This window comes from Mesorhizobium metallidurans STM 2683 (assembly GCF_000350085.1).
Classification (GTDB): domain Bacteria; phylum Pseudomonadota; class Alphaproteobacteria; order Rhizobiales; family Rhizobiaceae; genus Mesorhizobium; species Mesorhizobium metallidurans.
This window is the reverse complement of record NZ_CAUM01000097.1, coordinates 1-93,810: the sequence shown is the minus strand read 5'-3', so window position 1 is coordinate 93,810 and position 93,810 is coordinate 1. Positions and strand designations below refer to the sequence as shown.

The 93,810-nt window shown below is 62.0% G+C and carries 92 protein-coding genes, 2 tRNA genes and 1 pseudogene; 34 read left to right on the top strand and 61 right to left on the bottom strand.

The window, feature by feature from the left end; all coding sequences use genetic code 11:
* Positions 1-9: 9 nt before the first annotated feature.
* Entirely contained in the window at positions 10-882 is an 873-nt protein-coding gene (locus MESS2_RS15915) for an aldo/keto reductase family oxidoreductase (RefSeq protein WP_008875404.1), read from the top strand.
* A 165-nt stretch (positions 883-1,047) separates the two neighbouring features.
* Here MESS2_RS15915 and MESS2_RS15910 read toward each other — a convergent pair whose 3' ends face one another.
* The gene (locus tag MESS2_RS15910) at positions 1,048-2,106 is read right to left on the bottom strand and encodes a glycerophosphodiester phosphodiesterase family protein (protein ID WP_008875403.1); all 1,059 of its coding nucleotides are present in this window, start codon (positions 2,104-2,106) and stop codon (positions 1,048-1,050) included.
* A 356-nt stretch (positions 2,107-2,462) separates the two neighbouring features.
* Between MESS2_RS15910 and speB the strand changes: the two genes are divergently transcribed.
* Genes speB through MESS2_RS15895 form a run of 3 tightly spaced genes read left to right on the top strand, consistent with a single transcriptional unit; the run spans position 2,463 to position 5,298 of the window.
* Positions 2,463-3,464, top strand: coding sequence for an agmatinase (gene speB, locus MESS2_RS15905; RefSeq protein WP_008875402.1), 1,002 nt, complete (start codon positions 2,463-2,465; stop codon positions 3,462-3,464).
* Between the two features lie 30 nt (positions 3,465-3,494).
* Positions 3,495-4,427, top strand: a complete 933-nt coding sequence (gene argC, locus MESS2_RS15900; RefSeq protein ID WP_008875401.1) for an N-acetyl-gamma-glutamyl-phosphate reductase — start codon at positions 3,495-3,497, stop codon at positions 4,425-4,427.
* A 25-nt stretch (positions 4,428-4,452) separates the two neighbouring features.
* Complete coding sequence (locus MESS2_RS15895; RefSeq protein WP_008875400.1) at positions 4,453-5,298, top strand: aminoglycoside phosphotransferase family protein; 846 nt, start codon at positions 4,453-4,455, stop codon at positions 5,296-5,298.
* On the opposite strand, the gene MESS2_RS15890 is transcribed toward MESS2_RS15895, so the two are convergent.
* Positions 5,288-6,379: a COX15/CtaA family protein gene (locus tag MESS2_RS15890; protein ID WP_008875399.1), complete on the bottom strand. Its 1,092-nt coding sequence runs from the start codon at positions 6,377-6,379 to the stop codon at positions 5,288-5,290. The genes MESS2_RS15895 and MESS2_RS15890 overlap by 11 nt on opposite strands.
* 153 nt (positions 6,380-6,532) lie before the next feature.
* On the opposite strand from MESS2_RS15890, the gene MESS2_RS15885 reads away from it, so the two are divergent.
* Entirely contained in the window at positions 6,533-6,748 is a 216-nt protein-coding gene (locus MESS2_RS15885; protein WP_008875398.1) for a DUF2842 domain-containing protein, read from the top strand.
* Between the two features lie 4 nt (positions 6,749-6,752).
* Here MESS2_RS15885 and MESS2_RS15880 read toward each other — a convergent pair whose 3' ends face one another.
* On the bottom strand, positions 6,753-7,811 hold the full coding sequence (locus MESS2_RS15880) for a polysaccharide deacetylase family protein (RefSeq protein ID WP_008875397.1): 1,059 nt from the start codon (positions 7,809-7,811) through the stop codon (positions 6,753-6,755).
* 90 nt (positions 7,812-7,901) lie between these two features.
* Between MESS2_RS15880 and MESS2_RS15875 the strand changes: the two genes are divergently transcribed.
* Entirely contained in the window at positions 7,902-9,131 is a 1,230-nt protein-coding gene (locus tag MESS2_RS15875; protein WP_008875396.1) for a GNAT family N-acetyltransferase, read from the top strand.
* A gap of 69 nt (positions 9,132-9,200) precedes the next feature.
* On the opposite strand, the gene MESS2_RS15870 is transcribed toward MESS2_RS15875, so the two are convergent.
* On the bottom strand, positions 9,201-11,441 hold the full coding sequence (locus MESS2_RS15870) for a GumC family protein (RefSeq protein ID WP_008875395.1): 2,241 nt from the start codon (positions 11,439-11,441) through the stop codon (positions 9,201-9,203).
* A 359-nt stretch (positions 11,442-11,800) separates the two neighbouring features.
* Here MESS2_RS15870 and MESS2_RS15865 point away from each other — a divergent pair, with 359 nt between their 5' ends.
* The 5 genes from MESS2_RS15865 to MESS2_RS15845 all read left to right on the top strand — a co-directional run bounded on the left by MESS2_RS15865 (position 11,801) and on the right by MESS2_RS15845 (position 17,380).
* Complete coding sequence (locus MESS2_RS15865) at positions 11,801-12,364, top strand: polysaccharide biosynthesis/export family protein (RefSeq protein WP_008875394.1); 564 nt, start codon at positions 11,801-11,803, stop codon at positions 12,362-12,364.
* Between the two features lie 9 nt (positions 12,365-12,373).
* Positions 12,374-13,516: a glycosyltransferase gene (locus MESS2_RS15860; RefSeq protein WP_040593221.1), complete on the top strand. Its 1,143-nt coding sequence runs from the start codon at positions 12,374-12,376 to the stop codon at positions 13,514-13,516.
* A gap of 136 nt (positions 13,517-13,652) precedes the next feature.
* Positions 13,653-15,188, top strand: a complete 1,536-nt coding sequence (locus MESS2_RS15855) for an undecaprenyl-phosphate glucose phosphotransferase (protein WP_008875392.1) — start codon at positions 13,653-13,655, stop codon at positions 15,186-15,188.
* Positions 15,185-16,474, top strand: a complete 1,290-nt coding sequence (locus MESS2_RS15850) for an O-antigen ligase family protein (RefSeq protein WP_008875391.1) — start codon at positions 15,185-15,187, stop codon at positions 16,472-16,474. Before MESS2_RS15855 ends, MESS2_RS15850 begins: the two co-directional genes overlap by 4 nt.
* Positions 16,475-16,567: 93 nt before the next feature.
* Entirely contained in the window at positions 16,568-17,380 is an 813-nt protein-coding gene (locus tag MESS2_RS15845; RefSeq protein WP_244440007.1) for an FkbM family methyltransferase, read from the top strand.
* Between the two features lie 156 nt (positions 17,381-17,536).
* On the opposite strand, the gene MESS2_RS15840 is transcribed toward MESS2_RS15845, so the two are convergent.
* Positions 17,537-17,613 (bottom strand) — tRNA-Pro (locus tag MESS2_RS15840).
* 156 nt (positions 17,614-17,769) lie between these two features.
* On the bottom strand, positions 17,770-18,051 hold the full coding sequence (locus tag MESS2_RS15835) for a helix-turn-helix domain-containing protein (protein ID WP_008875388.1): 282 nt from the start codon (positions 18,049-18,051) through the stop codon (positions 17,770-17,772).
* 306 nt (positions 18,052-18,357) lie between these two features.
* Between MESS2_RS15835 and MESS2_RS15830 the strand changes: the two genes are divergently transcribed.
* Positions 18,358-18,972, top strand: a complete 615-nt coding sequence (locus MESS2_RS15830; protein WP_008875386.1) for a hypothetical protein — start codon at positions 18,358-18,360, stop codon at positions 18,970-18,972.
* Between the two features lie 123 nt (positions 18,973-19,095).
* Here the strand turns inward: MESS2_RS15830 and MESS2_RS15825 are convergent, their stop codons facing one another.
* Positions 19,096-19,398, bottom strand: a complete 303-nt coding sequence (locus MESS2_RS15825; RefSeq protein WP_008875385.1) for a hypothetical protein — start codon at positions 19,396-19,398, stop codon at positions 19,096-19,098.
* Between the two features lie 196 nt (positions 19,399-19,594).
* Entirely contained in the window at positions 19,595-20,137 is a 543-nt protein-coding gene (locus MESS2_RS15820; protein ID WP_008875383.1) for a MerR family transcriptional regulator, read from the bottom strand.
* A gap of 62 nt (positions 20,138-20,199) precedes the next feature.
* Here MESS2_RS15820 and MESS2_RS33840 point away from each other — a divergent pair, with 62 nt between their 5' ends.
* Positions 20,200-20,322, top strand: a complete 123-nt coding sequence (locus MESS2_RS33840) for a hypothetical protein (protein WP_280113321.1) — start codon at positions 20,200-20,202, stop codon at positions 20,320-20,322.
* Between the two features lie 10 nt (positions 20,323-20,332).
* On the opposite strand, the gene MESS2_RS15815 is transcribed toward MESS2_RS33840, so the two are convergent.
* From MESS2_RS15815 to MESS2_RS15795, 5 genes are all read right to left on the bottom strand, one after another.
* On the bottom strand, positions 20,333-20,656 hold the full coding sequence (locus MESS2_RS15815) for an integration host factor subunit alpha (RefSeq protein ID WP_008875382.1): 324 nt from the start codon (positions 20,654-20,656) through the stop codon (positions 20,333-20,335).
* Positions 20,657-20,758: 102 nt separating this feature from the next.
* Positions 20,759-21,730 (bottom strand): beta-ketoacyl-ACP synthase III, encoded by a 972-nt coding sequence (locus tag MESS2_RS15810; RefSeq protein ID WP_008875381.1) that lies wholly within the window; start codon positions 21,728-21,730, stop codon positions 20,759-20,761.
* Between the two features lie 9 nt (positions 21,731-21,739).
* On the bottom strand, positions 21,740-22,810 hold the full coding sequence (gene plsX, locus MESS2_RS15805; RefSeq protein WP_008875380.1) for a phosphate acyltransferase PlsX: 1,071 nt from the start codon (positions 22,808-22,810) through the stop codon (positions 21,740-21,742).
* Between the two features lie 130 nt (positions 22,811-22,940).
* A complete protein-coding gene (locus MESS2_RS15800; RefSeq protein WP_008875379.1) occupies positions 22,941-23,489 on the bottom strand; it encodes a YceD family protein in 549 nt (182 codons plus the stop codon).
* A gap of 26 nt (positions 23,490-23,515) precedes the next feature.
* Positions 23,516-24,058 (bottom strand): ubiquinol-cytochrome C chaperone family protein, encoded by a 543-nt coding sequence (locus tag MESS2_RS15795; RefSeq protein ID WP_008875378.1) that lies wholly within the window; start codon positions 24,056-24,058, stop codon positions 23,516-23,518.
* Positions 24,059-24,173: 115 nt separating this feature from the next.
* Here MESS2_RS15795 and MESS2_RS15790 point away from each other — a divergent pair, with 115 nt between their 5' ends.
* Positions 24,174-24,698: an outer membrane protein assembly factor BamE gene (locus tag MESS2_RS15790; protein WP_008875377.1), complete on the top strand. Its 525-nt coding sequence runs from the start codon at positions 24,174-24,176 to the stop codon at positions 24,696-24,698.
* A 102-nt stretch (positions 24,699-24,800) separates the two neighbouring features.
* Here the strand turns inward: MESS2_RS15790 and MESS2_RS15785 are convergent, their stop codons facing one another.
* A complete protein-coding gene (locus tag MESS2_RS15785) occupies positions 24,801-26,942 on the bottom strand; it encodes a sodium-translocating pyrophosphatase (protein WP_008875376.1) in 2,142 nt (713 codons plus the stop codon).
* A 234-nt stretch (positions 26,943-27,176) separates the two neighbouring features.
* Positions 27,177-27,677, bottom strand: a complete 501-nt coding sequence (locus MESS2_RS15780) for a DUF2165 family protein (RefSeq protein ID WP_040593218.1) — start codon at positions 27,675-27,677, stop codon at positions 27,177-27,179.
* Between MESS2_RS15780 and MESS2_RS15775 the strand changes: the two genes are divergently transcribed.
* Positions 27,676-27,981: a hypothetical protein gene (locus tag MESS2_RS15775; protein ID WP_008875374.1), complete on the top strand. Its 306-nt coding sequence runs from the start codon at positions 27,676-27,678 to the stop codon at positions 27,979-27,981. The genes MESS2_RS15780 and MESS2_RS15775 overlap by 2 nt on opposite strands.
* An 8-nt stretch (positions 27,982-27,989) precedes the next feature.
* Here the strand turns inward: MESS2_RS15775 and MESS2_RS15770 are convergent, their stop codons facing one another.
* From MESS2_RS15770 to MESS2_RS15690, 17 genes and pseudogenes are all read right to left on the bottom strand, one after another.
* Positions 27,990-28,739 (bottom strand): ABC transporter permease, encoded by a 750-nt coding sequence (locus MESS2_RS15770; protein WP_040593240.1) that lies wholly within the window; start codon positions 28,737-28,739, stop codon positions 27,990-27,992.
* An 11-nt stretch (positions 28,740-28,750) separates the two neighbouring features.
* Complete coding sequence (locus MESS2_RS15765) at positions 28,751-29,689, bottom strand: ABC transporter ATP-binding protein (protein WP_008875372.1); 939 nt, start codon at positions 29,687-29,689, stop codon at positions 28,751-28,753.
* On the bottom strand, positions 29,686-30,849 hold the full coding sequence (locus MESS2_RS15760) for an ABC transporter permease (RefSeq protein ID WP_040593238.1): 1,164 nt from the start codon (positions 30,847-30,849) through the stop codon (positions 29,686-29,688). Before MESS2_RS15760 ends, MESS2_RS15765 begins: the two co-directional genes overlap by 4 nt.
* Before the next feature lie 58 nt (positions 30,850-30,907).
* Positions 30,908-31,820 (bottom strand): annotated as a pseudogene (gene osmF / locus MESS2_RS15755) (glycine betaine ABC transporter substrate-binding protein OsmF).
* 166 nt (positions 31,821-31,986) lie between these two features.
* Positions 31,987-33,207 (bottom strand): MFS transporter, encoded by a 1,221-nt coding sequence (locus MESS2_RS15750; RefSeq protein WP_008875370.1) that lies wholly within the window; start codon positions 33,205-33,207, stop codon positions 31,987-31,989.
* The gene (gene nusB / locus MESS2_RS15745; protein ID WP_008875369.1) at positions 33,204-33,704 is read right to left on the bottom strand and encodes a transcription antitermination factor NusB; all 501 of its coding nucleotides are present in this window, start codon (positions 33,702-33,704) and stop codon (positions 33,204-33,206) included. The genes MESS2_RS15750 and nusB overlap by 4 nt, the downstream gene beginning before the upstream one ends.
* Complete coding sequence (gene ribH, locus MESS2_RS15740) at positions 33,701-34,195, bottom strand: 6,7-dimethyl-8-ribityllumazine synthase (RefSeq protein ID WP_008875368.1); 495 nt, start codon at positions 34,193-34,195, stop codon at positions 33,701-33,703. The genes nusB and ribH overlap by 4 nt, the downstream gene beginning before the upstream one ends.
* Before the next feature lie 94 nt (positions 34,196-34,289).
* Positions 34,290-34,907 carry a riboflavin synthase gene (locus MESS2_RS15735; RefSeq protein ID WP_008875367.1) on the bottom strand — a complete coding sequence of 206 codons (618 nt, stop codon included), beginning with the start codon at positions 34,905-34,907 and terminating at the stop codon, positions 34,290-34,292.
* A 13-nt stretch (positions 34,908-34,920) separates the two neighbouring features.
* Complete coding sequence (ribD, locus tag MESS2_RS15730; protein ID WP_008875366.1) at positions 34,921-36,051, bottom strand: bifunctional diaminohydroxyphosphoribosylaminopyrimidine deaminase/5-amino-6-(5-phosphoribosylamino)uracil reductase RibD; 1,131 nt, start codon at positions 36,049-36,051, stop codon at positions 34,921-34,923.
* Between the two features lie 2 nt (positions 36,052-36,053).
* Positions 36,054-36,533: a transcriptional regulator NrdR gene (gene nrdR, locus MESS2_RS15725; protein WP_008875365.1), complete on the bottom strand. Its 480-nt coding sequence runs from the start codon at positions 36,531-36,533 to the stop codon at positions 36,054-36,056.
* Between the two features lie 253 nt (positions 36,534-36,786).
* Positions 36,787-37,368, bottom strand: a complete 582-nt coding sequence (locus MESS2_RS15720) for an invasion associated locus B family protein (RefSeq protein ID WP_008875364.1) — start codon at positions 37,366-37,368, stop codon at positions 36,787-36,789.
* 72 nt (positions 37,369-37,440) lie between these two features.
* Positions 37,441-38,754: a serine hydroxymethyltransferase gene (gene glyA, locus MESS2_RS15715; RefSeq protein ID WP_008875363.1), complete on the bottom strand. Its 1,314-nt coding sequence runs from the start codon at positions 38,752-38,754 to the stop codon at positions 37,441-37,443.
* Positions 38,755-38,869: 115 nt separating this feature from the next.
* Positions 38,870-40,510, bottom strand: a complete 1,641-nt coding sequence (locus MESS2_RS15710) for a Na+/H+ antiporter (RefSeq protein ID WP_008875362.1) — start codon at positions 40,508-40,510, stop codon at positions 38,870-38,872.
* Positions 40,511-40,778: 268 nt separating this feature from the next.
* Positions 40,779-42,032, bottom strand: coding sequence for a L,D-transpeptidase family protein (locus MESS2_RS15705; RefSeq protein WP_008875361.1), 1,254 nt, complete (start codon positions 42,030-42,032; stop codon positions 40,779-40,781).
* Positions 42,033-42,391: 359 nt separating this feature from the next.
* The gene (gene ldtR, locus MESS2_RS15700) at positions 42,392-42,907 is read right to left on the bottom strand and encodes a transcriptional regulator LdtR (RefSeq protein ID WP_008875359.1); all 516 of its coding nucleotides are present in this window, start codon (positions 42,905-42,907) and stop codon (positions 42,392-42,394) included.
* Between the two features lie 205 nt (positions 42,908-43,112).
* Positions 43,113-43,535, bottom strand: a complete 423-nt coding sequence (locus tag MESS2_RS15695) for a DUF6163 family protein (protein ID WP_008875358.1) — start codon at positions 43,533-43,535, stop codon at positions 43,113-43,115.
* Positions 43,532-44,575: an enoyl-CoA hydratase/isomerase family protein gene (locus MESS2_RS15690; protein WP_008875357.1), complete on the bottom strand. Its 1,044-nt coding sequence runs from the start codon at positions 44,573-44,575 to the stop codon at positions 43,532-43,534. Before MESS2_RS15690 ends, MESS2_RS15695 begins: the two co-directional genes overlap by 4 nt.
* A 301-nt stretch (positions 44,576-44,876) precedes the next feature.
* Here MESS2_RS15690 and MESS2_RS15685 point away from each other — a divergent pair, with 301 nt between their 5' ends.
* From MESS2_RS15685 to MESS2_RS15675, 3 genes are all read left to right on the top strand, one after another.
* Positions 44,877-45,377, top strand: a complete 501-nt coding sequence (locus MESS2_RS15685; RefSeq protein WP_008875356.1) for a pyridoxamine 5'-phosphate oxidase family protein — start codon at positions 44,877-44,879, stop codon at positions 45,375-45,377.
* An 83-nt stretch (positions 45,378-45,460) separates the two neighbouring features.
* The gene (gene hemB, locus MESS2_RS15680) at positions 45,461-46,492 is read left to right on the top strand and encodes a porphobilinogen synthase (protein ID WP_008875355.1); all 1,032 of its coding nucleotides are present in this window, start codon (positions 45,461-45,463) and stop codon (positions 46,490-46,492) included.
* Between the two features lie 196 nt (positions 46,493-46,688).
* Positions 46,689-47,333, top strand: a complete 645-nt coding sequence (locus MESS2_RS15675; protein ID WP_008875354.1) for a dihydrofolate reductase family protein — start codon at positions 46,689-46,691, stop codon at positions 47,331-47,333.
* Between the two features lie 52 nt (positions 47,334-47,385).
* Here MESS2_RS15675 and ppk2 read toward each other — a convergent pair whose 3' ends face one another.
* On the bottom strand, positions 47,386-48,306 hold the full coding sequence (gene ppk2 / locus MESS2_RS15670) for a polyphosphate kinase 2 (RefSeq protein WP_008875353.1): 921 nt from the start codon (positions 48,304-48,306) through the stop codon (positions 47,386-47,388).
* 279 nt (positions 48,307-48,585) lie between these two features.
* On the opposite strand from ppk2, the gene MESS2_RS15665 reads away from it, so the two are divergent.
* Together MESS2_RS15665 and MESS2_RS31140 are read left to right on the top strand one after the other, a co-directional pair.
* Complete coding sequence (locus MESS2_RS15665; protein WP_008875352.1) at positions 48,586-49,623, top strand: aldo/keto reductase; 1,038 nt, start codon at positions 48,586-48,588, stop codon at positions 49,621-49,623.
* A gap of 474 nt (positions 49,624-50,097) precedes the next feature.
* A complete protein-coding gene (locus tag MESS2_RS31140) occupies positions 50,098-50,256 on the top strand; it encodes a hypothetical protein (protein WP_006332549.1) in 159 nt (52 codons plus the stop codon).
* 138 nt (positions 50,257-50,394) lie between these two features.
* Here the strand turns inward: MESS2_RS31140 and MESS2_RS15660 are convergent, their stop codons facing one another.
* Together MESS2_RS15660 and MESS2_RS15655 are read right to left on the bottom strand one after the other, a co-directional pair.
* The gene (locus tag MESS2_RS15660; RefSeq protein WP_040593212.1) at positions 50,395-50,655 is read right to left on the bottom strand and encodes a DUF982 domain-containing protein; all 261 of its coding nucleotides are present in this window, start codon (positions 50,653-50,655) and stop codon (positions 50,395-50,397) included.
* A gap of 104 nt (positions 50,656-50,759) precedes the next feature.
* Positions 50,760-51,425, bottom strand: a complete 666-nt coding sequence (locus MESS2_RS15655; protein ID WP_040593235.1) for a GntR family transcriptional regulator — start codon at positions 51,423-51,425, stop codon at positions 50,760-50,762.
* A 116-nt stretch (positions 51,426-51,541) separates the two neighbouring features.
* On the opposite strand from MESS2_RS15655, the gene MESS2_RS15650 reads away from it, so the two are divergent.
* Together MESS2_RS15650 and MESS2_RS15645 are read left to right on the top strand one after the other, a co-directional pair.
* A complete protein-coding gene (locus MESS2_RS15650) occupies positions 51,542-52,795 on the top strand; it encodes a multidrug efflux MFS transporter (RefSeq protein ID WP_008875349.1) in 1,254 nt (417 codons plus the stop codon).
* Between the two features lie 58 nt (positions 52,796-52,853).
* Positions 52,854-53,228: a DUF423 domain-containing protein gene (locus MESS2_RS15645; RefSeq protein ID WP_008875348.1), complete on the top strand. Its 375-nt coding sequence runs from the start codon at positions 52,854-52,856 to the stop codon at positions 53,226-53,228.
* Between the two features lie 26 nt (positions 53,229-53,254).
* On the opposite strand, the gene MESS2_RS31135 is transcribed toward MESS2_RS15645, so the two are convergent.
* Positions 53,255-53,401 (bottom strand): hypothetical protein, encoded by a 147-nt coding sequence (locus MESS2_RS31135; protein WP_008875347.1) that lies wholly within the window; start codon positions 53,399-53,401, stop codon positions 53,255-53,257.
* A gap of 74 nt (positions 53,402-53,475) precedes the next feature.
* Positions 53,476-53,619, bottom strand: a complete 144-nt coding sequence (locus MESS2_RS31130) for a hypothetical protein (RefSeq protein ID WP_008875346.1) — start codon at positions 53,617-53,619, stop codon at positions 53,476-53,478.
* Between the two features lie 142 nt (positions 53,620-53,761).
* On the opposite strand from MESS2_RS31130, the gene MESS2_RS15640 reads away from it, so the two are divergent.
* Positions 53,762-54,841, top strand: coding sequence for a LacI family DNA-binding transcriptional regulator (locus tag MESS2_RS15640; protein ID WP_008875345.1), 1,080 nt, complete (start codon positions 53,762-53,764; stop codon positions 54,839-54,841).
* Positions 54,842-54,856: 15 nt separating this feature from the next.
* Here MESS2_RS15640 and MESS2_RS15635 read toward each other — a convergent pair whose 3' ends face one another.
* Positions 54,857-56,056 carry an OpgC family protein gene (locus MESS2_RS15635; protein WP_008875344.1) on the bottom strand — a complete coding sequence of 400 codons (1,200 nt, stop codon included), beginning with the start codon at positions 56,054-56,056 and terminating at the stop codon, positions 54,857-54,859.
* A 201-nt stretch (positions 56,057-56,257) separates the two neighbouring features.
* On the opposite strand from MESS2_RS15635, the gene MESS2_RS15630 reads away from it, so the two are divergent.
* Positions 56,258-56,929: an alpha/beta hydrolase gene (locus tag MESS2_RS15630; protein ID WP_008875343.1), complete on the top strand. Its 672-nt coding sequence runs from the start codon at positions 56,258-56,260 to the stop codon at positions 56,927-56,929.
* Between the two features lie 13 nt (positions 56,930-56,942).
* On the opposite strand, the gene sthA is transcribed toward MESS2_RS15630, so the two are convergent.
* Positions 56,943-58,331 (bottom strand): Si-specific NAD(P)(+) transhydrogenase, encoded by a 1,389-nt coding sequence (sthA, locus tag MESS2_RS15625; RefSeq protein WP_008875342.1) that lies wholly within the window; start codon positions 58,329-58,331, stop codon positions 56,943-56,945.
* 198 nt (positions 58,332-58,529) lie between these two features.
* Between sthA and MESS2_RS15620 the strand changes: the two genes are divergently transcribed.
* From MESS2_RS15620 to MESS2_RS15610, 3 genes are all read left to right on the top strand, one after another.
* Positions 58,530-59,000 carry an RDD family protein gene (locus MESS2_RS15620; RefSeq protein ID WP_008875341.1) on the top strand — a complete coding sequence of 157 codons (471 nt, stop codon included), beginning with the start codon at positions 58,530-58,532 and terminating at the stop codon, positions 58,998-59,000.
* 139 nt (positions 59,001-59,139) lie between these two features.
* Positions 59,140-59,904: an arginyltransferase gene (locus MESS2_RS15615; RefSeq protein ID WP_008875340.1), complete on the top strand. Its 765-nt coding sequence runs from the start codon at positions 59,140-59,142 to the stop codon at positions 59,902-59,904.
* A 126-nt stretch (positions 59,905-60,030) separates the two neighbouring features.
* Complete coding sequence (locus tag MESS2_RS15610; RefSeq protein ID WP_008875339.1) at positions 60,031-60,930, top strand: DMT family transporter; 900 nt, start codon at positions 60,031-60,033, stop codon at positions 60,928-60,930.
* Here MESS2_RS15610 and MESS2_RS15605 read toward each other — a convergent pair.
* Together MESS2_RS15605 and parC are read right to left on the bottom strand one after the other, a co-directional pair.
* Positions 60,918-62,129 carry an AI-2E family transporter gene (locus tag MESS2_RS15605; protein ID WP_008875338.1) on the bottom strand — a complete coding sequence of 404 codons (1,212 nt, stop codon included), beginning with the start codon at positions 62,127-62,129 and terminating at the stop codon, positions 60,918-60,920. The genes MESS2_RS15610 and MESS2_RS15605 overlap by 13 nt on opposite strands.
* Before the next feature lie 168 nt (positions 62,130-62,297).
* Positions 62,298-64,550: a DNA topoisomerase IV subunit A gene (gene parC / locus MESS2_RS15600; protein ID WP_040593210.1), complete on the bottom strand. Its 2,253-nt coding sequence runs from the start codon at positions 64,548-64,550 to the stop codon at positions 62,298-62,300.
* Between the two features lie 324 nt (positions 64,551-64,874).
* Here parC and MESS2_RS15595 point away from each other — a divergent pair, with 324 nt between their 5' ends.
* Entirely contained in the window at positions 64,875-66,065 is a 1,191-nt protein-coding gene (locus MESS2_RS15595) for a hypothetical protein (protein WP_008875335.1), read from the top strand.
* Between the two features lie 83 nt (positions 66,066-66,148).
* On the opposite strand, the gene aspS is transcribed toward MESS2_RS15595, so the two are convergent.
* The 10 genes from aspS to MESS2_RS15550 all read right to left on the bottom strand — a co-directional run bounded on the left by aspS (position 66,149) and on the right by MESS2_RS15550 (position 77,721).
* Positions 66,149-67,945: an aspartate--tRNA ligase gene (gene aspS, locus MESS2_RS15590; RefSeq protein WP_008875334.1), complete on the bottom strand. Its 1,797-nt coding sequence runs from the start codon at positions 67,943-67,945 to the stop codon at positions 66,149-66,151.
* A 234-nt stretch (positions 67,946-68,179) separates the two neighbouring features.
* Complete coding sequence (locus MESS2_RS15585) at positions 68,180-69,007, bottom strand: carbohydrate ABC transporter permease (protein WP_209436108.1); 828 nt, start codon at positions 69,005-69,007, stop codon at positions 68,180-68,182.
* Positions 69,007-69,921 (bottom strand): carbohydrate ABC transporter permease, encoded by a 915-nt coding sequence (locus MESS2_RS15580; RefSeq protein WP_008875332.1) that lies wholly within the window; start codon positions 69,919-69,921, stop codon positions 69,007-69,009. Before MESS2_RS15580 ends, MESS2_RS15585 begins: the two co-directional genes overlap by 1 nt.
* A gap of 26 nt (positions 69,922-69,947) precedes the next feature.
* Positions 69,948-71,216 (bottom strand): ABC transporter substrate-binding protein, encoded by a 1,269-nt coding sequence (locus MESS2_RS15575; RefSeq protein WP_008875331.1) that lies wholly within the window; start codon positions 71,214-71,216, stop codon positions 69,948-69,950.
* A gap of 303 nt (positions 71,217-71,519) precedes the next feature.
* The gene (locus MESS2_RS15570) at positions 71,520-72,758 is read right to left on the bottom strand and encodes a Zn-dependent hydrolase (RefSeq protein ID WP_040593233.1); all 1,239 of its coding nucleotides are present in this window, start codon (positions 72,756-72,758) and stop codon (positions 71,520-71,522) included.
* 16 nt (positions 72,759-72,774) lie between these two features.
* A complete protein-coding gene (locus tag MESS2_RS15565) occupies positions 72,775-74,280 on the bottom strand; it encodes an amino acid ABC transporter permease/ATP-binding protein (RefSeq protein ID WP_008875329.1) in 1,506 nt (501 codons plus the stop codon).
* A gap of 67 nt (positions 74,281-74,347) precedes the next feature.
* The gene (locus tag MESS2_RS34145) at positions 74,348-74,509 is read right to left on the bottom strand and encodes a transporter substrate-binding domain-containing protein (RefSeq protein WP_209436107.1); all 162 of its coding nucleotides are present in this window, start codon (positions 74,507-74,509) and stop codon (positions 74,348-74,350) included.
* A 12-nt stretch (positions 74,510-74,521) separates the two neighbouring features.
* Positions 74,522-75,190 carry a transporter substrate-binding domain-containing protein gene (locus MESS2_RS15560; RefSeq protein ID WP_008875327.1) on the bottom strand — a complete coding sequence of 223 codons (669 nt, stop codon included), beginning with the start codon at positions 75,188-75,190 and terminating at the stop codon, positions 74,522-74,524.
* Positions 75,191-75,257: 67 nt separating this feature from the next.
* A complete protein-coding gene (locus tag MESS2_RS15555; RefSeq protein WP_008875326.1) occupies positions 75,258-76,433 on the bottom strand; it encodes a M24 family metallopeptidase in 1,176 nt (391 codons plus the stop codon).
* A gap of 58 nt (positions 76,434-76,491) precedes the next feature.
* Positions 76,492-77,721, bottom strand: coding sequence for a diaminopropionate ammonia-lyase (locus MESS2_RS15550; RefSeq protein WP_008875325.1), 1,230 nt, complete (start codon positions 77,719-77,721; stop codon positions 76,492-76,494).
* A gap of 113 nt (positions 77,722-77,834) precedes the next feature.
* On the opposite strand from MESS2_RS15550, the gene MESS2_RS15545 reads away from it, so the two are divergent.
* The 3 genes from MESS2_RS15545 to rnd all read left to right on the top strand — a co-directional run bounded on the left by MESS2_RS15545 (position 77,835) and on the right by rnd (position 80,896).
* On the top strand, positions 77,835-78,311 hold the full coding sequence (locus tag MESS2_RS15545; protein ID WP_008875324.1) for an Lrp/AsnC family transcriptional regulator: 477 nt from the start codon (positions 77,835-77,837) through the stop codon (positions 78,309-78,311).
* A gap of 132 nt (positions 78,312-78,443) precedes the next feature.
* Positions 78,444-79,688, top strand: a complete 1,245-nt coding sequence (locus MESS2_RS15540) for an MFS transporter (protein WP_008875323.1) — start codon at positions 78,444-78,446, stop codon at positions 79,686-79,688.
* Between the two features lie 56 nt (positions 79,689-79,744).
* Positions 79,745-80,896, top strand: a complete 1,152-nt coding sequence (rnd, locus tag MESS2_RS15535) for a ribonuclease D (protein WP_040593231.1) — start codon at positions 79,745-79,747, stop codon at positions 80,894-80,896.
* A gap of 11 nt (positions 80,897-80,907) precedes the next feature.
* Here the strand turns inward: rnd and MESS2_RS15530 are convergent, their stop codons facing one another.
* Genes MESS2_RS15530 through guaB form a run of 3 tightly spaced genes read right to left on the bottom strand, consistent with a single transcriptional unit; the run spans position 80,908 to position 83,429 of the window.
* Complete coding sequence (locus MESS2_RS15530; protein WP_008875321.1) at positions 80,908-81,327, bottom strand: MAPEG family protein; 420 nt, start codon at positions 81,325-81,327, stop codon at positions 80,908-80,910.
* Between the two features lie 28 nt (positions 81,328-81,355).
* Complete coding sequence (locus tag MESS2_RS15525; RefSeq protein WP_040593204.1) at positions 81,356-81,895, bottom strand: hypothetical protein; 540 nt, start codon at positions 81,893-81,895, stop codon at positions 81,356-81,358.
* 31 nt (positions 81,896-81,926) lie between these two features.
* Positions 81,927-83,429: an IMP dehydrogenase gene (gene guaB / locus MESS2_RS15520; RefSeq protein WP_008875319.1), complete on the bottom strand. Its 1,503-nt coding sequence runs from the start codon at positions 83,427-83,429 to the stop codon at positions 81,927-81,929.
* A 294-nt stretch (positions 83,430-83,723) separates the two neighbouring features.
* On the opposite strand from guaB, the gene MESS2_RS15515 reads away from it, so the two are divergent.
* On the top strand, positions 83,724-85,145 hold the full coding sequence (locus MESS2_RS15515; protein ID WP_008875318.1) for an MFS transporter: 1,422 nt from the start codon (positions 83,724-83,726) through the stop codon (positions 85,143-85,145).
* An 18-nt stretch (positions 85,146-85,163) separates the two neighbouring features.
* Here the strand turns inward: MESS2_RS15515 and MESS2_RS15510 are convergent, their stop codons facing one another.
* Both MESS2_RS15510 and MESS2_RS15505 read right to left on the bottom strand, forming a co-directional pair.
* Positions 85,164-85,877: an RlmE family RNA methyltransferase gene (locus MESS2_RS15510; RefSeq protein ID WP_008875317.1), complete on the bottom strand. Its 714-nt coding sequence runs from the start codon at positions 85,875-85,877 to the stop codon at positions 85,164-85,166.
* Complete coding sequence (locus tag MESS2_RS15505; RefSeq protein ID WP_008875316.1) at positions 85,877-87,211, bottom strand: Ppx/GppA phosphatase family protein; 1,335 nt, start codon at positions 87,209-87,211, stop codon at positions 85,877-85,879. Before MESS2_RS15505 ends, MESS2_RS15510 begins: the two co-directional genes overlap by 1 nt.
* 288 nt (positions 87,212-87,499) lie before the next feature.
* On the opposite strand from MESS2_RS15505, the gene MESS2_RS15500 reads away from it, so the two are divergent.
* Positions 87,500-88,432, top strand: coding sequence for a lysylphosphatidylglycerol synthase domain-containing protein (locus MESS2_RS15500; RefSeq protein ID WP_008875315.1), 933 nt, complete (start codon positions 87,500-87,502; stop codon positions 88,430-88,432).
* 163 nt (positions 88,433-88,595) lie between these two features.
* A tRNA-Gln gene (locus MESS2_RS15495) sits at positions 88,596-88,669 on the top strand.
* A gap of 182 nt (positions 88,670-88,851) precedes the next feature.
* On the opposite strand, the gene MESS2_RS15490 is transcribed toward MESS2_RS15495, so the two are convergent.
* From MESS2_RS15490 to MESS2_RS15470, 5 genes are read right to left on the bottom strand one after another with little or no spacing between them, the layout of a single operon-like run.
* Positions 88,852-89,919, bottom strand: coding sequence for a branched-chain amino acid ABC transporter permease (locus tag MESS2_RS15490; protein ID WP_008875313.1), 1,068 nt, complete (start codon positions 89,917-89,919; stop codon positions 88,852-88,854).
* Complete coding sequence (locus MESS2_RS15485; protein WP_008875312.1) at positions 89,920-90,813, bottom strand: branched-chain amino acid ABC transporter permease; 894 nt, start codon at positions 90,811-90,813, stop codon at positions 89,920-89,922.
* A gap of 15 nt (positions 90,814-90,828) precedes the next feature.
* Positions 90,829-91,638 (bottom strand): ABC transporter ATP-binding protein, encoded by an 810-nt coding sequence (locus tag MESS2_RS15480; RefSeq protein ID WP_008875311.1) that lies wholly within the window; start codon positions 91,636-91,638, stop codon positions 90,829-90,831.
* Positions 91,635-92,378, bottom strand: coding sequence for a hypothetical protein (locus MESS2_RS15475; protein ID WP_157357732.1), 744 nt, complete (start codon positions 92,376-92,378; stop codon positions 91,635-91,637). Before MESS2_RS15475 ends, MESS2_RS15480 begins: the two co-directional genes overlap by 4 nt.
* Positions 92,356-93,420, bottom strand: coding sequence for an AMP-binding protein (locus tag MESS2_RS15470; RefSeq protein ID WP_008875309.1), 1,065 nt, complete (start codon positions 93,418-93,420; stop codon positions 92,356-92,358). Before MESS2_RS15470 ends, MESS2_RS15475 begins: the two co-directional genes overlap by 23 nt.
* Positions 93,421-93,810: the final 390 nt, after the last annotated feature.

Below are 93,810 nucleotides of genomic sequence, written 5' to 3'. Positions count from 1 at the left end.
AGACAGACCATGTCCAGCATTGACAAGTCAGGCACGTTCACTCTCGGCGACCGCTCCGTAAAACGGCTCGGCTATGGCGCCATGCAACTCGCCGGGCCGGGCGTTTTCGGCCCGCCGAGGGATCACGACGCGGCCCTGGCCGTGCTGCGCGAGGCGGTCGTGCGTGGCGTGAACCATATCGACACCAGCGACTTCTACGGCCCGCACGTCACCAACCAGATCATCCGCGAAGCGCTCGCGCCCTATCCCGACGACCTCACCATCGTCACCAAGATCGGCGCCCGCCGCGGCGCCGACGGCGCGTGGCTCCCGGCCTTCTCCCCCGAAGACCTGACCCAGGCCGTGCATGACAATCTTCGCAATCTCGGGCTCGACGTGCTGGATGTGGTCAACCTCAGGATCATATTCGACGTGCATGAACCCACCGAAGGGTCAATCGAAGAACAGGTCGCGGTGCTGGCTGGGCTGCAGCAAAAAGGCCTGGTGCATCACATCGGGCTGAGCAATGCCACCGCCGCGCAGATAAAAGAGGCACGGCGGATGGTCGAGATCGTCTGCGTGCAGAACCAATACAATCTGGCGCACCGAGCCGACGATGCGCTGATCGACGAGCTTGCCCGTGACGGCATCGCCTATGTGCCGTTTTTTCCGCTTGGCGGCTTCAACCCGTTGCAGTCGTCGACGTTGTCCGCCGTCGCGGCGCGCCTCGGCGCCACACCCATGCAGGTCGCGCTCGCCTGGCTGCTCCGCCGTGCGCCCAACATCCTGCTGATCCCCGGGACCTCGTCTGTCGCGCATCTCAGGGAGAACCTTGCCGCGGCCGAGCTCGAACTGTCGGAGGATGTCGTCAAGGAACTGGACGGCGTGGCGATGGCTGCCTGACTGAGCGATGGGCGGCATTTGGGGGCTTGGCTGTCACCCCACCCGCGCCTTCGGCCCTACCTCCCCATCAAGGGGAGGTAGGGCGCCGCGCCTTACATTCGGACTACCCCCGATGCCCGCCGGCCATTGCAGACCACTCGGCGGGCGGGGGTGAAGCAGCCACGTCTAGTTGATGCTCGCGGTGTTCGCCGGCTCGGCCGGTCGCGCCTCGTCGGTATAGGGTATGCGGTAGCCATTGGCGGCCAGCCAGTCGATCGCCGCCTTCGGCTCGTCGGTCTGGATGATGGTGGCGCCTCGCTCGGCCCAGAAACCATAGGTCTCGGCAGGCAGGCTGGCCAGCACCGCCAGTTCGTCGCCGCGGCCGCCGGCGAGGAAACCGCCCGGCTTGTTGACGATGGCATAGGTGTTGGCCCAGATGTGCCAGTCGCCCCTCACCGACACGGCCCGCATGCGGGTGCTGAACAATGGCCCGCCGGTCTCGGTCAGCGTCTCAGCTCCCGCCCGCCAGTTGATCAATTCGATTGCGCCAGGTGAAAAGGCCCTGCCGACTTGCTCGGCGAAGGCGGCATCACGCACTGCATCGTCGGCGATGATCGGCATGAACTGGAAGCCGCCGCCGATCGCATCGATCGTCGCCTTGACCGTGTCGATCCGCTCGCGGTTCCACAGGTTCTCCTTGACGATCACCTGCTCGGTCATGCCGAACTCGCGGGCGATCGCGATCATAGCCGGCAAGGCCTGGACATCGAGCTTGTTGTCGAGGTTGACGAGTATCCGGTCCTTGGTCGCCAACAGCATCTCGCGCAGCGTCGAGACCGTTTCGCCTGACACAATACCGGTGCCTTCGACAACCAGCCGGCATTTCCTGAGTTCCGCCAGTGTGTAGTTGACCACCTCGCCCTTGCAGGTCGTCGTGCGGTCGAGCCAGCTGTCATGCATGACGACGAATTCGCCGTCCTTCGAGCGCCTGATGTCGACCTCGACGATCTCGGCGCCCATGGTGATCGAGCCCGCCACGGCCGCGAGCGAGTTTTCCGGGTAAAGCGTCTTGCCGGCCTGCATGCTGCCGGCGCGATGGGCGGCCACCATCACATGGTCGCGCCACTGGTTGGCATGATCGAAGCGATCGAGTATCTGCCTGGCGCGGGTTTCGCCAGCCGAGGCGTGGCCAAGGGAGGCAGCCAGCGCGACGGGAAACAGAAGGCCTTGCCAAATAGCCCGCATCGAGAATCGCTCCGTTCAAGATCGCAATCCGGTTAGGCGATGCGCGTGACAGGCAGGTGAACGAAGCCGGCTATGAGCTTTGCGCGGCTGCGCAAAAATAGAGAGTGCACTCGCGTCGGCATGGCGAGTCCGCACCGCGCGGCGCCTGTCGCGCCGCTGCAATGGAATCATGCTGAAACCATGTCAGCGGCCTTCCGAGCGAGACGTTGACAGGAGGAGAAGCGGCCTGCGTCATAACGATAAAACCCTCTCTTGCCAGGGCAGTTGCGGAGCGCCGTTTCGTCTCGCCAAGCTGTGACTGGCGTGTTGCGTGCCGGTTCTATAGTTGTGGCAGCCCGACAAACCGAGGATCCGTAATGGCGAACCAAAATACCGACCACGCCTTCACTGCCCGCTCGAAGACGGGCGCATCCTTCGAGCCGACTTATGCCGGCGCGCTGTCGTTCATGCGGCGCAGATACACGAAGGACGTGAAGGGCGCGGACGCCGTGGTGTGGGGCATTCCCTTCGACGCCGCCGTCACCAACCGGCCGGGCGCGCGCTTCGGGCCGCAGGCGATCCGCCGCGCCTCGGCCATCCTCGACAATGATCCGCAATATCCGTTTTCGCGCGACCTGTTCGAACATCTCGCCGTGGTCGACTACGGCGATTGCCTGCTCGACAGCGGCAATCACCAGAAGACGCCGGGCACGATCGAGCGCGAGGCGGCAAAGATTCTGAAATCCGGCGCCTTCCTGCTGTCGCTGGGCGGCGACCATTTCGTCACCTGGCCGCTGCTCAAGGCGCATGCCGCCATCCATGGGCCACTGGCGCTCGTACAGTTCGACGCCCATCAGGACACCTGGCCGGACGACGGCAAGCGCATCGATCACGGCTCCTTCGTCGGCCGCGCGGTCAAGGAAGGCGTCATCGACCCCGACCGGTCGATCCAGATCGGCATCCGCACCCATGCCCCCGACACGTTCGGTATCAAGATCCTCTACGGTCATGAAGTGGAGGAGATGCGCGCATCCGACATCGCCTATGCCATTGTCGACCGCACCGGCGGCAAGAAGACCTACCTCACCTTCGACATCGACTGCCTCGATCCGGCCTTCGCGCCCGGCACCGGCACGCCGGTCGCCGGCGGTCCGTCTTCGGCCAAGATCCTGTCGGCGCTGCGCCAGCTCACCCAGGTCGACATCGTCGGCGCCGATGTCGTTGAGATTGCGCCGGCCTATGATCACGCCGATATAACGGCAATCGTCGGCTCGACGGTCGCCATGCAGTATCTCGGGCTGCTGGCGGAACGAAAGGCCCGGCTTGAAGAGATGAACAATGGCAATTCTGTTGCAGTGAATCATGGGCACGGCATATAGCTTTGAAATATCAGGGATTTTGATCAGGCAATGAAACCGAAAATCTTCATCGACGGCGAGCACGGCACAACCGGTCTCCAGATCAGGGCGCTGCTTGCCGAGCGCGGCGACCTGGAGATCATCTCAATCCCGACCGAGCGCCGCAAGGAAACGGCAGCCAGGGCTGAATTCCTCAATGGCGCCGATGTCGCGATCCTGTGCCTGCCGGACGATGCGGCGAAAGAGAGCGTTTCGCTGATCGCCAACGACACCACCAAGGTGATCGACGCCTCGACCGCGCATCGCGTCGCCGAAGGCTGGGAGTACGGGTTCGCCGAAATGGACAGGGACCAGGCGAAAAAGATCGCCGAGGCGAAGCGCGTCGCCAATCCGGGCTGCTGGCCACAAGGGCCGATCGCAACGCTGCGGCCACTGGTCGCCGCCGGGCTGTTGCCACCGGATTTTCCGGTCACGGTCAACGGCATTTCGGGCTATTCGGGCGGCGGCCGTCCGATGATCGAGGATTATGTCGCCAAGGGCGAGGACGCGTCTGAATTCCTGCCCTATGGGTTGACCCTGCAGCACAAGCATGTGCCGGAACTCAGGACTTACGCGAAGCTCTCGCACGACCCGATCATGCAGCCAGCGGTCGGCAATTTCGCGCAAGGCATGATCACGGTGGTGCCGTTGCAGCTCGGTGGGCTCGACCATGTGCCGACTGGCGCCGAACTGCACGCGGCAATCGCCGATCATTTCGCCGCCATTGATGGCGGCGTGGTCGAAGTGGCACCCTACGCGCATCTGGAGCGCGTGCCGGAGATCGATCCGGAAACCTATAACGGCACCAACCGGATGAAGGTCTATGTCTTCGCCAACGACAAACGCGCGCAGGCGCTGCTGTTGGCCGTCTATGACAATCTCGGCAAGGGCGCTTCGGGCGCCGCCGTGCAGAACATGGATTTGATGCTCGGCCTCAAGCATTGAGTTCGGGGCATTGAGTTCGGGGGCATTGAGTCCCACTCCGAACTTCCCGCGCCGCTGGAAGCTCGCCGGCGGCGCGGAGCTGATCGCCGAGACCTTTTCCAGCCGCATCTGGAAGGTTGTTCGCACCGACGGTTCGCCGGCGATCGTCAAGGCACTGAAACCTTTCGACGACGTCGCGGACGAATTGCGCGGCGAGCACTTTCTCGCCTGGCGGCGCGGCGAAGGCACGGTGTGGCTGCTCGGTCGCGATGGCCACAGCATGCTGCTCGAGTTTGCCGGCGAAACCCTTTTGTCGCGAGTGCTGGATGAGCAGGGCGACAACACCGCCACCGCGATTGCCGCCGAAGTGATGGCAAGGCTGTTCACGCCGTCAAGGCACCCTGCCCCACCAGACCTTCAGCCACTCAGGGAACGCTTCGCCAGCCTGTTCAAGAAGGCCAGGATCGATCGCGACGACGGTCGGAACAGCCTCTATGTCGAAGCCGCGGCGACGGCCGAACGGCTGCTGGCCAACCCGCATGATGTCAGGCCGCTGCATGGCGACCTGCACCACGACAACATCATGCACGGGCCGCGCGGCTGGCTGGCGATCGATCCGAAGGGCGTTATCGGCGATCCCGGCTTCGATGCGGCGAACATGTTCTACAATCCGCTCGACCGCGACGATCTCTGTCTCGATCCGCAGCGAATTGCCCACATGGCCGAAATCTTTGCCAGGATCCTCGGCCAGACGCCGCTTGACATTCTCGACCACGCCATCGCCTATGGCTGCCTGTCGGCCGCCTGGCACTATGAAGACCGCAATGCGGTCGACGAGAACCGGGAGCTGTCGATCGCCGAGGTGATCCGGGCAGTGCGGCTCAGCTTCTGATCGCTATCTCATGCGGCAGCGGATAGGCGCCTTTGGTGCCGCGCCAATGCGCCGCGGCAAAGCCGAGCAGGACAAGCGCGAAACCCTGATGCGTCAGCGCCATGAGCAGCGGCACATGCATCAACAGCGTGCCGATGCCGATCGCAGCCTGCACAAGCACGAGCAGGAAGAGAAGCGTGGCACGGCGGGCATGCGTTGTCTTGGGCAGGCGGCGATGCGTCGCGATCATGTGCCACAGCGCCACGACGAAAACCGTATAGGCGCCGAGCCGGTGGACGAATTGCACCGTCTTGGGGTTCTCGAAAAAGTTGCGCCATGCCGGTTCGAGGAGAAGCAGATCGCCGGGGATTATTTTCCCGTCCATCAGCGGCCAGGTGTTGTAGGAGAGGCCGGCATCGAGCCCGGCGACGAGCCCGCCGAGATAGATCTGCACCAGCGCCAAAAGCACGAGGAAACCGGCCAGACGCTGTGTCGAGCGGTCGGCCGCGGGTTCGGAGTGTGGGGCCAGTCCACGCGCGATGACCATGGTCGCCGTGAAGATCAGCGCCGCAAGCGTCAAATGGGTCGCCAGCCGGTATTGGCTGACGGAGACCCGGTCGACCAGCCCGGACGCCACCATCCACCAGCCGATCGCGCCCTGCAGGCCGCCGAGAAGCAGGATGCCGACGAGCTTCAGGCCGACGCCGCGCTCGATGCGGCGCGTCGCCCAGAAGAACAGAAGCGGCAGGGCGAACACGACACCCACACTGCGCGCGAGGATGCGGTGCACCCATTCCCACCAGAAGATCGATTTGAATGCTTCGAGGCTCATGGCCTTGTTGAGTTCGGCATATTGCGGGATCTGCTGGTAGCGCTGGAACTCCTCCTGCCATTCGGCGTCGTTGAGCGGCGGGATGACGCCATGGATCGGCTGCCACTCGGTGATCGACAGACCGGAATCGGTGAGCCTGGTGGCGCCGCCGACCAGCACCAGCACAAACAGCATCAGAAGCACGACATAGAGCCAGCCGCGCAGCAGTGCCCGGTTGTGCAGGTCGCGATCGCGGTCCACGTAAGGCGCGGCAGCTGATATGGCAGCCATGGGCTCGTCCCGGCAGGTTGAAGTGGCGGATTGGTGAACCATCGCAACCCGGCTGGCAAGACCGGACAGCGCGGCACGCCGTCGCGCCGCTTGTCCCGGGTTGCACGTCCCTGTCTCAAGGCTTATTCGAGGCGCTTGAAAAGAGGCTGAGCCATGCCCATTCGCCTGAAAAAGCTGATCGGAACCTTCCTCCTAGTGGCGCTGGTCATCGTCTACGCCTTGGTCGCGTCGATCTTTGCGGTGGCCCAATTGTCGGAATCGGGACCGCTTGTCCATTTCCTGTTTTTCCTGTTCAGCGGACTGCTCTGGGTACTCCCGGCAATGGGCATCATCAAATGGCTGATCCTGGAGCCGCCGCCGAAGGGCTGAAGCGTTAGATGGTAACCACCATCTTGCCGGCATTGGCGAGCGGCGTCGTCACGCCCGACAGCATGGTGCGGATATGGGCGACGCTCTGGTAGCGGCCATTGACCGAAATGCGCGGCAAGGCGTGCAGGAAGCCTGAATGTTCGGCGCGCAGCACGCCGTGGCGTGTCGTCACCGCCGAGACATAGCCGGCGTCGCGGGCAAAGCCGACTTCACGGTCGCCGACGGCGCTGGCATAGCCATAGGGATAGGCGAGATGGTGTGGCTCGTCGCCGAGTTCCGCCTGCAATATGCACCTGACGTCGTCGACCTCGTGCCGCGCATCGGCTTCGGAAAGCCGCTTCAGATTGCGATGATGGATCGTGTGCGCGCCGATCGTCACCAGCGGATGCGCGACGATAGCGCGGATCTCGTCCCAGTTCATCAGCGTGCTTGAGCGCAATCCTTCCAACTCGATGCCGTTCGACCGGGCCAGTTCGCGCAGTACCGTGCGCTGATCCTCCTCGCGGACCTCCAGCGTCAGATGGGCGTGCAGACGCGCATTGGCCTGGAGTTTCTTGCCCGGCGTCGAGCAGTCGATCGTCACGGGGCCGTCCGGCGTCGTCAGCGTCAAGCGATCGCGCGCGTTGATGATGTCCTCGATCACTTCCCACCACAGATCGGCGGCACCATCGATCAAGCCCGGCGCGACATAGATGGTGATCGGCGCGCCGTGTTTTTCCAGCACGGGCAGCGCCTCGGTCATGTTGTCGCGATAGGCGTCGTCGGCGGTGATCGCGGCGAATTGACCGCCCTTGCCGCCGGCATTGATGCGTTCGATCGCCTCGTCCATGGCGACGAAGATGTAGCCATTCGCCTTCATATCGGCGATGACGGCGTCTAGAAACCCGGGCGCTATGTTGAGATGCCGGTTGACGCCATTCGGCTTTTCCGGCGTGGCGGTAACCCGGTGCAGCATCAATATGGCGCCGATGCCGCCGACGAAAGGCTTCGCCAGCGGGGCAAGGCCACTGTAGCGCGCGACGTTGAGCGCCAGTTTCCGAATTGCCTCGCCCCCGTCGATCATTCATTCACCTTTTGCGCCTAGGCTCATCCAAGCACGGAATGCGCCTGCGCGTACCCCAAAACGTGATGAATACGCCCCAAGGATTGAGGTATGGTTGACGCCACTGCGTCATTTGACGGCAATCGGCTCGCGGCCAGCGAGGCGTCGCCGCGTGCACTGCCAATTGATAAAATCAGCCTGTCCGTTTCGGCCACCGACGGCGCAGCACTTGCGGCTTATGCCAAACTCTGCCGTTCGGCCGTGTTTGCGCCGGCGCAGAGCGCGGCCTGGATCCTGAATTGGGCCGCCGAGACCGGGGCGGACGTTCTCGTGGCGACGCTGAACAATGGAGACCAACCGGTTTTTGCGCTGGCGCTGGAAGTCATCCGCCGCGGACCGTTCCGCGTCGCCCGTTTCGTGGGCGGCCGCCATGCCAACGGCAATTTTGCCGCCGCCGACCCGCGTTGGCTGGCCAATGCGGATGGCGAGGCCGTCCGATCGGTGCTGACGGCGATTGCCAAGGCGCGGCCGGACATCGACCTCGTTGCGTTGGAACGCCTGTTGCCAGACCTGGACGGCATTGCCAATCCGCTTGCATCCTTCCCGCATTTTCCGAGCCCAAATCTGTCTCTGGCCGCCGATCTGGCGGGGGGTTTCGATGCATTGCTGTCGCGCGCGAGCGGCAAGCGCAGGCGCAAGAAGCACCGCGCGCAGATGCGGAAGTTCGAGGCCGTCGGCATCCCCCGCCGCATCGAGGCCAGAACACCGGAGGAGGTGAACAGGCTGCTCGACGCCTTCTTCGAGATGAAGGAATTCCGCTTCCGCAAGATGGGTGTCGCCAATGTCTTCGGCGAACCCGAGATTCGCGCTTTCTTCCGCGCGTTGTTCATCGAAACGCTTGCCGAGGAAAAACCGTCCTTCGTGTTGCATGGGCTCGAAGTCGCCGACAAGCTTCGTGCCGTCACCGGGTCGAGCCGCTCGGGCAAACGCCTGATCTGCGAGTTCGGGGCGATCGCCGAGGACGACCTTGCCCATACCAGCCCCGGCGACTTCCTGTTCTTCGATAATATCGAGGAAGCTTGCGAGAAGGGTTTCGAAATCTACGATTTCTCGGTCGGCGACGAACCGTACAAGCGGCTGTGGTGCGATATCGAGACGCAGCATTTCGAGGTGCTGTTCCCCTTGACGCTGAAGGGCCGCGCGCTGGCGCTTGAGCTGCGGCAAGGTGCGCGGCTGAAGAGCTTCATCAAGAACAGCCCGACGGTGTGGAAGCTGACCAAGAGGTTGCGTCGCAAGACAGTCGGACAGGCCGCGCCTGTCACCAACGAAGACGACAACTGACGCCGCTGAAATCCGAGACTTTTCAGACTTCGCCCCACTCAGATCGCCCGTATAGGATTATCGAAGGTCTCAAGCGGCAGAGCGCCGTCCCGGCACCGGCGTTCCCGGCGTCACGTGGCCGACCGGCGTCACCAGCGTCAGGTCGGGATAGCCGCTCTCGATCAAGCTGACCGCGGCCTGCGTCACCTCGTCGTCCGGCTCCAGCATGGACAGGAAGACTTCGGTGCCCTCGCCCACCAGGCGGCTGATGCCTTGCGCGTCGGCAGGGCCGCATTCGACAACGACGAGATCGTAGGCGGTGGTCAGCGACTGCATGATGATCGGCAGACGGTCGGCGGCGCGCATGGCGCGGACCGGATCGGCGGTGCCGACGGGAATGACGTGGCAGTCCGAATAAAGATCGGGATGAATCACGTCGCTGAATTGCGCTTCTGAGGCGAGCAGATTGGTGATGCCCGGGAAAAGCCCGCTGTCCAGCATCGGCCGCGAGGCGGCGCCAGAAGCAGTGAGATCGAGCAGGAGCACACGCAGGCCGGCATCGGAGACTTCGCGCGCCACCAGCACCGCCGAGGCGGCAGCTTCGTCGCCTTCCGGCGAGACGAATATGGCGCGCGCAGCACCGGTTGAAATCAATTTCTCCGCAGCCTTGTCGATGTCGACTTCGCCGAGCGTGACGCGCGGCGGTTCTGCAGCCTCGTATTCGGCGGCAGCTTCCGCAGCCGAAACCTTATCCGGTTCGGCTTCGGCCTCAGCGTCATAGTCCCACGCCTCGTCTATTTCGTCAGCCCTGGGGATTTCGGCAGCCATGGGCTCCTGGCGCACAACCACGGGCTCCTGCCGGACAATTGCGGGCTCCTGCTGGGTAACAACCGGCATGGCGACCTGCTCGATCTGTTCGAAACGGGCACCGGCGGCCGGCCGCATGGCGCGGCCCGAAAACAACTCCTTGAGAAGCGTTACGATCGCCATGAGCAACAACGAGCCGCCGAAGGCCGCGCCGACGATCGGCAGGATCTTCGGGAAATAAGGCTCCGACGGCACTTGAGCCTCGGAAACCACGCGCGCATCGACAGGCAGGTAGTTGCGATCGCTGCGCGACGCCGCCGCCAGGTAGTTGGCCTGGTACGATTCGAGCTGCTGGCGTCGAGCGGTCGCGTCACGCTGCAAGGCATCCAGTTCGACCTGCTCTTCGCCGGCGCGTGCCGACGCGGCCTTCAACGTGTTGACGTCAGCGACGAGCTGGTTTTCGCGGGCCTGCGCGGTCTGTGCCTGCGTCATCAGCCCTTTCATGATCTTTTCCGCTTCGTTGCGGATTTGGCGATCGAGATCGGCAAGCTGCGACTTCAGCGCCCGGATGCGCGGATGATTGTCGAGCAAGGTGGTGGAGAGATCGGCGATATTGGCCTTGAGCTCGACCTGCCGCTCGCGCAGACGCTGTATCAATTCCGAAGACAAGACCTCGGGCACCGCATCCAGTGAACCGCCGCCCTGCAACGCGTTGCGCACGCTTCCCGCCGTCGCCTCCGCCGCGGCACGGTTGGCGCGCACCCGCGACAGTTCGCTCGACAGTTCGGAAAGCTGCTGCGTGGCCAGAACCGAATTGTTGCCACCCATCAGAAGGTCGGATTGCGCACGGTAGGTGGCAACCTTGGCCTCGGCATCCTTCACCTTCTGCTGCAGATCGGCGATTTCCGGCCCCAGAAAGGCGGTGGCGGCAGAGTTCGATTTGATTTTCGCGCTGCCCTGGCTGGCGATGTAGGCCTCGGCGATGGCATTCGGGATGGCCGCGGCAAGCTTGGGATCCTCCGAGGAAAACTCGATGGCGATGATGCGCGTTTTTTCAACGCTGTAGACATTGAGCTTCTCGCGCATCTTTTTCAGCACGCGCTCTTCCGCTGGAATCTCTTCCGGATCGCTCTTGAGACCGGCAATGACGAGAAATTTGCTCAGCGCCGACATGTTGGCCGCTTCGTCGAATTCAGGCAGCCGCGCCAGATTGAGCTTCAAGGCCACCTGGTTGAGGATGTCACTGGAGGAAACGATCTGGACCTCCGTGGCGACCCCTTCCTCGTCGAGAATCGGCTTGTCGTTATCGTTGGCACCATTTGGCCGGGTGTAAACGGATTCGCCGGTCTCGATCTTGATTTGCGTTTCGGCCTTGTAGTGCGGCGTAGCGAGCCAGGCGAGCGCGAAAGCCAGGCCGGTTACTACAAGCGCAACGACAAGAATGCGCAGCCAGTTCCTCGCAAGGCTTGCGAAGAGCTGCCTGAGATCGACGTCGACATCTGCGGCCGCGGATTGAACGGACATGCATCCCTACTCCGGGTACTTAAAGCGCGTCGCGTTGAGCAGATTCATGCGGCGCGCTTTAAGGTCTTGTTTTTATGCATGTCGTTGTCGCAAAACCGCTGCGCACTTTTACGCGACATGCATTAGTCAGCATGCACCGTAAACAACTATGGTAACTCAGCCGTTAAGATCACGGTAAGCATCCGTTAAGCTTTGCTCCTGGGCGGTAAACAAAGCCCTGAACCAGATCCCGCTTTGTCGATTTGCCGCCGTATCGGTCGCAGGCCTTTACCGCCCATTAACCCTAACAGGATGATAACGGACCTCGATCGTTAAGGTTTGCCCCATAGTCGCGGGCCATTGAAGGTACGTGTCCGGTCATGAAAAGCACTGCTTCCCTCTTCCGTGCGCTGCTTGCCGTGTCGATGCTGGCCGGTTGCTCCAGCTACCGGCCGACGCCAGCGGCTTTCCACAAAATGCTCGAACAGCCCTATCGGCTCGGCGCCGGCGACCGCGTCCGTGTCACGGTGTTCGAGCAGGACGGATTGACCAACACCTACAATGTCGACCAGTCAGGCTATGTATCATTGCCGCTCGTCGGCGCCGTACCGGCACGCGGCCACACCGCCCAGCAGCTCGAAGGCGCGATCGCCGACAAACTGCGCCAGGGCTATCTGCGCGATCCGGATGTTTCGGTCGAGATCGACCGTTACCGGCCGATCTTCGTCATGGGTGAAGTGGGTGCGGCGGGCCAATATTCCTATGTTCCAGGCCTGACGGTGCAGAAGGCGGTTGCCATCGCCGGCGGCTTCACTCCGCGTGCCAACCAGGAAAGCGTCGACATCACCCGCGACATCAACGGCAAGGTGATAACCGGACGCGTGGTAACCTCCGATCCGCTCCTGCCCGGCGATACAGTCTACGTTCGCGAACGCCTGTTCTAGACCAGGCACGTGGCGGACACACTCAGGATCGTCCACTGCTTTCGCTCACCCGTCGGAGGGATTTTCCGGCATGTGCGCGACCTGACCGAGGCGCAGGTCGCGGCCGGTCATTCCGTCGGCATCGTCTGCGATTCGACAACGGGCGGCGATTTCGAGGAAGGCCTGTTCGAAAACATGAAAGACAGTCTGGCGCTCGGCATCCACCGCACGCCGATGCAGAGGCATGTCGGACCGGGCGACCTCGCGTCGGCATGGCGCACCTTCAAGATTATCAAGGAATTGCGGCCGGACGTGCTGCACGGCCATGGCGCCAAGGGTGGCACCTATGCCCGTCTGTTCGGCTCATTGTTGCGGGTATCAAGGTCTCGCGTAGCCCGCCTTTATTCGCCGCATGGCGGCTCTCTCCACTATGACGAGACGACTACGACGGGAACGCTGTTCTTCGCGCTGGAACGGTTCATGGCGCGCTTTACCGACTGCCTTCTGTTTGTCTCCGACTATGAAAGGCGGACCTACCGCAAAAAGGTCGGCGAACCGCCCATTCCGAACAGGCTGATCCATAATGGCTTGCGCGCCGCTGAGTTCGAGCCGGTGCGGACCGAGCGGAATGCGGCCGATCTCCTCTATATCGGCATGATGCGCGACCTCAAGGGGCCGGACATCTTCATCGACGCCCTGGTTCTTGCCGGAAGACAGCTTGGCCGGCCGTTGACGGCAGTGATGGTCGGCGACGGCGACGACCTGCCGCGTTATCACGCGCAAGTGAAGCGGCTCGGCCTCGACGGCCATGTGCGCTTCCTGCCGCCGATGCCGGCCAGGTCCGCCTTCGCGCTGGCCGAACTGGTTGTCGTTCCCTCACGGGCGGAAGCCATGCCCTATATCGTGCTGGAGACGCTGGCGGCCGGCAAAGCGATGATCGCCACCGCCGTCGGCGGCATACCGGAAATCTTCGGCGCCGGCTCCCCTGCCCTGATCCGTCCCGATCCCCACGAACTTGGCGACAGGGTGAGCGAGGCGCTGGCCGACCCCAAGGCCTACCGTCGCCTGATGCCCAATATCGCCGACCTCAGGGCGCGCTTCGGCGTCGACGTTATGGCCGCCGAGATCGAGACGGCCTATTTCGCCGCGCTCGGGCGCCGGCATTCATCGTGACTAAGGCGCGTCGCGTTTGAACGGAACCGCGACAGGCATTAATTGATCCCGCAGACCGCTCCAAAGCCACCTGTTGTTTCAAGGGTTTCTTAGCTCTCTTTTGCTATTCACCTGAGGGGAAGCCAGCGGATACCCCATGAACGAGATCGATCCCGCACGCCGCTTTTCGATAGACGCGGTGCGCAAATTCGACGGCCCGGCCGATCGCGATGCGGCTGGCGGGATGAATGACGTCGCCCGTCAGGTCGCTTCGCAATACAGGCGCGATACGATGTCGCCGATCATGGTCAGCGGCGTCCTGCGCATGGTCGAGTTCGCCCTCCTGTTCTTGTCGGGCCTGTGCGTCTATTTCCACTATGTCGGCTTCTTCACCTATCTCGCCTGGCAGTATCCGCTGACGATCGCCGCCGCCTCGCTGCTGGCCGTGGTGCTGTTCGATGTCACGGATTGTTATCAGATCGTCTCGCTGATGCGGCCGATCGCCAATTTCGGCCGTCTGCTGCTGGTCTGGGCCGGCACCTTCGCCCTGATGGCGCTGACGGCATTCGTCATGAAGATGTCGGAAGACTATTCGCGCCTGTTTTTCGGCACCTGGTTCGTCGTCGGTTTCGTGCTGATCTTCGGTCTCAGGCTGGTGATGTCGAAGCTGATCCGGCGCTGGGCGCGCGACGGGCGCATGGAGCGCCGCGCCGTCATCGTCGGCGGCGGCAAGACGGCTGAGGTCCTGATCCGCTCGGTCGAAAGGCAGCCCTACAACGATATCCGCATTTGCGGAATCTTCGACGACCGCGGCGACAAGCGGTCGCCACCCATCGTCGCCGGCTACCCCAAGCTCGGCACCATTTCCGAACTGATCGAGTTCGCCCGCATCGCCCGCATCGACATGCTGATCGTGTCGCTGCCGCTTACCGCCGAATCGCGTGTGCTGCAATTGCTGAAGAAGTTGTGGGTGCTGCCGGTCGATATCCGGCTCTCCGCGCATTCGAACGCACTGCAGTTTCGCCCGCGCGCCTATTCCTACATCGGCTCCGTGCCGATGCTCGACATTTTCGACAAGCCGATCAACGACTGGGATTCGGTCGCCAAGCGCGCTTTCGACATCGTCTTCTCGATCGTCGGCATCATCGTGTTCTCTCCGGTCATGCTGGCGACCGCGATCGCCATCAAGCTCGACAGCAAGGGCCCAGTGCTGTTCCACCAGAAGCGGCACGGCTTCAACAACGAGATCATCGAAGTCTATAAGTTCCGTTCGATGTACACGGACAGAGCGGACCCGACGGCCAAGCAGACGGTGACCAAGAACGATCCGCGCGTGACCCGCGTCGGCCGCTTCATCCGCAAAACCTCTATCGATGAGTTGCCGCAGTTCTTCAATTCGCTTTTCGGCTCGCTGGCGCTGGTCGGCCCGCGCCCGCACGCCATTGCCGCCCAGTCGCACAACCTTCTCTACAATGAAGTCGTCGACGGCTATTTCGCCCGCCATAAGGTCAAGCCCGGCGTGACCGGCTGGGCGCAGATCAATGGCTGGCGCGGCGAGATGGACACCAATGAGAAGATCCGCATGCGGACGGAATACGACCTCTATTACATCGAGAACTGGTCAATGCTGTTCGACCTGAGGATCCTGTTCCTGACACCGGTGCGGCTGCTCAACACGGAAAACGCCTATTGAGCGCCGTCACCCATGAGTTGCCGCCGGCCGCGGTCAACGCCAAGCTGATCGCGCTGATCGCGTCGGGTGCGGTTTTCCTCGGTGTCTTCCTGTCCGGCTTCGTTATCGACGAGCCGGCGCCATACGACCTCTATATGGTCGGGCTGATGGTGGTGTGGGCCTTGTTCGGCCTGCGCATATCGCGCGCGGCGGCGCCGCTGCTGGTGCTGCTGGTGATCATGAACATCGGCGGCATGATCTCGATGACGCAGATGTCGGACCTCGCCAGCACGCCGCTCTATCTCGCCGTGTCGCTGTTCCTTGCCTTCACCGCCGTGTTCTTCGCCTCGGTGACCGCGGTCCAGCCCGGCCTCTACCGGCTGATCTTCCTCGCTTATGTCGTCTCCGCGGTGCTGACCGCCCTGCTCGGTATTGCAGGCTATTTCCATGCCTTCCCAGGCGCGGAGATCTTCACCAAATACGACCGCGCAGCCGGTGCCTTCCAGGACCCGAATGTGTTCGGGCCGTTCCTGGTGCTGCCCGGCATCTACCTGCTCTATCTCCTGCTGACCGGACCGGTCTCGCGCATGCCGCTGCTGGCGGCGCCGCTGCTGATCATCACGGCCGGCATCTTCTTCTCCTTCTCGCGCGGCGCCTGGGGCATGTTCGGCGTCTCAGTAATCCTGCTCACCGGCACCCTGTTCCTGCAGAGCGCCAGCGGCAAGTTCCGGCTGCGCATCGTCGTCATGATCATCGCGGCCATTGCGCTGCTGGTCATCGCGATGCTTGTCATCCTGCAGCTTCCAGGCGTTTCGGAAATGTTTTCCAGCCGCGCCCAATTGGAACAGAGCTACGACACGGCCCGCCTCGGCCGCTTCGCCCGCTACATGATCGGCTTCCAGATGGCGCTGGAGCATCCGCTCGGCATCGGCCCGCTCGTCTTCGGCACCATTTACGGCGAGGACACGCACGATATCTGGCTGAAGATGCTGATGGACTATGGCTGGCTCGGCTTCGTGTCGTTCCTGACACTGACCTTGTGGACCATATCAGTCGGCTTCCGCATCCTTTTGCGCGACAGGCCGTGGCAACCCTACCTTCTATGCGCCTATGTCGCTTTCATCGGCAATATCGGACTCGGCACCTTCATCGACATCGACCATTGGCGCCATGTCTATCTGCTGCTCGGACTGATCTGGGGTGCGATCGCGCTGGAATACGCCCATCAGCGGCAATTGCGGCCGGCGATGCCACCCGCGTTGGCGGCCAGGCATCCCTCGAACGGACGAAGACAGGCCCAGATTTAAGCGTACTTTGCCAAGCTCGTTTTCCAAATGAGGCTGCGGCATCGGAAGTTCCGTGCGAGGCTAAAGCCTTATCGGGACGGAAAGGCACACGGGGTGGCGGGCAATCCGGACGAGTATGTTCATCGTCGCAACGGGCCGATGGCCCAATTGGCAACAAAGCTTGCCAGAAAGACGCAGCAAGCAGCAGACGTCCTGAGAACCGAGGGGCTTGGTCGGTTCATCCAATTATCAGCCTGGTCGTTGAGCGAACCGCTTAGGTCGCTATGGCTCCGTCGCCGTGTTGGGACCGATGCAAGGCAGGCATCGTCCAAGCTCAAGGCAGAGGGAAAGCGCGGATTGTTTATCGACTGTGGTTCAAACATCGGCCAGGGATATAAATACTTTTCTCGGTACTACACTCCCGACCGCTACGACTACGTTCTGGTCGAACCCAACAAGAATTGCCTGACGCACCTTCATGCCTTGCGTTCAGAAAATGCGACGATGGAGATCGTCGTCAAGGCGGCAAGCGTGAAAGATGGCCATGCCGAACTATTCGGTCCCCCTCCGGACCGGTCGGGCCCCACCCATCAGGGTTGCTCGATCGTCTTTGGCCACAACGAAAGCTTGTATCAATCGCTACGATTTACCCCGGACCTTGTCGAAACGTTTTCGCTGTCACAGATGATCCGAGCGAAGCGTGAACTGTACGACGTGGTCGTTCTCAAGCTCGATGTCGAAGGGGCGGAGTACGAGATCCTCGACGACATGATCCGGTCCGGAAGCCATCGCGATCTCTATGCCGCGTACGTGGAATTCCACTCTCTCACATTGCACAAATCCGAGAGGCGAAAGAAACGCGTCGCAGAATCCCAAATCATATATGCATTCCTCAAGGCGGGCACACGCTTCAGCGAATGGATATAGCGTCCACGATCGGCTGCGATCCGGATCCAGGCAGGCGGCCCGCGCATATCGCGCGCGGCAGTGCCACTGCTGGTGATCGCGATGCTTGTCATCCGGCAGCTTCCGGCAGCGGCCAAGGCATGACGGACTTTTGGGGGCAAGTCCAAGTCTTGAAAATGGTCGGAGTGGCCGGATTCGAACCGACGACCCCTTGACCCCCAGTCAAGTGCGCTACCGGGCTGCGCTACACTCCGGACCGGTCGCGATGTATCTTGATAACCTGCTTGGGGTCAATCAAATTCGGCGCCTGTCGCGCCAATGTCCAGCGCCGGATTTGGAGTCCCGTGGAGAACTTCAAATCCAAAGCGCCGTTGGCAGCTTGTTTAAGCGGCCCCCCGGCGTCGCCATTATCAGACGGATCGATTTTCCGTAGGTTGCGCCAGCACAGGCGGATTGATCAGCGCACCTTCCGGAAGCCGAAGCGCCGCGGCAATGCGCCGAAGCTTCGATGGGTCGGCATCCCTACCGCTTTCGATTTCCGTGATCTCATTGATGGACAGGCCGCATGTCAGGGACAGCTCTTCCAGACTGTATCCCCTGGTTTCCCGGATGGCTCTGAGGGCGCTGTGATCGGGCGCAATCTCGGTTGCCGCCAGTTCGGAGAAGGTATCGCGTTTTGCTATGTTGGACATTGGCAACTCCGTGGGCTGAAAGAGTTTTGGTCAAATCATGTTGTTGCCTGAGACGGCGGGAGAATGCCCTCTTATCGACAGTTTGCCAAGCACCAAAGAAACCGTCACAGCATCGTGATGCCAGCCCGAAAAATCAGCCGGCACCGATCTCGCGGCGCGATATGGAATGCCATGCCGATCAAGTTGTTTTGAAGGGTCGAGCGCCGAATTGTTCAACGGTTTTGGACCGCTGGCTCGTTAGGCAATTGTCGCTGGCTTGCTAGCCATTTGGCCATTTCCGGCCAGCCTTTCGAAAGGATCGGATCCATGGACTTGAAGACAATTGTTGTTGTGCTCGGCACGATTTCCGGCTTTGCCGGGAGCACTATGATCGCCGCTCGGGCGGCCGATACCGTACGGGTGCGCGGCACGGTGGTCAGTTTCGAACCGTCATTGCTCACCGTGAAGACCCGGGAAGGCAGCACCGACGCCATAAAACTACCCACGGACTGGAAGATCTCGGGCGTCGCCAAGGTGTCAGCCGAAGACATCAAACGGGGCGACTTCGTCGGCGTCGCTTCGGTTGCGAAGACGGATGGCGGCAGCGGGGCGCTCGAAGTGGTGATCTTTCCCGCAGCCCTCAAGGGGACCGGCGAAGGCGATCGTCCATGGGACCTTCAGCCCAACAGCCGGATGACCAACGGCACCATCGCCGACGTGACTGAAGTCAACGGCCGGACGGTGACCCTGACCTACGACAATGGCCAGAAGAAAGAGATCGCCATACCGCAATCGACGCCGATCATAACCTTCGCCGCCGCCACGCCGGCGGATCTCAAGCCAGGCGCGACCGTCTTCGTCACCGCCGAGCGCGGCAGCGACGGCACACTGGTCGCCAGTCGGGTCGTGGTTGGAAACAGCGGTGTCGTCCCACTGATGTGAGGCCGTGGCCGCCCGGAGTGAAGGGCCCTTCAGACACAATCCAGAAACAAAATTCTACACTCCGGAAAAACTGTCGAAAAATTCCGGGGCGATAGTCCGGCCGCGGCCATCTACCGAATCGAGCTAGCGTCGGCTGAGAAGCAGGCTGGCAACCAGCCCGACGACAACCAAGCCGACGGCGGCTGCCGTCGCCGGATGATCGCGCGCCGTCTTCTCGATCGCCCTGCCTTGCTTCCTGATCGCAGGCAGAGCGTCGCCGAGGTACCCGGCAAGGTGCGAATAGTAGTCCGACGCGGCGTCGCGCCCGTCCTCGTAATAGGCGCCGCCCCGTCTGGACATGGCTTTCCTCAGCGCCGCCAGTTCCCTGGAGAGAGCTGCGACCTGCTTTTCAAGGTCGATGTCGGAGATATTCGAAAGCGATGCCATGGCAGGGTTCCTTCATTTGCAGAAGGAATCGTAACGCATGACCTCCAAGACCGTTCCGGTTTGGGAGACGGCCGCCGCCCCTTAAAGCGCGGCGCGTTTAAACGGCTTCATGCGGCAGCTTTTATGCATGTCGTTATCGCAAAAACCGCTGCGCACCCACGGGTCAAGCCCGAGGACATGCTTTTGCGCGACAGGATCAGCGCACCTGATCGAGCAGGCGCTTGCATTCCAGAAGGTCGAACAGCGCCTCCTGCAGCAAGGCGCGATTGTCGCGCGAGAGCTTCGACGCATCCGGCTGGACCGGGCCTTCCTCGTCGCTCTTGCCCAGGCCGAAAAAGCGGCGGCTCGGTTTCACCTTGGGTTGGCCGACCAGCATCTCGTCGTCCGCGCCGCGCGGCTGGGCGCCTGGCGTCAGCGGCACCGCGTCGGCCTGCCGGCGTTGCGAGATCGCCTCGACGGCCGCCATGTCGCCATTGCCGATGGCGACCAGGAAATGGTTGCCATTCTCGCGCAGCAATTTCTGCACGCCCTTGATGGTGTAGCCCTGGTCGTAGAGCATATGACGAATGCCCTTGATCAGTTCGACATCCTGCGGCCGGTAGTAGCGGCGACCACCGCCGCGCTTCATCGGCTTGATCTGGTTGAAACGCGTTTCCCAGAAACGCAGCACATGCTGCGGCAGATCGAGATCTTCCGCGACCTCGCTGATGGTGCGGAAAGCATCGGGGCTCTTGTCCATGGGCGAAATCCTCACGCTGGAGCATGATCCCGAAAAGTGGGAACCGGTTTTCGGACAAGACCATGCTCAACAAAGAGTCATCCGATCCGGCCCGTTCTGCCGAATCGGGTCTTATTTCAGCGGTTTATGAAACAACATTCAAGCCCGGCGTCAAAGAGGACCGCGGTTTTCAACCAGAGCTTTGAACCGCAGGCGCTATTTGCCGCCCTTCGCCTTGCTGTTCTGGTGGGAGCGCAGGATGCGGCTCTTCAGCACGTTGGACGACTTGAAGGTCATCACCCGGCGCGGCAGAATCGGCACTTCTTCGCCGGTCTTGGGATTGCGCCCGATGCGTTCGTTCTTGGAGCGGACATGGAATGTCGCGAAGGACGACAGTTTCACCGTCTCGCCGCGAACGATCGCATCGCAAATCTCGTCCAGAACAGCTTCGACGAGTTCAGCCGATTCAGTACGCGACAAGCCGACCTTTCGGTAAACGGCTTCGGCGAGGTCGGCGCGCGTAAGTGTCTTTCCCCCCATGCGAACCGTCCCATCAGCTCAAAACATAAATCGATACAAGCAAAGGCAGAGCCTAAGTAATTGATCCGTCAAGGTCAAGGACCGAACCTGTCAGTTCGGCACTTACCAGCGGAGCAAAACCGCGCCCCAGGTGAAGCCCCCGCCCATCGCCTCGAGCAGCACCAAGTCGCCTTTCTTGATGCGGCCATCGGCAACGGCCACCGAGAGCGCCAGCGGCACGGATGCCGCTGAGGTGTTACCGTGCAAGTCGACCGTAACCACCACCTTTCGCTCAGCTATCCCGAGCTTTTTGGCGGAAGCGTCAATAATGCGTTTATTGGCCTGATGCGGCACGAACCAGTCGAGATCCTCGGCAGTGATTCCGGCGGCCGAGAACGTCGCTTCGATGACGTCGGTGATCATGCCGACCGCATGCTTGAAAACTTCGCGACCTTCCATCCTGAGATGGCCAACGGTTCCGGTGGTCGACGGTCCGCCGTCGACGTAGAGCTTGTCCTTGTGCGTGCCGTCCGAGCGCAGGCTCGCTGCCAGCACGCCATGATCGGCGATGCTGCCCGCGCCCTCTCCTGCTTCCAGAACCATGGCGCCGGCGCCGTCGCCGAACAGGACGCAGGTCGAGCGATCGCTCCAGTCGAGGATGCGCGAGAAGGTTTCCGAGCCGATCACCAGGATCCGTTTGGCCAGGCCGCCGCGGATATAAAGATCAGCGGTCGCCACCGCATAGACGAAGCCCGAGCACACCGCCTGGAGGTCGAAGGCGAAGCCGTGATGCATGCCGAGCCGGTTCTGGATGTCAACGGCAGTCGCCGGAAAGGTGTTGTTGGGCGTCGAGGTCGCCAGCACGATCAGATCGATGTCAGCAGGCGTCAGTCCGGCATCGTCGAGGGCCGCGCGCGCCGCCGCCTCGCCGAGCGAAGCCGTCGTCTCATCGTCGGCCGCGATATGGCGCTGGCGAATACCGGTGCGCTGGGCGATCCATTCGTCCGACGTCTCGACCATGCCTTCGAAATCGGCATTCTTCATGATGCGGCGGGGCAGCGCGGCGCCCATGCCGCGCACGACTGATCTGATCAATGCTTTTTCCTATTCCTTTGCGTCGGCAACGACGTCGGATTTCCTGTTGGTCTGGGCATGCGGATTGCGCGCATGGAACAGGTCGAGATCGGCCTCGATGCGGTCGAGCAGATTGTTGCGCACCATGTCGTAGCCGAGCTCGATCGCCGCCGCGAAGCCATCCGAATCAGCACCGCCATGACTTTTCACCACAATGCCGTTCAGCCCCAGGAAGACGCCGCCATTGGAGCGGCCGACATCCATCTTTTCACGCAGGCGATCGAAGGCACCTTTGGCAAAGATATAGCCGATCCTGGCCATCAGCGTCCGGTTCATCGCGGCGCGCAAGTAACCGGCGATCTGTCTTACCGTGCCTTCCGCCGTCTTCAGCGCGATGTTGCCGGCGAATCCTTCGGTAACGACCACGTCGACGGCGCCCTTGCCGATGTCGTCGCCTTCGACGAAACCGTGGTAGTTCATCGAGGCCATGTTGGCCTCGCGCAGCATGCGGCCCGCCTCCTTGACCTCTTCCTGGCCCTTGATCTCCTCGACACCGACATTGAGCAGGCCGACGCTCGGCCGCTCGATGCCGAAAACCGAGCGCGCCATGCCGGTGCCCAGAATCGCAAAGTCAATCAGTTGATGGGCATCGGCGCCAATGGTGGCGCCGACGTCCAGCACCACGCTTTCGCCGCGCAATGTCGGCCAAAGTGCCGCGATCGCCGGACGGTCTATCGTTGCCATGGTGCGCAGGCAGAATTTCGACATCGCCATCAGGGCGCCGGTGTTGCCGGCCGAGATGCAGGCGTCGGCAGTGCCTGACTTGACCGCCTCGACCGCTTTCCACATCGACGACTTCCAGCGGCCATGGCGCAGTGCCTGGCTTGGCTTGTCGTCCATCCTCACCGATATCTCGCAGTGGATGAACTCGCTCACCTGCGCCAGCTTGGGGAATTTGGCGAGCTCGGGGCGCACTGCCTCTTCACGACCATAAATGACGAAGCGGATGTCGGGACGCCGGGTCGCGACCGTCAGGAGCGCCGGGATGACCACGCTTGGTCCGTGATCGCCGCCCATGGCATCGATGGAAATCCTGATCACGCGGTATTCATCTCACGTTTTGCTTGAGCGAGCGCCTGGCGCTTGCGATGGTTCGGGGCTCGCGAAGGTTCGGCGAAAATAGCGTTTTTGGGCTGCCGCACAACCGGCTTTTCTCTGGTTGGGTCGGGTTTCAGGATTTTCCCAGCAGGGAACGCAGCTTTTGCTGGAATTTGTTCTCCTCGGGCTCGGCATCGCCGGCGACCTCCAGCGACGCACCTTTCTTGCGTGGATAAGGATCGATCGCCAGTCCGAAGAACTGTTCGGCAAGCTCGCCGACATCGATCTTGTCGCCGGAAAAAGTCTCGGGACTGTCCGGCCCTTCGGCATCGAGCAGGATCTCGCCGCCGCCCTCGAAACCCTGCCGCCCGAGCTTGGACTCTTGCGGCAGGAACAGCGCCTCGACCGCCTCGTCGATATGGGCCTCGACCGGATCGAGGGTGACGATGCAGGCCTGTGTGATATCGGCCTCGACACGACCGCTGACCTTGACGCCATTGCGCTTCCATGGCGCCACCAGGAGCTCGGCGCGGTAGCTTTCGACGGAAAGCAGATCATGTTCGCCGGCAAGTGCTGCGCGCTGCCCGGAATCGGCATCGATCACCACCGGCAGACCCTTTTGCGGCAGGCGAGCGACGTTTGCCACGAAGGACACCGGGCTTTGGCTGTCGGCATGTTTCATCTTCCTCTCCTTCAGCCTGATTTGGTTCAGCCTGATTTGGCCACAGGAAAAGTCACCGTGCCGGAAACGATCGATTCGGCCGGCTGTTCCGCGAGATGCCTGCCGGCCTCGACCACGTAGCTTGCCAGTTGCGCAGCTTGCGGCCAAGCGCCGGCATCCGGCCTGACATTACGGGCAAGAGCAGCGGCAAGCGCGTCGTGGTCGTTTCGTTCCAGGGCGTCGTCATAGGCGGCGGTGCGGCCGTAGAACATCTTCGCCAGCTTCTTCATGCGTTTAGGCACCCCGACGTCGCCGATGCCCAGTTCGCGCAGCGAATGCTCGACATCCAGGAAGAACTCGTCGATCAGCACCTGCGCCACCTCTCCGGCAGCACCGCTCTCACCACGCAGCCGATGCTGGAGCAGGAACATGTGCAGCGACAGCATCTCGAAACGGCCGAGCGGCGTGTCCGGTACATTCCAGTCGGAATAAAACACGGTTTGCCGCGCGGATGCCACGATTTGTGCGTAAAGCGCTTCGGTGATAGCGCGGTTGGCGTGACGTTCGCGACCAAAAAGGCGCTGGAACATTTGAGGGTGGTCTCCCGGGGACCGTTTGTTGAATTGGCCTTGTTGCATCGGCAAGCAAGCTGGTTTACCGGTTTTGCGGCCCAGCGCAAGTTGCGGCAGTTTGAAGGAGTTGTTGTTGCGCGCGCTGAAATTCAAGTCGATTTTTCTGTCAAGGCCCGCCGGCATGATTTCGCTGCTGGTGGTCGCTTCTGCGCTTTCCGCCTGCAATTCGTCCAAGATGGTCGGCGATCTCAATCCGAGCGAGACGCTGACGCAGGGTTATGTGATCGACCAGCAGGCGATCGACTCGGTGCCGGTCGGCTCCAGCCGCGAACAGGTGCTGCTGGCGCTCGGCACGCCGTCGACGACAGCTACGTTCGACAATGAGGCCTTCTATTACATTTCGCAGACGCGCAAGCGTTACGTCGCCTTCGACAAGCCTCGTCTGGTCGACCAGAAAGTGCTGGCGGTGTATTTCGGCGACGATGGGCGCGTCACCCAGATCGCCAATTACGGCATGAAGGACGGCAAGGTGTTCGACTTCATCTCGCGCACCACGCCGACCGGCGGCAAGGACCAGAACTTCCTCAGCCAGATCATCAACGGCGCCAGCAAACTGGCGCCCGGCATCCCCGGCGGCGGATCGTCGCCAGGCATGTGATCCCTGCCCGGCGGTTCACCGCTTGGCATCAGAAATCAGGCAACAAAAAACCCGCCGGATCGCTCCGGCGGGTTTTTATTTGAACCGATAGTGCTGTAGTAGTCAGCCGTGCGCGAGCACAGCCAGCAGCAGCAGAGCGACGATGTTGGTGATCTTGATCGCCGGGTTGACCGCCGGGCCGGCGGTGTCCTTGTAGGGATCGCCAACCGTGTCGCCAGTCACCGAGGCCTTGTGCGCCTCGGAACCCTTGAGGTGCTTGACGCCGTTCTTGTCGGTGAAGCCGTCCTCGAACGACTTCTTGGCGTTGTCCCAGGCGCCGCCGCCCGAGGTCATCGAGATGGCGACGAACAGGCCGTTGACGATGACGCCGAGCAACGAGGCGCCGAGGGCGGCAAAGGCGGAGGCCTTCGAACCCGAGATCAGCAGCACGCCGAAATAGACGACCAGCGGCGCCAGCACCGGCAGCAGCGACGGGATGATCATCTCCCGAATCGCCGCCTTGGTCAGAAGATCGACGGCGCGCGCGTAGTTCGGCTTCGAGGTACCGGCCATGATGCCCGGATCCTCGCGGAACTGCTTGCGCACTTCCTCGACGATGGCGCCCGCGGCGCGGCCGACAGCAGTCATGGCGATGCCGCCGAACAGGTATGGGATGAGGCCGCCGAAGATCAGGCCGGCGACGACGTAAGGGTTGGAGAGATCGAAGGAGATTTCGCCCATGCCCTGGAAATAGGGATATTTGTCGCCATTGGCGGCAAAGAACTTCAGGTCGTTGGAGTAGGCGGCGAACAGCACCAGCGCGCCGAGGCCGGCCGAACCGATGGCGTAGCCCTTGGTCACCGCCTTGGTGGTGTTGCCGACGGCGTCGAGCGCGTCGGTCGAGTGGCGCACTTCCTTGGGCAGGCCAGCCATTTCGGCAATGCCGCCGGCATTGTCGGTTACCGGGCCGAAGGCGTCGAGCGCGACGATCATGCCGGCGAGGCCGAGCATCGTGGTGACCGCGATCGCCGTGCCATAGAGGCCGGCGAGCTGGTAGGTGGAGATGATGCCGCCGACGATGACGATCGCCGGAAGCGCCGTCGATTCCAGCGAAACCGCAAGGCCCTGGATGACGTTGGTGCCGTGACCGGTCACCGACGCCTGGGCGATGGAGTTCACCGGGCGCTTGTTGGTGCCGGTGTAGTATTCGGTGATGACCACGATCAGGCCGGTCACAACCAAGCCAATCAACCCGCAGATGAACAGGTTCTTGCCGGTGATGGCCATGCCGGCGACGGTGCCGATCTCGCCCCAGCCGAGCGTTACGGAGGTGGCGACGGCGAGCCCGACGACCGACAGCAGGCCGGTAACGATCAGGCCCTTGTAGAGCGCGCCCATGATCGAGCCGTTGGAGCCAAGCCTGACGAAGAAAGTGCCGACGATCGAGGTCAGGATGCAGGCGCCGCAGATGGCGAGCGGATATAGCATCGTGGCGCCTAGAACGGCCGTGCCGCCGAAGAAGATGGCGGCGAGAACCATGGTGGCGACGACGGTCACCGCGTAGGTTTCGAACAAGTCGGCGGCCATGCCTGCGCAGTCGCCGACATTGTCGCCGACATTGTCGGCGATGGTGGCGGGATTGCGCGGATCGTCTTCGGGAATGCCGGCCTCGACCTTGCCGACGAGATCGCCGCCGACGTCGGCGCCCTTGGTGAAGATACCGCCGCCGAGACGGGCGAAGATCGAGATCAGCGAGGCGCCGAAGCCGAGCGAAACCAGCGAATCGATGACGATGCGGTCGTTCGGCTGGAGACCCATGAAATGGGTGAGGATCAAATAGTAGATGGAAACGCCGAGCAGCGCGAGGCCGGCAACCAGCATGCCGGTGATGGCGCCCGACTTGAAGGCGATGTCGAGGCCGGCGGCGAGGCTGTTGGAAGCGGCTTGCGCGGTGCGCACATTGGCGCGCACCGAAACATGCATGCCGATGAAGCCGGCCGCGCCCGACAGAACCGCGCCGATCAGGAAGCCGATGGCGGCGGTAGCGGAAAGCAGCCACCAGGCGAGCAGCAGGACGACGACGCCGACGATGGCGATGGTGGTGTACTGGCGTGCCAGATAAGCCTGAGCGCCTTCGCGGATGGCCGCGGAGATTTCCTGCATGCGTGCATTGCCTTGGTCGGCCGCAAGGACCGAACGTGTCGCCCAGATGGCGTAAAGGACTGAAAGCAGGCCGCAGGCGATGACGGCGGAAATAATGGTCATTGCCTAATTTTCCTCGATTGATGGCCCAAAAGAACCCCTCCCTGGGCCGTTGAGACGGGAAGCGGATTCCGTGCGCGGAATCCGCTTCCTTCGCATCGGCTTATGCGAAACAGGGCCGCGAACGTCAAGATATTGTTCGATTTTTGCCCGGCTTTCGCCCAAAAGCCGTAGGGAGACGGCATGCCCTTCGGCGATGCCGCTCGATTAGATCGATTGAAATCGGCCGGCGCCTGCTCAGCTTTTGCGCAGGTCACTGTCAGGCTGGATAACGAAGATCAGCACCGCCAGCATGGTCATGTAGAATTTGAACGCCGCCTCCTGACCGTTCCATGTCGAAGACTGCCACATGGCGAACCACTCGCCGCCGACGACCATGAAGCCGAAATACCAAACGAGGAAACCCATGGTGGCGGCGATCACCACGAATTTCTTGGCATCGTTGAAAACCTGCCCGCTGGCATTGCGCGCCTGCCACAAATTCCAGGCGGCGATCAGATAGAGCAGGCAGGTCAGCGCCTCGCCGAGGATGATCAGCCAGTAGCCTGCGGTCCACAGCGACGGGTTGGTGATCGAGCGATACATCAGCGCGTTGCCGGGAAAGGTTGTGTCCATGCTCAACACATGCTGGACAAAGGCGAAGTTTGAGCCGTAATCGGTGATGTTGCCGAAGGCGACGAGGAAGGCGAAAGCCGCCAGACACAGACACATGACGATCTTGGAGAAACGCAAGGTCATGGCAAGAACTCCTGCTGAAAGATCGGGGCATCGCGCTCATCAATCGCCGAGTCCCGAAGATCGCGCAACTGGAGAGCCGGCGATCATCACACTCACAGTCGTCGCGAGACATTATGCCAGCAAGCAAGGCATCGCCGAGGTTGTCGAAACGCTCGATCTCGGCAGCGATTGCGCCGTCGGAGATCTTGTTTCTCTCGTGAAAGCTGGAACCAGGCACGATTTCGCGGTCATCCGCCGCCGCTGGATTGTCGGCGAGACAGGCATCACGCTCGAACTGACGCTCGACCACCCCGCGCGAGCTTGAATGTTGAACTACTCTGCCTCGCGTCCCATGCGGCGCGCTGTATAGCGCTCGATCGCCGAGAGCCCGTCATAGATAAGCACGGCAAGGGCTGCGACGATCAGGCCGCCCTGCAGGACGAAGGCGAGATTGTTCGATAATAGACCGGCGATGATCACCTCGCCCAGGGTCTTTGCCGCCACCGTCGAGCCGATGGTCGCGGTGGCCAGGCTGATGACCACCGACAGCCGGATGCCGCCCAGAATGATCGGCGCGCTGAGCGGCAGTTCCACCTTGGTAAGCCTTTGCCAGCCGGTCATGCCGGCGCCGCGCGCCGCCTCGACCACATTGGCCGGCAGCGTCGTCAGGCCGGTCAGCGCATTCTCGAAGATCGGCAACAGGCCGTAGAGGAACAGCGCGATCAGCGTTGGTTTCTCGCCGAAGCCGACGGCCGGCACGGCGAGCGCCAGCACCGCCACCGGCGGAAAGGTCTGGCCGATATTGACCAGGCTGCGCGACAGCGGCAGGAACTCGACGCCGGCCGGCCTGGTGACGAGGATGGCGAGCGCCACGGCGACGATGGTCGCGGCCACCGTGGCGATCAGCACGGTCCTGAGATGCAGCAGCGTCAATGTCAAAAGGCTGCCCTGATTGTAGATCGCCGGCGCATTGTTTTCCGTCAGCGGCTTCAACAGGGGTTCAAACCAGCCGGGATTGGTCACGAAGGCGACCAGCAACACCACCAGCGCAAGCCTGAGCAGCGATGGAAGCCAAGTTTTTATACCGGCCTCCTTCATGCCGGCCTCGCCGCGCGCTTCACCAGCCCGTCCACGGTGACGCGGCCGAGCGGCTTGCCGTCATCGCCTTTCACCGGCAGCGCCGGCCGGCCGGACCACAACAACTCGGCCAAGGCGTCGCGTTGGCTGGCGTCGCCGGGGATCGCCTCGCCTTCGGCGGTCCCCTTCTCCACCGCGTCGCGCACGCGGCCGAGCGACAGCAGCCGGAACGGCTTTTCGCTGGCGCCGACCAGCGTCTCGACGAAGGCGCTGGCCGGCTTCGCCAGGATCTCCGCCGGCTTGGCATATTGCACCAGCTTGCCGGCATCCATGACCGCGATCTTGTCGCCCATATGCACGGCCTCCTCCATGTCATGGGTGACAAGGATGATGGTGGTGCCGAAGCGCTTCTGGATCGCCAGCAAATCCTCCTGCGCCTTGTTGCGGATGATCGGGTCGAGCGCACCGAACGGCTCGTCCATCAGAAGCACGTTCGGCTCGGCGGCAAGCGCGCGGGCGACACCAACGCGCTGCTGCTGGCCGCCGGACAATTCGTGCGGATAGCGCGGCCCGAACGCTTCGGGGTCGAGCTGGTAGAGGGTCATCAATTCGTCGACGCGGGCCTTGATCCGGGCCTTGTCCCAGCCGAGCAGCACCGGCACGGTGGCGATGTTCTGCGCCACCGTGCGGTGCGGAAACAGGCCGTGGCCCTGGATGGCGTAGCCGATGCTGCGGCGCAGCTCGTAGCCGGGCAGCGAACGGTTGTCGGCGCCGTCGAGCTTGATCACCCCCGAGCTCGGTTCGACCAGCCGGTTGATCATGCGCAGCAGCGTCGTCTTGCCGGAGCCGGAAGTGCCGACAATCACGGCGATGGTGCGTGGTTCGATCAGCATCGACACGTCGTCGACGACGGTCGTCGCGTCATAGCGCTTGGTAATGCCTTCGATCTCGATCATGCCGTTTCAACCCTGCGCTTGGTGGCGGTCATTTCGATCGCTGCGTCGAGGATGATGGCCGCGGCAAAGGCCAGGGCCACCGTCGGCACCGCGCCGAGCAGCACCAGATCCATCGCCGTCTGGCCAACGCCCTGGAACACGAACACGCCGAAGCCGCCGCCGCCGATCAGCGCGGCAATCGTGGCGAGGCCGATATTCTGCACCAGCACGATGCGGATGCCGGTGAGGATGACCGGAAAGGCCAATGGAAACTCGACGCCGAACAGGCGCTGGCGATCGGTCATGCCCATGCCGCGGGCGGCGTCGTTGGCGGCGCGCGGCACACCGGCGAGGCCGACCACGGTGTTGGCCACCACCGGCAACAGCGAATAGAGGAACAGCGCGAGGAAGGCGGGCGCGGTGCCGATGCCGCGAATGCCGAGGGAGGCCGCGCCCGGGACATGCACGGCGACCCAGCCGAGCGGCGCGATCAGCAGGCCGAACAGCGCGATGGAGGGGATGGTCTGGATGATGTTGAGCACATTCAGCACGCCGGCGCGCAATTTGTCGACGCGGTGGCAGAGGATGCCGAGCGGCAGACCAACGACCGCCGCCGCCGCCAGCGAGCCCAGCGCCAGCGTCACATGCTTGGAGCCCTCCGCCCAGAAACTGTCGGCACGGTTGGCATACTCCTTGAGGATCGACAGGTTGTTCCAGCTTCCCGAAGCCAAAAGCAGACCAATCGCAAGCGCAGCCAAGACCAGCACGCCGACGCGCGCCCATGGCGACAGGTTCAATCGTGTCAGCACATCGGCGAGCAAAAGCGTAAAGGCGAAGATGAGCAGCCAGAACCCTGAGGCGGGCGAAATGCGCGCGAACGCATTGCCCTCAGGCGTCAGGAAACTGCCGGCGACACCGATCAGGACGGCAAGGGCTGCAAGTGCGACCACGCTGGCCGCAAGGCGCAGGATCAGCGGCGTCTTCAACAGCGCGACGAGCGCCGCGGCGACGACGGTCGCCAGCAGCAGCGAGCCTGTCGCCGCAGGCAGAGCCTCGAGCATCGAGCGTGCCTCGCCGGGCACGATGCGGTTGGCGCGGAAGGTGGCGAAGGGCGCCGCGAAAGCGGCATAGGCGACGATCGCGGCGATGACCACGCCGAGCTTATCGAACCGGATGGTCATGGCGCGCGGCCGCCAGAGGGGGGCGCCTCGCACCGGCGTCATCTTCAAAACGGGCTGACTACTTCAAGAACCCGTTCTTCTTCAAAAAGTCCTCGGCGACGCCCTTGACCGGCTCACCGCCGACCTGCACGCGGCCATTCAATTCCTGCAGCGTGACGAGGTCGAGCTTGGCGAAGACCGGCTTCAAGAGCGTCTCGATATCCGGGTGCTCCTTCAGCACCGCCTCGCGGATGATCGGCGCTGGCTGGTAGACAGGCTGCACGCCCTTGTCGTCATCGAGCACGACCAGGCCGGACGGCGCGATGCCGCCGTCGGTGCCGTAGACCATGGCGGCGTTGGCGCCATTGGTCTGGGTTCGCCGCCGCGGCAATGGTCGCAGCCGTGTCGCCGCCGGACAGCGTGATCAGTTGTTCCGGCTTCAGCGTAAAGCCGTAGGTGGTCTGGAAGGCCGGAAGTGCTGCCGCCGAATTGACGAACTCAGCCGAAGCCGCCAGCACCACCTGACCGCCGCCGGAAACGTATTTGCCGAAATCGGAAAGCGTGGCCAGCTTGTTGGTCTCGGCGACCTCCTTGCGCAGCGCGATCGCCCAGGTGTTGTTGGCCGGCGACGGCGACAGCCAGACGATCTTGTTGGCGTCGTAGTCGAGTTTCTTCGCCGTCTCATACGCCTTGGCGGCATCCTTCCAGACGGGATCGTCGGCCTTCTCGAAGAAGAAGGCGGCATTGCCGGTGTATTCCGGATAGATATCGATCTCGCCGGCGGTGATCGCCTTGCGCACCACCGGGGTGCCACCGAGCTGAATGCGGTCGGTCGTCTGGATGTTGTTGGCGTTCAACACCAGCTGGATGATGTTGCCGAGCACGCCGCCTTCGGTGTCGATCTTCGACGACACCACCACCTGAGCGCTTGCGGAGGCTGCGGTGATGCCGAGCGCCAGCGCCGCGCCGACCAGAAGCTTGATTGAAAACATGGTGAGATCCCTTGCTGTGAACCGGAATGCGGTTGCCGCATATGAGCATGGCTTCAACGCACCGTCGGGGCACACGGTTTCATAACAATGGGTACAGGCGCAATAATTTTGTTCCGGCGCGGTAAATCCGACGCGCCTCGTCCCGACAGCGTGATACAGTGTGATGTCAGTTTGCCGGGCGCAAGCTCGTCATCTTCAACGCGCCCAACGCCACGAAACAGAGCACCGTCACCGGCAAGATGATCCAGTTCAGCATCTCCCAGCCCCAGGCATTGTAGACCGCGCCCGACATCAGCGAGGCAAATGCGACGGAGCCGAACAGGACGAAGTCGTGGAAGCCCTGCACCTTGCCCTTTTCCGATGGCCGGTAGCTGTCGGCGACCATGGCAGTGGCACCGATAAAAGCGAAATTCCAGCCAAGGCCGAGCAGGATCAGCGCCGTCCAGAACTGCCACAGCGCCAGCCCCGACAGCGCCACCACGGCGCAACCGATGAGCAAGACGAGACCGAGCGCCACGATCCGTTCGGCGCCGAAGCGGTGGATCAGCGATCCCGTGAAGAAACTCGGCGCGAACATCGCCATCACGTGCCAGGAAATGCCGAGCGTGGCGTCGTCCGTCGACAGGCCGCAGCCGACCATGGCCAGCGGTGCACCGGTCATGACGAAGCTCATCAGCGCATAGCTGCCGACGGCGCAAAAAAGTGCTGCGACGAAACGCGGCCTGGTGACGATCTCGGAGAGCGGCCGGGCATCGACGTCGGCGATTTCCGCCCTGCCGACGGCTCTCGCCGGAATGCGCAGGAACGACAGGATGACGGCGCCAACCGCCGCCAGCACGAGGATGGAAGCGAACGAGCCGGCGAACATCACCGGCGCAAAGGATTCGCGGGTGAAGATGACGATCTGCGGACCTAGGATGGCGGTGACGATGCCGCCGGCCAGCACGAAGGAAATGGCGCGCGCCTTGAATTCGGGCGGCGCGTTGTCGGCGGCGGCGAAGCGGAACTGCTGGACGAAGGCGCCACCGACGCCGATCACCATCAGTCCGAAGGCGAACAGCCAGAAGCTGGGATTAAACAGCGCCAGCGTGGCAATGAGCCCGCCAAGCGCGGTGATGATCGTGCCGGTCACGAAGCCGCCACGCTGGCCGAGCTGGCGGATGATGGCGGCGGCCGGCAGGGCGCCGAGCGCGACGCCGAGATTGAAACCGGTGACCGGCGCGGTCGCCAGCGACTTGTCGGGACCAAGCAGATATTGCCCGGCCAGAGCGCCGAGCGAAATAGCGATGGGCGCGGCCGAACCGATGACCGCCTGCGAGGCGGCCAGAATAAACGCCGTTCGGCGCGCCTCCTTGCCGGCCCCGGCGGCCATAGTCGTGGCGGTCATGAAGCGTCCTTGCCGCGCCCCTCGCCGCGTACCCGGCGCGAGACGCGATCGAGCACGGCGTTGGTGAGCTTCGGCTCGTCGTCCTCGTAGAAGGCCTTGGCGATGTCGACATATTCCGAAACGATGACGGCGACCGGCACATCCTCGCGCTTCATCAGCTCATAAACGCCGGCGCGCAGAATGGCGCGCAGGGTCGAATCAAGCCTGGACAGCGGCCAATCGTCGGTCAGCGCCTGGCGGATGACCGGATCGATGGTCTTCTGGTTCTCGACGACGCCGGTGAGGATGGCGCGGAACCATTGCGCGTCGGCCTCGCGATAAAGCGCGCCGTCGACTTCCTTGCCAAGCCTGAACAATTCGTATTCGGCGGTGATCTCGAAGACGCCGCTGCCGGCCACATCCATCTGGTAGAGCGCCTGCACAGCGGCCAGACGGGCGGCGCCGCGTTTGTTGGCGTGGCGCACCGTGGGCTGGCCGGGCGAAGCGGGTTCGCTCACGATGGCGCTCCCAATTGCTGCTTGAGGGCGATCATGGTCAGCGCCGCGCGTGCGGCAAAGCCGCCCTTGTCGCCTTCCGAACGCCTGGCCCGCGTCCAGGCCTGGGCGTCGTTTTCGGTGGTCAGGATGCCGTTGCCGATGCAGACCGCTTCCTGCACGGAAATATCCATGAGCGCGCGGCTGGATTCATTGGCGACGATGTCGAAGTGATAGGTGTCGCCACGGACGATGGTGCCGAGGGCAACGAAACCGTCATAGGCGGTCCCGCCTTCGGAGGCGCCGTCTAGCGCGAAGGTTATCACCGCCGGGATTTCCAGCGAACCCGGAACCGTGACGACATCATAGGTCGCGCCTGCTTCGTCCAGCGCGCTTGTCGCGCCTTCGAGCAGCGCGTCGGCAAGGTCGTCATGGAAGCGGGCCTCGATGACGAGAAGGTGCGCCTTCTGCTTCGGGCGGATAAACGCTTTGCCGTGTTGGGATGTGCCAGCCATAAATGTCTCCGGGATCGCCGGTGACTTAGGCCGAAGCGGCCGCATTCGCAAGCTTTGTCCGACGCTCAGGCCCGGTCTAATTTCCGGGGGTGGTTCAAAGCCCCTCTTTCGCTGCCTCAACCAGCCGCGCCGCGTAGCGAGCCATGGTGTCGATCTCTAGATTTACGCGGTCGCCGACATTGCGCTCGCCCCAGGTGGTGACGGTCAGCGAATGGTGGATCAAAAGTACGTCGAAGCGGGTGCCTTCGACCTTGTTGACGGTGAGCGAGGTGCCGTCGAGCGCAACGGACCCCTTGGGCGCGATGAATTTCGCAAGATGGCGTGGCGCCTCCAGCGTGAAACGCACGGCATCGCCCTCCTCCTCGCGCGCCACGATCTCAGCGGTGCCGTCGACATGGCCTGATACGATATGGCCGCCGAGTTCGTCGCCGATCTTCAGCGCCCGCTCCAGATTGATCCTGGTGCCGGATTTCCAGCCCGCGGCCGTCGTCAGCCTCAACGCTTCCTCCCAGGCCTCGACCTCAAACCAGCGCGCGTTCGAGCCGTGCTCGGGCAACGCCGTGACGGTAAGGCAGACGCCGCCGCAGGAGATCGAAGCGCCGATGGCGACGGTCTCGGGATCGTAGGCGGTGTCGATGCGCAAGCCGACCCCTTCCCTCAGCGGCTTCACGGCGGCAACGGTGCCGACATCGGTGACAATTCCGGTAAACATCGCGGCCTTGATCCTAGATATCTCTGACCCACTCGGCGTAGCTGTCTTCGCCAAAACGCATGTCTCGCAATTTGCGAAATCCCGCCGGGATATGGTTTGCATCGACGGGCGATGCAACGCCGCCCGCGCCGATCGCTTCCGGCCCCTGGAACAGCACGATGCGGTCGACCAGCCCTTCGGCAAGGAAAGTCCTGGCGACCTTGGCACCGCCCTCGACCAGCACGCTCGCCATGCCGAGCGCCGCCAGGTCTTCCAGCAGTTCCGGCAGGGCGACGCCGCCCTCATGCGTTTCGGTGCCGATGAAGCGCACGCCGACGCGCTCGAGTGCTGCCCGCCGGTGCGGGTCGGCCTCCAGGCAAGCGGCGACATAGAGCGGGACCCGGTCGATGCCGGAAACCAGCTTCGAGGTTTCGGGCAGGCGGATCTGGCGGTCAAGCACGATGCGCGCCGGCGAACGGTTCTCCAGCCCCGGCAAACGCACGGTCAGCGCCGGATCGTCTTCCAGCGCCGTGCCGATGCCGACCAGAATGGCGTCGGCTTCGGCCCGCATCAGGTAGACTTCGCGCCGCGCGATCTCACCGGTGATCGCGACCTGCCCCTCGCCTTCCCTGCCGATCCTGCCATCGCTGGAAAGCGCAAGTTTAAGAATCACTTCCGGGCGTTTTTTCAGGGATCGAATCAGATAGCCAGCCATTTGCTCGGCGGCTTCGGCGGCAAGCACCTTCTCGACCACCTCGACATCGGCGGCGCGCAGAATGGCGTAGCCCCTGCCGGAGACACGCGGATCGGGGTCGCTCGCAGCGCCGACCACGCGCGCGACGCCGGCATTGACCAGTGCATTGGCGCAAGGCGGCGTGCTGCCATGATGGGCGCAAGGCTCGAGAGTGACGTAAGCGGTTGCATCACGCGCGAGTTCGCCGGCCTCGGCTAAAGCCTCGGTCTCGGCGTGCGGCCGGCCGCCGACGGCGGTAACACCGGTGCCGACGATCTTCGGTCCGTCGCCGTCGTCGCGCACGATCAGCGTGCCGACCGAAGGGTTGGTCGAGGTGCGGCCGGCATTTTTCCGCGACAGCCTAAGCGCCGCCGCCATGAAACGGCGATCCAGGCTCTCTTGTTCGGCTTTGCTGCGTTCGGGCCTTGCCATGCTCAGCCGGCGTCCTCGTCACCCCTAGGCTCGTCGCCCTTCAATTCCCCCAGCACGTCATGGAAATCCTTAGCCTCGCGGAAATTGCGATAGACCGAGGCGAAGCGCACATAGGCAACGTCGTCGAGCGACTTCAGCGCCTCCATGACCAGCCGGCCGACCTCGCCGGAGGCGACTTCGGTCTCGCCCGAGCTTTCGAGCTGGCGCACGATGCCGGTCACCGCGCGGTCGATGCGCTCGGGATCGACATTGCGCTTGCGCACCGCGATCTCGACCGAGCGCAGCAGCTTGTCGCGGTCGAACGGCACCTTGCGGCCGGATTTCTTGACCACCACGAGGTCGCGCAACTGCACGCGCTCGAAGGTGGTGAAGCGGCCGCCGCAATCGGGGCAGACGCGGCGCCTGCGGATCGCCGCGCCATCCTCGGCAGGGCGCGAATCCTTCACCTGCGTATCTTCGGACTGGCAGTAGGGACAGCGCATGGAAAGCCTTCGGTTCGCGATTCTTAGAGCATGATGCCGAAAAGTGTGAAGCGGTTTTCGGACGACATCATGCTCTTTCTATTTGATTTGGAGCCGGATTCAGATTTCAGGTCGATTCGACCTGAATCATCCGGCTCCGGCGAGCGAAAGGCTTAGAGGTTTTTGCAACGATGGCAAAGTGTCGGCAACGGCCTCTCGCGCCTCAGAGATAGCGAGGCGCGAGCAAAATTGCGAGAGCCGCCAATGCCCGCGGTCAGGGCGCGACGTCGGCGGTCGGGAAGCCGCATGATGCACCGAGGCTGCGATAGGCCTTGGTGAAGCCGTCCATCGATACGGTCCCGACCGGCTTGTCGGCGAAGCTGACGTCGAGCGTGCTGGCGCGGCGCATGGCGCGCAACAGTGCCAGGGTGGTCTCGGTCTTGTTGTTCATCATCCATTGTCCGCCGGCGCTGAGATGAAAGCTTGCCTTGACCTTGCCTTTGTCGTCGCCGAACACCGTCGGAATGTTCTCGCCTTTCGGCAGGTCATTGTTCCTGATGGCGATAGTGACGGTCGGATAGCCATCGGGCGGCAGCGCGTCGCCGTTCGAGATGGCGAGCGTCAGCGTGCCGCTGGTGCCGTTCGGGTCGAGAAAGGCGGTCGAGGCGGCGCAGGTCTTGCGCATGTCCTCGCCGGTGTCGACCTCGTCCACAAGGGTAGACCATTTGCCGAAGGTTTCCATCTTGGGTGCTGCGGGCGTAGTGGTCTGCGCCCAGGCGACGCTGGACAATGGCAAGACAGCCAATGTGGCCAAGGCGCCAAGGACGCCAGCGCCAGCAAGATGTTGCAGCATCATCAGAACTCCTGCCCGAACCGCCTGGAATGGCGCTTCTCGATAGCGACTGAGGTTACCCGAGATGAATGACTTTCATCCGAGATAGGGATAGAGCGGAAAACGATCCGTCAATGCAGCGACCTTCGCCTTCACCACGGCTTCCACCGCCGCATTGCCCTCGTCGGAATTGGCGACCTTGAGCCCATCCAGCACCTCGGCGATCAGCTTGCCGATCTCGCGGAATTCGGCCTGGCCGAAACCGCGCGTGGTGCCGGCTGGCGTGCCCAGACGCACGCCCGAGGTGACGAAGGGCTTTTCCGGGTCGAACGGGATGCCGTTCTTGTTGCAGGTGATGTTGGCGCGGCCAAGTGCTGCCTCGGCGCGTTTGCCGGTGGCGTTCTTGGGCCTGAGGTCGACCAGCATCAGATGATTGTCGGTGCCACCGGAAACGATGTCGAGACCGGTCTCCTGCAGGCTGGAGGCCAGCGCCTTGGCGTTGGCGGCGACGCTCTCGGCATAGAGCTTGAAGCTCGGCTTCAGCGCTTCGCCCAGAGCCACCGCCTTGGCGGCGATGACATGCATCAGCGGCCCGCCCTGCAGGCCCGGAAATACCGCCGAATTCATCTTCTTGGCGATGTCCTCGTCGTTGCACAGGATCATGCCGCCGCGCGGGCCGCGCAGCGACTTGTGCGTCGTCGTCGTCACCACATGGGCATGGGGCAGCGGCGATGGATGCACGCCGCCCGCGACCAGGCCGGCGATATGCGCCATGTCTACCATCAGATAGGCGCCGATCGCGTCGGCGATCTCGCGAAAACGCTTCCAGTCCCAGACGCGCGAATAGGCGGTGCCACCGGCGAGGATCAGCTTCGGCTTCGTTTCATGCGCGGTTTTCTCGATCGCATCCATGTCAAGCAGATGATCTTCCTTGCGCACGCCGTAGGAGACGACCTTGAACCATTTGCCGCTCATGTTCACCGGCGAACCGTGGGTCAGGTGCCCGCCCGAATTCAGGTCGAGGCCCATGAAGGTGTCGCCGGGCTGCAAGAGCGCCAGGAACACCGCCTGGTTCATCTGGCTGCCGGAATTGGGCTGGACGTTGGCGAAGTTGCAGCCGAACAGCTTTTTCGCCCGTTCGATGGCCAGGTCCTCGGCCACGTCGACGAACTGGCAGCCGCCATAGTAGCGCTTGCCCGGATAGCCCTCGGCGTATTTGTTGGTCATGATCGACCCCTGCGCTTCCAGCACGGCGCGGGAGACTATGTTTTCCGACGCAATCAGCTCGATCTCGTGGCGCTGGCGGCCGAGTTCGTTGCGGATGGCGCCGAAGATCTCCGGATCGGCATCCTCAAGCGTGGTTTCGAAGAAGGATTCGAATTTGTTCGACACTGCCGCTGCTGTTGCCATGGCTTGAAATCCTTGATCCGGGGGCCCGTCGCGCCATTAACACAGTTGCTTTGCCCCCGCCACGTTTGCGGCGCGAAATTTGCTGGCCGGATTGCGCCAACGCGGGTCCGCAGGCCTATTTCCTTGCCTGCCGGCCCTTCAGCAGGGCCTCGGTAAGGGTGATTTCGGCGAACAGCGCCTGCATCGTATGGTCGTTGATCTCGCGGCTGCGAAACATGGCGCGTACGGCGGCGCGCTCGGCCTCGATGCCGGCGAGCCTGAGTTCGAGCTCCAGCCGCCCGGCTTCACGGGCCTCGGCGCGGGCTTCATCCGCCTCGTCGGAGGCGGCGATGCGGCGGCGATAACCGGCGACGATGCTGTCTGCCACCGCCAGGCGGGCGCCGGCCTCCTCGCCTTCGCTGCCGTCATTGGCGACGCTTTCGATGCGGGCGATTGCGGCATTGGCCGCGCCGACGCGCGCCCGGCGCTCCTCGGCGGCACCAGGATGCTCGCCCGGCTCGACCAGCCCGCGCGCGATTTTCGGCAAGGCAAGGCTGGCGATGACAAGCGAACAGATGATGACGCCGGCGGCGAGGAAGATCACCACATCGCGCGCCGGAAACGGCGATCCGTCCGGCATGGCCAGCGGCAGCGACAGGATGCCGGCCAGCGTGATGGCGCCACGCACGCCCGCCACTGAGCCGGCGAGACGCACGCGCAGCCCGAACGTCTCGGCCTTGCGCTTGCCAAGCCGCGCGAAAAGCCGCGCCGCGATGTCGCCAACCCAGATCCACAGGAAGCGCAGCGCGATGAGGCACAGAGTGAGGATCAGCACCGTGGCAACCGGCTCGATCAGCCAATGCCGGCTGCTCAGTTCGGGCGGCACGTTGCGGATGATGCCGGGGAGCTGCAGGCCGAGCAGGATGAACAGCGCGCCATTGAAGACGAAGGACAGCGTCGTCCACAGCGATATGGTCTGCATGCGCGCCGATACTCCGAGATAGCGGAATATGCCGGACCCGCTGGTGAGCACACCGGCGGTGACGGCGGCCAGGATTCCGGACGCGCCGGCATGCTCGGCGCCGAGATAGGCAATGAAGGGGATCAGGATCGTCACCAGCACCTGCGCCTCGGCCGGCACACCGCCGATGCGGTTGAGCAATTGCAGCGCCTTGGCGGCGGCGAACACCGCCACCACACCGGCCAGGATGCCGACGGCAACGGCGTAGAGGAAACTCAGCGAAGCGGCGGCAAAGGAAAAGCTGCCGGTCAGCACTGCCGCCACCGCGAAGCGGAACATGACGAGACCCGACGCATCGTTGAGCAGCGACTCACCTTCCAGAATATGCATCAGCCGCGCCGGCACCACGTTCCGGTCGACGATCGAGGAGACGGCTACCGCGTCGGTCGGCGACAGCACCGCCGCCAGCGCGAAGGCGACGACCAGCGGGATGCTCGGCACCAGCCAATGCAAGGCATAGCCGAAACCGACGATGGTGAAGAAGACGAGCCCGATGGCAAGGTCGAGGATCGGGCCGCGCAGCGCCAGCAGTTCGCGCTTCGGTGCGGCAACGGCGTCGCCGAACAAAAGCGGTGGGATGAACACCAGCAGGAACAGCTCGGGATCGATCTCGATTTGGATGCCGCGCACCGGCCAGGCCAATGCCGCCCCTATAGCGATCTGCAATACCGGCAGCGGCACGCGCACGAGCCGGACCAGCGCGCCGGAAAGGGCGACGAAGACGAGCACGACGAGGATGAAGACGGCGACTTGCAAGATGCGATTCCGAACGAGGTTTCAGGACCATGCGCAAAACCGGGTGGAACGTCCAGCTAGAGAGGTTCATCGTTTCATGGAAACGCCGAACCGCTCTATGTCTTTGTTTTTTGCGCAATTCCCCAGGGAAAGCGCTATGCGCTTTTCCCGGGAAAACCGTTTCACACTTTTCCTGGAATTGCTCTAGGCACATAACAGACGCGTTGGCGGGAACCTGAAAGCAAAAAGGCCGCCCTATGGCGGCCTTTTCAGCAAAAGAATCAGTTAGTTACAGCGCGGAAGTGATCTGCAGCTCGTTGGCCCCGTCGAGGCCATAAATGTCGTCGCGGAACTGTACGACGCCAGGCCCCGTCGACCAGGCCGACAGATAGAGGAAATAGACCGGAACCGGATTGGTGACCTGGACCGGGACGCTCTCGCCGCTCTTGATCGTCGCCTCGAAACGCTGGCGGTTCCAGCCCGGCGTGTCGCGCAGGATCCAGGTGACGAGATCGCGTACGTTCTGGACGCGCACGCAGCCCGAGGAATCGAAGCGCATCATCTTGCCGAACAGGCTCTGCTGCGGCGTATCGTGCATATAGACGCCATCGGGGCTTGGGAAATTGATCTTGACCGAGGCCATCGCGTTACCGGCGCCCGGATCCTGGCGGAAGCGGTATTTCGCGGCGTCGTCTGTCGACCAGTCCACGGTCAGCGGATCGACCTCGCTGCCATCCGGCGCGAACAGGCGGATGTTGCTGTCCTTGAGATAGTTCGGATCCTTGCGCATCAGCGGAATGATGTCCTTGCGCACGATCGAGACCGGAGCATTCCAGTAGGGATTGACGACGATCTCGTTGATCTTGGAATTGACGATCGGCGTCTGGCGATCGACCTTGCCGACGATCGCCGTATGGCGCAGCACGACGCGGTCGTTCTCGACCGCCTCGATCTGGGCGCCCGGGATGTCGACCAGAACATAGCGGTTGCCCAACGTGCCGGCGCGCTCGCGCAGGCGCTGCAGATTGATCTGCAACTGGCCGAGCCGGATTGGCGCCGAAACATTCATCGCCGCATAAGTGTATTGGCCGAGCGTCCCGTCGGACGGCAGGCCATGGCGCGCCTGGAAGCGCTTGACCGCGGCGTCGACATAGGAATCGAAGGCCGTCGAAATGCCGGCGCTCTGCGCCAGGTCGCCCGAAATCATCAGACGCTTGCGCAGCGGCACCACGTCGGGATCGTCGACGCCAAGCTGCAATTTCTTGGTATCTGGAACCGGCTCCCAGCCACCCTGAGAGACGATGTTCTGATACTGCGCCACCGCCTGCTCGGTGAACGAAACGGTCTGCAGGCTGAAGATCGGCAGCGTCGAGGCCACTTTGCCGCCTTGGCTGGGGCGGGCGTCAAACTGGTCGTCCCAATTGCCGCGGCCCGAGGATTTCAGGATGTCCCCGATCACATCCTGCGCGCTGGCGCTGCCCGCGACAACCGCGGCTGCAAGCGCGGAGGCTCCGGAAAGGAAGAAACGGCGGCTGGTTCTCATGGACGTTCCAGACATTCTTGTAGCAGTTCTTGTCACTCGCTGCGTTGATCTATTGGGCGATCTCGCCCGCACACTAAAGTTGGCATTGTTAACAATTAGCCAACCAGCGCCCCATCACTACGATGTGAAAGAGGCAAAGGTGCGACGCGAGGCCGGGGTGAATTCATGACTTTCGCCACAGCGTCACCCGCATTCTCGCTTTCACCGGGAATATGGCGGCAACGTGGCCTTATCAGCGATTTGGAACGGCTGGCCCATACGAAACGCCAGGACCGGTGCTTTTCGGCACCGGTCCTTGATTGGCTGCTCCCCGGCCGCACTTTTGTGGCGCGGCTTCAGATCGCGATGCGGCGGATGAATTACATCCGATACGCGATGGTGTCGTTCCAGAAGCGATCGAGGCGCTGCAGGGCGCGGTTCATCTGCTTGAACTCGTCGGTGTTGATGCCGCCGACCTGCTCGATCGAGCCGACATGACGCTCGTAGAGACCGGCGACAACTTCCGCCACCTCGTTGCCCTTCGGCGTCAGCGAGACGCGGACCGAACGGCGGTCGATACGCGAGCGCTGGTGGTTGATGAAGCCGAGATCGACCAGCTTCTTCAGATTGTAGGAGACGTTCGAGCCGAGATAGTAGCCGCGCGAGCGCAGTTCGCCCGCGGTCAACTCCGAGTTGCCGATGTTGAACAGAAGCAGCGCCTGGATGGCGTTGATGTCGGAACGGCCATTGCGGTCGAACTCGTCCTTGATCACATCAAGCAGACGGCGGTGCAGACGCTCAACCAGCTGCAGCGATTCCATGTAAAGCGAGCGGATTGCCTCGCGGCGGTCGTCGGATACGTTGGCGGTCTTCGCCGCCGGACGCGAATTGATCATTGTCTTTGCCTCTCGTTTGTCGCCCTGGTGATTTTTTGTTTCTCACCTTGATCGCGACACTATCGAATACTCATAAAATTCGACTTAAACGCCAAGGCTAACAAGAGCTTACCGGTAAGAGGTTTCGAAAGAGGCTTAACGAACGGTCACCCGAGCAAGGATAATTAACCTAAAGATTTCACCACCGATTTTGGGCGCGGATAAGCTAGCGCCGGATCTGGCGCTTCTGCAGCCAGATCACCACGCGAAAGACGATGTAGAGCGCCGCCACCGCCGCGTGCGAGGCGACGATCAGCAGCCGGTGGCCGAAGAGCTCGGGAAAGCCGGCATACATGACCGTCTCGGTCAACGCGCAGATGAACCATATCACCGGCCCCCAGGAGGCCAGCATCCAGAGGCCCGCGGCGGCGAAAGGAAAGAACACGGCGAGCATCACCGCCGCCACTTGCCAGTGCACCGGCATCAGGTCGAAGCGCCACAGCGGGCCCTGGTAGAAGCCGATCAGCCGGATCCAATACAATATGCCGAACAGAAGGCAGTAGACGGCGATGATGCGCTGGAACCAGGCGAAGATGACCTCCACCGTCGTCGGCTGGAGCACGACGCGTCTCGACGTGACCTCGCTCACAGCTTGAGCTCCCGTTCATAGAGCGGGGCGAAATAGGCATCGACATCGGCAGCGCTGACCGCGTCGAGGCTTGCCGGCCGCCAGAGCGGCGTCGAGCCCTTGTCGATGATGGCGGCGCGAATGCCTTCGTAGAAATCATGGCCCGACAGCATACGGTTGAGGATGCGGAACTCCATCTTCATGCATTCGTCCATGGAGAGCGTCAGCCCGGCGCTGATCTGGCGCCAGGCGATATGCAGGCTGGTCGGCGAGCGGGTGCCGATTGTCGCCAGCGTCCTTGCCGCGAAATCGTCGACAGCGGATGCCCGCTCCAGGCTGCCGACAATATCGGTCAGCGAGGGTTGCGCAAAATGGCGGGCAATCGCCTCCAGCACCGACCTGTCCGTCTCACGCCGGGCCGGGGTGAAAAAACCGCGCAGCACCGATTCCGGGTCGCCAGTCGCCGCCAGCCGGTCAAGAAATGCGGCCTGATCCTGCGCCTTGATCGTGTGCGTCGCCAGGCCCGACCAGAGCGCGTCGCCATGGCGGATGCGGTTTCCCGTAAGCGCCAGATACATGCCGAAGCTGCCGCCGAGGTCCGGCAGGAGGTGGCTGGCGCCGACATCGGGGAAAAAGCCGATGCCAACTTCCGGCATGGCGAACTGGGCGCTCTCGGTCATGACCCGCTGCGAGCCGTGGAACGAGATGCCGACACCGCCGCCCATGACGATGCCGTCGATCAGCGCGACATAGGGTTTCTTGAATCGCGCGATACGGGCATTGAGTCGGTATTCATCGGCGAAGAATTCGACCGGCGGCTTTCCCGCCCGGCCGGCTTCGTAGATATGCAAGATATCGCCACCCGCGGAAAACGCTCTACCCTCGGCCTTGACGACGACAACATCGACCTCGTGATCCCGCTCCCAGGCGTGCAAGGCCCTGTCGAGCGCCTTGATCATGCGATGCGTGACGGCATTCAGCGCCTGCGGCCGCGTCAGCGTGACGATGCCAGCCCGACCCAAATGTTCGAAGCGAATTTCGTCGCCTCCGTCAAAATCCATCGCCAGAGAATCCCTCCCCGCGCCCGCGGGACTGAAGTGCTATCGCATCGGCCCGAAAATCGGAATCGATTTTCGGAGGGCACGATGCGAAGACTCAAAGTCTTGAGACGCGTACTTGTGCGTCCAAGTGGACGCACGTCGCTCTAATAGCTGGCGCATGGGTGCGTCAATGCCAGGGCTAATCGGCAACGGGCGAGTTTGGATTTCTGGAGTCATCCTTTGCGTCTGGATCAAATGGGCGCAAAATTATCAGCGAAGGCATGGCCAGCGGCCATGCAGCAGTCAACTCAAAGGCGAACGCATGATCGTTGAAACGTCGGGATACGCCTGGGAGATGCCGCGAAAGTTCGACCCGGACGATGTCCTCAGCCGCCCGCTGATGGCGAATCTGGCGACCGTTGGCGCAGACGGCGCACCGCGCAACGCACCAGTATGGTTCATCTGGGAAGACGGTGCGATCTGGCTGCTCGGGTCGTTGGATGGCAGTGCGGTAAAGCATCTTGAAAGAGACCCGCGCTGCGCGGTGGAAATTGTCCATTTCGACAACAATGCCGGCATCCTGCTCCATCTCGGGCTGCGCGGCGCCGCCACCATCGAACCGATGTCGCCGGACCGCTTCAGACGGCTGCTGCTCAAATATCTTGGTCCAGAAGCAAGCTGGAACCAGTGGTTTATCGACAATGTGGCCCAGATCGAACATCCGGACGGGCGTATGATCAGGCTTGTCCCGGCCAGCATTTTCACCAACAACGTGTCGTTCTTCAAAACCGGCCCTGACCTTGCGTGGCCGCCAAATCCGTAGCTGCCAGCGAACTGGCACAAACGTGTCGCATTGGTCAGCCGCGCGGCCTCGTGGTAAAAGCTGCCCGATCCGGAGTTTAGGCGATGAACAAATTCACCCCCGCAAAGGCTGCCGGCGCGCGCAGCGTCGACGAGATCACCGGCAGCCGCCGTCTGCGGCGCATGCGCAAGGCCGACTGGTCGCGCCGCCTCGTGCAGGAGAACCGGCTCACGGTCGACGATCTGATCTGGCCGATCTTCGTCGTCGACGGCAGACAAGTGCGCGAGCCGATCGCCGCCATGCCCGGCGTCTTTCGCCTGTCGCTCGACCTCGCGGTGAAGGAAGCCGAACGCGCGGCAAAGCTCGGCATTCCGGCGATCGCCACCTTCCCCAATGTCGAACTTGGCCTGCGCGACCAGACCGGCTCGCATATCCTCGACCCGGAAAACATCATCAATCGCGCCACCCGCGCCATCAAGGACGCGGTGCCGGAGATCGGCATCATCACCGATGCCGCGCTCGACCCCTTCACCTCGCATGGTCATGACGGAATCCTGCGCGACGGCATCATCGTCAATGACGAGACGGTGGAACAGGTGACGGCGGCGGCTGTCATCCAGGCGGCGGCGGGCGCCGACATCATCGCGCCTTCCGACATGATGGACGGCCGCATCGGCGCCATCCGCGACGCGCTCGACGCCAACGGCTTTTCCGACGTGGCGATCATGTCCTACGCAACGAAGTTCGCCTCCGCCTTCTACGGCCCCTACCGCGAGGCGGTCGGCACCGCCGGCCTGCTCAAGGGCGACAAGAAGACCTATTACATCGACCACGCCAATTCCGACGAGGCGGTGCGCGAGGCCGAGCAGGACCTCGCCGAGGGCGCCGACATGCTGATGGTCAAGCCCGGCCTGCCCTATCTCGACATCATCCGGCGGCTGAAGGACGAGTTCGCGATGCCGACCTTCGCCTACCAGGTGTCGGGCGAATATTCGATGATCAAGGCCGCAGCCGCCAATGGCTGGATCGATGGCGAAAAGGCGATGCTGGAATCGCTTCTCGCCTTCAAGCGCGCTGGTTGCGACGGCATCCTCACTTATTTCGCGCCCGAAGTGGCGGCGATGCTGAAGGGGTAACTCCTATCCGGATGTTCGGCCGCGACCAGTAGCGCCGGCTGTCCGCTTTGCCACTCAGGCGCCGGTGAACAAGAGCGTAGGTCACTTGACCTCTTTGCTCTCGCTTTGCCCGTGTCCGAAAGGCCGATTGCATTTTGCAATCAGTTTGCTATAGACAACTGCTTTCAAATCGCAACTGATTATCGAGGAGGCTTTCATGTCCAAACTTCGCGTCGCCGCTTTCACCCTGTCGATCGACGGCTTTGGCGCCGGTCCCGACCAGGACCTGACGAACCCGCTGGGCGTCGGCGGGGAAGATCTGCACAAATGGATGGTCGGCACCCGGACCTTCCGCAAGATGGTCGGCAAGGATGGCGGGACCACGGACACGGACGAAGCGTTCACCGTGCGCAGCTTCGAAAATGTCGGCGCCTGGATCCTGGGGCGCAACATGTTCGGGCCGATCCGCAGCGAATGGCCAGACGAGAACTGGAAAGGCTGGTGGGGCGACAATCCGCCCTATCATGTGCCGGTCTTCGTGCTGACCCATCATCCGCGCGACCCTATTGTGATGGAAGGCGGCACGACTTTCCATTTCGTCACCGACGGCATCCATGCCGCGCTGGAACAGGCAAAGGCGGCGGCCGGCGGCAAGGATGTCCGGGTCGGCGGCGGCGTCGCCACCATCCGGCAATATCTGCAGGAGAAGCTGATTGACGAGATGCACCTGGCGGTGTCGCCGCTGCTGCTCGGCAAGGGTGAGAACCTTTTTGCCGGCCTCGACATGCCCAAGCTCGGCTATCAGTGCACCGAACAGGTGGCGACGCCGCTTGCCACGCATGTGATTATCAAGCGGGCCTAGTAGTCTGTCAGAGGGCGCCGCCAAAGGCGGCACCCTCCTCGCTGCTTTTGCCTCAATACTTCTCAGGCACGTAAAGCTCGCGCGGCAGCACCTGGCGTTCGTATTCGGGATTGAAGACACGCTCCGGCAGCGTGATCTCCTCATGCGGCACCTCCTCATAGGGCAGTTGCTTGAGGAGATGGTCGATGCAGTTCAGCCGCGCCCGCTTCTTGTCGTTGCCTTCGACGATGAACCAGGGCGCTTCCGGGATGTTGGTGCGGGCGAAGGTCTCTTCCTTGGCCTTGGTGTACTGTTCCCAGCGCACGCGCGACTGCAGGTCCATCGGCGACAGCTTCCACTGCTTCATCGGGTCGTGGATGCGCATCAGGAAGCGCATCTGCTGCTCCTCGTCGGTGATGGAGAACCAGTATTTGACCAGCGTCACCCCGGAACGGACCAGCATGCGTTCGAAATCCGGCACGTCGCGGAAGAACTCCTCGACCTGATCCGGCTGGGCAAAGCCCATCACCCGCTCGACGCCGGAACGGTTGTACCAGGAGCGGTCGAACAGCACGATCTCGCCGCCGGCCGGCAAATGCGGAACATAGCGCTGAAAATACCATTGCGACTTCTCGCGCTCGGTCGGCGCCGGCAGCGCTACGACGCGGCAGATGCGCGGGTTGAGCCGCTGGGTGATGCGCTTGATGACGCCGCCCTTGCCGGCCGAGTCGCGGCCCTCGAAAATGACCACCAGCTTCTTCTTGTGGTAGGCCACCCAGGACTGCAATTTGATCAATTCGGATTGCAGCGTGATCAGATCGCGAAAATACTGCTGCCGCTCGATCGACGGTGGATGCGAGTTCTTGTAGATTTTTGCGATTTCCAGCGACAGGGCCGGTTCCGACATTTCCAGCTCGTAATCTTCATCGAGCGTGTCGGCGAGTTCCGCTTCCAGCCAATCCTTGGCCGGAGAATTCTGTTTTATCTCGGTCATTTTGTGCTGCTCCGCGTGCAAGCCTGCCGGCTTTTGTCCGGCGCCCTCAATCCCAGCCAGCCGGCCGCAGATGGGACACCTTAAGCCGACTTCAATATAGACCGGCAATGACGGTTTTATTGCAGAGGGCCGGTGCGCCGATCGCCACCATCAATCAGCCATACGTGAACGGTCGTTGCATTCGGAGGGGCGACAAGCCGCATGAATTATCCTACAAATGCCCGTCTCATTCCGGGCGGCCTGGCAGACGCCCCTTCAAAACAATTGCGAGGACCTGACATGGAATACCGCACTCTCGGCCGGTCCGGGCTGAAGGTTTCGACGCTGACCATGGGCACCATGACCTTCGGCGGCGCCGGCGCCTTTTCGGCGGTTGGCAAGACCGATCTCAAAGAGGCGCGCCGGATGATCGATTTGTGCATCGATGCCGGCATCAACGTCATCGACACCGCCAATGTCTATTCGAACGGGCTCTCGGAAGAAATCATCGGCGAAGCGCTTGGCGGCAAGCGCAAGGACGACGTGCTAATCGCCTCCAAGGCGCGCATGCGGATCGGCAAGGGGCCCAACGATGAAGGCCTGTCGCGCTACCATCTGATCCGCGAGTGCGAGAGGAGCCTGAAGCGCCTTCGCACCGATGTCATCGACATCTATTTCCTGCATGAATGGGACGGCACGACGCCGCTCGAGGAAACCATCGCCGCGGTGGACACGCTCGTCACCCAGGGCAAGGTCCGCTATGCTGGTTGCTCCAATTACTCCGGCTGGCAAGTGATGAAGGCGCTTGGCATCAGCGACCGCCATAACCAGCAACGCTTCATCACCCAGCAGATCCACTACACGCTGGAAGCGCGCGAAGCCGAATATGAACTGCTGCCGATTTCGGTCGATCAGGGGCTTGGCGTGCTGGTCTGGAGCCCGCTCGCCGGCGGATTGCTGTCCGGCAAATACAACCGCGACAGCCCCACGGCCCGCCAGCTCAGCGGCTGGTCGGAACCGCCGATCCGCGACGAGGACCGGCTATGGCGGATCGTCGACGTGCTTGCCTATATTGGCAAGAGCCATGGCGTGTCCGCGGCGCAGGTGGCGCTGGCCTGGCTGCTTGGCCGGCCGGCCGTCAGCTCGCTGGTGATCGGCGGCCGGACCGAAGCGCAATTCAAGGACAATATCGCCGCCGCAAGCCTGGTGCTAACCGACGACGACCGCAAACGGCTCGACGCGGTCAGCCGTCCGCCTGTGCTCTACCCTTATTGGCACCAGCAGCAGACGGCAAAGGACCGGTTCGGCCCTGCCGATCTGGTTCTCGACCGGGAATAGTGCCTGACAAGGCTCGATCCCCGTGGCGCTACGCCGAAATGTAGCGCCAGACCTCGGCGTCGGGCTCGACTTGGCCGCTGAGGACGAAATATTAGGGCTCGGCGCGAAAGCCTCCTGCAGCCTGTTGCAATAGTTGAGGCCTTCCCGGACCGAGCCGTCCGAAAGTCTAGCCTGATCGAGCAGTCCGGCAAGCCGGCAGCGAAACAGAGCCTGGGCCGATATCGCGCAAGGCATTGCGCGCATAGTAGAACAGCTTCTGTGCGCTTCTTTGAAACGAGGCCATCGGTCACTTGGATCAAAATAGTTTGGCGGCTGTCGGCGTCTGTACCCGGGCCTTTCCTGCACCATTGTGCCAGCCATCTTGCAAGCCCCGAACCGGACTGGCGCCAGCCATGCAGCCGATCGCCGCTTGCGGTGTTGTATTTGCTGTCCAATGCTCCTAGGCAGGGATCAAGCATAGTGAAAGGAAACGATATGGCGCGAGCACCGAACTACGATCAGGAACGCAAGGAGCGAGACCGGCAGAAGGCCGCCAAGAAGGCGGAAAAGCTGGCGGCCAAGGTCGCCGCCAGGGAACGTTCGAAGCCCGAGGGCGACACCAGCTCCGAAACCGAAGCGGAAGCTGCGAAGTAGAACTGCAGGGCAATCGCTTCAGACAAAGATAGCCTCCAACTGATGTTGGAATGACTAATTGTCGAAGTTGGCGCCTTAAACGATTGCCCTGAGCAAAACGGCGTCCAGCCCGCGAGGCGGACCGGATTTCGCTATGCTTCAGGCTGAGGCCTTGTCGCTGACGAAGACGTTGACTTCGCGGGCCGCGGCGATGAAGGCGCGCCTTGCGTTCATCGCCGGCTTGTCGCCGGCCAGCGCATCATGGCAGGCCTGCAGCGCTTCGCGATGCTTGGGACTGCGCTTGCCGGGCCAGCTGTTCAGGAGGTAGTCGGAAGCCTCCCTAGCCGTGCGCAGGAGCTGGTTGGTTCCGTCCGTGGCCGACTTGACGGTCACGGGTGTTTCAAATCGGTTGTTTTCCATCGCCGCTCTTACGCCATCGCCGCTCGCGAAGCGAGGACGAATGTGTGCTTCACGTTCGCGCATCGGCTTTTGCGCGACGACACTCTTGTCTACGCCCGGTGAGATCAGGCGGCAACGACTGCAAATCCCCTGGCGCGCAGGCCGCGCCGGTCATTGTGCAGTGACGTCATCAGCCGGTCGCGGCTGCTGACGATGTGCGCCGAAAGCCGGCGCGCCGCCTCGTCGGCATCGCCGGCCCGCACTGCCGCCAGAATGGCATGGTGCTCGGCCCAGGCACGGCCGAGTGCCGCCTCGTCGCGAATCTCCAGCCAGCGGGCGCGCGACAGCCGGGTCATCGCATCGCGGACCGCCCTGAACAGAAACTCATTGCCGGACAGGCGCGCCAGCTCGATGTGGAAATCCATGCCGACGCGGTGCCATTCCTCGCGCGGGGTGTCGGAGCCGCAGGACTCGAGCATCGCTTCGATGACATCGACACCGCTTCTGTCGCCCTGCGCGCATGTCAGCCTGAGCGCGGCGACCTCGACCGCCTCGCGGTAGACCGCGATCTGTTCTAACTCGGCGAGATTGATGGGCGAGACCGTCCAGCCGCGCCCGTCGCGACAGATCAGGCCTTCGGTCTCAAGCCGCAGCAGTGCTGCCCGGACCGGCGTGCGCGAGGCGCCGAACCGGCTTTCGATCCAGCGCTCGGTCAAGCGCTCGCCCGGACCGATCTCGAGGCCGAGGATCATCTCGCGAAGCTGGCTCTCGACATTGTGCATCTGCGACATCGTGGTCCCATTCGTGGCGGTCGCATTGACAGCGACAGAGTTGACGTCCATGACGGATACCAAGTTGGTATCCCAAATTGGTATCCGCAACAAGCCCGATACCGGGCAGGACAGACATGGCGCAGGCCAACACGGAACACGGCAGCTATAACGTCCACTGGCGGCGCAATCTCGCTGTGTGCTTTGCAGGCTCGTTCAGCACGCTCATCGCAATGACTTTGCTGTTGCCCTTCCTGCCGCTTTATGTCGAGCAGCTCGGCGCCGAGGGCCACGCGGCGATCGTGCAGTGGTCGGGCATCGCCTATGGCGCCACCTTCTTTGCGGCGGCGCTTGTCGCGCCGCTCTGGGGGCGGCTGGGCGACCGCTATGGTCGCAAGCTGATGCTGGTGCGGGCCAGTTTCGGCATGGCCATCTGCATGTCGTTGACCGGCATGGTGCAGAGCGTCTGGCAATTGGTGCTGCTGCGCCTGCTGATCGGTTTCGCCGGCGGTTATTCCTCCGGTTCGACCATACTCGTCGCCATGCAGACGCCAAAGGACCGTTCAGGCTGGGCGCTCGGCGTGCTGTCGGCGGGCATCACCGCAGGCAGCCTGGTCGGCCCCCTGCTCGGCGGCGCGCTGCCGCCGTTGATCGGCATCCGCGCCACGTTCCTGCTTGCTGGCGGCGTTATCTTGCTGGCTTTCCTGGCGACGACCTTCCTCATCAAGGAGAACCCTCGCCCGGCCGCCGGCAAGGCAGCATCGACCGAGAAGCCGAAAGGCGGCTGGGCGCAGATTCCCGACAAGCGCCCTGTTGTCGCCATGCTGGCGACCGGCATGCTCTTGAGCTTCGCCACCATGTCGATCGAGCCGATCATCACGGTCTATGTCCAGCAGCTCATCGAGGATCAAAGCCGGGTTACTCTGATCTCCGGCGTCGTCATGTCGGCGGCGGCACTCGGCGCCATCCTGTCGGCCTCGCGGCTCGGCAAGCTCGCCGACCGCATCGGCCACTGGAATGTCATTATCGCGGCACTTGCCGTCTCGGCGCTGCTGCTGATCCCGCAAGCCTTCGTCACCCAGAGCTGGCAGCTCATCGGCCTGCGCTTCCTGATGGGCCTGGCGCTTGGCGGCCTCCTGCCCTGCATCACCAGCGTCATCCGCCACAATGTTCCGGACGGCGTCGGCGGCAATGTGCTGGGTCTGTCCATCTCGGCACAATATGTCGGGCAGGTCGCGGGGCCGCTGCTCGGCGGCTTCGTCGGCGGTCATTTCGGCATGCGTGCCGTGTTTCTCGGCACATCGGTGCTGATGGCGGGCGGCGCTGCGTATAACTGGCTGGTCCAGTCGCGCCGCACGCGCGCCATGCTGGCGGAAGCCGGCAAATCCTGACACGGTTCGCGAGCAGTCGCTAATTCACATCGTTCGTTCACATAGGGAGACCAGCGACATGAGCACTGCCGAACATCCGGCAAACGGCAGCAACCGCATCCTTGTTTTGGCCGGCGGCCTGTGCGGTGCGGCTGGTGTGGCGCTGTCGGCCGCTGCGGCGCATCTGGGTGGCGCCTTCGTCGGCACGGCCGCGTCCTTCCTTATGACGCACGCCCCGGTTTTCCTGGCCGTCGGACTGCTTGGCGCAAACCGGATCCTGCGGGCCGGAAGCCTCGTCCTTCTCGTCGGGCTTGTCCTGTTCGCAGGCGATCTTCTGGCTCGCGACTTCATCGGCTCGCGGCTTTTCCCGATGTCGGCGCCGATCGGCGGCACCTTGCTGATCGGAGGCTGGCTTGTGATCGCCGCCTCGGCACTGGTGCGCCCGCGCCCCTGAGACGGCAGCTCCCCCAAGGGGAAGGTTTAATCTTGTCTGCGTTCCGGCCGGACAAGCAGGTCACGATTGCGCGCGGCCCTGGTCAAGCGCAGCCGTTCCGGCCGCCGGGAGGCCGGCGAGATGCCCCAATAGTTGCGGTAGATGTCATCGAACAAATAGCTGACGGGATGCATGGCTTGGTCTCCTCTCGGGTTTCTCTGAGAAAATTGAATCGATCCAATCAACGGGCACGAAAATACCCTGCCGATCAGCTCCGCTTGCGCTCCACCAGGAAGCGCAGATCGCGAACCCACGCACTGGTTCTGCCGCGGCGCTTCTGGCTCACCGCGTTCGACCTGATGCTCCAGTCATTGCGGTAGATGTCTTCAAACAGGTAGTTGACGGGATGCATCGCACGCTCCTCTTAACCTTGATCCACACTCGCTGGAATGCGGCGCTTGGATCGATTCAAAGATAGCTCATATTCGACCGAAGTCAAGCAAACATTTGAATCGATCCAACAAAAGTGTTAGATGGAGTACGGAGGCAGGAAAATGGCGTCATTCACCGCAGGCAACACAAGACCTGTAAGGCTGGCCGATATCGCCAAAGCCGCCGGCGTTTCGCACGGCACCGCCTCCAATGTCTTCAGTCGTCCCGAGATCGTACGCGAGGAGGTCCGCGAACGGGTCAAGGCGGCGGCCGAGGCGATGGGCTATGCCGGACCGGATCCCAAAGGCCGCCTGCTGCGCGCCGGCAAGGTCAACGCGATCGGCGTCGCCACGACCGAGCCCCTCTCCTATTTCTTCGACGATCCCTTTGCCCGCGTCATGATGTCCGGCATCTCCGAGGCATGCGATGCCACGGGTGCCGGCATCGCGCTTGTCTCGGCCGGCAATCAGGAGAAGCTTGCCTGGAACATCCAGAGTGCCCTGGTCGACGGCTTCATCCTGTTCTGCATCGAGGGAGGTCCGCGCCTAGTCGAGCTGACGCGCGAACGAAAGCTCCCCTTCGTCGCGCTCGAACTCGGCTCGCAGGACGACACGGTCTCGGCGATCGGCGTCGACAATGTCGCCGGTGCCCGCCTGGCGGCGCGCCATCTCTGCGAGCTTGGGCATCGCCGCTTTGCCGTGCTGTCACTCGCCTTCGTCGACGACCGCACCGGCCTTGTTTCGCCCGAGCAGGTCCGGGCGGCGCTCTACACCGGGACGCGCGACCGGCTTGCCGGCTATTTCGAGGAGCTTTCGCGCGTCGGTGTCGACACCGCCAATGTGCCGGTCTACGAGACCGAAAACGACGAGGCCAGCACATGGGCTGGCCTCGAAACAATCTTCGCCTCGGCAGAGCCGCCCACCGCCATCCTGGCGATGTCGGACAGGATCGCCATGATCGCGATCGAATGGCTGGCCACGCGGGGCATCGCCGTGCCCCGGGACGTCTCGATCGTCGGCTTCGACGGCGTGCCCGACGGCGCACTTTGCGAGCCTGCGCTCACCACGGTCGCCCAGCCGATCGCCGAGATCGGCCGCAGGGCGGCGCGACGGATCCTCGATTTCGACGGCATGGTGCGGCGCGAAACGCTCGATGTCGAACTTGTCGTCAGGGCCTCATCCCGGCCGCCGACGAGGGTTTGAGTTCTAGCAGATCTATCAATTGGCGCTTGTCACCATGGACCCTGCGCCAAACGACGTACGCACCGGCGGTGTCTCGCTGCGGACCGGCTTGCTCTTGCTGTTCCACCCAATGCCCGACAGCCATTCGAGGTAGTAGGCGAGCGCGAACTGCATGGCGATGCCGGCGGCGATGAGAAGACTGTCATAGGCAAATCCACCCGGATTGATCAGCTTCATCACCTGCGCCGCCATGGCGATCACCGTGCCGGCGATGAAAACCGGCAACGATCGCTTGCCCAAAATGGCGAGCGGGTGGTCACGGCTCGTACGGAACAGGTTCGAGACAGACGGAATGGCCACGACCAGGTAGCTCACGGCCAGGATGTGCAACAGCCTCGGCAGCGACAGGAAGGTCTTGTCGAAGCCGCCGATCACCACGGGCAGATTGAACCACGTTATCTGCCCCCAGAGCGGGGTGTGCACCCAGACCAGTGCCGTCAGCACATAGGCGCCGGCGGCACCCACCAGCCAGCGATTGACCGGAATGGTGCCGCCGCGCCTGACATGCAGCATGGCCGCCAGGCCGATGTTGAAAAGGAACTGCCATGACAGCGGATTGAGGAACCAGAAGCCGGGCTCCGGATAGTTCGGCGGAGCAATCTGGTAGATTCCGGCAACCAGCCACAGAGTTCCGGATACGGCGAGCGTCGCCAAGGGCCTGCTACTGATGAACAGCAGGAAGACCGGCGTCATCAAAAGCAGCACGGCATATACCGGCAGAATGTTGTTGTAGCCGAGCTGATGGCCGAGCGTGACGATGCCAACCAGCACTTCCGGCGTCTTCCTCATGAGCGGCTCGATGTTGATCATCGCCAGAATGTCCGGCCGCTTCGCCAACACCGCCGCCGCGCAGAAGATGGCCATCACCACCACCGTCGTGACGATGTGGGCAACATAGAGCACGCCTGCGCGGCGCCAGATTTTAAGCGTCGCAAGCAGCCGGCTGCCGGGCTGGAATTTTGTGCCATAGGCGAGAGCGACCGACATGCCGGAGATCAGCACGAAGGCCTCCGCGGCATCCGAAAACCCGAAATTCTTGTAGGTCAGGTACTCGTAAGCGGTGCCGGGCACATGGTTGACATAGATGGTCAGGAGGGCGAGCGCCCGGAACACATCTATGCGCGTATCACGCTCTGCAACACGGGTGCCGCGATCGGGCGAAACTGGCATGGTCATCGATAAAAGGCCTCAAAGCTGTTTGTTCATGCCGGCAGTGCAGCCATCCCGGGCACCGCGTCGACTCCTCCCGAGGGATAAATACCAGCGAAAAACGGATTGAAATGCGCCCGGTTCAATCAACTTTGTAGGAGCCTGAAAATATTCCGTTTTGAAGCCGGCAAACGAACAAAACCATTACGAAATCAAAAGGATGCAACCATGGCGGAAAAACCACCGGAAGACGGCTTTTTGCGGCGCGACCTGGCGTTTTCGTATCGCCTCTACAAGCCGGCAAAGCCGGGCGGCGAATGCTTTTTCCTGCTGCATGGGTCAGGTGTCGACGAGACGGCGCTGGTGGCGCTGGGGCGACAGATCGCACCGCGCGCCGTGCTGGTGGCGGTCCGTGGCCGCATCGCCCAGGAGGACGGTTATCGGTGGTTCACACGGATCACGCCGACGCGCTTCGAACAAAACAGCATCCGTAGCGAGGCGGACGCGTTCGCGGACTTCATCACCGAGGCGGCGAAGCGCCATGGCCTCGATTTTTCCAGAACGACATTTCTCGGCTATTCGAACGGCGCCAATCTGGTTTCGAGCGTGATGCTCATGCATCCGCATCTCATCGAACGGGCAGCATTGCTGCGCCCGATGCCGGTGCTCGACGATTTGCCGCCTGCGGACCTTTCCAGAGCGCGCGTGCTGATCATCGCCGGCGCCGCCGACCTGACCTACGCGCCCTTTGCGCCGGCGCTGGTCAGTCTGTTCAGCCAGCATGGCGCAGAGGTCGACGCGCGGATTGTCCCCTCGGGCCATGAATTCGGCGACCGCGACGCGGCGATCGTCAGGCAATGGCGGGCGGACCAGGCGGCAATCGTCGCACAGGCGGATTGATGGGCCTGTCGTCCTAGCCCCGCCCCATCCTGTTCCAGGCGTCCAGGCCCGCGATCTTGTAGGCCTCGGCCAGCGTCGGATAGTTGAAGGTGTTGTTGACGAAGAAATCGACCGTGCCGCCGAGATTGATCACCGCCTGGCCGATATGGATGAGTTCTGTGGCGCCCTCACCGACGATATGCGCGCCGAGCAGGCGGCGCGTCTCGACCGAGAATAGAAGTTTCAGGAAACCGGTGTTGACGCCCATGATGTGGCCACGCGAGGTCTCGCGGAAACGTGCCACGCCGACCTCGTAGGCCGCGCCGCTCTCACGCACCTGCTCTTCCGACTGGCCGACCGTCGAGATTTCCGGCACGGCGTAGATGCCGTAGGGAAAGGTTTCCGGCGGCGGCGGCAAGGTTACGCCGAAGGCGTGGCAGGCGGCCACCCTGCCCTGCTCCATCGAGGTCGAGGCAAGACTGGGGAAACCGATGACGTCGCCGGTGGCGTAGATGTTGGGGGCGCTGGTCTGGAAGGTCTGTGGATCGACCTTGATGCGGCCCCGGGAATCGGCCTCGATGCCGACCACGTCGAGGCCGAGGGTGCCAAGATTGCCGCTGCGGCCGGCGGCATAAAGCACGATCTCGGAGCGGATGGTGCGGCCGTCGGCAAGCGTGACCTCCGCATAGTCGGGTTTGGAGGCAATTTCCTTGACCGTGCTGCCCAGCCGGATCGTCATGCCGCGGTCGCGCATCTGGTGGATGAAATCGTCGACGATCTCACGGTCAACGAAATCGAGGATGGTGTTGCGCGGCTCGACAAGCGTCACCGGCACGTCGAGGGCCGAAAAGATGGTCGCATATTCGACACCGATAACGCCGGCACCGATCACCGTCAGCGTGCGCGGAAGATGGTCGAGTTCCAGCATCTCGTCGCTGTCGAAGACGCGGATCTTGTCGAAGGGCACGTCGCGCGGCCGGTGCGGCCTGGTGCCAACGGCGATCAGCGCATTGGCGAAACCGACTTCGCTATAGTCGCCATTGTCGGTCGTCAGGCTGAGCTTGTTGGGGCCGAGGAACTTCGCCGTGGCGCGCACACTTTTGACCGCGTTGCGCATGAACTGGTGCTGCAGCACCTCGACCTCGTGGTCAAGCGTCTTGTGCAGGCGCTCGACCAGGTCGCCGATGGAAATGTCCTGCTTGACCCGGTAGCCGCGACCGTAGAAACCGCGCTCGCGCCAGCCGGAGAGGTTGAGCACCGTCTCGCGCAATGTCTTCGAGGGGATGGTGCCGGTGTGCACGGAAACACCGCCGAGGCGCCGGCCCCTGTCGACCACCAGCACCGATTTGCCAAGTTTGGCCGATTGCACCGCGGCGCGGCGCCCGGAAGGGCCGCTGCCGATGACCAGCATGTCGTAGTCCATATTGCCCCTGTCCCCGGCGTCTTGTTGCGCCGCAGCAAGCTAACGCCATCCGCCCCGCAAATTCAACCGGTTCGGACCGGGCGTCATATTGTCGATCTTTGCCGGTGAGGGCTCGATCTTGATTCCGCCTGCGAACTTCACCATTTCAGACGACGGCGGCCGCGCACCCTAGCGTGGCGCCTGTTACGAGGACATGACATGAACGCGCGCGTAATTGACGGCGAAATCATCACCACCAGGCTCGACGATGTCAGGGCCTATGAGGGCGTGCGCACGCGGCGCATCCTTGCCTTCATTCTTGATTATTGCATCGTCGCGCTGCTCACCATCCCTTTCGCGATCCTGGTGTTCTTGCTCGGCCTGCTGACGCTCGGCCTCGGCTGGATGCTGTTTTCCGTCCTCGTGCCGGTCGTCGCCGTCCTCTATATCTGGAACACGCTGGGCGGCGCCGACCAGGCCACCACGGGCATGAAGATGATGGGCATCAGGCTCGACCGCCTCGACGGCACCCGCATCGACGGGCTGACGGCTGTCGTCCATTCGGTGCTGTTCTGGGCCGGCAACGTCATCCTGACGCCGCTGATCCTCCTGGTGACGCTGTTTTCCGACCGCAAGCGCACGCTGCACGACCTGCTGCTCGGCACGGTGGTCAGCCGCAGCGGCCGTTGAAACCGCTTTCGAGGAGTCAATGCAGCACCTTATCCGCAAATGTGAAGGCGTCCGGTCAACCACGCCTGCACAATCCTGTTGAATTTTTCGCCGTCCGCGCCAAAGGTAGAGCGATTCGCAGGAGTGTCTCCAAGGATCGATGACGCAGCACCCTACCCAGTCGCCGCAGTTCTTCCTGACCGCGCCGTCGCCGTGCCCTTATCTCGAGGGCCAGTTCGAGCGCAAGGTGTTCACGCATCTGGTCGGCGACAAGGCGCCGGAGATGAACGACCTGTTGACGCAAGGCGGCTTCCGGCGTTCGCAGAATATCGCCTACAGGCCGGCCTGCGAGACCTGCCGCGCCTGCGTTTCGGTACGCATCCTGGCCCAGGAATTCACCGCCAGCCGTAACATGAAGCGGGTGATCCAGCACAATTCAGACCTTGTCGGCGCCATGCACGACGCCCAGCCGTCCACCGAGCAATATTCGTTGTTCCGCAGTTATCTCGACGCCCGTCACCGCCGCGGCGGCATGTCTGACATGACAGTGCTCGACTATGCCATGATGGTCGAGGACACCCATGTCGACACCAAGGTCATCGAGTACCGGCGCCGCGGTCCCGACACTTTCATCACCGGCAAGGGCCAGGGCGAGCTGATCGCGGTGGCGCTCACCGACAAGATGGCCGACGGCCTGTCGATGGTCTATTCCTACTTCAACCCGGACTTGGAGGATCGCTCGCTCGGCACCTTCATGATCCTCGACCACATCGCGCGCGCCAGGGCGATGGGCCTGCCCCATGTCTATCTCGGCTACTGGGTCAACGGCTCGCGCAAGATGAATTATAAGATGCGCTTTATGCCGCAGGAGCATCTCGGTCCGAAGGGCTGGGAACGCTACGACCACGAAGCGGTTTCGCGCTGACCTTTTCTTCCGCCTTTCATCCCTAAACTGTTTCAGGAGGAGGATGCTGGTCTTGCAGCCGCGTGGCTGGGAGACAGGCGCCGGGTCGATCTTGCGGCCTGCCTTCCCATACATTGCGAGACCGCCATGTCATCTCACATCGACCACCAGAAGGGCCTTCTTATCACCGCCATTGGCGGACTGGCGCTGACCGCCGATATTCCGCTGATCCGGCTCGCGGATGGCGGCGCCTGGACGATCCTGCTGCTGCGCACTGGCTCCACCTTTTTCGCGACGCTGGTCATCTGGGCCATCTGGCGCTCGCTGAGCAGGAATGCGCCGCAACTCATCCCTGGCTGGTCGGGGCTTGCGGTGGCCATATGCTACGGGCTGACCTCGCTGACCTTCGTCACCGCCGTCTATCACACCTCGACCGCCAATCTGGTCTTCATCCTGGCTTTCAGCACCGTGTTCACGGGGCTGCTGTCGTGGTTGTTCCTGAAGGAACGGCCGCACCTGGCCACGGTGCTGACGATGCTGGTCATGATCCTCGGCGTGCTGATCATCGTCGGCGGCTCGATCGGGACCGGGCACCTGTTCGGCGATTTCATGGCGCTGTGCTCGGCCTTCCTGATAGCACTGGCCATCACCATCTCGCGCGCCAGCGGCAAGGATATGGGTTTCACCTCGCTGATCAGCGTCGTTCTGCCCCTCGCAGTCGCGGTGTTCATGGTTTCGGGTGAAGGCGGCATCCAGGTGAGCGCGCCATGGTGGATCATCTTCAACGGCGCCGTCATCATGCCGATCTCGTTCTTCTGCCTCGCCAATGGCCCGAAATACATTTCCGGACCGGAAGTGGCGATGTTCTACCTGCTCGAAACCGTTCTGGCACCGGTCTGGGTGTGGATGGTCTTTGCCGAAACACCGTCGCGCGACAGTCTCATCGGCGGCGCGGTCATCATCGTCGCGCTGGTTGCGCATTCGGCGTGGCAATTGTACGAGGGCCGCAAGCGCCGCGCCACGCTTGCCGTCTCTCACCCGGCCTGAATCTTTTTCGCGTCGGCGACGATCTCTATCTGCGGCGGGGCGCCCTCCGGTCCAGCGGGCGCTTCCGAGGCGGACTCGTCGGCCAGTTCCACCTCGCGCAGCCATTCGCGCCAGATCGCGACCAGCAGCGCCATCAGCACCGGGCCGATGAACAGGCCGAGAAAGCCCATGGTCTTGACGCCGCCGATCAGGCCGAAAAAGGTCGGCAGGAACGGCAGCTTTATTGGGCCGCCGACCAGTTTCGGGCGCAATGTCTTGTCGACGATGAAGAGTTCCACCGAGCCCCAGATGAATAGCGCCAGCCCCGCCATCAGCGAGCCGCTGGCGGCGAGATAGATCGAGACAAGCGTAAACGACAGCGGGGCGCCGCCGGGGATCAGCGCCATGATGCCGGTCAGTGCGCCGAGCGTCACCGGCGACGGCACGCCGGCCAGCCAGTAGGCGACGCCCAGCACCAGCCCCTCGCCGATGGCGATCACGGTCATGCCTGTCACTGTCGAGGAGATGGTCGCCGGCACCACGCGCGAGATCCGCTCCCACCTGGCCGGCAGGATGCGTTCGCCGAGACGGTCGACCTGCCCGGCGAAATGCTCGCCGTCGCGATAGGCGAAGAACAGCGCGATCAGCATGAACAGCAAGGCCAGCAGAAGCCCGAAGACACTGCCGCCGGCAGCCAGCACGCCGCGATAGATGCTGCCGATGTTGGCGCCGCTGATCAGCTGGATCAGTTCGCCGATGCCGCCAGGATGGCCGAGATTGCGCGTCCACTGCTCGTTCAGCCAGTCGCCCACCACAGGCAGCGTGGCGATCCAGTGCGGCGTCACCGCGCCTTCGCGGTTGGTCTCGATCGCCCAGCCGACCCAGTCGCGGACTTCGTTGGTGGCGTAGGCGCCGGCGAGCGCGATCGGCACCACCAGGAAGGCCAGGATGAACAGGATCGCCAATGTCGCGGCGATCGTGCGGTTGCCGCCGACACCAGCAAGCAGCCGCCGATAGAGCGGCCAGCTGGCAAAGGCGATGACGAGAGCGGCCAGCACCGGGACCAGGAAGCCATGGAAGAAATAGACGCCGGCGGCGACGATCAGCACCAGCAGCCAGCGCGCGGCCGACAGCGGTGGGATGACGGCCGCCCTGAGCGGCGTCGACAGACCGAACAGGCGCTGCTGGCGTTCCGATTTCTGGATTTTTGCTTCCTTCAAATGCCCGACTCTCCCCGACCACGGCGATGCAGCCTGCATCGCCGCATCGCTTATGGATGATTATAGTGCAGCAATCGTGACGACATTCCAAATGTTTGAACGGAGGCGCTTGGGAAGGGAAAGGTAGGCAGGACAGAGGGGGTGCGAAGGAATGCTGTCGTCCAGAGACTACCCGAACTTACCCGTCCTTGGAAAACCCTTCGGCACCATGCGTCCGGCGGACGCACGGGCGCCGATCCATTCCGCCAATTCCTCACGCGACTTGGTGAAGGTGCGGTCGGCCGAATCCTGCCATGAGAGGCCGCTTTCGAGCGTGAAAGTCTTGAGGTCGAGAACGCCGCCATCCTTGTATTTCTGCAGGCGGACGCCCTTGCCGCGTCCCATCTCCGGGATCTCGGCAAGCCGAAACACCAGCATCTTGCGGTTCTCGCCGACGATGGCGAGATGATCGCCGGCGACCGTCACGCAGCGCTTGGCCTCGTCGGGCGCCTTGACGTTCATCACCTGCTTGCCCTTGCGGGTGTTGGCCACGACCTCCTCCTCCGGCACGACAAAGCCGTTGGCATCGTATGACACCAAGAGCAGCTTGCGCTTGGGATCATGGACGAAGGCGGTGACGATGTCCTGGTCATTGTCCATGTCGACGATGATGCGGATCGGCTCGCCGTGGCCGCGGCCGCCCGGCAGCCGGTCGGCGCCGATCGTGTAGAACTTGCCGCCGGTGGTGAAGACCAGCACCTTGTCGGTGGTCTGGGCGTGGAAGGCGAGCTTGAGACTATCGCCCTCCTTGAAGGTCAACGTCGAATGGTCGGTCAGATGACCCTTCATCGCCCGCAGCCAGCCCTTTTCCGAGACGACCACGGTGACCGGCTCGCGCTCGATCATGGCATGCGCAATGTCGGTCAGGTCATGTTCGGGCGCATCGGCGAACTGGGTCCGGCGCTTGCCGAGTTCGGTCTCCGGTCCGAACTTGTCGCGGATGCTGGTGACTTCCCATTTGATCGTCGCCCACTGCTTAGCGTCCGACGCAAGCAGCGCCTCGATCTGCTTCTTCTCGGTCGTCAGCCCGTCGAATTCCTTGCGGATCTCGATTTCTTCCAGCTTGCGCAAGGCGCGCAGCCGCATGTTGAGGATGGCTTCGGCCTGGTCGTCGGTCAGCGACCAGCGCGCCATCATCACTTGCTTGGGCTCGTCCTCCTCGCGGATGATCCTGATCACCTCGTCGATGTTCAGATAGGCGATCAGATAGCCGGCGAGGATCTCCAGCCGCCTCTCGATCTCGCCGAGGCGATGCTTCGAGCGGCGGATCAGCACGTCGCGGCGGTGCTCCAGCCATTCCTTGAGCACGCCCTTCAGCGAGAGCACGTTCGGCACCCTGCCGCGCGACAGCACGTTCATGTTGAGCGGGAAGCGGCTTTCGAGTTCGGTCAGCTTGAACAGCGATTCCATCAGGATGCCGGGATCGACCGAACGGCTCTTCGGCACCAGCACGACGCGGATGTCTTCGGCGCTTTCGTCGCGGATGTCTTCCAAGAGCGGCAATTTGCGCGCCATCAAAAGCTCGGCGATCTTTTCGATCAGCCGGGCCTTCTGGACGCCATAGGGGATTTCGGTGACAACGATGCTCCAGGTGCCCCTGCCCTGGTCTTCCTGGCCCCATTTGGCCCTGACGCGAAAGCCGCCGCGACCGGTTTCGTAGGCTTCGAGGATCGAGGCGCGGCTGTCGACGATGATGCCGCCGGTCGGGAAGTCCGGACCTTGCACGAAATCCATCAGCTTCGTCACCGGCGCATCCGGATGCTCGATCAGATGCAAGGCCGCATCGCAAAGTTCGGCCGCATTGTGCGGCGGGATCGAGGTCGCCATGCCGACCGCAATGCCGGACGAGCCGTTGGCGAGCAGGTTCGGGAAGGCGCCGGGCAGCACGACCGGCTCCTCGTCCTCCTCATTGTAGGTTGGCCGATAGTCGACCGCATCCTCGGTGATGCCGGAAAGCAGCTCGGTCGCCACCTCCGTCATGCGCGCTTCGGTGTAGCGCATGGCGGCGGCGTTATCGCCGTCGATATTGCCGAAATTGCCTTGCCCGTCGACCAGCGGGTAGCGCATCGAAAAGTCCTGCGCCAGGCGCACCAGCGCATCGTAGATCGATTGGTCGCCATGCGGATGGAACTTGCCCATCACCTCGCCGACGATGCGGGCGCATTTGGCAAAGCCCTGGTCGGGGTTGAGCCGCAGCAGTCGCATGGCATGCATGATGCGGCGATGGACCGGCTTCAGCCCGTCGCGCACGTCCGGCAACGCCCGGTGCATGATGGTCGACAGCGCATAGGCGAGATAGCGCTCTTCCAGCGCCTTCTTCAGATCGATCGGTTCGACGTGGTCACCGCCGCCATCTTCAGGCGGCAAAAGCCTTTTTCCCATGGGCTGGGACTAGCCGAGTGGGTGATTCGCGGCAAGAGGCGCAGGAATGGAGCAGCCCATCTGCAACAGGAATGGAAATGCCACCGCGCCGGCCAACATCAACTTGTTACATGCCGGCTCTAAGGCGGAATGCGACGGGTGAAGATGACCGGTTTTCATGACAAACTCGCGGCACCGCGCATAGGACTCTTGATCGGTTTGGCTTTCGCGGTGATTTTCGGCCATTGTGCGGGATGCGCCTTTTTCCCGTCCAGTTCGTCACGGAATGGTGATGGCGCAAAGAAATTCGAAAAACAATTTCAGGACACTCTCAGGGAACTCGCGATGACAATCAAAAGCTCAACTCTTCAAAAGCTTGCTTTTTCGACCTTTTTGCTAACGCTGCCGCTGAACGCGGCTTTCGCACAGGATACGGCGGTCGCCGACCGGCTGAAGGCGGCCATGGCCGCCCAGGGCGTCGACATTTCGTGGACCGGAGTGACCGGCGATGCTTCCAGCATGGTGTTGCAAGGCGTGTCCGTCAAACCGGCAGCTGAAAAGGAAACGCTGCCGATCGGCGACGTCAAGCTCGAAGGCGTGACCGAGGCCAATGGCGGTTATGCCATCGCAACCGTATCGACTTCGGCGTTCCAGCGCAGCCAGGATGGGGTCACGCTCAACCTCAGCCCCTTCGTCATCCATGACATGACGGTTCCGGCAGACGGGGCGACGGGACCGCTGGGTTCGCTGATGATGTACAAGTCGGCCGAACTCGACAACATGACAGTCAAGATCGCCGACAAGACCGCCTTCTCGATGGACGGGCTTGCAATCGAAATCACGCCGCCAGCCGAAGGCAAGGCGATGGCGTTTTCGGGTACCACGGAAAAGTTCAATGCCGACCTGACACTGGTCGACGATCCGAAATCCAAGGAAGTGATCAACGCCCTCGGTTACCAGAACATCACGGGCAACCTCGAAATGGCCGGTACCTGGCAGCCTTCGGACGGCAAGATGGAACTGTCGAAATACGACATCTCCGTCGACAATGCCGGCACGCTCGGCATGACCTTCGATCTCGGCGGCTACACGCTGGACGTCATCAAGTCGCTGCAGCAGATGCAGAAGAAGATGGCGGCGCAGCCCGAAGGCGCCGACAAATCGGCTGAGGGCATGGCCATGCTCGGCCTCCTGCAGCAGCTTTCGTTCAACAGCGCCAGCGTCCGCTTCGACGACGATTCGCTGACCAACAAGGTGCTGGACTATGTCGGCAAGCAGCAAGGCATGTCCGGCAAGGACATCGCCAACCAGGCCAAGGCGATCGTGCCTTTCGGCATGGCGCAGCTCAACAATCCCGAACTGACGGCCGAGGTGACGGCTGCGGTCGGCAAATATCTCGACGATCCGCAGAGCCTCGAGATCTCGGCCGAGCCGTCGGCAGCGGTGCCGTTCGCGCTGATCATGGCAGGCGCCATGTCCAACCCGCTCGACCTGCCGAAGACGCTTGGCGTGACCGTCAAGGCGAACGAAGACTGATCGAAACGGCCGCTCGAACAGCAAAGCCCGGCTGCGGTCGCCGGGCTTTTTCATGAATCAATAGAATCGGTTGCGGGAGGTTTCTAAGCCTCTTTCTTGGTCACTGCGATACGCAACGACAATTCGCGAAGCTGCTGTGGGCTCGCTTCCGACGGCGCATTCATCAGCAAATCATAAGCCTGCTGGTTCATCGGGAACATGGTCACTTCGCGCAGGTTTTTGGCGCCGACCAGAAGCATGACGACACGGTCGATACCGGCCGCCATGCCGCCATGCGGCGGCGCGCCATACTGGAAGGCGCGATAGAGGCCGCCGAAGCGCTCCTCGACCGTTTCGCGATCCAGCCCGACAGTCTTGAAGGCCTTGACCATGGTCTCGGGCAGATGGTTGCGAATGCCGCCGGAGGCGATCTCGAAACCGTTGCAGACCATGTCGTACTGGAATGCCTTGATGCCGAGCAGATCATCGCCCTTGAGCGCCTCGATGCCGCCCTGCGGCATGGAGAACGGGTTGTGGGCGAAATCGATCTTCTTCTCCTCCTCGTTCCATTCGAAGAACGGGAAGTCGACGATCCAGCACAGTTCGAAGCGCTCGCGGTTGACGAGATTCAGTTCCTCGCCGGCGCGCGTACGTGCAGCACCCGCGAAGGAGACGAATTTCTTCGGGTCGCCGGCGACGAAGAAGGCGGCATCGCCATCGGCAAGGCCGAGCTGCAGGCGGATCGCCTCGGTACGCTCCTCACCGATATTCTTGGCGAGCGGACCGGCGCCTTCGAGCTTTTCGCCTTCCTTGCGCCAGAAGATGTAACCCAGCCCCGGCTGGCCCTCACCTTGCGCCCAGGAATTCATGCGGTCGCAAAAGGCACGCGAACCGCCGGTTTTTGCCGGAATGGCCCAGACCTCGGCCTTCGGATCGTTGGCCAGGATGTTGGCGAAGACCTTGAAGCCGGAATCGCGAAAATGAACGGAGACGGCCTGCATTTCGATCGGGTTGCGCAGGTCCGGCTTGTCGGTGCCGTATTTGCGCATCGCCACATCGTAAGGAATGCGCTGGAATTTCTGCGTCACCGGCTTGCCGTTGGCGAAGGTCTCGAAGACCCCGCGCATGACCGGTTCCATCGTCGACAGCACGTCGTCCTGCTCGACGAAGCTCATTTCGAGGTCGAGTTGGTAGAATTCGCCCGGCAGCCGGTCGGCGCGCGGGTCCTCGTCGCGGAAGCACGGCGCGATCTGGAAATAGCGGTCGAAGCCAGACACCATGATCAGCTGCTTGTACTGCTGCGGCGCCTGCGGCAACGCATAGAAAGTGCCGGGATGGATACGCGACGGCACCAGGAAGTCGCGCGCGCCTTCCGGCGAAGACGCGGTCAGGATCGGCGTCGAGAATTCGGTGAAGCCGACCTCGCCCATGCGCTTGCGCATCTCGGCGATGATTTTCGTGCGCGCCACTATGTTCTTGTGCAGCGTCTCGCGGCGCAGGTCGAGGAAGCGGTATTTGAGGCGGATGTCCTCGGGATAGTCCGGTTCGCCAAACACCGGCAGTGGCAATTCCCTGGCCGCCGACAGCACTTCGATCTCACGGGCGAAAATCTCGATCTCGCCGGTCGGCAGGTTTGCGTTCACCGTGTCCGCCAGGCGCGCCTTGACCTCGCCGTCGACGCGGATCACCCATTCGCCACGCACGGTTTCGGCGACCTTGAAGGCTGGCGAATCCGGATCGGCGACAATCTGGGTCAAGCCATAATGGTCGCGCAGGTCGATGAACAGCAGGCCGCCATGATCGCGCACGCGATGCACCCAGCCCGACAGGCGGACGGAGGAGCCGACGTCGCTGTTCCTCAATTGGGCACAGGTATGGCTGCGGTAACGATGCATTGTCATTGCTAAGTCCGGATGCTGGGTTGCGGCCAAGGCATGATGGCCCGGCCCGAAATTTGCGCGAAAAGCACATGAGAGGCCGGCTTTGTCAAGGCAGACGGCGCTTGAGTGGCATCTCCGTTCGAACTTCAGCCTCGACCAGAACCCGATACTCTTGGTCGGCCTTTCCGAAGCCGACCTTCGCGCCGCGGCCAAAGTCGAGCCATGTGGTGCGTGCCCGATGAGGTGTTTACCACCTCATCCCTTGACCCCACCCGCGGTGAGGCCTGTGATAATCCTGCGCTGGAAGATGAGGACGAGGATGACGAGCGGCACGGTGACGATCACCGATGCGGCCATGATGTTGCCCCAGGGGATCTCGAACTGTGAGCTGCCCGAAAGCAGCGCTATCGCGACCGGCACTGTTCGCTGCTCGTTGTTGGAGGTGAACGTCAGAGCGAACAGGAACTCGTTCCACGCGCCGATAAAGGCGAGAAGCCCGGTGGTCGCCAGCGCCGGCCACATCAGCGGCAGGAAAACGCGCGTGATAATGATCCAGGGCGTCGCGCCGTCGAGGATCGCCGCTTCCTCGAGCTCGATCGGAAGGTCGCGAACAAAGGCGGTAAGCACCCAGACGGTGAACGGCAAGGTGAAGATCATGTAGGAGAAGATCAATGCCAAGAGCGAGTTGTAGAGGCCCAGCGTCCGGATCAGTTCGAAAAGACCGGCAAGCAACGCCACTTGCGGGAACATCGAGACGGACAGGATGATGAAAAGCAAAGCAGAGCGGCCACGAAAGCGGATGCGCGCAAGCGCATAGGCGGCGGTAACGCCGAGGAACAGCGAAATGATGACGACGGCGCTGGAGACGAACAGCGAGTTCAACAGGTTGCGCAGGAACGTCCCTTCGGTGAAGACGCTCCTGTAATTGCTGAAGCTGATCATCTTCGGCCAGTAGTCGACCTCAAACAGCGCGGTCCCTGATTTCAGGCTGGTGATGATGGCGTAGTAGAATGGGAACACCGCGACGAGGACGATGACGGCGACGAGCAGGTAAAAGGCGGCGCGCTTGACGATCCACATGATCAATAATCCTTGTCCAGTCTCACCCGGCCGAACCGCAGAACGAGCATGGTCAGCAGCGCGAGGATGACGAAGAGCAGCGTCGAGGCGGCGGATCCATAGGCGAACTTGTCGAATTCGAACAGGTTCTCCCGGGCAAATACCGACATCGACTTGGTGTGGACGTTGTTGGGTGTGAGCACGTAGATCAGGTCGAAGATGCGCAGGGCGTCGAGGCCGCGGAAGATGACAGCCACCATCAGCGCCGGCCGGATGAGCGGCAAGGTGACCTTCCAGAAAACCTTCCACGGGCTGACGCCATCGAGCCTGGCGACCTCGTAGATCTCCTGCGGCAGCATCTGCAGGGCAGCGAGGATGAGCAGCGCCATGAACGGCGTCGTCTTCCAGATATCGACGATGAGGACGGCGAACATCGCCGTATCGGCGCTGGCCGTCCAGGCGATCTTGGTGCCGATCAAGCCAAGCCTGAGAAGGGCGTCGTTGATGATGCCGAACTGGTCGTTGAGCATCCACTGCCACATCTTCGCCGAGACGATGGTCGGGATCGCCCAGGGAATGAGGATGGCGGCGCGCACGATGCCGCGGCCCGGGAATTCGGCGTTGAGCACCAGCGCGACGATCATGCCGAGGATGGTCTCGCAGGTCACCGAAATCACCGCGAAGCGCACCGTGTTCCAGACGGCGCGCCACCAGACCGGGTCGGCGAGCAGCCCGTCATGGATGACCCGACCGCTCGGCATTTGCAGGACCGAGAAATAGTTGGCGAAGCCAATCCACCGGCTGGCCTCGAGGTCCGCCAGCGAGGCATCGGTGAAGCTGAAATAGATCGTGCGCAGAAGTGGCCAGCCGGCGACGGCGGCGAGCACGATGAGCATCGGGGCAAGGAACAGCCATGCCGAGCGAGCGCGCTGGCGCATCAACAGCGAGCTTGGGTGCCGTGAGATCACCAGGCGGCGCCTTTGAGCCTGGTCAAGGAGAACTCGAGATCGGCAAGGTTGTCGGCAGCCGTGCCCTCGCCGGACAGGGTGTTGTGGACGGCGGTCCAGAATTCGCTCGATGCCTCATTGTACCTGCTCTTGGCCTGGGCCGAGGGACGCGGTACCGCGTTGAGAACGACGTTCTTCCAGCGCGGAATGACCGGCTGCGCGCTGGCAATGTCGGCATCGTCGTAGAGCGCCTGGATGGTCGGCAGATATCCCCCCTGCAAGGCGCGGTACTTCTGCATCGCAGGAGAGGCGATCCATTTGACCAGCCCGATCGCTACGTCCGGGTTCTTCGAATATCTGGAAACGGCCAGGTTCCAGCCGCCAAGCGTTGCAGCCGGGCGCGCGCCCTCACCCGACCCCGGCGGCAGGGTCGTCACCTCGAACTTGCCCTTGACGGGGGAGCCTTCGCTATTGCCAAGCGCATAGGCGTAGGGCCAGTTGCGCATGAAGACGGCGTTGCCGGTCTGCCAGACACCGCGCGATTCTTCTTCCTGGTAGGCCAGAACGCCGGGAGGCGAGATGGTTCCCACCCAGCTCCGGGCCATTTCCAGCGCTGCAGCTGCCTTCGGATTGTTGATGGAGATGGTGCCGTCCGGCTCGACAATCTGGCCGCCGCCATTCGACTTGACCCATTCGAGTGCATCGCAGGTCAACCCCTCATAGGCGTTGCCCTGGAAGACGAAGCCCCACATGTCCTTGTTGCCGGCCTCGCGCTCCTTGTCCATGACAAGCCTGGCGGTGTCGGTAAGTTCGGCCCAGTTGGCCGGGACCTTGGCGCCGTATTTGTCGAGGAGGTCCTTGCGATAGTAGAGCGCCGGGGCGTCAGTGAAAATCGGCAAGGCGACCAGTTTGCCATCGACGGTCTGCGATTGGATGATCGACGGGAAATGGGCGCCAACGACGTCATCGGTCGCCTCGGTCAGGTCAACGAGCTGCTTTGCAAGCTGCGGGGCCCAGATGATGTCCGTCTGATAGACGTCGACGTCGCTGCTTCCAGCGGCGAGCCAGAGCCTGTATTGGCCGAACTGGTCCGTCCCCGAGGGCGGCACCGGAACGACGGTGACCTTGTTGCCGGTCTTCTTCTCGTATTGATCGAGGATCTCGCGAAGGATTCTCTGGCCGTTGCCGGTATCGCCCGAGACGATGGCGAGGTCGACAGCCCACGCCGGCCCAGCCGTCAGAAACGCAGCGACGGCAAACGCGACAAGTGCGGGGTGAAATTTCATGATGGCAGACCCTCCCTCGGAGCTTCAGACCGACCGGGCGGCAGAAGCGGACAAGCCAACGCCTGGCGCCTTCCTAGGCGCGGCAGCTCATGGAACGCGTATTCAGCCCTCCTTGCACTGAACTGAAAAGATACGTCTTGGGTTCCCAAGCACAGCGTCCAGCCCGTTAGCGGCTACGCTGTCTTGCGAAGCGTCGCTTCTCTCAGCTCGGCCGTTTCTCCACGGCAGACATACTTTGCCGTCAATCTTCCCTTGCGGGCCATGTACGATGCTGCGGACGCCAGTCGCGTTACGCGATAGCAGTCAGTGCTTACCCGCCAAGTCTGTTACCACGTCCAGCAAGACGTGCGCTCCGTTGATCAGGTCGCGGTCCGGGGTATATTCATCGGGATTGTGGCTGATGCCTTTTGCGCTTGGCACGAAGATCATAGCGGTCGGGCATAGGCGGGCCATCATCTGAGCGTCGTGTCCAGCTCCCGATGTGATCCTTACGGACTTGAAACCTCGCAGCTCCGCGACCTGCTCGATCCTGGCGACGATATCGTCGCAGAATTGTACTGGTTGTGTTCGGGCGAGTATCTCACTTCTGGCGGTTACACCTAGGGCATTCGAAATCGATGTGAGCTCCTCTGCAAGCGCGGCCTCCGCCTCCAGGAGCCGCTCTTCCTTCGGGCTGCGCAGGTCCACCGTAAGAGTGGCACGGGAGGGTATTACGTTGATCGCATTGGGCTCGAAATGGACAGATCCCACCGTCCCGACCATTTCCGTGTTGTATTCCATGGCGCGCTCGTGCACGAATTCCATGATTTTCGCGGCCGCATATCCGGCATCGCGCCTCAGGTCCATAGGTGTCGTTCCGGCATGGTTGGCAACGCCATCGATCGTGATCCGCTGCCATGAAATGCCCTGTAGATCTTCAACGACGCCAATCTGCATTCCCAAGGATTCGAGAACGGGACCTTGTTCGATGTGAAGCTCGACGTAGGCTTCGGGAGCCGGCAACTCCGGATCGAGCTTTCCCGCGTATCCGATACGCTCCAGCTCGTAGCCAAGCAGCTTGCCGTCGATTGAAACTGCCTGAAGCGCTACTTCGGCGTCCATTCCGCCCACATAGACCAAGGAACCCATCATATCAGGGGTGAATCTCACGCCTTCCTCGTTGGTGAAGGCAGCGACGACAAGCGGTCTCGCTAGGTGAATTCCCTCGGCCATGATCGTTTCAACGATGCCGAGCCCTGCCAGAACGCCGTAACATCCGTCAAAATTTCCTGCGTCAATAACCGTATCGATATGCGATCCCATCATGATAGGTGCCGTTCCAGAATTTTCCGGTGTTTCGTAGACCGCGAAAATGTTGCCGATGCGATCTACCAAAACCTTCAGTCCGGCTTCCTTAGCCCATCTCACGAATAGATCACGGCCAGCCTTGTCGGCGTCGGTGGCGGCCAGCCTTGTCAATCGGCCGTCCTGGTCGACGCCCACGGCCCCCAGCTCCTTCAGTCGGCGAACAAGCCGTTCGCCATCAACAGTCATTCGGGTCATCTGGTATTCTTCGCTCTCAAAGGCGGACGAAATCGGCGAGCCGGACATCCCGCAAAAGTTCCTCACGCAGCGCATTCGGCGATCCGTCGAAGATGACCTTCCCGCCTTCCATGAAAATCACCCGGTCCGACACTTCGAGAGCGAATTTCATCTCATGCGTCACGATGATCATCGTCCGACCGGATTTTGCCAAATCGGCCATGATGCGAAGCACCTCGCCAACCGTCTCCGGATCCAGTGCCGACGTCGGTTCGTCGAACAGCAAGACCGACGGCTTCATCGCCAATGCCCTTGCGATGGCGACGCGCTGCTGCTGGCCGCCCGAAAGCTGATGCGGATACTTGTTTTCGTGCGCGAGCATTCCGACTTGGCTCAGGATCGCCCTGGCGCTGGACCGAATCTCGCCGACGCTTCCGCGATTGTGATAACGGGGGCCCAGCGTGACGTTCCCGAGTACCGTCTTGTGGGGAAAGAGATTGAAGCTCTGAAACACCATTCCGAGTTCCAGCATCTCATTTTTGGCTTTCGGCAAGGTTCTGCCGAGTTGCTCCTCACGTCCGGCAATGAAGGGTTTTTCCTTCAGATACACGATACCCTGGTCAAGCGTCTCAAGCCCGTTCAGTGACCGGATAAGTGTGGTCTTCCCTGATCCAGAGGGTCCGATAATAGATACGACTTCTCCCTGACGAACGGCCAGATTCAAGTTGTTGAATACGGAATTGTCGCCAAAGGATTTCCCCCCACGGTCAAGCCGAATTGCGGGTTGGCTGTCGACCCGTTCCACGATCGAGGGCAAGTCCGACGCGGAGTCCGCCCCGTCAGCCCCGGCCTTCGAAAGTGCGGTGAGACGATTGGAAAAATCGAGGTGTCGTTCCAGCGCCTTCAGCAACGTGTCAAAAACGGTCACGATTAGCACGTAGTAGAACGCGACCGCCACCATGGTTTCGATAACCTTGAAATTCTGAGTGTAGTAGCGCTGGCCAACAAGAAGAATTTCCGCCAGCGATATGACCGAGACAAGCGACGTCAGTTTGACGATCGAGATGAACTCGTTCGCGAGCGACGGGAGAGCTATCCGTAGCGCTTGCGGAATGACCACGAGCCGTTGGATGCCGGAGCGTGACAGACCGAGCACATGCCCGGCCTCGTATTGTCCCTTGCTGACGGAGACCAGCGCGCCTCTGTGGATCTCGGCGATGTAGGCGGTCTCGCTTAGAACGATCGCGATCAGACCGGAGATGAACGGAATCGAGAGAAATGAGCCCGTCGACGGGAACGCTTGCGGGAGATTGTAAACGAAGATCAGCAAGACCAGCAGCGGGAGGCTGCGAAAGAACCAGACGTATACGGAGGCGATCTTTCTTACCGCGAGGAACCCGGATCGGTGCGAAAGGGCGACGAAGAATCCAAGTATCACGCTGATGATCCAGCTCGCCAGGCTGAGTTCAACGACAAGCAGGGTTGCGTTCCAGAAGTCGCGGCTCCAGAGAAGCCCGATCGTATAGGACCAGTCGAATTCCATTATTTTCGTTTCCGGTGCTGCCAACAAGCGTAGCCCTGGTGGGTTACGCTTGCGCGCGCTTGCTAGTTTACTCGGAGAGTGACTTGGCGATTTCTTCCTCAGAAGGCAGCGCCAGGTTATATTTCGCGAGGATCGCATCATATTCCTTCGATGCGACCAGCGCCTGCAGCTCGTTCTTCAGTCGATCCAACAGCTCTGTGTTACCCTTCTTGACGGCAATACCCATCACGACAGGAAACAGTTACTCGGTGGATGTGATTTTCAGCCGATCGCCCGTTGCAACGACGGCGGCCTTCGAAACACCAGCGTCGTCGAAAACGACGTCTGCACCGCGAGACAGGAGGGCCTGTGCTGCTTCGGCAGACGTGGCGAATTCCTTGACGTCTATGGGATTGGAAGCGCAGCTTTTATCCGACGTTTTCTGAAGTTCCGGAACCCATGCCGCGCCTTTGAGGTTCGCCACTCGTTTGCCGCACAGATCCTCCGGTTTCTTCGGCGCGAAATCGTCGTCGCTGCGCACCATCAAGGATCCTCCGGTCTTGGCGTACGGAATGTAGTCCACCACCTTGGCGCGGGCAGCGGTCACATAAAGAGCAGACGCAATGACGTCGTACTTGTTGGCTTGAAGTCCTCCGATGAGATTGGCAAAGCGGGTGTCGACAAACTGGACCTCAAGCCCGAGCTTGGGTGCGATCACAGCCATGACGTCTGCATCCAAGCCCCTGGTGACTCCGTTCTCCAGATAGTCATAGGGCGGATAGACCTGATCGGACCCAACAAGAAGCTTGCCAGCAGTGATTGTGCCGACGTCTTCCGAATGGGCAACTCCCGCGGTAACCAGCGTGAGCGCAAGAATTGTCGCCGCCACGCTTGATTTGGTGGCAGTTGCGGCTTTGATATTAAGCTTCATCTTTTATTCCCCTTAATTATGAGACAGACTATCTGCCTCAGATGGATGGTTCTCCTCCCATTCGTCCTCAGCGAATTACTGGCAGTTCGCGCGGTGCTCTTTTCGTCAGCAGGCGTGCACCGTCTCTGGTGATTGCGATGTTTTCCTCATGGACGATCATCTTGCCCGGCGCATATTCCATTCCGGGCTCGATAGTCAGGACCATGTTCTCCAGGATTACGGTGCTATCGCCGAGCCGATGTGACGGCGGCTCGGTCAGTTGAAGGCCAAGTCCGTGACCGAGGCGGCCGACATTGTTTCCGATCGCGCCGGCGTCCTCGATTAACTTCGACATAGCGCGGAAAACGTCATCCGTAGCGGCGCCGGGAACGGCAGCCTTGATTCCTGCTTCCGTCGCAAGCCACAGCGCCTCGTGCACCCTGTGCGCATCATCGGAGACGCTCCCGACGGCGTAGTTGCGGTCGAAGTCACAGAAGTAGCCGTCGAATGTCGATCCGGTATCAATGAACAGAATGTCGCCTGTCTCCAGAATACGATCGTGCGGTCCGCAAACGATCTGCTGGACGCCTCCGGGACCGGAAATCGCGGGTAGGAACGGTGTCGAATCCGCCCCGCGGCGAGCGATGTCGATGCGCAACTTGCGGGCGACCTCGCGTTCGCTCTCGCCAATGGATATCTGCGCCGGCAACGCTTCGTAGGCGTCACTCGCTATCTGGCAGATGTAGTTGATGTGTTCGATTTCGGCAGCGGTCTTCACCATGCGGATTTCCCAAAGGCATGGCGATCCGTCTTCGACAGGGGAACCGAGGATTTCGCGCAACCTGAGGAACTCGGAGACAGGCATGCGCAGCGCCATTTCCCGGCCCATTTCCGCACCGATCCTCCCGAAGCGTTTCGGCAGGCTGTCCAGGGTTGATTTGAGAAGTGAAAGGCCGTCGTCCTCTGGAACTGGGGCAGGCCAAGTGCGTATGTCCTTCATCCACGTCAGGGCCATTTCAGGTGCGCCGATCTCCGGGATAACGGCGATCGGTTCTCCAGCCAAAGGAACGATGACGAACCACGGCCTCGTCGGGCTTTCCCAGAACTGAGTGTCAAATCCGGTAAAATATCGAACATTCGGCGGCGCGGAGACGAGGAGCGCGTCAAATCCGTGAGCGCTCATGATCCTTTGGGCCCGGGCCACACGCGCCTCGAATTCCGAGGATGAGAAGCCCCTCCGCGGAATAATCAGTTGGTTTTGCATGTGTTGTCCCTTCAAAATTGTGCGTTCTGCGCAGAGGGCATTGTTGGTTTTGATCCCTTTATTGAACCTGGGCGGTCGGCGTGCCTTTCCGGGCAAGAACGCCGGATATCGACTGAGGCGACGCTCCGACAATCTCCTCGTAGGAAGCCGGGTCGGTGGCAGTCTCTGTGTTGACGAGAAGCACGCGGCTATGCTCGTCCAGCTTCAAGATCGCGCGGGCGTTTGCATCTCGGCTCAGCACCTGAAGCCCGGCCAGCCCGGCCGCACCGCTTTCACCAGCCACAATCCCTTGTCGGCGCTGACCACGAAAGGCGAGCGAACGCATCGCGTTCTTTGCGTCCTCTTCGGAAACGGTCATGAAAGCATCCGCCGTCCTTTGGAGAATCCGCCATGCAACAAGCGATGGCTTATAGCACTCCAGCATCGCCATGATGGTTGGTTGGGTTGGTGTGAAGGAGCGCAGTTCGCCCGCTCTGGCTGTCTCGAAAAGGCATGCAGCGCGGTCAGGTTCGACGATAATCGTGGTGATATTGTCCCGCCCCAGGGCTTCGGAAAGATGCCCCGAAACGCTGCTGGCAAAACCACCGACACCCGCCTGAAGGAAGGCATGGGTGGGTGGTTGAAGTCCCTGCAGCGCAAACTGTTGCAGCGCTTCGTCCGCGAGTACAGTGTATCCTTGCGCTACCAGACTCGGGATTGTCTCGTAGCCCGGCCATGACGTGTCCGACACCAGGATCCATTTGCGCTCGGCACTTATTCTTTCCGCTTCCGCGACTGAGTGGTCATAGTTTCCTTCAACCCGGATGACTTCATCAGCGCCAATGGCGGCAGCCCTCGCGGCCGTTACCCCTCCATGGACGAAGATCACCGCCCTGCAACCGAGCAGTCGCGCGCCTGCGGCCACCGACTTCCCATGATTGCCGTCCGTTGCGCAGCAGAACGTCATCGATCTGGCGAATTCTCTTGCGGTTGGAGAGGTGAGTTGCGCAATTCCCACTTCACTCCCCAGGTGTTCTTCCAGCATGGACTTGAAGATTGCCATCACGGCGTACGCGCCACCAAGGGCCTTGAAGCTGCCCTGATTCAATCGCTGTCCTTCGTCCTTGAGCAGGACGTGTCCGGTCCCGGTGTGCTTTGCCAGCTCGGGAAGTGAAATTAGAGGAGGTGTTTCGGTGCGGCCCCAGAGAGAAAGAAATGGTCGCACGATATCAGGGGCATCAACACCCATGGTGCGCCTGTCTGCCTCGTTCATCTGACGATCCGCGGCTTTGTGGAAATGCAATGGCATGGAACTCTCTCGTCTAATTTTTGAGAGAATATTCCAATCCCAACTTTATTTGTGCTCTCTATCACGTATAGATGTGCAATTTTTTTGCGAATTGCTCGATATGGAGAAGCGCAATGAAGAAGCGGCCTGCAGTCACGATCGACAATTTCGATCTCAAGATTCTCCAGTTGGTTCAGGTCGATAACATGATGCCGCAGCGGGTAATTGCGGAACGCATCGGACTTTCGCCTCCGGCAGTGGCCAGGCGGCTTCAACAGCTTCGCGAAAGCGGTGTCATCAGAAAAGACATCGCGATCGTGAATGAAACGGCCGTCGCACGCCCGCTGACGATCATCGTTCACGTGACGACCGAGAATGAGCGTCTGGATCTGTTGGACGCCATGAAGGATCGGTTCCTGCGGAGCAGGCAGGTGCAGCAGTGCTACTATGTGACCGGGGAAATGGATTTCATCCTGATCGTCAACGTCAAGGACATGGCCGAATATAATGAAATGACGCGCGAACTCTTCTTCGAAGGCGGGAACGTCAAAAGCTTCCGGACCTGCGTTTCGATGGAAAACGTTAAAACGAATGGACCAATTCCGCTTTAGCAACGGTTCGCGGGCGCGAGGCTATCAGGGAGCTTCAGTCTCTATGGCGAGGATGGCCCACGGCCAATTGCCGCTGGCGTTGAAGGGAGCGATGGTTCAATAAGGATCACCAACATGTGATTGCCTTCCTTCATGTCCTCCATCCGCCCGCTGATCCCGCTTCTCATTGCCGCCGGCATCCTGCTGGGCGGCAATGGCCTGCAGAGCACGCTGATCGCGCTGCGCGGCGCGCAGGAAGGGTTTCCCGCCTCGACCATCGGCCTGATGGGCACGTTCTACTTCGCCGGCTTCCTTCTCGGCTGCCTCGCCGTCACCCGCATCATGAAGGCGGTCGGCCATGTCCGCGCCTTTTCGGCGCTGGCGGCGATCGCGTCGGCCGGCACGCTGCTCCTGGTGCTGGTCATCGATCCTGTCATGTGGTGCGCGGTGCGCTTTGCCGGCGGCTTCTGCTTTGCCGGCCTGTTCACCATCATGGAAGCCTGGCTCAATTCCGGGGTCGCCAACAAGGATCGCGCACGCGTGCTTGCCATCTACCGGATGGTCGACATCGGTTCAGTGACGGGCGCGCAGTTCCTGATTCCGATCTTCGGCGCCGGCGGCTTCGCCATCTTCGCCATCATGTCGATCATGATCACGCTCTCGCTCGTGCCGGTGTCGCTCGGCGACCGCTCCAATCCGGCCCCTCCCGAAAACGTCAAGCTCGACCTGGCACGCGTCTGGCGGATTTCGCCGCTCGGCTGCTTCGGCTGCATCGCCGTCGGCGTCACCAACAGCGCCTTCCGCACGCTGTCGCCGGTCTATGCCGAGCAGATCGGCATGTCGGTCGCCGACGTCGTCACCTTCGTCAGCGTCGGCATCTTCGGCGGCGCCATCATCCAGTACCCGCTCGGCTATCTTTCCGACCGCTGGGACCGGCGCTCGGTGCTGTTGGTGACAACGTGCTGCGCAATGTTTGCCGCACTTGCGCTGGGGTTCTTGGCGGGGAGCAACCCGTTCCTCAACTTCCTGATCGTCTTCATCTTCGGCTGCTTCGCCATGCCGCTCTACTCGCTGTCGGCGGCGCATTCCAACGACCGTGCCGACAAGGGCGAGTTCGTGCTGATCAATGCGGCACTGATGCTGTTCTATTCCTTCGGCGCCATCGGCGGCCCGTTCGCCGCGTCGACGGCGATGCAATATTTCGGCCCAAGCGCCCTGTTCGTGTTCTGCGCTGTCGTCTACATGATATTCATCGTCGTCATCCTCTATCGGATGCAGGTGCGATCCGGCGTGCCGGCGGGCCATCGCAGCCGTTTCACGGCGCTTTTGCGCACCTCGACGGTTTTCGCCCGGCTGGCCAGGCGCAATGGCGATTCCGACGGGTCGGCTGACCCTTGACGAAAGCCCGCGCGGCTGAAATTGAAGGAGACCTTACCTTTGCCAAAAGCGATTTGATGCACGTCATCACCACCCAAAAAGAACTCGAAATCGTTCTTGCCGCGTTCGAAAAGTCGGATTTCGTCACCGTCGACACCGAATTCATCCGCGAAACGACCTTCTGGCCGATCCTGTGCCTGATCCAGATGGCGGCGCCCGGCGTGACCGCGCTGATCGACCCGCTGTCGCCGGACATCGACCTCAAGCCATTCTTCAGGCTGATGGCCAACGAGACGGTCGTCAAAGTCTTCCATGCGGCGCGCCAGGACATCGAAATCATCGTCCATCTCGGCGATCTGGTGCCGCATCCGGTGTTCGACACCCAGGTGGCGGCGATGGTCTGCGGCTTTGGCGACAGCGTCTCTTACGACCAGCTGGTGCAGCGGGTCACCGGGGCGCGGCTCGACAAATCCTCGCGTTTCACCGACTGGCGCCACCGCCCGCTTTCCGACAAGCAGCTCGACTACGCGCTTGCCGACGTCACCCATCTGATCGAGGTCTACCAGCATCTCAGCGCCGAGCTTGAGCGGGAAAACCGCGCTCATTGGCTGAACGAGGAAATGGAGGTGCTGACCTCGCGCGAGACCTACGACCCGCATCCGGAGGATGCCTGGAAGCGGCTCAAGATGCGGCTGCGCAAGCCGCAGGAGCTGGTGATCGTGCAGGCGGTGGCGGCCTGGCGCGAGCGGGAAGCGCGCGAACGCGATGTGCCACGCGGCCGGGTGCTCAAGGACGACGCCATCTACGAGATCGCGCAACAGGCGCCACGCGATGCGGCAGCGCTCGGCAAGCTGCGCACCACGCCGAAGGGCTGGGAGCGGTCGGCGACGGCGACGGCGCTGCTTGGCGCGGTGAACAGCGCGCTTGCCTTGCCCAGGGAAGACATGCCGAAGCTGCCGAAGAGTTTTCAGCCACCCGAGGGTTCCAATGCCGCGGCGGAATTGCTGAAAGTGCTTTTGCGGATCGTCGCCGAAAAGGAGGGCGTCGCCTCGAAGGTGCTGGCCTCCAGCGACGACATCGACCGTATCGCCGCCGATGGCGAGGCTGCCGACGTGCCGGCCTTGCAAGGCTGGCGGCGCGCCGTGTTTGGCGAGGCGGCGCTGAAGCTGGTGCGCGGCGAGATCGGCATCAAGTTCGACAAGCGCAGGATCGCGGTGTTCGACCTCTAGGCTGGGCTCGTTCAGACGACCGTCAGCAGGTGAAGCGCGAACCATATCCAGGCGAGCAAGAGAACCACCGCGCCGAAGAAGAAAATACGGCTGCGGAGGCGCAGATTGTTGCTGGTGAGGTGGACCCAGGCGTGGGCGCAGCGCGAAATCACGAAAATCCACATCAAGGCCAGCGTCAGGTAGTTGACGCCGTTGGTCTCGTGCAGCGCCAGGCACAGGACGTAGAAGAGCACCGGCAGTTCGAACTGGTTGCTCAAATTGTTGGCGACGGTGACGCTGGATGCCGGCTCGGTCGAGCGGGTCTTGAACTGGCCGGCCTTGGCCTCGCCTGACTTCACCGCGCCGTATCTGCGGCGGCCCATCACGAGATAGACGATGTAGACCAGAAGCACTTGCGCCAGAACAGGCCAGAAGATCGCGGTCTGGTTCAAGAGGCCCCTCCGCCCTTTTCATCCTGACTCAAAGCCGTTTCTGGCCCGCCAGGTAGAAAACCGCAATGACCGCCAAGGGAATCGCCAGAAGCGCGAATTTTGTGACGGTCAGCGCCGAAGCGAAAGACAGCGAATCCGGATTGGCCGACAGGAAATCCGACAGCAGCCGCGCCACTGCTATGTTCTGTGCATAGTCGGCAAGCGTGTATGGCAGCACCAGAACAACCGCAAGCAGGGACTGCAGTTGCGCCGGCATTGCCCGGAAATTCTTCAGCCGCCGTCCGGTGGCGAGGATCAGGCTGACCATGGTCACCGACAGCAATGCCGGGAATAAAAGGTCGAAGGTCAGATAATGCCAGACCAGGATGATCTCGCCGCCGCGCCGGCCAAGTGCCGTCAGCCAGGCCATGCCCTCGTCCGGCGTGAAACCGGCAAAGCGCATGTCGAGCGACGGCAGTCCGCCACTGAGGCTGCGGAAATAGAGAAATTCCATCGCCGTCATGGCGATGAAAACCGCCGCGGATGCAAAACACAGCGCCGCGGCGTGGCGCGACAGTCGCAGGATCATCGCCGTCAGGCTCCGCCCGACGGCATTCTGATCAAATTCCGCCGGGATAATTCGGGCTTTCGCGGGTAATCGTGACGTCATGGGCGTGGCTTTCACGAAGTCCGGCATTGGATATGCGAACAAAAGTGGCGCGGTCGCGGAAATCGGCAAGGTCGCGGCCGCCGACATAACCCATAGCGGCTTTCAGGCCGCCTGCAAGCTGGTGCAGCACGCCAGACACAGGTCCTTTGTAGGGAACCTGCCCTTCAATGCCCTCCGGGACCAGTTTCAGCGTGTCGCGCACCTCGGCCTGGAAATAGCGATCGGCCGAGCCGCGGGCCATGGCGCCAACCGAGCCCATGCCGCGATAGGCCTTGAAGGAGCGGCCCTGGTGCAGATAGACCTCGCCCGGGCTCTCGTCGGTGCCGGCCAGCAGCGAACCGATCATGGCGGCACTGGCGCCGGCGGCCAGCGCCTTGGCCAGATCGCCCGAATATTTGATGCCGCCATCGGCGATGACTGAAGCACCCGATTTATGTGCCGTCTCGACCGCCGACATGATCGCCGAAAGCTGCGGCACGCCGACGCCGGCGACGATGCGGGTGGTGCAGATGGACCCCGGCCCGATGCCGACCTTGACGGCATCGGCTCCGGCATCGATCAGTGCCTGCGCGCCTTCCGATGTGGCGACGTTGCCAGCCAGGATGCGGACCGAGTTGGACAGTTTTTTCGCCCGGGTCACGGCATCCAGCACGCGCTGCGAATGGCCATGCGCGGTGTCGACCACCAGAAGGTCGACGCCGGCATCGATCAGACGCTCGGCGCGCTCGAAGCCGTCATCGCCGACGCTGGTGGCCGCGGCGGCGCGCAGGCGCCCCTGCGCATCCTTGGTGGCGTGCGGATTGAGCTGCGACTTCTCGATGTCCTTGACGGTGATCAGGCCGACGCAATTGCCCGATTTGTCAACGACAACCAGTTTTTCGATGCGGTGCTGGTGGAGCAGGCGCTTGGCCTCGTCCTGGTCGACATTCTCCTTGACCGTGATCAGCTTGTCACGGGTCATCAGTTCATAGACCTTCTGCGCCGGATCGGAGGCGAAGCGCACGTCGCGATTGGTCAGGATGCCCACCAGACGGCCGACGGTGTGGCCGCCGGCGCCGCCATTCTCGACCACAGGAATGCCGGAGATCGAATAGGTGCGCATCAAGGCGAGCGCGTCGGCGAGCGTCGCGTCCGGGCCGATGGTGACGGGGTTGACCACCATTCCGGATTCGAATTTCTTGACTTGCCGCACCTGTTCGGCCTGTTCGGCCGGCGAAAAATTGCGATGGATGACGCCGATGCCACCGGCCTGGGCCATGGCGATGGCAAGACGCGCCTCGGTGACCGTATCCATGGCGGCCGACAGGATCGGCACGTTGAGGTCGATGTCGCCGGCAATGCGGGTGCGGATGTCGGTCTCGCCGGGCATGACCTCGGAATGACCGGGCTGCAGCAGCACGTCGTCAAATGTCAGCGCCAGTGCGCCCGTGGACGTTTCGATGATTTTTGCCATGGCCAGCCCTCGGAATACAAAAAAGCGCTGGACCGGAATGGACAGCGCCGACTCGTTTCTTCCCTTTCAGGATTGGCGCTGGCTCGTAACACGTCCCGTGGCCGATGAAAAGCCGATGATTGCATGCGGCCGCAAACTATGGGGTTTGGCCTGATAGCCGCCACCAAGGGTAGCGGTCGCACAAAAGTAACAGCAATTTAATGCGACATCCGAGCCGAGGCGTGATAACCGCCCGTCATGCCGGCTCGCCCCCAAGCTGGGCAGAGAATCGCGAAGACAAATCAGGGCGTTCCCTTGAACCGCATTATCCCGCTTATCCTGGCGGTCGCACTTTTCATGGAAAACATGGATTCGACCGTGATAGCGACATCGCTGCCGGCGATTGCCGTCGACATCCACACCAGCCCGATCGCGTTGAAGCTGGCGCTGACTGCCTATCTGGTGTCGCTGGCGATCTTCATTCCGATCAGCGGCTGGATGGCCGACCGCTTCGGCGCCAAGAATGTGTTTCGCGCCGCAATCGCCGTCTTCATCGTCGGTTCGGTGGCATGTGCCTTCTCCAATTCGCTGCCGGCCTTCGTGGTGTCGCGCTTCCTGCAAGGCATTGGCGGCGCCATGATGACGCCTGTGGGACGCCTGGTGCTGGTGCGCGCCACGCCCAAGAGCGAACTCGTCGCCGCGATGTCCTGGCTGACCGTGCCGGCGCTGGTCGGGCCACTCGTCGGGCCGCCGGTCGGCGGCTTCATCACCACCTATTTCACCTGGCACTGGATCTTCCTGATCAACGTGCCGATCGGCCTGATGGGCATCTGGCTCGCCACCCGCTTCCTGCCGGACACCGACGCGACAGAGACCCCGCCGCTCGATTTCACCGGTTTCGTGCTGACGGGGCTTGCGGCATCGGGCGTCGTCTTCGGTCTTTCCGTGGTCAGCCTGCCCGCCTTGCCGCCGATGGCCGGCTTCATGACCGTGGCCGTCGGCCTGGTATCGGGTGCGCTTTACCTCCTCCACGCCCGGCGCGCCGCAAATCCGCTGCTTGCGCTGGAGCTGTTCCGCAACCAGGTGTTCCGCTCCTCGGTGCTTGGCGGCTCGCTGTTTCGCATCGGTATCGGCGCGGTGCCGTTCTTGCTCCCGCTGATGTTCCAGATCGGCTTCGGGCTGACACCGTTCCAGTCGGGTACGATCACCTTCGTCTCGGCGATCGGCGCCATCGGCATGAAATTCGTCACCGCGCTGATATTCAGGGTAGCCGGGTTCCGCCGGGTGCTGATTTCGGGCTCGCTGATCGCGGCGGGGTCGATTACCATCTATGGCCTCTTCACCCCGGAGACGCCCTATGCGCTGATGCTTGCCATATTGCTGGTAGGCGGTTTCATCCGCTCGATGTTCTTCACTGGCGTCAACGCGCTCTCCTATGCCGAGGTGTCGGCCGAAGATACCAGCAAGGCAACGCCGATCACGGCAGTGTTCCAGCAATTGTCGATCGCGCTCGGCGTGGCGCTGGCCGGCGGTATACTGGAAGTGTCGACATCGATCCATGGCGGGCCGCTGACGCTGACCGATTTCCATACCGCCTTCTTCATCGTGGCGGCGGTTTCGGCGGCGGCGTCGCTGACGTTCATGCGGCTGGCGCCCGACGCCGGCAACGCCGTTTCAGGTCATGGCAGGCTGACGACGCCCAAGACGCTGGAGTCCGTAAGTCCGCCGGGGAGTTGACGCCAGGCAACGGCGCTCTCAACCTTCGGCAGGTGTACGCCCTTTAAAATCCTTCGCAAGCAGATAAAGCTCTACGGATTCATCGCGCGAGGCCGGCGGCTTGACGTGGTGCACCGAGCGGAAATTCTGCTTGAGCCGCGAGAGCAACTCGTTCTCGGCGCCGCCCTGGAAGGTCTTGGCCAGGAAATGGCCGCCAGGCTTCAGCACCGAAAGCGCGAAATCGGCCGCCACTTCGCACAGATACATGGTGCGGATGTGGTCGGTCCTTTTGTGGCCCGTGGTGGGTGCGGCCATGTCGGAGAGCACGATATCGGGCTGACCGCCCAGCGTCTCGGCGAGTTTTTCCGGTGCCTCGGGATCGAGGAAATCCATCAGCAGCACCGGCGCGCCCGGCACCGCGTCCATTTCGAGATAATCGATGCCGACGACATGCGGATGGTCCGCCGTCGATTTGGTGCGCGCGGCCGCGACCTGGCACCAGCCGCCGGGCGCGGCGCCCAGGTCGATGACCTTCATGCCTGGCTTCAAGAGATGGTGCTTGTCGTCGATCTCGATCAGCTTGTAGGCGGCGCGCGAGCGGTAGCCGTCGGCCTTGGAGCGCTGGACATAGGGATCGTTGATGTGGCGCTGCAGCCAGCGGCGCGACGATTCCTTGAGGCCGCTCTTCTTCTTGATACGCGTCTTCAGCACGCGAATGCCGGCCATACCGGGCTTCTGCGGTTTCCTGGTCATTACCGGCTACGCCCATTGTTGCGCCAGACGCCGTCGTCGGCCATCAATTCGCTCAATATGCCTTCGCGCAGGCCGCGATCGGCGACGCGCAGCCGCTCCGACGGCCACACGGCGCGGATCGCCTCCAGAATGGCGCAGCCGGCCAGCACCAGGTCGGCACGGTCGGCGCCGATGCAGGGGTTGGCGACACGCTGCTGGAAATCCCAGCCGACGAGTTTTTCGACCATGCGGTCGACGCTGTCGCGGTCCATCCATAGCCCGTCGACGCGACGGCGGTCGTAGCGCTCCAGGTCGAGGTGGACGCCGGCCAGCGTCGTCACCGTGCCCGAGGTGCCGAGCAAATGGAATTTCGGGCTGGCGAGCACATGGCTCAGCCGGTCGCGCCCGTCAAAGGCGTGCAGGCGCACGGCGACATCCTCGACCATGGCGGCAAAGATCTGGCGCGAGACCGTGCGGCCGCCGAAGCGCTCGGCCAGCGAGACGACGCCGACCGGCAGCGACGTCCACGAGACGATGTGGTTGGCGAGCCTCGGCGAGCGGTGGCCGGTGAGGTCGATCAGCGCGATTTCGGAGGAACCGCCGCCGATGTCGAACAGGACGACGCCTTGCGTGTCGCGCTCGACCAGCGAGCCGCAGCCGGACACCGCCAAGCGCGCCTCGGTCTGGCGGTCGATGATCTCGAGCTTCAGACCCGCCTCGTGCTCAACACGGTCGAGGAATTCGACGCCGTTGGCGGCCGTGCGGCAGGCTTCGGTGGCGATCAACCTCGCCTTCCTGATCTTGCGGCCGCGCAATTTGTCGCCGCAGATCTTCAACGCCTCGACGGCGCGGTCCATCGCCGCCTGCCCGAGACGGCCATTGGCGGTGAGCCCCTCGCCCAGCCTGACGATGCGCGAAAAGGCGTCGATGACGCGGAACTGGCCATGGCGGGTCGGTACGGCGACCAGCAGCCGGCAATTGTTGGTGCCGAGGTCGAGTGCGGCAAACACCGGCAATTCTTGCAGCGGCGGGCGGCGAAGTTCCGGCCGCGCCTGCGAAGCCGAAGGCAAAGGCGTAGCCGTTGTTTCCTGCGGGGGAGCGCCGGTGGCTGCCGCGGACGGTGCGGCCACGATCGCGTGATTGTCGTCGCGGGCGAAAACCTTGCGGCCGCGCCGGCGCTTGCGCCGCTTCCTGGCCTTGCCCTTCTGCTGCTCGCCCTGATGGTCGGGATGCCCCGGCCGGGCGCCCGCCTGACGGTCAGGACGCCCGACGGATGGACTTGCCTGGCCTGACGGCGGCGGAGCCCTGGACACGCCCACCGCCGGCGCGCCGGCGCCGGTGTCGTGGTCTTCCACTTCAGTTCCTTCCGGCGCCGCGCGAACCGGAGACCGGACGCAGCAGGCGCTTTCATGTGTTCAAGTTGCCGCCAGACTAGCAGCGCCGTGCCGGATCACCAAGAGCGCAGGCGGCGAATTTTGCCGCCAGCACGAGACTGCGGCACCAAGAGCCGCGCCTTGCCGGTTGAATAGCCGGCTTCAATAAGGCATTTCTGAAATGGAGGGGTGAATATCCGGAATCGTCGGCGGTCTTGCCTGCCGCGAACCGGAAAAGGGCATCGGACTGAAACGCATGACGACCACGCCATGAACTGGAGACGCTATTTCTGGCCGGTCGTCGGCATTGCGGCGGTGATTTTCTCGCTGCTGCTGCTCTGGCACGAATTGCGCGGCATTTCGCTCGACGACGTCTGGGCCGGCATCGTCGCCATCCCGACCCGCGGCTGGGTGCTCGCGGCGCTGAGTTCGGTGATCGCCTATGCCTCGCTCGCCGGCTACGACCACATCGCGCTCTTACACATCGGCAAAAAAGTGTCGTGGCTGTTCGTCACCCTGTGCTCGTTCACCACCTATGCGCTGTCGCATAACATAGGCGGCTCGGTGTTTTCGGGCGCGGTGATCCGCTACCGCGCCTATGGCACAAGGGGGCTGACCGGGCAGGATGTCGGCATTCTGGTGGCGATCTGCTGGATCACCTTCGTGCTGTCGACGATCCTCGTCTCCGGCCTCGTGCTGGTCCTCGAGCCCGAGATCATCGACCGGTTTTCCGGCGCGCCGCATCATGGCCTGGCCATCGCGGCGGGCCTTGCCATGCTGATCCTGGTGGCGGCCTATGTCTTTGGTAGCTGGCTGCATCTCAAGCCCCTCAAGATCGGCGGCTTCCAGCTGCACTATCCGGCCCTGCCGATCGTGGCGCGGCAGTTGCTGATCGGCCCGATCGAATTGCTGGCGGCGGCGGCGATCATCTTCTTCGCCTTGCCCGTATCAGGCAATCCTGGCTATTTCGTCGTGCTCGGCGTGTTCCTGGTGTCGTTCTCGATCGCGCAGATCTCGCACGCGCCGGGCGGGCTCGGCGTGTTCGAGGTCGTGTTCCTGGCGGGCCTGTCGGATATGGACCCGGTCGGCGTGCTGGCCGCACTGCTGGTGTTCCGGCTGTTCTACCTGATCATCCCGCTGCTGATCGCGCTCGGCGTCGTGCTGTTCTTCGAGCGTTTGCAGTTCGGGCGGGGCGAGGGTTGAGGCACTCGGATTGGGCGAACGCCTGAGAACAGCGTCCGAAACAGGCTGACGAAACGTGGCGATTGAAGCACTCGGCAGGCTTGACTATTTTCCGTCGGCGGCTACAAGGCAGCGCGGCGACATCGTCGCCCTGCCCGCGTGGCTTGTCATCAGCCACGCCTGCTGGGGAATAGGTTAACGGTAGACCCACGGACTCTGACTCCGTTAGTCCTGGTTCGAATCCAGGTTCCCCAGCCAAATTGGATGTCTCGTCAGCGACACATCCCCGCGAGCTTGTGCAGCTGCCGCAGACGCGGCCGTTTCCGCAAGTAAATCAAACGGTTGCCTGAAGACCGTGCCGACCTCGCCGCGATTCCATTCGCAGTTCGACAGCACCAGATTCAAAAGCCTGATCCTCAGTGCGGCAAACCCTAACTCAATCAGCGCCCAACATTGAGAGGCCACGATACGAGCTTTTGGTGGAAGTTGCGTACGATGCGAACAATGCCCTGCGGCTCGACAATGACAAAGTAGACGATGAGCAGACCAAAAATCATCTGCTCCATGCTCGCGATCGACCCTGTACTTATCGGTAAAGACAAAGCTGACGCCACGGTGCTCAGGAATATCGGAACCAACAAGACGAAGGCAGTGCCGATGAAAGAGCCGCCTATGGTGCCGACGCCGCCAATGACAATCATGAACATAATCTTGAACGATACGTCGATTGAATATGACGTAATTCCAAGTGTCTTCAGATAGACAAACGCCCATAAGGCCCCTGCTACGCCGCAATAGAAGGAGCTGATTGCGAAGGCAGATAATTTCGCTCGTCTAACGGATATCCCCATCAGGCGCGCCGCAGTCTCGTTGTCGCGGACCGCCATCCACTGACGCCCGATGTGGCTGCGGGTGAGATTCAGGGCAAGGATTGTCATCAGCGCAACGATGATGCCGATGAGATAAAACTCTTTCTGGGGTGTATCTATCGGGATCCCGAAGACCGAAAATTGCGGTATGGAGACAACACCTGAAGGGTGATCGTTCCAGAACCAAGCAACTTTGGAGAAGAGCCATTCGATGAAAAACTGGATCGCCAGCGTCGCGATCGCCAGATAGAAGGCACGCATCCTGAGGCTAGGGAGGCCGAACACGATACCAACGCCTGCAGCCATCACTCCGGCAATGGCGAAATCCACCACGATCGGAATTTCTGGCACATTTGTCGCAAGCTTGTAGGCGGTGTATGCACCTACTGCCATGAAGGCTCCGGAGCCGAGCGATGGTTGGCCGGCATAGCCCATGAGCAGGTTAAGGCCGATAGCCGCGATGCTCAATATCAGGAACGGAATCAACAACGCTTTGAGAAAATAGGGACTGGCAAACTGCGGAAGGGTCAGTACAGCGAGCAAAGTCAAAGCGGCAATAATACGGTCCTCGTTGCGGCCGATGATGCTAAGTTGCGCTGAATACGAGTCGGGAAGGCGGCGGGCCGTTCGGTAAAACATCTAGATTCTCCCCAACTGGTTGTTTCCGAACAGTCCACTCGGCCTGACGAGCAGAAAGCCTATGGCGATCACGTATGGAACCCAGCTTTCCGTGGCGCCACCGAAGATGGATCCCAAATAGATCTCGAAGAGCTTCTCGCCGGCGCCGATGATAAGCCCGCCTACGATGGCGCCCGGTATCGACGAGAGCCCGCCAAGAATAATGACGGGCAGTGCTTTTAGGGCAATCAGGTTCAGCGCGGGCTGAACTCCCAGCCGTGCTCCCCAAACGATACCGGTGACCAGGGCAACAAAGCCGGCGATGCTCCACACGATAACCCATACCTTGTGAAGCGAAACGCCAACCGAAATCGCTGCCTGATGATCATCTGCGACGGCGCGCAGTGCAAGGCCCACCCTGGTGCGTTGAAAGAAGTAGACAAGCGACAACACCAAAATCAGGCAAACTGCCGCGACGGTTAAGTCGAACTGGTCGATCATTATTTCGCCAACGATAAACTGGTCATCGGGAATGCCGATGTCGAGGGCACGTACGTCGGCGCCCCAAACCAGCTGGCTGAGACCGAGAAGGAAATAGGAAAGACCAATCGTTGCCATAAACATGCTGAGCGGTGATTGATTGACAATCCTGCGCAAGATAAATCGCTCGACGCTGAACGCGAGGAGGACCATCACCAGAAGCGTTATGATGCCCGAAAGCACGAGGTTGACGCCATTGCCATGAATGCCGGCAAGCGTCATGGCGGCGAACAGGACCATCGCGCCTTGGGCGAAATTGAAGACCTCTGAAGCTTTGTAGATCAGGACAAAGCCAATCGCCACCAGGGAGTACAAGATGCCAGTCAACAGGCCGCTTAGCAGCACTTCAAAAAAGAACTGGATTTCCGAAGACATAGCCTTGCGTCCTCCTCAATGTTCCACGCCGAGATAGGCCGATATGACGGCAGGGTCCGCAGCAATCTCTCGCGGCGTTCCTTCGGCAATCCTCAGACCACGATCCAAGACTGCTATTCTGTCAGAAAGCCCCATGATTACCCCGATATCGTGCTCGATCAGCACAAAGGTAACGTTCAGCATCTCGTTTGCGCTTCTAATGAAGTCACACATCTCCATCTTCTCTCGCTGGGTCATGCCTGCCATCGGCTCATCCAACAAAATGATCTTGGGTTCGCTGGCCAGCGCGCGCCCAAACTCGATGCGCTTTTGCGTGCCATACGGAAGTTGGCCGACGGGTTCGTCCCGCACCGCCTCGAGCTGCAAAAAATGGACGATCTCTTCTACCGCCGCCCGGTGCTTGACTTCCTCTCGCTTAGTCGGTCCGAGGAACACGGCTGCTTGTAGGAAATTGGTGCGCATCTTTAAGTTTCGACCGAGCAAAAGATTGTCGATCGTCGAAAGGGCCTTGAACAAGGCGAGATTTTGAAACGTTCGCGACAATCCGCTTCGGGCGATCGTCGCAGGAGAAAGACGAGCAATCTCGTCGCCACCAAGAGTAATCCTGCCACTCGTCGGGGTGTAGAACCCATTGATGCAATTGAGCAGCGAGGTTTTGCCAGCACCGTTCGGTCCGATGATCGAGTAGATTTCGCCTTCGCGCACGTCGAGACTTACGTTTGTGAGAGCCGCGAGACCCCCAAACCGCAAGCTAACGTTTTCGACCACGATTACCTGGGAATCTGACCGACCTCGCCCAGTCCTTATCGTCGGCAGCATGTTCATGCTTCTTCGACCCTATGGAGCGGCCTAAATACTCGGTGGCTGGTTTCCGCCCCTATCGGCGTGAACGGCAACAACTGCTTAATCTGACTCCATTGCATTCCGCCCTGCCCCGTTAAGCCGTTTTCCGGTGCAAGCGGCTGATCGAAGAAAGTGAAGTAGGCAATGCGGCAGCCGGAATTGGGATACGCCTCCGTTTCAGCCTTATTCGAATTCCTCATGATGGCTCCGATCGCTGCTAGAATCTCACCCTGCTCTGTGAGGTCGCTGTAGTCAGCGCCAGGATCCGACGCTAGGGTTCGCAAATAATTGGTATCGGGGTCGATGACCGCGACCCATCCGCTGTCTTCATGCTTCCTCAGAACAGCGTGCTTAACCGGCAAAGCCGAATTGAGCCGCGCCAGATGCCTGCGAGTGGCTACGGTATCGCGCGGCTCAAGACCATCGAGGTCGTTGAGGTCGGGAACAAGCACCTGGCCTGAAAGCAGCGCACGTCCGGAAAGTCGTGTCGGTCCGCCGTTTAGGCCCATTTCAATTGTCAATCGACCGCCGGCTCCCAGCAAGCCCATCGCTTCGTGGTCCGAGATGCAGCGGGTACCGCCCTGCGCATCCTGGACAAACTCGATACCAGGCATTGTGTCGGCTGGTAGGGCATCGTTGCCGTAGACAGCGAGCAGGCCGCCGTATCGGATATCGAGGTGAAGTGCGCATACTTCCACATCAAGCGCTGCAAAGAAGTTCACGAGCTCTGGAGGCAACGCACCTTCCGCACAGAAAGCGAGCCTGGTCCTTGAAAGGCCAACGATATTCTTGAGCGGTGATCGGAACACCACCCCAACAAGCCATCGGACTATGGGGTTTCTGCGATGCCCAGGCGCAGCCCAGGATTTCGACATCGCGTGAAGCCAGCCAACCAGGCGTCCAGAGCGTCTGATATCGGCCTCGATCCGAGCCCAACATTTTCCTGTAGGTCGCGACTGGAGCGAATAGCACATCGGGCGCCAGTCGCTGCATGTCCTGACTGACAGTAGCGGCATTCTCGGCGGAGCTGACAAGCGCCCCCTTGATCAAGGCTGCCGAAAACTGAAGATAGTCACCGAACCATGCCACGGGAAGAAACGTGACCAGTTGGTCGGTCGGGCGCAATCCGGCAAGTGATGCGAATTGCATGGCCGCTTTGAGCGCCGCCGCATGTGACCACACGACAAGGAGGCTCTCACCGGCCTCATCATAGCCGCATAGAACAACAGCGCGCGGGTCGGGTCGCTCAACCAGATCGAGGCCTGTGTGAATGCTGTTGCCAACCGCCAAGTCGTCTTCGCGGCTGACGAAGCCATCATGAGTGTCGGTCTCCAGCCCCCTGTCCAGCACGAGTACCAGTCGCAGTTTCGGGCATTTTGGACGCGTCTGAACCGCGACATCTACTTCCGATTCGGTTCCCGCGATAAACACTGAGAATTCTGCTTTTTCGTATGCTCGGTGGAACTCTCGCTGTGATGCGCGCGAGTTCAACAGGACAGGCACGGCTGCCGCTCTCTGTAGCGCGAGTACATACCAGTAAAGTCGAGGGTTGCACTCGCCGCTGATCCCCACCAGATCACCGCCACGGACCCCTGCAGCGTCGAGCAACTGGTGTAGGCTCACGACCTCGTCGAGGACTTCAACCCAGGACCAAGTCTTCCAGACACCGCGAAGTTTGGCGCGGTACGCCGGAGCGCTTGGCGACATGCGGGCATTGGCTTCCAGGAACCGGTAGAGCGACCGCTCATTGATGGTTTCCGGCATTTCCCCTCCGCGGCGATTTGCCGGATGTGCCGTCGATTTCCCCATTTTTTCCATACTCGGCATCATAGCTTCCAAGCTTTCGGGTTCGCACCGCTGAAACATGTCTCAAACGGTTTGCTCTGGCATCGCTTATCGCCAGGGGCAGACCATTCAATGTTCGGATACGGACCGACCCGAAGCACAGTTGAAATGGCCCGCAGGCTGTTCTCGAGGCGTCGCTACTTTGCCGGCAACAAAGGCTGGCGGCCCTTGCTTCGAGCGGACGAACTCCCTTTTTCCAACCGCTGAAAGCTTTCCGCATCCGGCAACGGAATAGGCTTGCGGGGGCTGAACAATCCCGTGCGCTCGGCGTAGCGCATTGACCCCATCAAGCCACCAAATTCGTCTAGA

What these genes read in the sequence shown, in the direction of transcription:
- MESS2_RS15915 (WP_008875404.1), top strand. Translation starts at nt 10, where the DNA reads ATGTCCAGCATTGACAAGTCAGGCACGTTCACTCTCGGCGACCGCTCC.
- MESS2_RS15910 (WP_008875403.1), bottom strand. Translation starts at nt 2,106, where the DNA reads ATGCGGGCTATTTGGCAAGGCCTTCTGTTTCCCGTCGCGCTGGCTGCC.
- speB (WP_008875402.1), top strand. Translation starts at nt 2,463, where the DNA reads ATGGCGAACCAAAATACCGACCACGCCTTCACTGCCCGCTCGAAGACG.
- argC (WP_008875401.1), top strand. Translation starts at nt 3,495, where the DNA reads ATGAAACCGAAAATCTTCATCGACGGCGAGCACGGCACAACCGGTCTC.
- MESS2_RS15890 (WP_008875399.1), bottom strand. Translation starts at nt 6,379, where the DNA reads ATGGCTGCCATATCAGCTGCCGCGCCTTACGTGGACCGCGATCGCGAC.
- MESS2_RS15885 (WP_008875398.1), top strand. Translation starts at nt 6,533, where the DNA reads ATGCCCATTCGCCTGAAAAAGCTGATCGGAACCTTCCTCCTAGTGGCG.
- MESS2_RS15880 (WP_008875397.1), bottom strand. Translation starts at nt 7,811, where the DNA reads ATGATCGACGGGGGCGAGGCAATTCGGAAACTGGCGCTCAACGTCGCG.
- MESS2_RS15875 (WP_008875396.1), top strand. Translation starts at nt 7,902, where the DNA reads ATGGTTGACGCCACTGCGTCATTTGACGGCAATCGGCTCGCGGCCAGC.
- MESS2_RS15870 (WP_008875395.1), bottom strand. Translation starts at nt 11,441, where the DNA reads ATGTCCGTTCAATCCGCGGCCGCAGATGTCGACGTCGATCTCAGGCAG.
- MESS2_RS15865 (WP_008875394.1), top strand. Translation starts at nt 11,801, where the DNA reads ATGAAAAGCACTGCTTCCCTCTTCCGTGCGCTGCTTGCCGTGTCGATG.
- MESS2_RS15855 (WP_008875392.1), top strand. Translation starts at nt 13,653, where the DNA reads ATGAACGAGATCGATCCCGCACGCCGCTTTTCGATAGACGCGGTGCGC.
- MESS2_RS15835 (WP_008875388.1), bottom strand. Translation starts at nt 18,051, where the DNA reads ATGTCCAACATAGCAAAACGCGATACCTTCTCCGAACTGGCGGCAACC.
- MESS2_RS15830 (WP_008875386.1), top strand. Translation starts at nt 18,358, where the DNA reads ATGGACTTGAAGACAATTGTTGTTGTGCTCGGCACGATTTCCGGCTTT.
- MESS2_RS15825 (WP_008875385.1), bottom strand. Translation starts at nt 19,398, where the DNA reads ATGGCATCGCTTTCGAATATCTCCGACATCGACCTTGAAAAGCAGGTC.
- MESS2_RS15820 (WP_008875383.1), bottom strand. Translation starts at nt 20,137, where the DNA reads ATGGACAAGAGCCCCGATGCTTTCCGCACCATCAGCGAGGTCGCGGAA.
- MESS2_RS33840 (WP_280113321.1), top strand. Translation starts at nt 20,200, where the DNA reads ATGCTCAACAAAGAGTCATCCGATCCGGCCCGTTCTGCCGAATCGGGT.
- MESS2_RS15815 (WP_008875382.1), bottom strand. Translation starts at nt 20,656, where the DNA reads ATGGGGGGAAAGACACTTACGCGCGCCGACCTCGCCGAAGCCGTTTAC.
- MESS2_RS15800 (WP_008875379.1), bottom strand. Translation starts at nt 23,489, where the DNA reads ATGAAACATGCCGACAGCCAAAGCCCGGTGTCCTTCGTGGCAAACGTC.
- MESS2_RS15795 (WP_008875378.1), bottom strand. Translation starts at nt 24,058, where the DNA reads ATGTTCCAGCGCCTTTTTGGTCGCGAACGTCACGCCAACCGCGCTATC.
- MESS2_RS15785 (WP_008875376.1), bottom strand. Translation starts at nt 26,942, where the DNA reads ATGACCATTATTTCCGCCGTCATCGCCTGCGGCCTGCTTTCAGTCCTT.
- MESS2_RS15775 (WP_008875374.1), top strand. Translation starts at nt 27,676, where the DNA reads ATGGCAAGAACTCCTGCTGAAAGATCGGGGCATCGCGCTCATCAATCG.
- MESS2_RS15780 (WP_040593218.1), bottom strand. Translation starts at nt 27,677, where the DNA reads ATGACCTTGCGTTTCTCCAAGATCGTCATGTGTCTGTGTCTGGCGGCT.
- MESS2_RS15765 (WP_008875372.1), bottom strand. Translation starts at nt 29,689, where the DNA reads ATGATCGAGATCGAAGGCATTACCAAGCGCTATGACGCGACGACCGTC.
- MESS2_RS15760 (WP_040593238.1), bottom strand. Translation starts at nt 30,849, where the DNA reads ATGACCATCCGGTTCGATAAGCTCGGCGTGGTCATCGCCGCGATCGTC.
- MESS2_RS15750 (WP_008875370.1), bottom strand. Translation starts at nt 33,207, where the DNA reads ATGACCGCCACGACTATGGCCGCCGGGGCCGGCAAGGAGGCGCGCCGA.
- ribH (WP_008875368.1), bottom strand. Translation starts at nt 34,195, where the DNA reads ATGGCTGGCACATCCCAACACGGCAAAGCGTTTATCCGCCCGAAGCAG.
- MESS2_RS15735 (WP_008875367.1), bottom strand. Translation starts at nt 34,907, where the DNA reads ATGTTTACCGGAATTGTCACCGATGTCGGCACCGTTGCCGCCGTGAAG.
- ribD (WP_008875366.1), bottom strand. Translation starts at nt 36,051, where the DNA reads ATGGCAAGGCCCGAACGCAGCAAAGCCGAACAAGAGAGCCTGGATCGC.
- nrdR (WP_008875365.1), bottom strand. Translation starts at nt 36,533, where the DNA reads ATGCGCTGTCCCTACTGCCAGTCCGAAGATACGCAGGTGAAGGATTCG.
- MESS2_RS15720 (WP_008875364.1), bottom strand. Translation starts at nt 37,368, where the DNA reads ATGATGCTGCAACATCTTGCTGGCGCTGGCGTCCTTGGCGCCTTGGCC.
- glyA (WP_008875363.1), bottom strand. Translation starts at nt 38,754, where the DNA reads ATGGCAACAGCAGCGGCAGTGTCGAACAAATTCGAATCCTTCTTCGAA.
- MESS2_RS15705 (WP_008875361.1), bottom strand. Translation starts at nt 42,032, where the DNA reads ATGAGAACCAGCCGCCGTTTCTTCCTTTCCGGAGCCTCCGCGCTTGCA.
- ldtR (WP_008875359.1), bottom strand. Translation starts at nt 42,907, where the DNA reads ATGATCAATTCGCGTCCGGCGGCGAAGACCGCCAACGTATCCGACGAC.
- MESS2_RS15690 (WP_008875357.1), bottom strand. Translation starts at nt 44,575, where the DNA reads ATGGATTTTGACGGAGGCGACGAAATTCGCTTCGAACATTTGGGTCGG.
- MESS2_RS15685 (WP_008875356.1), top strand. Translation starts at nt 44,877, where the DNA reads ATGATCGTTGAAACGTCGGGATACGCCTGGGAGATGCCGCGAAAGTTC.
- hemB (WP_008875355.1), top strand. Translation starts at nt 45,461, where the DNA reads ATGAACAAATTCACCCCCGCAAAGGCTGCCGGCGCGCGCAGCGTCGAC.
- MESS2_RS15675 (WP_008875354.1), top strand. Translation starts at nt 46,689, where the DNA reads ATGTCCAAACTTCGCGTCGCCGCTTTCACCCTGTCGATCGACGGCTTT.
- ppk2 (WP_008875353.1), bottom strand. Translation starts at nt 48,306, where the DNA reads ATGACCGAGATAAAACAGAATTCTCCGGCCAAGGATTGGCTGGAAGCG.
- MESS2_RS15665 (WP_008875352.1), top strand. Translation starts at nt 48,586, where the DNA reads ATGGAATACCGCACTCTCGGCCGGTCCGGGCTGAAGGTTTCGACGCTG.
- MESS2_RS31140 (WP_006332549.1), top strand. Translation starts at nt 50,098, where the DNA reads ATGGCGCGAGCACCGAACTACGATCAGGAACGCAAGGAGCGAGACCGG.
- MESS2_RS15660 (WP_040593212.1), bottom strand. Translation starts at nt 50,655, where the DNA reads ATGGAAAACAACCGATTTGAAACACCCGTGACCGTCAAGTCGGCCACG.
- MESS2_RS15655 (WP_040593235.1), bottom strand. Translation starts at nt 51,425, where the DNA reads ATGTCGCAGATGCACAATGTCGAGAGCCAGCTTCGCGAGATGATCCTC.
- MESS2_RS15650 (WP_008875349.1), top strand. Translation starts at nt 51,542, where the DNA reads ATGGCGCAGGCCAACACGGAACACGGCAGCTATAACGTCCACTGGCGG.
- MESS2_RS15645 (WP_008875348.1), top strand. Translation starts at nt 52,854, where the DNA reads ATGAGCACTGCCGAACATCCGGCAAACGGCAGCAACCGCATCCTTGTT.
- MESS2_RS31135 (WP_008875347.1), bottom strand. Translation starts at nt 53,401, where the DNA reads ATGCATCCCGTCAGCTATTTGTTCGATGACATCTACCGCAACTATTGG.
- MESS2_RS31130 (WP_008875346.1), bottom strand. Translation starts at nt 53,619, where the DNA reads ATGCATCCCGTCAACTACCTGTTTGAAGACATCTACCGCAATGACTGG.
- MESS2_RS15640 (WP_008875345.1), top strand. Translation starts at nt 53,762, where the DNA reads ATGGCGTCATTCACCGCAGGCAACACAAGACCTGTAAGGCTGGCCGAT.
- MESS2_RS15635 (WP_008875344.1), bottom strand. Translation starts at nt 56,056, where the DNA reads ATGACCATGCCAGTTTCGCCCGATCGCGGCACCCGTGTTGCAGAGCGT.
- MESS2_RS15630 (WP_008875343.1), top strand. Translation starts at nt 56,258, where the DNA reads ATGGCGGAAAAACCACCGGAAGACGGCTTTTTGCGGCGCGACCTGGCG.
- sthA (WP_008875342.1), bottom strand. Translation starts at nt 58,331, where the DNA reads ATGGACTACGACATGCTGGTCATCGGCAGCGGCCCTTCCGGGCGCCGC.
- MESS2_RS15620 (WP_008875341.1), top strand. Translation starts at nt 58,530, where the DNA reads ATGAACGCGCGCGTAATTGACGGCGAAATCATCACCACCAGGCTCGAC.
- MESS2_RS15615 (WP_008875340.1), top strand. Translation starts at nt 59,140, where the DNA reads ATGACGCAGCACCCTACCCAGTCGCCGCAGTTCTTCCTGACCGCGCCG.
- MESS2_RS15610 (WP_008875339.1), top strand. Translation starts at nt 60,031, where the DNA reads ATGTCATCTCACATCGACCACCAGAAGGGCCTTCTTATCACCGCCATT.
- parC (WP_040593210.1), bottom strand. Translation starts at nt 64,550, where the DNA reads ATGGGAAAAAGGCTTTTGCCGCCTGAAGATGGCGGCGGTGACCACGTC.
- MESS2_RS15595 (WP_008875335.1), top strand. Translation starts at nt 64,875, where the DNA reads ATGACAATCAAAAGCTCAACTCTTCAAAAGCTTGCTTTTTCGACCTTT.
- aspS (WP_008875334.1), bottom strand. Translation starts at nt 67,945, where the DNA reads ATGACAATGCATCGTTACCGCAGCCATACCTGTGCCCAATTGAGGAAC.
- MESS2_RS15580 (WP_008875332.1), bottom strand. Translation starts at nt 69,921, where the DNA reads ATGCGCCAGCGCGCTCGCTCGGCATGGCTGTTCCTTGCCCCGATGCTC.
- MESS2_RS15575 (WP_008875331.1), bottom strand. Translation starts at nt 71,216, where the DNA reads ATGAAATTTCACCCCGCACTTGTCGCGTTTGCCGTCGCTGCGTTTCTG.
- MESS2_RS15570 (WP_040593233.1), bottom strand. Translation starts at nt 72,758, where the DNA reads ATGACCCGAATGACTGTTGATGGCGAACGGCTTGTTCGCCGACTGAAG.
- MESS2_RS15565 (WP_008875329.1), bottom strand. Translation starts at nt 74,280, where the DNA reads ATGGAATTCGACTGGTCCTATACGATCGGGCTTCTCTGGAGCCGCGAC.
- MESS2_RS15560 (WP_008875327.1), bottom strand. Translation starts at nt 75,190, where the DNA reads ATGAAGCTTAATATCAAAGCCGCAACTGCCACCAAATCAAGCGTGGCG.
- MESS2_RS15555 (WP_008875326.1), bottom strand. Translation starts at nt 76,433, where the DNA reads ATGCAAAACCAACTGATTATTCCGCGGAGGGGCTTCTCATCCTCGGAA.
- MESS2_RS15550 (WP_008875325.1), bottom strand. Translation starts at nt 77,721, where the DNA reads ATGCCATTGCATTTCCACAAAGCCGCGGATCGTCAGATGAACGAGGCA.
- MESS2_RS15545 (WP_008875324.1), top strand. Translation starts at nt 77,835, where the DNA reads ATGAAGAAGCGGCCTGCAGTCACGATCGACAATTTCGATCTCAAGATT.
- MESS2_RS15540 (WP_008875323.1), top strand. Translation starts at nt 78,444, where the DNA reads ATGTCCTCCATCCGCCCGCTGATCCCGCTTCTCATTGCCGCCGGCATC.
- rnd (WP_040593231.1), top strand. Translation starts at nt 79,745, where the DNA reads ATGCACGTCATCACCACCCAAAAAGAACTCGAAATCGTTCTTGCCGCG.
- MESS2_RS15525 (WP_040593204.1), bottom strand. Translation starts at nt 81,895, where the DNA reads ATGATCCTGCGACTGTCGCGCCACGCCGCGGCGCTGTGTTTTGCATCC.
- guaB (WP_008875319.1), bottom strand. Translation starts at nt 83,429, where the DNA reads ATGGCAAAAATCATCGAAACGTCCACGGGCGCACTGGCGCTGACATTT.
- MESS2_RS15510 (WP_008875317.1), bottom strand. Translation starts at nt 85,877, where the DNA reads ATGACCAGGAAACCGCAGAAGCCCGGTATGGCCGGCATTCGCGTGCTG.
- MESS2_RS15500 (WP_008875315.1), top strand. Translation starts at nt 87,500, where the DNA reads ATGAACTGGAGACGCTATTTCTGGCCGGTCGTCGGCATTGCGGCGGTG.
- MESS2_RS15490 (WP_008875313.1), bottom strand. Translation starts at nt 89,919, where the DNA reads ATGTTTTACCGAACGGCCCGCCGCCTTCCCGACTCGTATTCAGCGCAA.
- MESS2_RS15485 (WP_008875312.1), bottom strand. Translation starts at nt 90,813, where the DNA reads ATGTCTTCGGAAATCCAGTTCTTTTTTGAAGTGCTGCTAAGCGGCCTG.
- MESS2_RS15480 (WP_008875311.1), bottom strand. Translation starts at nt 91,638, where the DNA reads ATGAACATGCTGCCGACGATAAGGACTGGGCGAGGTCGGTCAGATTCC.
- MESS2_RS15470 (WP_008875309.1), bottom strand. Translation starts at nt 93,420, where the DNA reads ATGCCGGAAACCATCAATGAGCGGTCGCTCTACCGGTTCCTGGAAGCC.